Annotated in this window: 108 protein-coding genes, 5 pseudogenes and 1 riboswitch (2 of these 114 cut by a window edge); of the genes and pseudogenes, 64 read left to right on the top strand and 49 right to left on the bottom strand. The window is 69.0% G+C overall.

From position 1 onward, the window contains the following. The 4 genes in view from P0Y60_18045 to P0Y60_18030 are tightly spaced (at most 2 nt apart) and all read right to left on the bottom strand, a layout consistent with a single transcriptional unit that may run on beyond the window. Positions 1-1,594, bottom strand: the 5' portion of a protein-coding gene (locus P0Y60_18045; protein ID WEK61175.1) for a glycogen debranching N-terminal domain-containing protein. The gene continues 272 nt to the left of window position 1, outside the view; 1,594 of the gene's 1,866 nt are visible here — the first part of the coding sequence; its start codon is at positions 1,592-1,594; its stop codon lies beyond the left edge, outside the window. Continuing rightward, positions 1,591-2,430 (bottom strand): carbohydrate ABC transporter permease, encoded by an 840-nt coding sequence (locus P0Y60_18040; GenBank protein ID WEK61174.1) that lies wholly within the window; start codon positions 2,428-2,430, stop codon positions 1,591-1,593. The genes P0Y60_18045 and P0Y60_18040 overlap by 4 nt, the downstream gene beginning before the upstream one ends. Beyond that, entirely contained in the window at positions 2,427-3,527 is a 1,101-nt protein-coding gene (locus tag P0Y60_18035) for a sugar ABC transporter permease (GenBank protein WEK61173.1), read from the bottom strand. Before P0Y60_18035 ends, P0Y60_18040 begins: the two co-directional genes overlap by 4 nt. Before the next feature lie 2 nt (positions 3,528-3,529). Then, positions 3,530-4,780 (bottom strand): extracellular solute-binding protein, encoded by a 1,251-nt coding sequence (locus tag P0Y60_18030; protein WEK61172.1) that lies wholly within the window; start codon positions 4,778-4,780, stop codon positions 3,530-3,532. Positions 4,781-4,929: 149 nt separating this feature from the next. On the opposite strand from P0Y60_18030, the gene P0Y60_18025 reads away from it, so the two are divergent. Beyond that, a complete protein-coding gene (locus P0Y60_18025; protein WEK61171.1) occupies positions 4,930-5,934 on the top strand; it encodes a LacI family DNA-binding transcriptional regulator in 1,005 nt (334 codons plus the stop codon). Positions 5,935-5,955: 21 nt separating this feature from the next. Here the strand turns inward: P0Y60_18025 and P0Y60_18020 are convergent, their stop codons facing one another. Beyond that, positions 5,956-6,873 carry an arginase family protein gene (locus P0Y60_18020; GenBank protein WEK61170.1) on the bottom strand — a complete coding sequence of 306 codons (918 nt, stop codon included), beginning with the start codon at positions 6,871-6,873 and terminating at the stop codon, positions 5,956-5,958. 1 nt (position 6,874) lies between these two features. Continuing rightward, the gene (locus tag P0Y60_18015) at positions 6,875-8,152 is read right to left on the bottom strand and encodes a DUF445 family protein (protein ID WEK61169.1); all 1,278 of its coding nucleotides are present in this window, start codon (positions 8,150-8,152) and stop codon (positions 6,875-6,877) included. Positions 8,153-8,271: 119 nt separating this feature from the next. On the opposite strand from P0Y60_18015, the gene coaBC reads away from it, so the two are divergent. Both coaBC and P0Y60_18005 read left to right on the top strand, forming a co-directional pair. Next, positions 8,272-9,489, top strand: a complete 1,218-nt coding sequence (gene coaBC / locus P0Y60_18010) for a bifunctional phosphopantothenoylcysteine decarboxylase/phosphopantothenate--cysteine ligase CoaBC (GenBank protein ID WEK61168.1) — start codon at positions 8,272-8,274, stop codon at positions 9,487-9,489. An 85-nt stretch (positions 9,490-9,574) separates the two neighbouring features. Further along, the gene (locus tag P0Y60_18005) at positions 9,575-11,785 is read left to right on the top strand and encodes an AAA family ATPase (GenBank protein WEK61167.1); all 2,211 of its coding nucleotides are present in this window, start codon (positions 9,575-9,577) and stop codon (positions 11,783-11,785) included. A 114-nt stretch (positions 11,786-11,899) separates the two neighbouring features. Here the strand turns inward: P0Y60_18005 and P0Y60_18000 are convergent, their stop codons facing one another. Together P0Y60_18000 and P0Y60_17995 are read right to left on the bottom strand one after the other, a co-directional pair. Then, positions 11,900-12,487 carry a nitroreductase family protein gene (locus tag P0Y60_18000; GenBank protein WEK61166.1) on the bottom strand — a complete coding sequence of 196 codons (588 nt, stop codon included), beginning with the start codon at positions 12,485-12,487 and terminating at the stop codon, positions 11,900-11,902. Positions 12,488-12,631: 144 nt separating this feature from the next. Continuing rightward, the gene (locus tag P0Y60_17995; protein WEK61165.1) at positions 12,632-13,540 is read right to left on the bottom strand and encodes a LysR substrate-binding domain-containing protein; all 909 of its coding nucleotides are present in this window, start codon (positions 13,538-13,540) and stop codon (positions 12,632-12,634) included. Positions 13,541-13,700: 160 nt separating this feature from the next. On the opposite strand from P0Y60_17995, the gene P0Y60_17990 reads away from it, so the two are divergent. Continuing rightward, positions 13,701-17,144 carry a bifunctional proline dehydrogenase/L-glutamate gamma-semialdehyde dehydrogenase gene (locus tag P0Y60_17990; protein WEK61164.1) on the top strand — a complete coding sequence of 1,148 codons (3,444 nt, stop codon included), beginning with the start codon at positions 13,701-13,703 and terminating at the stop codon, positions 17,142-17,144. A gap of 150 nt (positions 17,145-17,294) precedes the next feature. On the opposite strand, the gene P0Y60_17985 is transcribed toward P0Y60_17990, so the two are convergent. From P0Y60_17985 to P0Y60_17955, 7 genes and pseudogenes are all read right to left on the bottom strand, one after another. Beyond that, positions 17,295-18,167: an ABC transporter permease gene (locus P0Y60_17985; protein WEK62943.1), complete on the bottom strand. Its 873-nt coding sequence runs from the start codon at positions 18,165-18,167 to the stop codon at positions 17,295-17,297. Positions 18,168-18,386: 219 nt separating this feature from the next. Beyond that, on the bottom strand, positions 18,387-18,701 hold the full coding sequence (locus P0Y60_17980; GenBank protein WEK62942.1) for a DUF4162 domain-containing protein: 315 nt from the start codon (positions 18,699-18,701) through the stop codon (positions 18,387-18,389). A gap of 57 nt (positions 18,702-18,758) precedes the next feature. Then, a pseudogene (locus tag P0Y60_17975) lies at positions 18,759-19,097 on the bottom strand (ATP-binding cassette domain-containing protein). After that, positions 19,031-19,282: pseudogene (locus P0Y60_17970) on the bottom strand (ATP-binding cassette domain-containing protein). Before P0Y60_17970 ends, P0Y60_17975 begins: the two co-directional pseudogenes overlap by 67 nt. Positions 19,283-19,375: 93 nt before the next feature. Then, positions 19,376-20,548, bottom strand: coding sequence for a benzoate/H(+) symporter BenE family transporter (locus tag P0Y60_17965; protein ID WEK61163.1), 1,173 nt, complete (start codon positions 20,546-20,548; stop codon positions 19,376-19,378). A gap of 35 nt (positions 20,549-20,583) precedes the next feature. After that, the gene (locus tag P0Y60_17960) at positions 20,584-21,276 is read right to left on the bottom strand and encodes a response regulator transcription factor (protein ID WEK61162.1); all 693 of its coding nucleotides are present in this window, start codon (positions 21,274-21,276) and stop codon (positions 20,584-20,586) included. Then, a complete protein-coding gene (locus P0Y60_17955) occupies positions 21,273-22,565 on the bottom strand; it encodes a sensor histidine kinase (GenBank protein WEK61161.1) in 1,293 nt (430 codons plus the stop codon). The genes P0Y60_17960 and P0Y60_17955 overlap by 4 nt, the downstream gene beginning before the upstream one ends. Positions 22,566-22,715: 150 nt before the next feature. Here P0Y60_17955 and P0Y60_17950 point away from each other — a divergent pair, with 150 nt between their 5' ends. The 12 genes from P0Y60_17950 (at position 22,716) to P0Y60_17895 (ending at position 31,839) form a co-directional block, all read left to right on the top strand. After that, entirely contained in the window at positions 22,716-23,156 is a 441-nt protein-coding gene (locus P0Y60_17950; GenBank protein ID WEK62941.1) for a glyoxalase, read from the top strand. A 3-nt stretch (positions 23,157-23,159) separates the two neighbouring features. Then, positions 23,160-23,852, top strand: coding sequence for a helix-turn-helix domain-containing protein (locus P0Y60_17945; protein ID WEK61160.1), 693 nt, complete (start codon positions 23,160-23,162; stop codon positions 23,850-23,852). Beyond that, positions 23,849-24,499 (top strand): dihydrofolate reductase family protein, encoded by a 651-nt coding sequence (locus P0Y60_17940; protein WEK61159.1) that lies wholly within the window; start codon positions 23,849-23,851, stop codon positions 24,497-24,499. The genes P0Y60_17945 and P0Y60_17940 overlap by 4 nt, the downstream gene beginning before the upstream one ends. Positions 24,500-24,720: 221 nt before the next feature. After that, complete coding sequence (locus P0Y60_17935; protein WEK61158.1) at positions 24,721-26,718, top strand: carboxypeptidase-like regulatory domain-containing protein; 1,998 nt, start codon at positions 24,721-24,723, stop codon at positions 26,716-26,718. A gap of 698 nt (positions 26,719-27,416) precedes the next feature. Then, positions 27,417-27,650 (top strand): hypothetical protein, encoded by a 234-nt coding sequence (locus P0Y60_17930; protein ID WEK61157.1) that lies wholly within the window; start codon positions 27,417-27,419, stop codon positions 27,648-27,650. Positions 27,651-27,760: 110 nt separating this feature from the next. Beyond that, positions 27,761-28,219, top strand: coding sequence for a DUF4279 domain-containing protein (locus tag P0Y60_17925; GenBank protein ID WEK61156.1), 459 nt, complete (start codon positions 27,761-27,763; stop codon positions 28,217-28,219). A 240-nt stretch (positions 28,220-28,459) separates the two neighbouring features. Then, the gene (locus tag P0Y60_17920) at positions 28,460-28,954 is read left to right on the top strand and encodes a hypothetical protein (GenBank protein ID WEK61155.1); all 495 of its coding nucleotides are present in this window, start codon (positions 28,460-28,462) and stop codon (positions 28,952-28,954) included. Positions 28,955-29,029: 75 nt separating this feature from the next. Next, positions 29,030-29,470, top strand: coding sequence for a hypothetical protein (locus P0Y60_17915; GenBank protein ID WEK61154.1), 441 nt, complete (start codon positions 29,030-29,032; stop codon positions 29,468-29,470). Between the two features lie 561 nt (positions 29,471-30,031). Beyond that, a complete protein-coding gene (locus P0Y60_17910; GenBank protein WEK61153.1) occupies positions 30,032-30,304 on the top strand; it encodes a hypothetical protein in 273 nt (90 codons plus the stop codon). 94 nt (positions 30,305-30,398) lie between these two features. Further along, positions 30,399-30,803, top strand: coding sequence for a hypothetical protein (locus tag P0Y60_17905; protein WEK61152.1), 405 nt, complete (start codon positions 30,399-30,401; stop codon positions 30,801-30,803). Between the two features lie 86 nt (positions 30,804-30,889). Then, positions 30,890-31,348, top strand: a complete 459-nt coding sequence (locus P0Y60_17900) for a DUF4279 domain-containing protein (protein WEK61151.1) — start codon at positions 30,890-30,892, stop codon at positions 31,346-31,348. Continuing rightward, a complete protein-coding gene (locus P0Y60_17895) occupies positions 31,345-31,839 on the top strand; it encodes a hypothetical protein (protein ID WEK61150.1) in 495 nt (164 codons plus the stop codon). Before P0Y60_17900 ends, P0Y60_17895 begins: the two co-directional genes overlap by 4 nt. A gap of 22 nt (positions 31,840-31,861) precedes the next feature. Here P0Y60_17895 and P0Y60_17890 read toward each other — a convergent pair whose 3' ends face one another. Together P0Y60_17890 and P0Y60_17885 are read right to left on the bottom strand one after the other, a co-directional pair. Further along, complete coding sequence (locus tag P0Y60_17890) at positions 31,862-32,671, bottom strand: HAD family hydrolase (protein ID WEK61149.1); 810 nt, start codon at positions 32,669-32,671, stop codon at positions 31,862-31,864. A 33-nt stretch (positions 32,672-32,704) separates the two neighbouring features. Beyond that, entirely contained in the window at positions 32,705-33,550 is an 846-nt protein-coding gene (locus P0Y60_17885; protein ID WEK61148.1) for an exodeoxyribonuclease III, read from the bottom strand. 98 nt (positions 33,551-33,648) lie between these two features. Between P0Y60_17885 and pyrE the strand changes: the two genes are divergently transcribed. Next, the gene (gene pyrE / locus P0Y60_17880; protein WEK61147.1) at positions 33,649-34,209 is read left to right on the top strand and encodes an orotate phosphoribosyltransferase; all 561 of its coding nucleotides are present in this window, start codon (positions 33,649-33,651) and stop codon (positions 34,207-34,209) included. After that, positions 34,206-35,108: an ROK family protein gene (locus P0Y60_17875; GenBank protein WEK61146.1), complete on the top strand. Its 903-nt coding sequence runs from the start codon at positions 34,206-34,208 to the stop codon at positions 35,106-35,108. Before pyrE ends, P0Y60_17875 begins: the two co-directional genes overlap by 4 nt. 10 nt (positions 35,109-35,118) lie before the next feature. Here the strand turns inward: P0Y60_17875 and P0Y60_17870 are convergent, their stop codons facing one another. Further along, on the bottom strand, positions 35,119-35,370 hold the full coding sequence (locus tag P0Y60_17870) for a hypothetical protein (GenBank protein ID WEK61145.1): 252 nt from the start codon (positions 35,368-35,370) through the stop codon (positions 35,119-35,121). 202 nt (positions 35,371-35,572) lie between these two features. On the opposite strand from P0Y60_17870, the gene P0Y60_17865 reads away from it, so the two are divergent. Then, positions 35,573-36,724, top strand: a complete 1,152-nt coding sequence (locus P0Y60_17865; GenBank protein WEK61144.1) for an anhydro-N-acetylmuramic acid kinase — start codon at positions 35,573-35,575, stop codon at positions 36,722-36,724. Positions 36,725-36,854: 130 nt separating this feature from the next. On the opposite strand, the gene P0Y60_17860 is transcribed toward P0Y60_17865, so the two are convergent. From P0Y60_17860 to P0Y60_17840, 5 genes are read right to left on the bottom strand one after another with little or no spacing between them, the layout of a single operon-like run. Continuing rightward, positions 36,855-37,025 (bottom strand): hypothetical protein, encoded by a 171-nt coding sequence (locus P0Y60_17860; protein ID WEK61143.1) that lies wholly within the window; start codon positions 37,023-37,025, stop codon positions 36,855-36,857. Beyond that, positions 37,022-37,591: a YdeI/OmpD-associated family protein gene (locus P0Y60_17855; protein WEK61142.1), complete on the bottom strand. Its 570-nt coding sequence runs from the start codon at positions 37,589-37,591 to the stop codon at positions 37,022-37,024. The genes P0Y60_17860 and P0Y60_17855 overlap by 4 nt, the downstream gene beginning before the upstream one ends. A 1-nt stretch (position 37,592) precedes the next feature. Beyond that, a complete protein-coding gene (locus tag P0Y60_17850; GenBank protein WEK61141.1) occupies positions 37,593-38,402 on the bottom strand; it encodes an HAD-IIA family hydrolase in 810 nt (269 codons plus the stop codon). 54 nt (positions 38,403-38,456) lie between these two features. Next, positions 38,457-39,086, bottom strand: coding sequence for a metal-dependent transcriptional regulator (locus P0Y60_17845; GenBank protein ID WEK61140.1), 630 nt, complete (start codon positions 39,084-39,086; stop codon positions 38,457-38,459). 9 nt (positions 39,087-39,095) lie between these two features. After that, on the bottom strand, positions 39,096-39,752 hold the full coding sequence (locus tag P0Y60_17840; GenBank protein WEK61139.1) for a helix-turn-helix domain containing protein: 657 nt from the start codon (positions 39,750-39,752) through the stop codon (positions 39,096-39,098). Positions 39,753-39,820: 68 nt separating this feature from the next. Between P0Y60_17840 and P0Y60_17835 the strand changes: the two genes are divergently transcribed. Continuing rightward, the gene (locus P0Y60_17835; GenBank protein WEK61138.1) at positions 39,821-41,434 is read left to right on the top strand and encodes an amidohydrolase; all 1,614 of its coding nucleotides are present in this window, start codon (positions 39,821-39,823) and stop codon (positions 41,432-41,434) included. 63 nt (positions 41,435-41,497) lie between these two features. Further along, positions 41,498-42,943, top strand: a complete 1,446-nt coding sequence (locus P0Y60_17830) for a Na+/H+ antiporter NhaC family protein (protein ID WEK61137.1) — start codon at positions 41,498-41,500, stop codon at positions 42,941-42,943. A gap of 17 nt (positions 42,944-42,960) precedes the next feature. Here the strand turns inward: P0Y60_17830 and P0Y60_17825 are convergent, their stop codons facing one another. Together P0Y60_17825 and P0Y60_17820 are read right to left on the bottom strand one after the other, a co-directional pair. Continuing rightward, positions 42,961-43,263 carry a hypothetical protein gene (locus P0Y60_17825; GenBank protein WEK61136.1) on the bottom strand — a complete coding sequence of 101 codons (303 nt, stop codon included), beginning with the start codon at positions 43,261-43,263 and terminating at the stop codon, positions 42,961-42,963. A gap of 21 nt (positions 43,264-43,284) precedes the next feature. Further along, positions 43,285-44,571, bottom strand: coding sequence for an Nramp family divalent metal transporter (locus tag P0Y60_17820; GenBank protein ID WEK61135.1), 1,287 nt, complete (start codon positions 44,569-44,571; stop codon positions 43,285-43,287). A gap of 70 nt (positions 44,572-44,641) precedes the next feature. Here P0Y60_17820 and P0Y60_17815 point away from each other — a divergent pair, with 70 nt between their 5' ends. Beyond that, positions 44,642-45,286 (top strand): TrmH family RNA methyltransferase, encoded by a 645-nt coding sequence (locus P0Y60_17815; GenBank protein ID WEK61134.1) that lies wholly within the window; start codon positions 44,642-44,644, stop codon positions 45,284-45,286. A gap of 32 nt (positions 45,287-45,318) precedes the next feature. Here the strand turns inward: P0Y60_17815 and P0Y60_17810 are convergent, their stop codons facing one another. After that, entirely contained in the window at positions 45,319-46,641 is a 1,323-nt protein-coding gene (locus P0Y60_17810) for an MATE family efflux transporter (protein WEK61133.1), read from the bottom strand. A 203-nt stretch (positions 46,642-46,844) separates the two neighbouring features. On the opposite strand from P0Y60_17810, the gene P0Y60_17805 reads away from it, so the two are divergent. Further along, positions 46,845-48,809, top strand: coding sequence for a peptidase M13 (locus tag P0Y60_17805; protein WEK61132.1), 1,965 nt, complete (start codon positions 46,845-46,847; stop codon positions 48,807-48,809). A gap of 164 nt (positions 48,810-48,973) precedes the next feature. Further along, entirely contained in the window at positions 48,974-49,858 is an 885-nt protein-coding gene (locus P0Y60_17800; protein WEK62940.1) for a class A beta-lactamase-related serine hydrolase, read from the top strand. 28 nt (positions 49,859-49,886) lie between these two features. Here P0Y60_17800 and P0Y60_17795 read toward each other — a convergent pair whose 3' ends face one another. Then, positions 49,887-50,306: a MarR family transcriptional regulator gene (locus P0Y60_17795; protein WEK61131.1), complete on the bottom strand. Its 420-nt coding sequence runs from the start codon at positions 50,304-50,306 to the stop codon at positions 49,887-49,889. Positions 50,307-50,380: 74 nt separating this feature from the next. Here P0Y60_17795 and P0Y60_17790 point away from each other — a divergent pair, with 74 nt between their 5' ends. Continuing rightward, on the top strand, positions 50,381-51,319 hold the full coding sequence (locus P0Y60_17790; GenBank protein ID WEK61130.1) for a zinc-binding alcohol dehydrogenase family protein: 939 nt from the start codon (positions 50,381-50,383) through the stop codon (positions 51,317-51,319). Positions 51,320-51,345: 26 nt separating this feature from the next. Next, positions 51,346-51,759 carry a hypothetical protein gene (locus P0Y60_17785; GenBank protein ID WEK61129.1) on the top strand — a complete coding sequence of 138 codons (414 nt, stop codon included), beginning with the start codon at positions 51,346-51,348 and terminating at the stop codon, positions 51,757-51,759. A gap of 19 nt (positions 51,760-51,778) precedes the next feature. Here P0Y60_17785 and P0Y60_17780 read toward each other — a convergent pair whose 3' ends face one another. Then, positions 51,779-53,218, bottom strand: coding sequence for an MFS transporter (locus P0Y60_17780; protein WEK61128.1), 1,440 nt, complete (start codon positions 53,216-53,218; stop codon positions 51,779-51,781). Positions 53,219-53,327: 109 nt separating this feature from the next. On the opposite strand from P0Y60_17780, the gene P0Y60_17775 reads away from it, so the two are divergent. Then, positions 53,328-54,017: a GNAT family N-acetyltransferase gene (locus tag P0Y60_17775; GenBank protein WEK61127.1), complete on the top strand. Its 690-nt coding sequence runs from the start codon at positions 53,328-53,330 to the stop codon at positions 54,015-54,017. 6 nt (positions 54,018-54,023) lie between these two features. On the opposite strand, the gene P0Y60_17770 is transcribed toward P0Y60_17775, so the two are convergent. Both P0Y60_17770 and P0Y60_17765 read right to left on the bottom strand, forming a co-directional pair. Continuing rightward, the gene (locus P0Y60_17770; protein WEK61126.1) at positions 54,024-54,437 is read right to left on the bottom strand and encodes a VOC family protein; all 414 of its coding nucleotides are present in this window, start codon (positions 54,435-54,437) and stop codon (positions 54,024-54,026) included. Positions 54,438-54,482: 45 nt separating this feature from the next. Further along, the gene (locus P0Y60_17765) at positions 54,483-55,952 is read right to left on the bottom strand and encodes an oligopeptide:H+ symporter (protein WEK61125.1); all 1,470 of its coding nucleotides are present in this window, start codon (positions 55,950-55,952) and stop codon (positions 54,483-54,485) included. Positions 55,953-56,064: 112 nt separating this feature from the next. On the opposite strand from P0Y60_17765, the gene P0Y60_17760 reads away from it, so the two are divergent. Then, positions 56,065-57,450 carry a glycine--tRNA ligase gene (locus P0Y60_17760; protein ID WEK61124.1) on the top strand — a complete coding sequence of 462 codons (1,386 nt, stop codon included), beginning with the start codon at positions 56,065-56,067 and terminating at the stop codon, positions 57,448-57,450. 45 nt (positions 57,451-57,495) lie between these two features. Here P0Y60_17760 and P0Y60_17755 read toward each other — a convergent pair whose 3' ends face one another. The 3 genes from P0Y60_17755 to P0Y60_17745 are packed head-to-tail and all read right to left on the bottom strand — an operon-like array spanning position 57,496 to position 59,824. After that, on the bottom strand, positions 57,496-57,921 hold the full coding sequence (locus P0Y60_17755) for a DUF1801 domain-containing protein (protein ID WEK61123.1): 426 nt from the start codon (positions 57,919-57,921) through the stop codon (positions 57,496-57,498). Further along, positions 57,918-58,490, bottom strand: coding sequence for a Fe-S cluster assembly protein HesB (locus P0Y60_17750; protein ID WEK61122.1), 573 nt, complete (start codon positions 58,488-58,490; stop codon positions 57,918-57,920). Before P0Y60_17750 ends, P0Y60_17755 begins: the two co-directional genes overlap by 4 nt. Before the next feature lie 32 nt (positions 58,491-58,522). After that, the gene (locus P0Y60_17745; protein ID WEK61121.1) at positions 58,523-59,824 is read right to left on the bottom strand and encodes a glutamyl-tRNA reductase; all 1,302 of its coding nucleotides are present in this window, start codon (positions 59,822-59,824) and stop codon (positions 58,523-58,525) included. A 71-nt stretch (positions 59,825-59,895) separates the two neighbouring features. Here P0Y60_17745 and hemE point away from each other — a divergent pair, with 71 nt between their 5' ends. From hemE to P0Y60_17695, 10 genes are all read left to right on the top strand, one after another. Continuing rightward, entirely contained in the window at positions 59,896-60,921 is a 1,026-nt protein-coding gene (gene hemE, locus P0Y60_17740; protein ID WEK61120.1) for a uroporphyrinogen decarboxylase, read from the top strand. Beyond that, positions 60,914-62,470, top strand: a complete 1,557-nt coding sequence (hemG, locus tag P0Y60_17735; protein WEK61119.1) for a protoporphyrinogen oxidase — start codon at positions 60,914-60,916, stop codon at positions 62,468-62,470. Before hemE ends, hemG begins: the two co-directional genes overlap by 8 nt. A 123-nt stretch (positions 62,471-62,593) precedes the next feature. Further along, a complete protein-coding gene (locus P0Y60_17730; GenBank protein ID WEK61118.1) occupies positions 62,594-63,058 on the top strand; it encodes a hypothetical protein in 465 nt (154 codons plus the stop codon). Position 63,059: 1 nt separating this feature from the next. Next, a complete protein-coding gene (locus P0Y60_17725) occupies positions 63,060-63,467 on the top strand; it encodes a phage holin family protein (protein WEK61117.1) in 408 nt (135 codons plus the stop codon). Continuing rightward, the gene (locus P0Y60_17720) at positions 63,454-63,726 is read left to right on the top strand and encodes a hypothetical protein (GenBank protein WEK61116.1); all 273 of its coding nucleotides are present in this window, start codon (positions 63,454-63,456) and stop codon (positions 63,724-63,726) included. The genes P0Y60_17725 and P0Y60_17720 overlap by 14 nt, the downstream gene beginning before the upstream one ends. 77 nt (positions 63,727-63,803) lie before the next feature. After that, positions 63,804-64,481 carry a chlorite dismutase family protein gene (locus tag P0Y60_17715; protein WEK61115.1) on the top strand — a complete coding sequence of 226 codons (678 nt, stop codon included), beginning with the start codon at positions 63,804-63,806 and terminating at the stop codon, positions 64,479-64,481. Positions 64,482-64,489: 8 nt separating this feature from the next. After that, entirely contained in the window at positions 64,490-65,488 is a 999-nt protein-coding gene (hemC, locus tag P0Y60_17710; protein WEK61114.1) for a hydroxymethylbilane synthase, read from the top strand. Next, positions 65,485-66,279, top strand: coding sequence for a uroporphyrinogen-III synthase (locus tag P0Y60_17705; GenBank protein WEK61113.1), 795 nt, complete (start codon positions 65,485-65,487; stop codon positions 66,277-66,279). Before hemC ends, P0Y60_17705 begins: the two co-directional genes overlap by 4 nt. Beyond that, a complete protein-coding gene (gene hemB / locus P0Y60_17700) occupies positions 66,276-67,253 on the top strand; it encodes a porphobilinogen synthase (GenBank protein ID WEK61112.1) in 978 nt (325 codons plus the stop codon). The genes P0Y60_17705 and hemB overlap by 4 nt, the downstream gene beginning before the upstream one ends. Positions 67,254-67,283: 30 nt before the next feature. After that, positions 67,284-68,606, top strand: a complete 1,323-nt coding sequence (locus tag P0Y60_17695; GenBank protein ID WEK61111.1) for a glutamate-1-semialdehyde 2,1-aminomutase — start codon at positions 67,284-67,286, stop codon at positions 68,604-68,606. 41 nt (positions 68,607-68,647) lie between these two features. Here P0Y60_17695 and P0Y60_17690 read toward each other — a convergent pair whose 3' ends face one another. Continuing rightward, a complete protein-coding gene (locus P0Y60_17690) occupies positions 68,648-69,952 on the bottom strand; it encodes a DUF222 domain-containing protein (protein WEK61110.1) in 1,305 nt (434 codons plus the stop codon). Between the two features lie 158 nt (positions 69,953-70,110). Between P0Y60_17690 and P0Y60_17685 the strand changes: the two genes are divergently transcribed. Beyond that, positions 70,111-70,560: a hypothetical protein gene (locus tag P0Y60_17685; GenBank protein ID WEK61109.1), complete on the top strand. Its 450-nt coding sequence runs from the start codon at positions 70,111-70,113 to the stop codon at positions 70,558-70,560. Between the two features lie 68 nt (positions 70,561-70,628). On the opposite strand, the gene P0Y60_17680 is transcribed toward P0Y60_17685, so the two are convergent. Then, the gene (locus tag P0Y60_17680; protein ID WEK61108.1) at positions 70,629-72,569 is read right to left on the bottom strand and encodes an ATP-binding cassette domain-containing protein; all 1,941 of its coding nucleotides are present in this window, start codon (positions 72,567-72,569) and stop codon (positions 70,629-70,631) included. Positions 72,570-72,679: 110 nt separating this feature from the next. On the opposite strand from P0Y60_17680, the gene P0Y60_17675 reads away from it, so the two are divergent. The 3 genes from P0Y60_17675 to P0Y60_17665 all read left to right on the top strand — a co-directional run bounded on the left by P0Y60_17675 (position 72,680) and on the right by P0Y60_17665 (position 78,019). Next, positions 72,680-73,741 carry an enoyl-CoA hydratase/isomerase family protein gene (locus tag P0Y60_17675; protein ID WEK61107.1) on the top strand — a complete coding sequence of 354 codons (1,062 nt, stop codon included), beginning with the start codon at positions 72,680-72,682 and terminating at the stop codon, positions 73,739-73,741. A gap of 301 nt (positions 73,742-74,042) precedes the next feature. Continuing rightward, positions 74,043-75,770, top strand: coding sequence for an ABC transporter ATP-binding protein (locus P0Y60_17670; protein WEK61106.1), 1,728 nt, complete (start codon positions 74,043-74,045; stop codon positions 75,768-75,770). Next, positions 75,767-78,019, top strand: a complete 2,253-nt coding sequence (locus P0Y60_17665; protein ID WEK61105.1) for an ABC transporter ATP-binding protein — start codon at positions 75,767-75,769, stop codon at positions 78,017-78,019. The genes P0Y60_17670 and P0Y60_17665 overlap by 4 nt, the downstream gene beginning before the upstream one ends. Positions 78,020-78,145: 126 nt before the next feature. On the opposite strand, the gene P0Y60_17660 is transcribed toward P0Y60_17665, so the two are convergent. Next, on the bottom strand, positions 78,146-79,774 hold the full coding sequence (locus tag P0Y60_17660; protein WEK61104.1) for a D-alanyl-D-alanine carboxypeptidase: 1,629 nt from the start codon (positions 79,772-79,774) through the stop codon (positions 78,146-78,148). 81 nt (positions 79,775-79,855) lie between these two features. Continuing rightward, positions 79,856-79,967: riboswitch (TPP riboswitch) on the top strand. On the opposite strand from P0Y60_17660, the gene P0Y60_17655 reads away from it, so the two are divergent. The 3 genes from P0Y60_17655 to P0Y60_17645 all read left to right on the top strand — a co-directional run bounded on the left by P0Y60_17655 (position 79,958) and on the right by P0Y60_17645 (position 82,838). Then, positions 79,958-80,608, top strand: coding sequence for an ECF transporter S component (locus P0Y60_17655; GenBank protein ID WEK61103.1), 651 nt, complete (start codon positions 79,958-79,960; stop codon positions 80,606-80,608). Its footprint overlaps the riboswitch before it by 10 nt. 2 nt (positions 80,609-80,610) lie before the next feature. After that, positions 80,611-82,062, top strand: coding sequence for an ATP-binding cassette domain-containing protein (locus P0Y60_17650; GenBank protein WEK61102.1), 1,452 nt, complete (start codon positions 80,611-80,613; stop codon positions 82,060-82,062). After that, entirely contained in the window at positions 82,059-82,838 is a 780-nt protein-coding gene (locus P0Y60_17645) for an energy-coupling factor transporter transmembrane component T (protein WEK61101.1), read from the top strand. The genes P0Y60_17650 and P0Y60_17645 overlap by 4 nt, the downstream gene beginning before the upstream one ends. Here P0Y60_17645 and P0Y60_17640 read toward each other — a convergent pair. Both P0Y60_17640 and P0Y60_17635 read right to left on the bottom strand, forming a co-directional pair. Further along, entirely contained in the window at positions 82,835-83,179 is a 345-nt protein-coding gene (locus tag P0Y60_17640; GenBank protein ID WEK61100.1) for a CHY zinc finger protein, read from the bottom strand. The genes P0Y60_17645 and P0Y60_17640 overlap by 4 nt on opposite strands. Beyond that, complete coding sequence (locus tag P0Y60_17635) at positions 83,176-83,394, bottom strand: phosphotransferase (protein WEK61099.1); 219 nt, start codon at positions 83,392-83,394, stop codon at positions 83,176-83,178. The genes P0Y60_17640 and P0Y60_17635 overlap by 4 nt, the downstream gene beginning before the upstream one ends. Positions 83,395-84,046: 652 nt before the next feature. Between P0Y60_17635 and P0Y60_17630 the strand changes: the two are divergent. Together P0Y60_17630 and P0Y60_17625 are read left to right on the top strand one after the other, a co-directional pair. Continuing rightward, positions 84,047-84,808: pseudogene (locus P0Y60_17630) on the top strand (SDR family NAD(P)-dependent oxidoreductase). Between the two features lie 8 nt (positions 84,809-84,816). Continuing rightward, positions 84,817-85,650, top strand: a complete 834-nt coding sequence (locus tag P0Y60_17625; GenBank protein ID WEK61098.1) for an NAD(P)-dependent oxidoreductase — start codon at positions 84,817-84,819, stop codon at positions 85,648-85,650. A gap of 300 nt (positions 85,651-85,950) precedes the next feature. Here P0Y60_17625 and P0Y60_17620 read toward each other — a convergent pair whose 3' ends face one another. Together P0Y60_17620 and P0Y60_17615 are read right to left on the bottom strand one after the other, a co-directional pair. Then, complete coding sequence (locus tag P0Y60_17620; protein ID WEK61097.1) at positions 85,951-86,700, bottom strand: sulfite exporter TauE/SafE family protein; 750 nt, start codon at positions 86,698-86,700, stop codon at positions 85,951-85,953. A gap of 17 nt (positions 86,701-86,717) precedes the next feature. After that, positions 86,718-87,356, bottom strand: a complete 639-nt coding sequence (locus P0Y60_17615) for a bifunctional 4-hydroxy-2-oxoglutarate aldolase/2-dehydro-3-deoxy-phosphogluconate aldolase (GenBank protein WEK61096.1) — start codon at positions 87,354-87,356, stop codon at positions 86,718-86,720. Between the two features lie 217 nt (positions 87,357-87,573). Here P0Y60_17615 and P0Y60_17610 point away from each other — a divergent pair, with 217 nt between their 5' ends. From P0Y60_17610 to P0Y60_17580, 7 genes and pseudogenes are all read left to right on the top strand, one after another. Beyond that, positions 87,574-88,917 (top strand): cytosine permease, encoded by a 1,344-nt coding sequence (locus P0Y60_17610; GenBank protein ID WEK61095.1) that lies wholly within the window; start codon positions 87,574-87,576, stop codon positions 88,915-88,917. A 268-nt stretch (positions 88,918-89,185) separates the two neighbouring features. Continuing rightward, positions 89,186-89,437, top strand: a pseudogene (locus tag P0Y60_17605) (hypothetical protein). A 70-nt stretch (positions 89,438-89,507) separates the two neighbouring features. Beyond that, a pseudogene (locus P0Y60_17600) lies at positions 89,508-89,945 on the top strand (hydantoinase/oxoprolinase family protein). 37 nt (positions 89,946-89,982) lie between these two features. Next, positions 89,983-90,546, top strand: coding sequence for a hypothetical protein (locus P0Y60_17595; GenBank protein WEK61094.1), 564 nt, complete (start codon positions 89,983-89,985; stop codon positions 90,544-90,546). Beyond that, positions 90,539-91,636: a DUF917 domain-containing protein gene (locus tag P0Y60_17590; GenBank protein ID WEK61093.1), complete on the top strand. Its 1,098-nt coding sequence runs from the start codon at positions 90,539-90,541 to the stop codon at positions 91,634-91,636. The genes P0Y60_17595 and P0Y60_17590 overlap by 8 nt, the downstream gene beginning before the upstream one ends. Before the next feature lie 28 nt (positions 91,637-91,664). Continuing rightward, complete coding sequence (locus P0Y60_17585; protein ID WEK61092.1) at positions 91,665-92,723, top strand: DUF917 domain-containing protein; 1,059 nt, start codon at positions 91,665-91,667, stop codon at positions 92,721-92,723. Next, on the top strand, positions 92,717-94,276 hold the full coding sequence (locus P0Y60_17580) for a helix-turn-helix domain-containing protein (GenBank protein ID WEK61091.1): 1,560 nt from the start codon (positions 92,717-92,719) through the stop codon (positions 94,274-94,276). The genes P0Y60_17585 and P0Y60_17580 overlap by 7 nt, the downstream gene beginning before the upstream one ends. A 24-nt stretch (positions 94,277-94,300) precedes the next feature. Here the strand turns inward: P0Y60_17580 and P0Y60_17575 are convergent, their stop codons facing one another. Together P0Y60_17575 and P0Y60_17570 are read right to left on the bottom strand one after the other, a co-directional pair. Continuing rightward, positions 94,301-95,038, bottom strand: a complete 738-nt coding sequence (locus P0Y60_17575; GenBank protein WEK61090.1) for an SDR family oxidoreductase — start codon at positions 95,036-95,038, stop codon at positions 94,301-94,303. 96 nt (positions 95,039-95,134) lie between these two features. After that, complete coding sequence (locus P0Y60_17570; GenBank protein WEK61089.1) at positions 95,135-95,695, bottom strand: hypothetical protein; 561 nt, start codon at positions 95,693-95,695, stop codon at positions 95,135-95,137. Between the two features lie 71 nt (positions 95,696-95,766). Between P0Y60_17570 and rlmN the strand changes: the two genes are divergently transcribed. After that, complete coding sequence (gene rlmN / locus P0Y60_17565; protein WEK61088.1) at positions 95,767-97,011, top strand: 23S rRNA (adenine(2503)-C(2))-methyltransferase RlmN; 1,245 nt, start codon at positions 95,767-95,769, stop codon at positions 97,009-97,011. Positions 97,012-97,027: 16 nt separating this feature from the next. Here the strand turns inward: rlmN and P0Y60_17560 are convergent, their stop codons facing one another. Continuing rightward, complete coding sequence (locus P0Y60_17560) at positions 97,028-97,939, bottom strand: LysR family transcriptional regulator (protein WEK61087.1); 912 nt, start codon at positions 97,937-97,939, stop codon at positions 97,028-97,030. Positions 97,940-98,028: 89 nt separating this feature from the next. On the opposite strand from P0Y60_17560, the gene P0Y60_17555 reads away from it, so the two are divergent. From P0Y60_17555 to P0Y60_17545, 3 genes are read left to right on the top strand one after another with little or no spacing between them, the layout of a single operon-like run. Beyond that, entirely contained in the window at positions 98,029-98,799 is a 771-nt protein-coding gene (locus tag P0Y60_17555) for a 3-hydroxybutyrate dehydrogenase (GenBank protein ID WEK61086.1), read from the top strand. Continuing rightward, complete coding sequence (locus tag P0Y60_17550) at positions 98,796-99,644, top strand: alpha/beta hydrolase (protein ID WEK61085.1); 849 nt, start codon at positions 98,796-98,798, stop codon at positions 99,642-99,644. The genes P0Y60_17555 and P0Y60_17550 overlap by 4 nt, the downstream gene beginning before the upstream one ends. Positions 99,645-99,657: 13 nt before the next feature. After that, positions 99,658-100,725 carry an alpha/beta hydrolase gene (locus tag P0Y60_17545; GenBank protein WEK61084.1) on the top strand — a complete coding sequence of 356 codons (1,068 nt, stop codon included), beginning with the start codon at positions 99,658-99,660 and terminating at the stop codon, positions 100,723-100,725. Positions 100,726-100,850: 125 nt separating this feature from the next. On the opposite strand, the gene P0Y60_17540 is transcribed toward P0Y60_17545, so the two are convergent. After that, positions 100,851-101,504 carry an NAD(P)H-dependent oxidoreductase gene (locus tag P0Y60_17540; GenBank protein WEK61083.1) on the bottom strand — a complete coding sequence of 218 codons (654 nt, stop codon included), beginning with the start codon at positions 101,502-101,504 and terminating at the stop codon, positions 100,851-100,853. A 66-nt stretch (positions 101,505-101,570) separates the two neighbouring features. Between P0Y60_17540 and P0Y60_17535 the strand changes: the two genes are divergently transcribed. Continuing rightward, positions 101,571-102,137 (top strand): TetR/AcrR family transcriptional regulator, encoded by a 567-nt coding sequence (locus tag P0Y60_17535; GenBank protein ID WEK61082.1) that lies wholly within the window; start codon positions 101,571-101,573, stop codon positions 102,135-102,137. 93 nt (positions 102,138-102,230) lie between these two features. Then, positions 102,231-103,856 (top strand): DUF4407 domain-containing protein, encoded by a 1,626-nt coding sequence (locus P0Y60_17530; protein WEK61081.1) that lies wholly within the window; start codon positions 102,231-102,233, stop codon positions 103,854-103,856. Positions 103,857-103,860: 4 nt separating this feature from the next. Here P0Y60_17530 and P0Y60_17525 read toward each other — a convergent pair whose 3' ends face one another. Continuing rightward, on the bottom strand, positions 103,861-104,178 hold the full coding sequence (locus P0Y60_17525) for a hypothetical protein (GenBank protein WEK61080.1): 318 nt from the start codon (positions 104,176-104,178) through the stop codon (positions 103,861-103,863). A gap of 52 nt (positions 104,179-104,230) precedes the next feature. Here P0Y60_17525 and P0Y60_17520 point away from each other — a divergent pair, with 52 nt between their 5' ends. The 3 genes from P0Y60_17520 (at position 104,231) to P0Y60_17510 (ending at position 107,291) form a co-directional block, all read left to right on the top strand. Beyond that, positions 104,231-105,697 (top strand): PLP-dependent aminotransferase family protein, encoded by a 1,467-nt coding sequence (locus tag P0Y60_17520; protein ID WEK61079.1) that lies wholly within the window; start codon positions 104,231-104,233, stop codon positions 105,695-105,697. 9 nt (positions 105,698-105,706) lie between these two features. Continuing rightward, complete coding sequence (locus P0Y60_17515) at positions 105,707-106,204, top strand: hypothetical protein (GenBank protein WEK61078.1); 498 nt, start codon at positions 105,707-105,709, stop codon at positions 106,202-106,204. A gap of 73 nt (positions 106,205-106,277) precedes the next feature. After that, on the top strand, positions 106,278-107,291 hold the full coding sequence (locus P0Y60_17510; GenBank protein WEK61077.1) for an aldo/keto reductase family protein: 1,014 nt from the start codon (positions 106,278-106,280) through the stop codon (positions 107,289-107,291). A gap of 128 nt (positions 107,292-107,419) precedes the next feature. Here the strand turns inward: P0Y60_17510 and P0Y60_17505 are convergent, their stop codons facing one another. The 4 genes from P0Y60_17505 to P0Y60_17490 all read right to left on the bottom strand — a co-directional run bounded on the left by P0Y60_17505 (position 107,420) and on the right by P0Y60_17490 (position 111,934). Further along, a complete protein-coding gene (locus P0Y60_17505) occupies positions 107,420-108,334 on the bottom strand; it encodes a carbohydrate ABC transporter permease (GenBank protein ID WEK61076.1) in 915 nt (304 codons plus the stop codon). Further along, complete coding sequence (locus tag P0Y60_17500; protein WEK61075.1) at positions 108,331-109,293, bottom strand: sugar ABC transporter permease; 963 nt, start codon at positions 109,291-109,293, stop codon at positions 108,331-108,333. Before P0Y60_17500 ends, P0Y60_17505 begins: the two co-directional genes overlap by 4 nt. A 3-nt stretch (positions 109,294-109,296) precedes the next feature. After that, entirely contained in the window at positions 109,297-110,607 is a 1,311-nt protein-coding gene (locus tag P0Y60_17495) for a sugar ABC transporter substrate-binding protein (GenBank protein WEK61074.1), read from the bottom strand. 91 nt (positions 110,608-110,698) lie between these two features. Next, complete coding sequence (locus P0Y60_17490; GenBank protein WEK61073.1) at positions 110,699-111,934, bottom strand: aminotransferase class V-fold PLP-dependent enzyme; 1,236 nt, start codon at positions 111,932-111,934, stop codon at positions 110,699-110,701. Positions 111,935-112,098: 164 nt separating this feature from the next. Between P0Y60_17490 and P0Y60_17485 the strand changes: the two genes are divergently transcribed. Continuing rightward, positions 112,099-112,673, top strand: partial view of an FCD domain-containing protein gene (locus P0Y60_17485; GenBank protein ID WEK61072.1) — the 5' portion only. 109 nt of this gene lie beyond the right edge of the window; only the first 575 of its 684 coding nucleotides appear in the window; its start codon is at positions 112,099-112,101; its stop codon lies beyond the right edge, outside the window.

The raw sequence follows: 112,673 nt of genomic DNA, 5'->3' as shown, positions 1-112,673 counted from the left end.
ACCCCGCGGCGTCGCTCGACATGGTGCGGATGCCGTACCCGCTCGACATGCTCGGACCCGTGAGCAGCGCTGCGCAGATCTGCTCCTCCTCGGGATCGAGGATGCCGGTGCCGATCAGGTGGCCGATGTTGCTCGTGAGCGTGTCGACCGGGGCGCCGTCGGCGTCGAGGGCGATCGCCGGGTATCTGCCCTCCGGCGTCGTCACCCAGTAGGCCGCGCGGAAGCGGGACCGGAGGTCGGCGGCCCAGTCGCGCAGCTCGTCCGCGCCGGGCTCGGCGAGCGACTCGAGGAGCCCGGCCCCGCGCACGGCGGCCTCGTAGGCGTAGCCCTGCACTTCGCACAGCGCGATGGGACCGGTGGCCAGGCTGCCGTCGCGCCACTGGATCGAGTCGCCGGAATCCTTCCAGCCCTGGTTGGCCAGGCCGTGGCCCGACTCGTCGGCGTAGTCGATGAAGCCGCTGCCCGAGGCGTCGCCGTGCACCGTCATCCACGCCAGCGCGCCGCGCAACGCGGGGAGGAACTCCCGCAGCTCGGATTCCGGCATCCCGGCGTCGACGGCATCCGCCAGCAGGCAGACCCACAGCGGCGTCGCGTCGACGGTGCCGAAGTAGAGCGGGGGCAGGTGCACATCCTCGTTCGGCAGAGAGAGGGCGCCGCTGCGGAGTTCGTGCAGAATCTTGCCGGGGGCCTCGGCTGTCGCCGCATCGTGCGTCGTGCCCTGCAGGCGGGCGAGCACCCGCAGCGTCGACGCGGCCATTGCGGGGTCGATCTCGAGCGCGAGCCGTGCGGCCCAGATCGAGTCGCGGCCGAACAGCGTGAAGAACCAGGGCGCGCCCGCGGCGTAGAAGGCATCGTCAGGATGCTCGGGGATCGCGAGGCGCAGAGCGTGCAGGTCGGCCGTGGCGCGGTCGAGCCAGCGCGCAGCGCGCGAATCGGCGGGGGTGAGACCGTGCGTCTGCGCCGACCCCGTCGCGGTGGTGACGACGAGGGTCGAGTCGGAGAGCGCGAGCGACCAGCCCACCTCGGCCGTGCTGCGAGGAGCGATCTCCACCTGCCACCGCAGCGTCAGCGACTCCGCCTCCCGGGTCACCACGGCATCCGCCGCCGCCAGTCCGAAGGCGGCATCGCCGGAACGGCACTCCTCGCCGTCCCACTCCCACATCGCGTCGGCGGGCAGGCCCGCCTTGACCTGCTGCATCGGCGCGAAGTCGGGATCCACGCGCACCGTGAGACCCACGGTGATGCTCTCGGAGAGGTGCGAGGAGATCCGGATCCGCTCCGAGAAGGCGCCGGCCGACACGTGACGGTGGCGATCCATCCGCACCTTGGGATCGGGCATACCGTCGTCGATGCCACGGAGCAGATCGGTGAGGATGGCCAGCTGCGGGCTCGGCGCGGAGCATCCGATCGACTCGAGCTCCGTGCCGTCCACCGTGAGCTCGATGCCTCGCACCTGACGCGTGTCACCGTGGTAGATGCCGTGGATCGCCGCGGTGCCCATGCGGCCGTCGACGTCCATCCAGGCCTGGGTCGGTGCGTCGAGCACGATCAGCGCGTCGTCCAACAGGGGCTGGAGGGGGGCGGTGGGGGTCATTCCTTGACGGCTCCTTCTGTCGAGTTCATGATGCGGCGCTGGAAGATGAAGAACATCACGGCGACGGGGATCGTCATGATGAGTGCGGCCGCGAGTTTGAGCGGGTACTGGGTTCCCTGACTGAGCTGACCGCTCGCCAGGGAGGCGACGCCCTTGGTGAGCGTCGTGAGGGCGGGGTCGTTGGTCGAGACGATGAAGTGGCTCAGCTCGTTCCACGACCCCTGGAACGACAGGATGATGATCGTCACGAGCGCGGGAGTGGCCATCGGCAGCACCACCGACCAGAACAGGCGGAACGTGCCGGCACCGTCGATGCGGGCCTGCTCCTCGACGGACTCCGGGATGGACTCGAAGAAGTTCTTCATGATGAACACCCCTGCCGCATCGACCAGCAGCGGCAGGATCATCCCGGCGTAGGAGTTGAACATGCCGAGCTGGTTGATCACGAGGAACTTCGGGATCAGCAGCACGACCGTCGGCACCGACATCACGGCGACGAGAGCGGCGAACACGACGCCGCGACCGCGGAAACGCAGACGCGCGAGCGCGTAGCCGGCGAGCGAGTTGAAGAACACGCGACCGGCCGTGACGACGATCGTCACGATCGCGCTGTTCACGAACCATGACGGGAAGTCGGAGTTGCGGAACAGACGGTCGTACGCCGCGAAGGTCCAGACGTCGGGGATCAGCGTGATGCCACTGGATGCGGCATCCTCATCGGTCTTGAAGCTGGTCGCGACCTGGATCAGGAACGGGTAGATGTAGACGATCGCGAGGCCGATGAGCAGGGCGTAGAGCACGATCTGCCAGGTCAGCTGCTTGCGGGAGAGCTTCACGACGCATCACCGCCCTTCGTGGTGGCCTGGTAGGCGCGGATGCGGCGACGCGACACCGGTCGATCGCGCAGCACCCAGCGCTGGAGCAGCGTGAACACGACGATGATCACGAAGAGCAGGAAGGCGATCGCTGCGCCCTGACCCCACTCCTGGTTCTGGAACGCGGTCTGGTACGAGAGGTAGGCGGGCGTGAGCGTGGTCTTGCTCGGTGCGCCCCGGGTGCCGGTGTAGATCTGATCGAACACCTGCCAGCATCCGATGAGGCCGAGGGTGAGGACCGTGAAGAGCGTCGGCCGCAGCTGGGGGAGGGTGACCCGCCAGAACCGCTGCCAGCCGTTCGCGCCGTCCATCATGGCCGCCTCGTCGACATCGGCACCGAGGTTCTGAAGCCCGGCGAGGAAGAGCAGCATGAAGGTTCCCGAGGTGGTGAACACGGCCATCAGGATGTACGCACTCATCGCGATCGATGGACCGGCGAGCCACTCCCACCACGACACCCCGAGGGTGCCGGACTGCGTGAGCGCGGCCGGGCCGGTGTCGATGCCGACGGTGCCGAGGGCGAGGTGCAGGATGCCGCGGGGGTCGTTGAACCAGTTCGGACCGTTGATGCCGAACCACGAGAGCACGCCGTTGACGGCGCCGCTGGCGGAGAAGAGGAACATCCACAGCACGGTGATCGCGACCGAGCTCGTGACGGACGGGAAGTAGTAGGCGGTGCGGAAGAAGCCGCGACCACGCAGCATCGCGCGGTTCACCAGGATGGCGAGGAAGAGGGCGAGAGCGGTCTGCAACGGCACGACGAGCAACACGTACCAGGCATTGTTGCGCAGCGCCGTACCGAAGTCCTTGGTCGCCAGGCCGCCGTCGGTGAGCACGGCGGAGTAGTTGTCGGCGCCGACGAACGACACGCTCCCCGAGAGGGGACTGCCGCGGCCGGCCCAGTCGGACACGCTGACCCACAGCGCCATGACGACGGGGATGAGCAGGAAGACGCCGAGGATGGCGATCACCGGCGCCGTGAACAGCCAGCCGGCTGCGGCCTCGCCGCGGCGGAGCCCGGAGGATCCGCTGCGGCGAGGCGTGGCCTGGACGGTCATGGTTACTTGACGACCGCTTCGAGGTTCGACTGGACGGAGTCGAGGATCTGCGTCGGATCGGCGGACTTCAGCGACTCGAGCTGCGAGTTGAAGTCGGCGATCACGTCGGCGGATCCGGCCTGGTTCGGCGGGAACTGGGCGTACTCGGCGCCGGCGAGGAAGGGCGTGAGGGCGGCGTTGTCGGCGGTCCAGTCATCGGCGGCCGACTTGATCGACGGCATCGGGCCGAAGGCTGCCGAGAAGGCGAGCTGGCTGTCGGCGCTGGTCAGATACTCCACCAGGTCGAGCGCGGCCTGCTGGTTGGGGCTGTCGGCGGCCATTCCCCAGCAGTTCGTGAACTGGAGCGTGCCCGGGCCCGAGGGGCCGGCGGGAAGCTCGGCGACGGTGTAGTCGACCGTGCTGTAGTCGTTCGACATCGCGCCGGTGATCCAGTTGCCCTCGATCACCATGGCGGCGGACTGCTTGCCCAGCGCCTCGCCACCCCATCCGGCCCCGACGTCCTTCGCGAAGGCGAAGGTGCCGTCGGCGAGATGCGACTTCACGTACTCGAGCGCCTCGACGTTCGCGGGGTCGTCGGCGATCGCGGCGCCGTCGCGCACGAGTCCGCCACCGGCCTGCGCCATGAACACGCCCACGCGCTGGTACTCGGCACCGAAGGCGAGCCCGACGTGATCGGCGGTGGTGAGCTTCTTCGCGACCGCGGCGAGGTCGTCCCAGTCCTTCGGGATGTCGGCGTCGGTGAGGCCGGCATCCGACCACATCTTCGTGTTGATGATGAGGGCGAGAGTGGAGAAGTCCTTGGGCGCACAGTAGAACGTGTCGTCGACCGTGAAGTTCTCCACGAGCGAGGGGTAGAAGTCGTCCTTGTTGGACAGCTGGTCGCCGTAGGCCTTGAGCGATCCGTTCGCGGCGTACCCCGCGGCCTGATCGGTCGAGAGGTAGAACAGGTCGGCCGGCTCGCCGGCGGCGAAGCCCTGCGAGAGCTCCTGGTCGAGGTTGCTGGCGACCTGCACCGACACGTCGGTACCGGACTCGGCCGACCATGCATCGACGGCCGACTGCACGGCGGCGGTCTCGGCATCGCCGGACGAGCCGATGAGCAGGGTGAGCGCGTCGTCGGAGGAGGTGAGCCCGTCGGACTCGGGCGTCGGCTCGTCGCCGGCGAATCCTGAGCCGCAGCCGGCGAGCACGAGGGTGCTGGCGAGTAGCACCGCTCCGGTGCCGAGTACTGCGCGAGTGGTGTGCCGTGTCATGGTCTCTCTCCTTTGATGAGTCACTGCGGGCGACGGCCTGAGGAGGCTCGTGCGAGTTCGTCACAGAAATTTGAACGATCAAACTCTGCGTGGAATAGGCTATGGGCGAGTCGCGGGAGTGTCAACCCCGCCCGGAACGAGGAGGGGCGATGGCGAAGGCGCCCACCGTCGAAGACGTCGCCGCACGCGCCGGTGTGTCACGGCAGACCGTGTCGAACGTCCTCAACACCCCCGACATCGTGCGGCCCGCCACCAGGGAGCGCGTAATCGCGGCGATCGACGAACTCGGATACCGCCGACATGCGGCGGCGAGGCGACTGCGGTTGCGACGCAGCTCCGCCATCGGCATCCGGCTCGACCCGTACCTGGGCGGTATCTCGGGCGTGGTGCTCGACCGATTCGTGCACGCCATCACCGAACGCGCGAGCGAGCGCGGCATGCGGATGCTCGTCTATGCGGCGCGCTCGCCGGAGGAGGAGATCGCCCGGCTCTCCGAGCTCTGGGAGGGCTCGGAGATCGACGCCGCGATCATCACCGGCACGATGCGAGACGACCCGCGCGTGCGCAGCCTCGACGCCGACGGACTCCCGTTCATCTCGTTCGGGCGACCGTGGGGCGAGGACGACATCGCCGACCCCCGCCACCTGTGGGTCGATGTCGACGGCGCCTCCGGCACCCGCGCGGCCACCGCGCACGCGCTGACCCGGGGCTCGAATGTCGCCTTCCTCGGCTGGCCCGCCGGGTCGGGCACCGGAGACGATCGCGAACGTGGCTGGCGGGAGGCGATGGCTGCCGCCGGAGCCCACGGCGAGCGGTTCACGGCCGAGGAGGGGGTGCCACGTGGTCGTGCGGCCATGGAGGCCGCGCTCGCGGGCGGAACGCCTCCCGATGCCCTCGTCTGCGCCAGCGACTCGCTCGCGGTCGGCGCGCTGCTCGCCATCGCCGCCGCGGGACTCTCGCTGCCGGTGATCGGCTTCGACAACACCCCGACAGCCGAGGCGCTGGGCTTCTCGAGCGTCGAGCAACGCCCGGAAGACGTGGCGACCGCGATCCTCGAGCTGCTGATGGGGCCGACCGGCGAAGTGGTGGCGCCCCGGAGCCTTCAACCCGGATCGGCCCACGCGCTCATCGCTCCCGAGCTCGTCGTGCGCTGATCCGGGATCAGCCCGCGCGGCTCAAGGCCGCGTGGCGAGACCGGCGAGAAGCTCGAGCACGCAGAGTGCGGCGAGACGGATCGTGCGCGCATCGTCGGCGTCGGCGGTGGCATCCACTTCTGCGATGTCGGCGCTGACCACCCGCGGATCCCCCGCGACGGCGCGAGTGAGGGCCCGCAGCTCCCATGCCTGCAGTCCGCCGGGCACGCTGGCGGGGCAGCCGGGGGCGACGGCGCGGTCGCACACATCGACATCGATGTCGAGATGCACGCGGGGGTCGTCTCCGGCCCCGGCGACCTCGAGGGCTTCGGCCACGACATCGTCGATGCCGCGCCGACGCACCTCGTCGAGCGTGATGACGCGGATGCCCCAGTCGGCGGCGCGCTGCGCGTACGCGGCGGAGTTGGCGAAGTCGGCGATGCCGATCTGCACGATCCGCCGCGGGTCGATCCGGGTGGTGCCCACGTCTGACGCTGCGGGTGCGTCTTCGACCAGACGCCGCACGGGCGTGCCGTTGGAGATGCCGTCGCGCAGATCGAAGTGGGCGTCGAAGGTGATGAGCCCCGTCGCCCGGGCGCCCAGCGCGACCGGATAGGTGAGGGAGTTGTCACCCCCGAGGGCGATGAGCAGCGCGGTGGCATCCGTCAGGTCGCGCACCCGGGCGATGGTCGCGGCCTCGCCCTCGTCGCCGTCGGGCTCGTTCACGTCGCCGGCATCCGTGATGCGCAGTCGTTCGTTCAGATCGACGACGGGCGGTCCCATCAGCGTCGCGCCGTAGCGCGGCAGGGCGTCACGGATCGCGGCGGGCGTCGCCTGCGCCCCGGTCGGCGAGAGCGACGTGCGCCATGTCGGCACGCCGAGGAGCACGGCATCTGCCGCGTCGGTGAACGAGGGCCAGCCGCCGGCGCGCGGCCAGAGCGAATCGTGCGAGAGCGCCATGTCAGACTCCGGGGATCAGGGCGTGGGCGATGGTGAAGATCGCGAGACCCGCGAGGGCTCCCACGAAGGTGCCGTTCAGGCGGATGTACTGCAGATCGCGGCCCACCATGAGCTCGATCTTCTCGGTCGTCTCGGCCGGGTCCCAGCGCTCGACGGTGTCGGTGATGATCGAGGCGATGTCGTGGCGGTAGCGGTCGACGAGGAACACCGCGGCATCCGAGACCCAGGTGTCGACGCGCTTCTGCAGCGCGGCATCCGTGGTGAGGCGGTCGCCCACCTCCTGCAGGGCCTGCACGGCGCGGCGGCGCAGACCGCTGTCGGGATCGGCGAGGGCGGCGAGCAGGCCGTTCTTGGCGGTGTTCCAGGCTTCGGCCGCCAACGCACCCACGCGGGGGCTGTCGAACAGCGACGCCTTGGCGCTCTCGAGCTTGGCGCGGGTGGCGGGGTCGTGCTGCAGGTTGTCGGCCAGGCGTGCGAGATAGCCGTCGATCGCGATGCGGGCCGGATGCTGCGGGTCGGCCTGCACGGCGTGCACGAACTTGACGGCCTCGTTGTACACCGTGTCGTCGACGAACCGGTGCGCGAGCCGCGGAACCCACGAGGGGAGCCGACGGGAGACGAGACCGCTGAACGATTCGGCGTTGGCCTCGAGCCAGCGCCCGATGTTGTCGACGGCGACGTCGACCGCGCCGTGGTGGGCGTCGGCCTCCACGATCTTCTCGAGCCAGAGCCCCGCGGGCGGGCCCCACTCGGGGGCGACGAGATGCTCGCGGGCAAGATCCGTGATGAGGTCGCGCACATCGTCGTCGCTCAGCGCGTTCAGCACGGCGGTCGCGATGGTCGCGCCCTCCGCGCCCACCCGCTCGGCGTGCGGCGCCTCGCGGAGCCACTCGCCCGCCCGTGCCGCGATGGCCGTGCTCGACAGCTTGGTGCGCACGACGCTGGCTTCGAGGAAGTTGGTCTCGACGAACTCGCCCAGCGTGCGCCCGATCTCGTCTTTGCGATTCGGGATGATCGCGGTGTGCGGGATGGGGAGCCCGAGAGGGCGGCGGAACAGCGCGGTCACGGCGAACCAGTCCGCGAGAGCGCCGACCATCCCGCCCTCGGCGGCCGCGCGCACGTAGCTCAGCCACGGTTGACGCTCCTGGAACATGAAGGCGAGCACGAACGCGATCGCCATGAAGATCAGGGCGCCGAGCGCCACCGCCTTCATGCGGCGCAGCGCGCGCAGACGTACCTGGTCGGCGGGAGACAGCATCGCCATCGGTGTTCGCGGCATGTCGCCATCCTCGCACGCGGGTGCGATGGGGTGACCGCTGCGGCACGGATGCCGTCTCGCGGGCCAGACAGGCGGATCCCACGGCCCGGCCGAGCGCTCGCTGCGGCAGAATCGAAGACGTGAACATCGTCGTGGGAGTCACGGGCGGGATCGCCGCCTACAAGACCGTGCACCTGGTGCGCCTGCTCACGAAGGGCGGACACGACGTGACCGTGGTTCCCACCGACGACGCACTGCGGTTCGTCGGCACTCCCACCTGGGAGGCCATCAGCCGCCACCCGGTCACCACGAGCGTGCACGACGACGTCGCGAAGGTGCGGCACGTGGCCCTCGGGCAGGCGGCAGAGCTCGTGATCATCGCCCCGGCCACGGCGAACACGATCGCCTCGATGACGGCGGGGCTCGCGAGCGACCTGCTCGGCACCACACTGCTCGCCACCCTCGCCCCGGTCGTGATCGCTCCGGCCATGCACACCGAGATGTGGCGGCATCCGGCAACCCAGGCGAACATCGGGACACTGCGCGCACGCGGCGTGCATATCGTCGGCCCGGCAGAGGGTGAGCTCGCCGGCGGTGACTCGGGGCCCGGGCGCATGTCGGAACCGGAGGAGATCCTGGCCGCTGCGCTCGCCGTGATCGCGCCGCGCGACCTCGACGGACTCCGCGTGGTCATCTCCGCCGGGGGAACGCGAGAGCCGATCGACCCCGTGCGGTTCCTCGGCAATCGGTCGAGCGGACGCCAGGGCGCGGCGCTCGCCGCCGACGCCGCCGCCCGCGGCGCAGATGTCGTGCTGGTCGCAGCGCACGTCGATGCGCCGGTGCGCGCAGCGGCGCAGCATCCGTCGATCCGGGTGCGCGATGTCGGGACGGCCGCCGAACTCGCCGAGGCCATGAAGCAGGAGGCCGCCTCGGCCGATGTCGTCGTGATGGCGGCGGCGGTGGCCGACTACCGGCCCGCCGAGGTGTCGGCGCACAAGCTCACCAAGGAGCAGGGACCGCTCACGCGCATCGACCTGGTCGAGAACGAAGACGTGGTCGCGGCGCTCGCCGCGGCGCGGGCGGCGGGGCGGGCGCCGCAGCACCAGACGATCGTCGCGTTCGCCGCCGAGACGCTCACCGATCCGGAGGAGCGTCGCGAGCGGGCGCGCCGCAAGCGGGAGCGCAAGGGCGTCGATCTGCTCGCCGTGAACCTCGCGGATGCCGAGCACGGTTTCGAGCGTGCCGAGAATGCGGTCGAGATCATCGGTGCAGGTGGTGAGGTCGTCGTCGATGCCGCGGGCACAAAACACGAGGTCGCACGGAAGATCTGGGATGCGGTGATCACCGATCGCTGCTAAACTTGAGTCAACACCACTCAAGTTTTACCCCGCCGACGCGACAGTCGGCGGATCCGGCCAGAAGGAGTCTCCTCAGGAGGAACAGATGACGAACCCGCAGACCAGCTCTCAGAACCAGGATCAGCAGTCCGCCCTCGAGCAATTCGGGATCAACCTCACCGATCGTGCCCGTCAGGGAAAGCTCGATCCGGTGATCGGTCGCGACAGTGAGATCCGCCGCGTCAGCCAGGTGCTCACCCGGCGCACCAAGAACAACCCGGTGCTGATCGGCGAGCCCGGCGTCGGCAAGACCGCCGTCGTCGAGGGACTCGCCCAGCGCATCGTCGCGGGCGACGTCGCCGAGTCGCTCAAGGACAAGGAGCTGATCACCCTCGACATCTCCGCTCTCGTGGCCGGCGCGATGTACCGCGGCCAGTTCGAGGAGCGGCTGAAGCAGGTCCTCAAGGAGATCACGGAGTCCGACGGGCAGGTCATCACCTTCATCGACGAGCTGCACGTGCTCATGGGGGCAGGCGGCGGTGAGGGTTCGGTCGCGGCATCCAACATGCTCAAGCCCATGCTGGCCCGCGGCGAGCTGCGTCTGATCGGCGCCACCACCCTCAACGAGTACCGCGAGTTCATCGAGAAGGATGCGGCTCTCGAACGCCGCTTCCAGCAGGTGTACGTGGGCGAGCCGACCGTGGAAGACACGATCGCGATCCTGCGCGGGCTCAAGGGGCGGTACGAGGCGCACCACGGCGTCACGATCTCCGACAGTGCGCTCGTCGCCGCCGCCGCGCTCTCGAGCCGTTACCTGCCCTCGCGCCAGCTGCCCGACAAGGCGATCGACCTGATCGACGAGTCGATGTCGCGGCTGAAGATGGAGATCGACTCGTCTCCCGTCGAAATCGACCAGCTCAAGCGCCAGGTCGACCGCATGAAGCTCGAAGAGCTCGCCCTCAAGCGCGAGAAGGATGCCGCATCGAAGGAGCGCCTCGCCGCGCTCCGCGAACAGCTCGTGGGCATGGAGAAGCAGCTCGCCGAGCTCGAGGCCCGCTGGGCGCGCGAGCGCCAGGGACTCAACCGTGTCGGAGAGCTCAAGAAGCAGCTCGACGATGCGGTCACGCAGCGCGACCTCGCGATGCGCAACGCCGACTACACGAAGGCGTCGAAGCTCGAGTACGAGACGATCAAGCGCCTCGAGCGCGACATCGCCGAGGCGGAGCAGGCCGAGGCCGCGACCTCCGGCGAACCCCGCATGGTCAACGAGCAGGTCACCGACGAAGACATCGCCGCCGTGATCGCCGCGTGGACCGGCATCCCCGTCGGTCGTCTGCTGCAGGGCGAGAGCGAGAAGCTGCTGCACCTCGAGAACGAGCTCGGCAAGCGATTGATCGGACAGAAGGATGCCGTGAAGGCGGTGTCGGATGCCGTGCGCCGCTCGCGCGCGGGCATCAGCGACCCCGGTCGCCCGACCGGTTCGTTCCTGTTCCTCGGTCCGACCGGTGTCGGCAAGACCGAGCTCGCGAAGGCGCTCGCCGAGTTCCTCTTCGACGACGAGCACGCCATGGTGCGCATCGACATGTCGGAGTACGGCGAGAAGCACTCGGTGTCGCGGCTCGTCGGCGCTCCTCCCGGATACGTCGGGTACGAGCAGGGCGGTCAGCTGACCGAGGCGGTGCGGCGGCGTCCGTACAGCGTGATCCTGCTCGATGAGGTCGAGAAGGCGCACCCGGAGGTGTTCGACGTGCTGCTCCAGGTGCTCGACGACGGGCGGCTCACCGATGGTCAGGGACGCACGGTCGACTTCTCGAACGTGATCCTGATCCTGACGTCGAACCTCGGTTCCCCCATCCTGATCGACCCCGTCCTGTCGCCCGACGACAAGCGCGAGCAGGTCATGGCGCTGGTGCGACAGGCGTTCCGTCCGGAGTTCCTGAACCGCCTCGACGACATCGTGATGTTCCAGGCGCTCACGGAAGACGACCTGGCGCAGATCGTGGAGCTCTCGATCGACCAGCTGCACAAGCGGCTGCACGACCGGCGGCTCAGTCTCGCCGTCACACCGGATGCGCGGGCCTGGCTGGCGGAACGCGGCTACGACCCGATGTTCGGAGCCCGGCCGCTGCGCCGGCTCATCCAGAGCGAGGTGCAGAACAAGCTCGCCACCGCGCTGCTCTCGGGCGGCGTGCGTGACGGCGACACGGTGCGCGTCGACACCGCGGCCGACGGGACGGGGCTCGTGCTCACCAGCGCCAGCCCCGAGCCGGAGTTCGACGACGACGACGTGATCGAGGCCGAACTGCTCGACGACTGAGGCCGGCGCGCGCGAGGCGCCGCTTCAGGCGCGAGACGCCATCAGGTGCACGAAACCCCCGCTCAGGGCGGGGGTTTCGTGTTGATACGTGTTTCTCGCGTGGCCGGGTGGTTCTCAGGCGTTGAGGACGACCGTCTCGGCGATCGGGCGACGCACGCGCGGGGCGACCTCGCGCTCCTGCAGCACCTCGGGCAGCGACTCCACGTCACCGAACTCGCCCACGGCGAAGACGGTCGCGGGCGCGAAGCGCTCATCGAGGTCGGCGAACTCGCGCACGACGGCGGCGTCGAAGCCGCTCATCTGGTGCACGACGAGTCCGTCGTGGTGGGCCTGCACCGAGAAGTGCGCGACGGCCTGACCGAGGTCGTAGAAGGCGTGGGTGATGGGGGTACCGTCGGCCGTGGCGGTCTCGGCGATCGCGACGACGAGCACGGCGGCGTTTCCGGCCCAGGCCTGGTTGAAGCCCATGAGCGAGTCCACGACCTGTGCGTGCAGCGCGGTGCCGCGGCGCGCGACGATGAAGCGCCAGGGCTGCGAGTTGTTGGCGGAGGGGCTCCAGCGGGCGGCCTCGAGGGCGGTCGCGAGCTTGCTCTCGTCGATGGTGTTCTGCGCGTCGAAGGCGCGGGGGCTCCAGCGGCCGGCGAGCACGTCGAGGACGGGGTGCTCGGTGGGGGCGGTGCGGTCGATCACGGGGGTGCTCACGGAAGTGCCTTTCGAAAGGAGTCGATCGGACTCCTTCGTCCGCGTACGAGGGGCACAACCGATGCATGTGCATGCATATTCCCGCGTGACGTCAGAAGACGCCGAGAGTCTTCAAGTGGCGTAGCCGGGAGGATCGCGTCGCGCTCAGTCGAGCAGGTTGCGCGAGGCGGCGGATGCCAGCGCGCGTCGCACCGCGCGGATCGACGGCGCCGCGGCCGACACCCGCCGCGCCGACGAGAAGATCTCGCGTCGCGGCTCGTCGGGCAGCGGTGCGAGTGCGACGGTCGGGGTCTCGCCCGCCCACACGAGCTCCGGCAACAGTCCGACGGCGAGGCCGGCGCGGATCAGACGCACGTGCGCGGTGAGGTCGGCGACCTCGAAGCGCACGTCCGGCTCGAACCCCGCGGTGCGGCACAGCTGCTCCGCCCAGGCGCGCGACGCGGTCCCGGCGGGCTCCAGCACCCAGGGCTCGTCGCGCGTCGCCCACAGCGCGGCCGCGGCATCCGTCGTGTCGGAGGAGCCGGGATGCCGCGCCAGCGCGATCGCGTCGTGCACGAGCACCACGCGATCCAGGTCGGCGTGGATCGGACGTGTGCGTCCGGGGTACTGCTCCGCGAGGATCAGATCGAAGTCGCGGCTCGAGACGCCGACCAGGCCGGTCTCGGGGTCGCACTCGGTCACCTCGACCCGCAGTGCTGGATGCTCGGCGCGCAGTGCATTGAGGGCTCCGGGCAGCAGCGAATGCGCGGTGGACTGGAACACCGCGATGTGCACGGTTCCGGTGACCTCGGTGAGCGATTCGGCGACGGCGATCTGCGCGTGTTCGAGCTGATCGAGGATGCCGACGGCCTCGGCGACGAGCACATTCCCCTGCGGCGTGAACTGCACCCCGCGGCCGACGCGGCGCAGCAGCGGTACGCCGACGTCGCGCTCCAGGGCGCTCAACTGCTGTGACACGGACGCCTTGCTGTACGACAGTGCATCGGCGACGGCCGACAGAGTTCCGCGGCGGCTCAGCTCCACCAGCATCCGCAGACGATTGACGTCGAGCACGGGGCATCCGTCCGTTCAGGGGGTGAGATATTTCGTTCAGCCGGAGTGAACAGAATTCACTCGAATCGGTTGATAGACGGAGCCTACCGCCGGGGATGACAATGATCCAGCCGCACACGACCCGAGGTGTGCGCCATCCTTACCTGGAGGTTCCCCCGCGATGAGCGCCGTCGACACCACCCCCCGCACCTCCGAGGTCGCCGCCGTCGTGCAGCGTTGGCTCGTCGAGAGCCAGACGCACCCCGTGGAGCCTGCCGCCCAGCGCCTGGCCGAGGTGCTCAAGGACCCGCAGGGCCTCGACTTCACGGTCGGCTTCGTCGACGGCGTCATGCGTCCGGAAGACCTGAACGTCGCCGGCCGCAAGCTCGCCGACATCTCCGAGATCACGCCGTCGCTGCTGCCCTGGTACCTGCGCAGCGCCATCAAGACCGGTGGCTTCATGGCGCCCAAGCTGCCCGGCGTCGTCGTACCGATCTCGCGCCGCGTGCTGCGCGCGATGGTCGGCCACCTCGTGCTCGACGCCACGCCGTCGAAGCTGGGGCCCGCGATCGCGAAGCTGCGCAAGAGCGGCAACCGTCTCAACCTCAACCTGTTGGGTGAGGCCGTGCTCGGCGAACGCGAGGCCGGCCGCCGCCTGCAGGGCACCAGCGACTTCCTCGCCCGCGACGACGTCGACTACGTGTCGATCAAGGTGTCGAGCGTCGTCAGCCAGCTCTCGATGTGGTCGTTCGACGAGGCCGTGGCCGACGTCGTGACCCGCCTGACCCCGCTGTACGAGCTCGCTGCGCGCTCGGAGGCGGCCGGCAAGGCCAAGTTCATCAACCTCGACATGGAGGAGTTCCGCGACCTCGACCTCACGATCGCCGCGTTCACGAGCATCCTCGACCAGCCGGGACTCGAGAACCTCGAGGCCGGAATCGTGCTGCAGGCGTACCTGCCCGACGCGCTCGGCGCGATGCAGCACCTGCAGGAGTGGGCCACCGCCCGCCGCGCGAAGGGCGGGGCGCCGATCAAGGTGCGCGTCGTCAAGGGCGCGAACCTCGCGATGGAAGAGGTCGACGCCGCGGTGCACGGGTGGCCGCTCGCGACCTACTCGACCAAGCAGGACTCCGACACGAACTACAAGCGCGTGCTGGACTGGGCCATGACCCCCGAGCGTCTGGATGCCGTGCGCATCGGTGTCGCGGGACACAACCTCTTCGACATCGCCTACACGTGGCTGCTCGCGCAGGAGCGCGGCGTGACGGATGCGGTCGAGTACGAGATGCTGCTCGGCATGGCGACCGGTCAGGCCGAAGCCGTCCGCAAGGACGTCGGCCGCCTGCTGCTGTACACGCCGGTCGTGAACCCCGCCGAGTTCGACGTGGCGATCGCGTACCTCGTGCGCCGTCTGGAGGAGAACGCCAGCTCCGAGAACTTCATGTCGGCCGTGTTCGAGCTCACCACGGACCCGGCGCTGCTGACGCGCGAGCGCGAGCGCTTCGAGCGTTCGCTCGCCGGTCTCGAGGCCGACCGTTCGGTGCCCGCGTCGAACCGCGTGCAGAACCGCGCGACAGAGGCGGATGCCGCCACTCCGACGACCGCGTTCCACAACCAGCCCGACACCGACCCGGCGCTCGGCGCGAACCGCACCTGGGGCCGCGAGATCCTGAAGCGCTCGGTCGACACGACGCTCGGGGTCGACGCGATCGCGATCGCTCGGGTCGAGACGAGCGACGAGCTCGACGGCATCTTCGCCGCGGCGACCGCCGCCGCCGAGAAGTGGGCCGCGCTGCCGGCCGCCGAGCGGGCCGCTGTGCTGCACCGCGCGGGTGACGAGCTCGCCGCCCGCCGTGGCGACCTGATCGAGATCATGGCGCACGAGGCCGGCAAGACCATCGCCGAGGCCGACCCGGAGATCAGCGAGGCGATCGACTTCGCGCACTACTACGCCGAGCGGGCGAAGGACCTCGAGACCGTGTCGGGGGCGGAGTTCGTCCCCTCGAAGGTCACCGTCGTGACCCCGCCGTGGAACTTCCCCGTCGCGATCCCCGCCGGTGGTGTGCTCGCAGGGCTCGCCTCGGGCTCGGGCGTCATCATCAAGCCGGCCAAGCTCACCCAGCGCTGCGGCGCCGTGATGGTCGAGGCGCTGTGGGCCGCCGGTGTGCCGCGCGACCTGCTCGCCCTGGTCGACCTCGCATCGCGCGACCTCGGCACCCGGCTGGTCGCGAACCCCGCGGTCGACCGGGTGATCCTCACCGGTGCCTACGAGACGGCGCAGCTGTTCCGCTCGTTCCGCTCCGACCTGCCGCTGCTCGCCGAGACCAGCGGCAAGAACGCGATCATCGTGACGCCGTCGGCCGACCTCGACCTCGCCGCCGCCGATGTCGCGCGCAGCGCCTTCGGTCACGCGGGTCAGAAGTGCTCCGCGGCGTCGCTGGCGATCCTCGTCGGGTCGGTGGCCGACTCGAAGAGGTTCGAGCGTCAGCTCGTGGATGCCGTCGCCTCGATGCGCGTCGGCCTGCCCGACGACCCGTCCACGCAGATGGGCCCGATCATCGAGCCGGCCGATGGCAAGCTGCTCGCCGCGCTCACCGAACTCGGCAAGGGTGAGTCGTGGCTCGTGAAGCCGCGCAAGCTGAACGACGAGGGCACGCAGTGGACGCCCGGCGTGAAGACCGGCGTGCGCGAGGGCTCGTACTTCCACATGACCGAGTTCTTCGGTCCGGTGCTCGGCATCATGCACGCCAAGGACCTCGATGAGGCGATCCGCCTGCAGAACGCGGTCGACTACGGTCTGACCGCGGGCCTGCACGCGCTCGACAAGGTCGAGGTCGCCACCTGGCTCGACCGGGTCGAGGCCGGCAACCTGTATGTGAACCGCGGCATCACCGGTGCGATCGTGCAGCGTCAGCCGTTCGGCGGCTGGAAGCGTTCGGCCGTCGGTGCGGGTGCGAAGGCCGGTGGGCCGAACTACCTCTTCGGTCTGGGCGAGTGGGCGGCATCCGATCTCCCCGCGGCCGCGCCCGGTGCTGCGGTCGCTCCGGCCGTCACGGCTCTGCTCAGCGCCGCCGATGGTGAGCTCGACGGGGCGCAGTCCGACTGGCTGCTGCGCGCCGCGGCATCCGACGAGCACGCCTGGACGTCGGAATTCGGCATCGTCTCCGACAAGTCGGGCCTGGGCGTCGAGCGCAACCTGTTCCGCTACCGTCCGACCGCGGTCGACGTGCGTCTGTCCCAGGATGCTCCGCTGGTCGAGAGCGTGCGCGTGCTCGCCGCAGCCCTGCGCAGCGGCAGCCCGTTCACGGTGTCGGCCGCCTCGTTGCCCGGTGGTGTCGAGAAGGTGCTGCGGGCACACGGCGTGACCGTGAAGCACGAGAAGGATGCGGCGTGGGCCAAGCGCTACGCGAAGGGCGAGCGCAGCTGGCAGCGTGTGCGCCTGGTCGGCGGAGACGCGTCGGCGCTGTTCGAGGCTCTCGGCGGAAGCCCGGATGTCGCCGTCTGGTCGCACGCCGTGACCGGTGCGGGCCGCGTCGAGATGCTGCCGTTCCTGCACGAGCAGGCCGTGTCGATCACGAACCACCGCTTCGGCAACCCGACCAGCCTCACTGAGGGCGTCATCTGACCCGCGGCATCCGTTCCGGCTCGTCGGCACCCGTTCTGGCTCATCGGCACCCCCGCTGAGCAACGAGACCCCCTCCTGCTGACGTACGCAGGAGGGGGTCTTGTCACGGGGCGGGGGTTTCGGCGCGCCCATCGCCGCCGGCGCCGGCGATCAGCCGCGCAGCGCCTCTGCGAGCTTCACGCGGGTGCCCATGCGCAGCAACGAGTTCTCGTAGATCTTCGCGCCGATCACGATCGCGGCCACGCAGCTCGCGAGCAGGATGACGAGGCTGAGCAGCGGCTCCCACCACTGCGCCTCTCCGACGAACAGCCGCATCGGCATCCCCACCGGGGCCGAGAACGGCACGTACGACATGATCGTCAGCACCAGCGGATTGTCGTTGAAGACGATGACCAGGATGTACGGGGCCATGATCAGCATGGTGATCGGGGTCGTGGTCGATCCGATGTCCTCCTGGCGGGAGACCATGGATGCCGCGGCGGCGAACATCGACGCCAGCAGGATGAACCCGAACAGGAAGAACACCGCGAACCAGATGATGGGTGCGCCGAGTGTCGACAGGATCGCATTCTGCCCGGTGACGATGAGCCCGATCGTGGCGATCGCGGCGAGGGCGAGGATCTGACCCATCGCCAGCACCGTGTTGCCGATCACCTTGCCGGCGAGCAGCGTGCGGGCCGGAATCGCCGACAGCAGCACCTCGACCACGCGGGTCTGCTTCTCTTCGACGACGCTCTGGGCGATCGTGCCGCCGAAGGTCGCCGCGGCCATCATGAACACGAGTCCGAAGCCGATCGCGATGAAGTAGCGCAGCAGCGGGTTGGTGGTCGCGGGGTCGAGGATCACGACATCCGGCGACTCCGACAGCGCGGTGACGAGCGAGCCGGGAGCATCCTTCAGCGCGATCACCGTGTAGCCCGAGGGGCCGTCACCGGGGATCACCGCGGCGTCGACCTTCTCGGAACGCACCAGCTCCTCCGCCGCGGCCTGATCTGCGACTTCGGTCACGGTCACGTTCGGCAGCGCCGAGACGGCTGCTTCGGTCTGCGAGGTGACCGCGACGGGGGTCTGCTCCTCGGTGCGTTGTTGCTTGCGAACCCGCCGAGAGCAGGATGCCGACCAGGGCGAGCAGCAGCAGGATGCCGGTCGAGATCATGAAGGCCTTGCTGCGCAGCTTCGAGCCGATCTCACGCTCGGCGACGAGCCAGATACCGTTCGAACCGCGGACGGGGGCGGGGGCGTTCACTGGATGACCTCCTTGAAGATCTGGGCGAGGGAAGGATGCTTGGGGGCGAAGCTCGCGACGTCGCCGCGCTCGACGGCGGTGCGCAGGACCCGCTGTGCCGTCTCGGGGCCGTCGGCGTCGAACAGCGCGTAGCCGCCCTCGAAGTCGACCACGGTGACGCCGGGCTCGGTGCGCAGCCACCCCGCATCGCCCGCGGAGACCAGCTCGTAACGGCTGCCGGCGTGCTGGGCGCGCAGTCCGTCGCGGGAGCCGGCGGCGCGGATCGTCCCGCCGGCGAGGATGACGAGGTCGTCGCACAGGCGCTCGACCACGTCGAGCTGGTGGGAGGAGAACAGGATCGCCGCCCCCTTCGCCGCGCTGGACTGCAGCACGCCGGCGACCACGTCGACCGCCAGCGGGTCGAGGCCGGAGAACGGCTCGTCGAGGATCAGCACCTCGGGGTCGTGCACGAGGGCCGCGGCGATCTGGGCGCGCTGCTGGTTGCCGAGCGAGAGCGACTCGATCGTGTCGTTCAGCCGCTCGCCCAGACCCAGCTCGGTGAGCAGCTCGGTCGCACGCGCGTGGCCTCGGCCTTGCCGAAGCCGTGCAGGCGGGCGAGGTAGACGATCTGCTCGAGCACCTTCATCTTGGGGTAGAGCCCGCGCTCCTCCGGCATGTAGCCGAAGCGGCGGCGGTCGGCCGCGGTGAGCGGGACGCCGTTCAGATCGACCTGTCCGCCGTCTGCGGCGAGCAGCCCGAGCACGATGCGCATGGTCGTGGTCTTGCCGGCGCCGTTGCCGCCGACGAAGCCGGTGAGGCGTCCGGGCGTCACGGTGAACGAGACGTCGTCGAGCACGCGCCGCGAGCCGTAGCTCTTGGTGATGCCGGTCAGGTGGAGTGGTCCTTGGCTCATGCCTCCACGCTAGGGATCAGCCGGGGGCCACGGCATCCCCCCTGTGGTGGATAGGGAGACGTCATCCCTCCGGTGGACTCGCGCCGGGGCGCGTCAGCGGCGGGAGGTGTGCAGCACCGTGCGCACGACGAGGCCCGCGACGAGGGCCCAGAATGCGGCGCTCACCCCGATCACCGCGATGCCGGATGCTGCGACGAGGAAGGTCACGACGGCGGGGAGCCGCTCGCCGGGGTCGTCGATCGCCTGCTGCACGGCGGAACCGAAGGCCGCGAACAGTGCGAGGCCGGCGACGGCGGGGATGACCGCGGCCGGCGCCAGGAGCACGAGCGCGGCGAAGGCGGCAGAGAATCCGCCGAGCGCGAGGTAGGAGAATCCGGTCGACACCCCGGCGACCCACCGGCGCTTCGGGTCGGGGTCGGCGTCGGGTGATGCGGCGAGGGCGGCGCTGATGGCGGCGAGGTTGATCGCGTGTCCTCCGGCGGGCGCTCCGAGTGCCGTGCCGAGGCCGGTCACGAGCATGGCCGGACGCCAGGGCACCTCGTACCCGAAGCTGCGCATGATCGCGATGCCCGGCACGTTCTGCGAGGCCATCGTCACGATGAACAGCGGCAGGGCGACGCCGATGAGGGCGCCGATCGTGAAGGTCGGCGCGGTGAGCTCGAACCTCGGGATCAGCAGTGCGGGGTCGACCGGGGCTCCGGCGCGCACGAGTGAGATCGCGACGACGACCGTCGCGGCGACGAACGCGAGCGGCACGGCCCAGCGCGGCGCGAGGCGGGCGCACACCAGCCAGGTCAGCACGACCGGCACGACGCCCCAGGGGTTCGCGACGATGCCGGTGATCGGCGCGAGGCAGAGCGGCAGCAGCACACCGGCGAGCATCGCCTGCGCGATCGACGGGGGGATGCGGGCGATCAGTGCGCCGAGCGCCGGCCACAGCGCGGTGAGCAGGATCAGCGCGGATGCCACGAGGAAGGCGCCGACCGCGGCCGACCAGCCACCGTCCACTGCTCCGGTCGCGGCGAGCAGCGCGGCGCCGGGCGTCGACCACGCGACGGTGATCGGCATCCGATATCGCCACGCGAGCACGATGCAGGCGAGCCCCATCGTCAGGCTCACGGCGAGCAGGCCGCTCGCCGCCTGTGCCGCGGTCGCTCCCACGGCGCCCAGCCCGGTGAGCACGACCGCGAACGAACTCGTGAACCCGACCAGCGCCGTGACGACACCCGCCAGGATCGGGCGGGAGAGGGGAGCGGTGCCGGGCATGCTCCGAGGCTAGCGCCCGCGCCGTTCGGGACGGGTCACGCGAGCCCGAGCCGGTGGGCCAGCACGACCGCCTGCACGCGATCGCGCGCGCCGAGCTTCTGCAGGATGCGCGACACGTGGGTCTTCACGGTCGCCTCGCCGATGAACAGGGACTGCGCGATCTCGGCGTTGCTGCGGGCGTCGGCGAGCAGGGCGAGCACTTCCGCCTCGCGGTCTGTGAGCGGCTCGGCGAGCACCTGAGGGGCGACGGAAGGAGCGGGTGCTACGGCAGTCGGAGCGACGGATGCCGAACCGGCGCTCGCGAAACGGGCGAGCACCCGGCGGGTGACCTCGGGCGCCAGCATCCCGTCGCCGGCGGCCAACGCGCGCACGGCGGCGATCAAGTCTTCGGCTCCCGCGTTCTTGAGCAGGAAGCCGCTGGCACCGGCCTCGAGCGCGTGATGCAGGTAGTCGTCGCGGTCGAAGGTCGTGACGATCACGATCGCCGCCGCGACGTCGGGATCGGCCACGATGCGCCGGGTCGCTTCGATGCCGTCCATGTCGGGCATCTGCACGTCCATCGTGATGACGTCGGGGTGGAGCGCTGACGCCTGGGCGACGGCATCCGCTCCGGTCGCCGCTTCACCGACCACCGTGATGTCGGGCTGGCTCTCGAGGATGGTGCGGAAGCCCGCCCGCAGCATCGCGTGGTCGTCGACGAGCAGCACGCGGATCGGGGCGGAGGTCATGCGAGATCCTTCGTCAGGGTGGCCGTGGCCGTGGCCGTGGCCGTGGCCGTGGCCGTGGGCGCGGAGAGCGGCACCCTGGCCCGCACCCGCAGGCCGCCGAGGGGTCGCGGGGTCACCTCGATCGTGCCGCCCGAGGCGATCGCGCGCTCGCGCATGCCGAGCTGGCCGAGCCCCGGTCGCAACTGCCCGACGGTGCGGCCGGTGTTCACGACCTCGACCTCGACGCCGGACTCGTCGTAGCGCACCCGCACATCGGCGGTCGCCCCGACGCCGGCGTGCCGACGCGCGTTCGTGAGCGACTCCTGCGCGATGCGGTACAGATTGACCGCCACGACCGAGGGCACGGCCACCGGGTCGCCGATCACGGCGTAGTCGGTGGGCAGACCGGCATCCGTCGACGCCATCGTCAGCTCTTCGATGTCATCGAGAGTGAGGGTGGATGCGGGCTCCGACGTGTCGCCGCCCGGCGTGCGCAGCGTCTCGAGCAGCTGCCGCAGCTCCTGGATCGCATCGCGCGCCGACGATTCGATCCCGGTGAGGATGCGGGTGGTCTTGGCCGGATCCTGATCGATCACCAGGCGCGCGGCTCCCGCCTGCACCCCCATGACCGACACATGATGGGCGACGACGTCGTGCAACTCGCGCGCGATGCGGACGCGGTCGAGGGCCACGGCCTGCGCGGCGGTCACCTCGCGCTCGCGCTCCAGTTCGATCGTGCGCTGCTCGAGCACCTCGCGCTCGGCCGCGGAGGCCCAGGAGCGCTCGCCGAAGTAGTACGCCCCGCCGAAGTAGAGCGCGTTCAGCATGATCTGGATCATCATGAACGCGATGTAGGGGGAGAGTGCCCCGGCGACGACGTCGGCCTCGTCGGCCTGCTTGATCGCCTCGTAGTACATCGTGACCAACAGCCACGCGAACATGCCGATGATGATCGCGATGCGCACGATCATGGCGCGGCGTCGGTCGTTCATCCAGGCGCCCACCGAGTAGAGGCCGATGAACATCGCGATGTTGCCGACGTAGAGTTCCGGCACCTTCGTGCTCACGGCGACGAAGTAGGCGGTCGATGTCACGACGGCGACGACGCCCGGCCAACGGCGGCGGAACATGAGGGGAGCGGTCACGACCACGGCATAGACGAGCGCGGTCCACAGGGGTGCCTGCTGATCGCCGTAGATCTGCGCGATCGACGAGAGCCCGGCGCTGAGGATCGCCCCGGCGAACAGCACGGCCGCGAGCAGGAGATCGTTGCGGCGCTCACGAGGCGTCGGGGTGCGGGCGAACGGCATCCCTCCACCGTAGGGGCGGAGGTGCGGTCACGGCATCCGTCGTGCGGCGGAGATTCCCCTGGAACAGAGGGTTGACGGCCTACTTGTTTTTTGCAAGTATCGACGCATCGAGTCGACGATCGCGTCGGCCGGACACACGGCAGAGGAGTCATCGTGACCAAGGTCTTCGTCAACCTTCCCACCAACGACCTGGAGCGCAGCAAGGCGTTCTACACGGCGCTCGGATGCGAGATCAATCCGCTCTTCACCGACGAGAACGCCGCGTGCGTCGTCTGGGCGGAGGACATCTTCTTCATGGTGCTCAAGCGCGAGTTCTTCGCGACCTTCACCGACAAGCCGATCGCCGACCCGAACGAGGTCGCCCAGGTGTCGGTGTCGTTCAGCCGCGACTCGCGCGAAGAGGTCGACGACATCCTCGCCAAGGGCCTCGCCGCCGGTGGGGCTGAGCCCAAGCCCGCGCAGGACTACGGCTTCATGTACTCGCGCGACCTCGACGACCCCGACGGCAACTCGCTCGGCTTCCTGTTCATGACCGAGGAGGCCGTCGAGAACGGTCCCGAGCATGTCGGGGAGCAGAACACCGAGGCCTGACTCATGGCGGCGCGCAGCTACGGCCAGTACTGCGGGGTCACCGCGGCCGTCGAGCTGGTCGGCGAGCGGTGGGCGTTGCTCATCGTGCGCGACCTGCTCGTCGGACCACGGCGATACACCGACCTCAAGCAGGGTCTGCCGCGCATCCCGACCAACATCCTCTCCACCCGCCTGAAGGATCTGCAGGAGGGTGGCGTCGTGCGGCGCGTGCCGCTGCACAACTGCGGCCTGGTCTACGAGCTCACCGCCTACGGGCGCTCGTTCGAGCCCATCATGCTCGCCCTCGGGCGCTGGGGCTTCCAGGCCATGGGTGATCCGCAGGAGGGCGACGTGGTGACCCCGGATTCGCTGACGATGGCGCTGCGCACGGCCTTCCAGCCCGAAGCCGCGGCCGACGGCGAGTATGAACTGCACGTGGGCGATGTCGCGCTGCGTGCGTCGGTGCAGAGGGGTGAGCTCCGCGTCGCGCAGCTCGCCCCTCCGGCCCCACCCGTCGGCGGCGCCGTGCCGGTGGGCGACCCGGATGCCGTGATCGTCGCCGGTCCCGGCATCCGTCTGTTGATCGGCGGGGCGCTCTCGCCCGCCGACGCCATCGCTCAGGACGTGGCCGCCGTGGTGCGGGGCGACGAGTCCTGGCTGACCTCGTTCGCCGAGGCTTTCCACATCGCACCGCTGACTGCGAGGAGCACGACATGAGCACGGAAGAACCGACGAACGGCGTTCAGGGTCGCATCCTGATCGACCTCTTCATGAGTCTCGACGGTGTCGCCCAGGGGCCGGGCGGCACCGATGAAGACACCTCGGGCGGCTTCCGCTTCAGCGGATGGCAGGCCGGCTACCCGTCGTCGGGGGTCGGTCCCGAGATCGAGAAGGGCATGCAGGGGCTGGACGCCCTGCTGCTCGGACGCCGCACCTACGACATCTTCGCCTCGTACTGGCCGCATCACACCGAGGGCGAGTCGGGCGACATCGGCACCCTCTTCAACCGGGTGCCCAAGTACGTCGCGACGAGGGATGCCGCCTTCGCGCTCGACTGGGAGGGCAGTACCCGTGTGGGTGACGACCTCGCCGCCGAGATCGCCGCCATGCGCGCGGCGCACCGTGAGGTGCATGTGATCGGCAGCATCGACTTCGTGCACACGCTCCTCGCTGAGGGGCTGTTCGACCAGCTCAACCTGTGGGTCTATCCGCTGCTGCTCGGGGCAGGCAAGAAGGTCTTCGACGACGGCGCGCTGCCCTCGGTGCTGCGCCTGATCGAGCCCCCGGTCACCGATGACGGCGGGGTCACCCTGCTGCGCTACGGCCGCACGGACCGCACGCCGGAGGTCGGCACGTTCGACTGACCCAGGGCGTTACGCGGCGGTGCATTGCGCGAACGGCGACTTCCTGACAAACGAATTTCCACTCGTGTTATATATTGCTCACCGGTTCAGGAAACCCATAGCTTTTGCTGGTGACCCTCCCCCTTTCGTCGCGTTCGTCGCGCGCGCGTGCACAGCACTCGAAAACGCAGCTCATCGCTCCCCGCAAGGCCCTTCGACGTGGCCACCGATCCTGGATCGGCATGATCAGCGCAGTTCTGATCCTGGTCGGCGGCGGGGCGCTCCCAGCGGCGGCCGACGCGGACGACCTGCCTGCGACGATCAGCGGGACGGTGACGCGCGAAGACGATGGCACGCCCGTCGAGGGCGTCGGGGTCTTCATCTCCTCCGCCGAGGGGGGATTCTCTTTCAACGGGTACACGGATGCGAGCGGTGACTACATCGTTGCGGATCTTCCCGTCGGCGAGTATGTCGTACGGTTCGCTCCTGACGGTGCCGCTCCGGACCTGGTCTCCGAGTACTGGAACGCCGCGACAGACTGGTCGAGCGCCGAGCGGATCTCAGCGGTCAGCGGCGAAACGGTCGCAGGTATCGACGCCTCGCTGCAGCTCGGAGGATCGATCTCGGGATCGGTGACGCGTGAGAGCGACGGCAGTCCGGTCGAGGGTACCGCGGTGGAGGTCTACCCCACCGACGGTTCGTGGGGCCCTGGTCTGGTCTGGTCGCAAGCCGACGGATCGTTCACTTCCGCCAATCTGCGGGCCGGTGAGTACACAGTGCGCTTCGACGCCCCGGCTGGAAGCGGCTTGACCGGTGAGTACTGGGATGACGCATCCGACGTCGCAGATGCGTCGACGGTGACGGTGGTCGCGGGTGGGAACGAGGCCGACGTCGACGCGGCGCTCGCCGAGTCAGCCGTCATCAGCGGACAGGTCACCAGGGAGTCCGACGGAAGTCCGGTCGAGGGTCTCGTCGAGGTTTGGCGCGAAGGGGAATTCGGAGGAGAGAGGGTGAACATCGAACCAGACGGCTCCTACCGCGCTGAGGTCGCCCCCGGTTCCTACGCACTCCACTTCGTTCCTGCAGATGACCGACTCTTCGCCGAGTATTGGGACGACGCGTCCGTGATCGATGAAGCGACGGCGGTCACCGTCGTATCCGGTGAGCAGCGCTCTGCGATCGACGCAGCTCTCGCAGCCGGGACCGCCATCACGGGTGTCGTTCGCGCGGGCGGCGAGCCTGTCGCGGACATCAGTGTGATCGCGTTCGATGGTGCGGAACCTGCCGGATTTGTCAGCACTGCCGAGGACGGCTCCTACTCGATCACGCTTCCCACCGGAACGTACGTCCTGGAGGCGAGCGCCTCCGTCGCAAACCCGATCTACGCGACCGAGTTCTATGAGAACGCGGCGACGCGCGACGAGGCGACAGCGTTGACGCTCGGTGCCGATGCGGATCTCACGGGCGTGGACATCGACCTGGACCTCGGAGCAGACATCCGTGGAAATGTCGCGCTCGATGGCGTCGGCGCACCCGGTGGCGAGGGCGCGGTGGTCACCGCCTACCGCTGGAACGGTGAAGACTGGGCGGAAGTGCTCCGTGCACCGTCCTGGGGGGCGTTCGCCTTCAGCGCTGACCCGTCCCGGAACGGCGGCCCGCTCCCCGCTGGTCGGTACACGTTCAGCGTCGCCGCGCCCGGATACTGCACGCAGTACTTCGGCGGCGCGACGGCCCTCGACGAGGCGAAGTGGTTCGACCTCGCACCCGGGGACACGAGGACAGGTGAGGACATGACACTGACTGACGAGTGCGAGGGTTCGGAGCCGAAGCCCGCGCTGAAGCTCTCAGCGGCGTCAATCCGCGCGGGCGGAGACATAACCGTGTCGGGAACGGGCTTCACAGCGGGAGCGACGCTGTCGTTCGAGTTGCATTCCGATCCCATCGTGCTCGGATCGTTGACCGCTGACGCGGGTGGTGCAGTGAAGGGAAGTCTTCGCATCCCCGCCAGTGCGCCGGTCGGTACGCACACGCTGGTCGCCCTCTCGGGAACGACGGTGATTGCCAGTACGGCCCTGACCGTGACCGCTGCGCCGTCCACGGGCGGCGCCGCCGACCCCGCCGACCCTGCCGACCCGCTCGCGAGCACGGGCGGAGAATTCCCCGGGTTCGCCGTGATGGCGGCATTCGGACTCGTGGTGCTCGGGCTGGCCCTCGTGCGTCGCCGACGCGCACAGGTCTGAGAAGGCCCGCGCGAGGCCACGGTGGAGTGCTGATACCTACATCTGGTTCTTGGGAGGGGTAAAGAATGAACGGAACGAAGTCGCCTCACGGGACGGTCCAAATCGGCTCAAGTCTCGCGTATTTTCGAGTCACGAGTGAGACTCTCACCCTCGCGGAAATCATCAACATCACACACGAGGAACCTGATGAGGGGTGGTCGCTCGGGGAAATGTATCAAAGGCGTGGGATGCTCGCCGAGCGTCCGAGGACATTCAGCTCGTGGAAGCGGTACTCATCGGCCGGGTACGGACTATCAGTGCAGGGCAGCCTCGACGGGCTCTATGGGCACGTGGAACGGATTGCCGAGAGGATCTCGGCTCGGCCTGAGTTGTTCTGCTCACTCCAGGTCGTTCAGTATGTCTCAAACCCGACGGCCGAGATCGGATTCAACGTAAATCACCGTTGGCTCACCGTTCTCGCGTCCATACCTGCATCCCTTGACGTCGACCAGTATCGGTAGCGCATGTCAGGGTGCCTGTCCATGAAGCAACTTTCACATATCGATCATGAGGGACGCGAGCATATTCCTGGGCGATGCCATGCCCTCCCGGTCGGCCGGGTGAGCCGGTCACGTGGTTACATCTTCGGGTGGCATTAAATATGGTGTCGGCGGCGGGTGCGCTGTGGGCATCAAAGGTAGTTTCTAGGTGGAGTGCACATGAACCCTGAAATCCTTATTGGGCCGGCGTTGGCGTTGGTTGGATTGATTCTCATTTTCTTGAGAAATGCGACATCGCGACTCTTTCATGCAGGCTTAAGGCTCCTTTACGGAGAGCCGTTAGCTGACGACGCCGTGCGTGATCGCTCTGCGCCGTGGCACATCTTCTTCGTCGGCGGTGTTTTCGCGTTGTTTGGTGCATTTCTGATCTTCAAGAACATATGCAATTTCTGAATCGTTGCAGGTGGAGCAGAGTAGAGCAACATGTACAACGCAGAGTCTCTCCTAACCTTGGCAGCAGCGGAGTGCTGGTACCTACATTCAGTCCTCGGGAGGGGTGAAATATGAACGACACACAGTCGCCTCATGGGACGTCTCGAATCGGCATGAACCTCGCCTATTTCAATATCGCGAGCGAGACTCTCAGTCTCGCGGACATCACGCGCATCACGGGGGAGGATGCCGATAAGGGATGGTCGGTCGGGGAGATGTACAGACTGCCTCGAATGGTCATCGAGCGTCCACGGCGAGCCAGTACCTGGACAAGGTACTCGTCGGCCGGGTACGGACTATCGGTGCAGCTCAGCCTGGACGGGCTGTATGGGCATGTGGAACGGATCGCCGACAGGGTCGCATCTCAACACGAACTGATCTGCTCGGTTCAGATCGTCCAGTACGTCTCGAACCCGGCGGCTGAGATCGGGTTCAACGTCGATCGTCGATGGCTCACGCTTCTCGCATCCATAGACGCATCGCTTGACGTCGATCAATATCGTGATGATCCCAGCGATTCCCATGGATGACAGGAAGCAGCAGACGTTTCGATGAAGCTCGTATGCGGCGAGCGATCTTCTTCCTAGATCGGTGGTGTTTACATGGACGCTGAGGTGAGATTGGCCCTGGTTCCACGAGGTCAGTGCTCCGACTGGTCGAGGGATTCCCTGGAGCAGGGCTCGCGCCTTGCCACGCAAGTGGCGACGCGGATCGACACAGATCGCGTCCAGGCATACGCGATCGTGCCTCAGGGGCAATCGAGGGTAGATGTGAGCAAATTCTCGCAATCCGCACGAATCGGCGGTGCGGATCGTTTTCTCGGCCGTGTTCTGCGGGAACTGTCCACACGCGCCGATGGCATCCTCGTCGTCGATGACGATCTCGCGCGTCGTGGCGACCCCGGACTCGATCGTGCGTCATTCATCGACGACAGGGTCATCCGTTGGGGTGATCTACACTCGGAGCCCCGCGATCTGACCGGCCTTATTCGAACCGGCGCGTCCGGGTATCCCTTGAACGCATTTGTTTGCGGGAGCGGGGACCGTCAGGCATTTCGGCCTCCCGTTGGTCCGCTGTCTGAATCGGAAGTCGCGCTGCTTGCACGTCAGGTGCAAGTCGTCATCCATTCCATCTACGACGCAGAATCATTTCTGCTTTTGGCAATCGACGACAAGGCCGACTCGCTGTTGGCTTCCCTCACGCGCACGCAGGCGGAGTTCGGGGAGGTGGACGAGAATCGTGTATCGGGATCTCCTGGCATCTGACCACGCGCGGTCAACTGTGTCGCCGTGGCGGCACGGCGCGGAACTCGAGCGCATCACAACTGCGAAGGTGACCGTATGAGTTCAACACGGTCCGCCCGCATCGAGATCCGCTGGCTCCGGTCGTCGATCGCGTTGGCGGGTGTCAACGCGGCGACAGGAGCGGTCTTCGGTTACTTGTACGCGTTCAACTCTTTCGGGTTCGATTGGAGCACCGCTGACCCGGACGGCCGGGGCGGCGTCCTCGCGAACTCGATCGCGGTGAGCCTCGTATTCGGGGCCATCGTGCCCACTGGCTTGAGCTTGCTGATGCTTCTATGGCGGAGGCGCCGGCTCGAAGCCTGGCCGGTGTGGGTATTTCTCGGACCTGCTTTGTGTTCGCTACTCAGCTTTCTGTTCGTCTGGTCGTTCCCTCTGGTTCTTGCGTTCATCGGGATCGCGCTCGTTGGGGGCTGTCTCGGGCTTGTTGCGGTGAAGTTCTTCGGGGGCGTGCGACGGTCAAGAGGAGAGGCCCGGTGATGTCGAGAGGGAGAAGTCGAGCCGGTACGTTGCTCCTGCTCCTTGGCGCCGTGGTCGTGACGGCCGCGATCGTCGCGCTTCTTCGCTATTGGTGGATCGACGGTTGGTTTCCATCTCCATCTGGGGGAAACCACATCCGGCCGCTGCTCGGCACGTTCGTCGTCTTCGCGGTCGGGGGAGCGCCGGTGGCGTTGACGTGCCGGCTCCTCGATCGATCGGGCTCCGACGCACCGTCGGCATCCCGTCGTGCCCGTATGCGACAGGTGCTCGTCCCCAACGCTGCCGGAGCCCTCGTCGGCATCGTCGCGGTCTATCTGCTCGTATGGAATTGGTGGCAGGCTCTTGCGCTGGTCGGAGGACTCGCCGTTCTCGGAAGCGCGATGTGCCTCATCGCTCTGGAATTGCCAGCCACGAGGGAGCGGGCCCTCGAAAGCCACTTGGCTAGGACAGAGGCGGGTATCTACGATGTTCCTTGACAGTGAGGCAACAGGGTTTCGTCGAATGACCGAACGGGAGGATGCTCTCATCCACCGTCTGCTCCGACACGACTTTCCTGGAAGGGTGCAGGTTCATGACCAGTTGCGCGACGCTCGTGTCGTATCCCTCGACGAAGACGGAAGTCTGCGCATCGCCACGAGAGTCCCCGGCACCGCACCTGTGGTCCGTCGTATCTCTATCGAAGCGAGCTATCCCGACGATGACGGCGTTCAGGTGCACCTGCTTCTACACGTCGTCGATGGTGTCGTCGACGAGCTCGAGGTGTATCGCGACGACCTCGCGCGGGCCATCCGCTCCCCGTATGACACCGACTCGCTTCAGGTTTGCGTCATCTGAGGCGATGGGATGGCGACGGAATGCTGAAGAGATGGCGTAAGGCAAGCGCAACGGTTGCGCATCGTTTGTTCTACTTTTCTTGGGCGGATGCGCAATGCAGTCTGAAGCAGAACACCTGACAACAGCCGATGTCTCAGGGACGTGGGATCTGGAAGGAGCAGACAAAGGCGCAACTCTGTCGATGAGCGACGATGGAGCGTTCCTTGCCGAGTCGTGGCCAGCTAATCTGCTCTGCGCTCCAACCGGTGCAGCTACAATCGACGATCTTGCCTGGGATGACCCAGTGACAGTAAGTGGCACCTGGCAGGTCGGGAAGCAGGCAACCTCCCTCTTGATTCTGATGCCAGATGGTGAAATATGCAAAGCAACCTGGGCTCTCAAGGTGTGGGAGTTCGGGGAGGGTGAATATCGGATCGAACTCATCCTGGATGGCGTGGCAAACCCGGAGGATGCGAAGGATGACCAGGTGGCATGGATCACCAAGAGAGGCGCTGAGTAGCTCTGCGTCAGTAAAGCAGGCGCGTGAATCTATCGAACAGCATCGGAGTGCTGATAGTGACATTCAGTCCTTGGGAGGGCCGAAGCATGAACGCGAAGTATTCCCCGCACGGGACCGTTCGAATCGGTGTGAGTCTCGCCTATTTCAATATCGCGAGCGAGACTCTCAGTCTTGCGGACATCACTCGCATCACGGGGGAGGATGCTGATGAGGGATGGTCGGTCGGGGAGATGTTCAGAAGGCCTCGAATGGTCATGGAGCGTCCACGGCGAGCCAGTTCCTGGACGCGGTACTCATCGGCCGGTCACGGACTATCGGTGCAGCGCAGCCTCGACGGGCTGTATGGGCACGTGGAACGGATCGCCGACAGGATCGCATCGCAACCCGAACTGATCTGCTCGGTTCAGATCGTCCAACAAGTCTCGAACCCGGCGGCTGAGATCGGGTTCAACGTCGACCGCCGATGGCTCACGCTTCTCGCATCCATCGACGCATCCCTTGACGCCGACCAGTATCGTGACGATCCCTGCGAGGCCCCTGCGTGACGGACGGAGGCTCGCTTGTGAATGAGCGACGTGTCTCGGAATGGGTAGCGCGCAGCGTCGCGACGCTCGACTCGGCGACGCGTCTGTTCGTCGCCGACCACCTCGACGAGATTCTCGGCGAGACACCCGAAGCGGGATTCGATGCCAACGCGAGCCTTGAGCTGTTGTCTGCGTGTGCGCGGAGACTGCCGGCGGGAATGGACGCACGTCTCGCAGTTCCCTGGGGAGACAGCGTCGCGCTGGACATGGAGCTGCCACCGCTGGACGCGCTTCCGATTCTCGAGCCGTACGAGCCGCCGTCCCTCTACGTCTTCGCCCGAGAATACTGGGCGATACCGAACGACCGTGAAGAGTATCGGTGCCCATACGACGGCAGCCCGTGGGGCGACGAATACGGGGTCGAGTACTCGTGCGGGCGCTCGCCTCGAGAGAGAACCCTCGGTTGGGAGTTCACGCGAACCGTCTGGGTACACGCGCGAGCGATGCCCTGAGGCTGCCTGATCTCGTAGCGCCTCAGCCGAGAAGCCGCTCGATCACCCGGGCGACGCCGTCATCGGCGTTCGATGCGGTCGTCTCGTCGGCGGCATCCTGCACGACCGGCTCGGCGTCGGCCATGGCGACGCCGAGCCCTGCCCAGCGCAGCATCTCGACGTCGTTGAGGGCATCGCCGAAGGCGACGACGTCAGCACGATCGACACCGAGGTGCGCGCAGAGGCGGGCGAGGCCGGTGGCCTTGGTCACGCCCTCGGCCATGACCTCGACGAAGGGAGCGCCCGACAATGTCGCCTCGAAGCCGGTGATACCCAGTGATCGCAGCGTGTCGAAGAGCGCAGCGGGAGCGAGCTCGGGATGCCGGATCACGAACTTCAGGCTGGGAGCGGCGAGCACCTGCTCGAGCGGCACCCCGCCCATGGTCTTCGGATCACGCTTGTGGTCGCTGAGGTCGGCGATCTCGGCGTAGCCATGCTGGGCCACGAACGTCTCGCCACCCTCGCGAACGCTGGCGAAGAGCAGGCCGGGGATGCTCGCTCGCAGCGCCTCGGCGAGGGTGCGGATGGTCTCTGCCGGCAGTTCTTCGGCGAACAGCATCCGTGCATCGGTGAGGTGGATCGCATAGGCGCCGTTGCTGCACAGCGCCCAGCCGTCGAAGGCCGCATCTCCGGCGATCGCCCGCAGGCCGATGGGCTGCCGGGCAGTGACCGGAACCACATGGATGCCGCGGCTGCGCGCCGCGTCGAGAGCGGCGCGGGTGCGGGCGGTGACAGCCGAGGACGGGTCGAGCAGCGTGCCGTCGAGATCCGTGGCGATCAGGCGGACCGTCATGGCTGCGTTCCGGGAGTCACGAGAAGAGCGTGCTCACGAGAAGATCATCGGCATGTCGTCGTCGTCATCAGCGCCGCCGAAGTCGAGGTCCACCACCACCGGCACGTGGTCGCTCGGCTGCTCGCCCTTGCGCTCGTCGCGGTGGATCGACGCACCCCGCACGGCCTCGGACAGCGTTCGCGAGCCCAGCACGAAGTCGATGCGCACGCCCTCGTTGCGAGGGAACTTGAGCCGCTGGTAATCCCAGTACGTGAAGCCCTCAGGCAGCAGCGGGCGCACCACGTCGGTGAGGCCCGCATCCTGGAACGCGAAGAACGCCTGGCGCTCGGCCGGGGAGACGTGGGTCGAGACGCCCTCGACGATGTCGGGATCGCCGTTGTCCTTGTCGAACGGGATGATGTTGAAGTCGCCGACCAGGGCCAGCGGCAGGTCGGGGTTCGCCGACAGCTCGGCCGCCGTGGAATTCTTCAGAGCTTCGAGCCAGTGCAGCTTGTAGGCATAGTGCGGGTCGTCGAGCGATCGGCCGTTCGGTACGTACAGGCTCCACACGCGCACGCCGTCGACCATCACGCCGAGCGCACGCGCTTCGAGCGGAGCATCCGGCCCCTCATGGCCCTTGGCGAAACCGGGCATGCCGTCGAACGCCGTGCGCACGTCGGTGACGGGCAGGCGACTCGCGATCGCGACGCCGTTCCATTGATTCAGTCCGTGCACCTCGACGTGGTACCCGGCCTCTTCGAACGGTCCGTAGGGGAACTGCTCGGGCTTGCACTTGATCTCCTGCATCGCCAGCACGTCGATGTCTTCGCGCACGGCGAACTCGACGGTGCGGGTGACACGAGTGCGGATGGAGTTGACGTTCCAGGTGGCCAAGCGCATGCGTCCAGCCTAGTTGCGGCATCGGACAGCGGAGTCGCGGCATCGGACACGCAGACTTCCCGCGGAACACGAAGCCTGCGCCTTCTACACTGGATGCCGTGACCGCACTCGACACAGACCGCCAGACACTCCTCGACCTGATCAAGGCTGAGGCGGTGTTCCACGGCGACTTCACCCTCTCCAGCGGCAAGAAGGCGACGTACTACGTCGACATGCGCAAGCTCACGCTCGACCACCGGGCCGCCCCCGCGATCGGGCGCATCATGCTCGACCTGATCGGCGACCTCGACGTCGTGGCCGTCGGTGGACTCACGCTCGGCGCCGACCCGATCGCGAACTCCGTGCTGCACGCCTCGGTCGCGGCAGACCGTCCGCTCGACGCGTTCGTCGTGCGCAAGGAGCCGAAGGACCACGGCCGCGGCCGCCAGATCGAGGGCGCCGACGTCAAGGGCAAGCGCGTCGTCGTGCTGGAAGACACCTCGACCACCGGACAGTCGGCACTCAAGGCCGTCGAGGCTCTGCGCAAGGAAGGCGCCGAGATCGTCGCCGTCGCCGTGATCGTCGACCGCAAGACCGGGGCGCAGGCCGCGATCGAAGCCGAGGGCCTCGAATGGCGAGCCGCCTTCGACCTCGACGACCTGGGACTCGACCCCCAGTGACCCGCTACGCACTGGCCGTCGATGTGGGCGGCACGAAGATGGAAGCCGCCCTGGTTCGTGAGGACGGCACGCTCGTCGAGGGAAGCCGCAGCCGTCAGGCGACCGGCCGCGAGGCAACCCTCGATTCGCTGACGGATGCCGTGCGCGCGATCGTCGCCCATGCGCTCGCCGCGGCTCCCTCGGATGCCGAGATCGTCGGCGCCGGAGTGGGCAGTGCCGGGCCTATCGATCGTGCTGCCGGGTCGATCATGCCCGTCAACATGCCTCTCGCCCGCGGCTTCGGCCTCGAGGAGGCCGTGAGATCTGCGGCATCCGACATCCTGGGCCGTGCGGTGCCGACCGTGCTCGGCCACGACGGCGGTGCGCTCGCGCTCGCCGAGGCGTGGCTGGGTGCGACGCAGAACGCCGGCGCCTCCCTCTCGATCGTGGTCTCGACCGGCGTCGGTGGAGGCTTCGTCGCGAACGGCGCGTACATCCCCGGAGCGACGGGTAACGCCGGACACCTCGGGCAGGTGCGCCGTGAGGGCGGCCTGACGCTCGAGGAGATCGCTTCCGGCCCGGCGAGTGCCGCCTGGGCGCAGCAGCAGGGCTGGTCGGGAGCCACGGGCGAGGATCTCGCTCGGGATGCCGCCGCCGGCGACGCCATCGCCCGCGCGGCGATCGAGCGTTCGGCGAAAGCCGTGGGTGAGGCTCTGGCGGATGCCGCGACCCTGGTCGACCTCGACATGGTCGCGATCGGCGGTGGATTCTCCCGCGTCTCCGCGGACTACATCGATCTGGTGCAGGAGGCGCTCACCGCGAGCGCCGCGCACGAGTACTCCCGTCGTGCCCGGGTCGTGCGTTCGGGGCTCGGCGACGAAGGACCGCTCATCGGCGCCGCAGCGCTCGTCATCCGCTGACGCGGCGGGATCAGCGCGTCGCGACGAGCAGGTGTCGCGGCGGCCCCTCCAGGCGTGCCACGGAGATCTTCAGCTCCGCGACGGAGATCTTCAGCTCGTTGACATCGGCGGCCACCGCGTCAATCCGAGCGCCGAGTCTCTGGTCGACCGCGTCGATCCTGCGCACGCACCAGGCGAAGCCGGCGAGCATCATCGTGCCCATCGTCAGCATCAGGCCGACCGCGCTGATGATGATCGCGATGATCTCTGCGGACACGAACACCCCTCCATTCTGCGCCGCTTCCGAGGGGCACACCAGGACGCTAGCCGGAATCCCACACATCCAGGGGTACGGGATTCTGCCGCTTACGGGGACTGCGGAAAGCCCGGGTGAACCCGCAACGGTGCAGGAGCAGTCGCCCCTTTCCGTACACGCTCCTAACAAAACCCGGCTACCCTCGGAGGAGACGACGGAAGGACTGCGCATGCGCGTACTCGGCCTGCTCTCGGGCACCTCACACGACGGCATCGACGTGACGGTCGTCGACTTTCAGGAGAGCGACGGTGCGCTGCACGGCACCGTGTTGCACGAGGACAGCGTTGCGTACGCTCCAGAGCTGCGCGCCCGTCTCGTCGCCGCGCTGCCGCCCTCACAGACCACGCTCGCGGAGGTCTGTGAACTCGACACCCTGATCGGTCAGGCGTTCGCCGAGGTCGCGGCGGGTGCTGCGGCATCCGTCGGGGGAGTCGACGCCGTCTGCACCCACGGCCAGACAGTGTACCACTGGGTGGACGCGGGGCACGCACTCGGCACCCTGCAGATCGGTCAGCCGGCGTGGATCGCCGAGAAGGTGGGTGCGCCGGTCGTGTCGGACGTACGTATCCGCGACATCACCGTCGGCGGTCACGGCGCCCCGCTGGTCTCGTTCCTCGACGAGCTGCTGCTGCGCGGTCGGGCCGGCACGTCGGCTGCGCTGAACCTGGGCGGCATCGCGAACATCACCGTCGTCGGAGACGGCATCTCGGCCTACGACATCGGCCCGGCGAACGCCCTGGTCGACGCGGTGGTCGTCGACCGTGCACTGAACGACCTCGGCTACGACGACGATGCCGCGATCGCCCGCTCCGGCGCCGTCGACGAGGCGCTACTCACCGCATTGCTGGCTGATCCGTACTACGCGCTCTCCGCGCCGAAGAGCACCGGCAAAGAGCACTTCCACCTCGACTACGTGCGCGCGCACCTGTCGGGCCGGGAGATCTCGACGCCCGACCTCGTGCGCACCCTCACCGAGCTCACGGTGCAGACGGTTGCGCAGGATGTGCGGGCCGCCGGCGTCGGCTACCTTGCGGTCTCCGGGGGCGGATGCCGCAACCCGCTCATCATGCAGGGACTGCGGGACGCTCTCCCCGAGGTCGATGTGGTGCTCGCCGACGAACTCGGGGCCTCGGCCGACAACAAGGAGGCGGTGCTCTTCGCGCTGATCGGCTGGTGCACGATGCACGGCGTCGCCGCGGTGATCCCCGGCGGCACCGGAGCGAGAGCACCGCGCATCCTCGGCACGATCACTCCGGGCGCCGGCCCGTTGCGCCTGACCGAACCGGTAGCCGCCCTCACGAGCCTCACGCTGCGGTCCTGACGCGCGGGCTACGTAGCGCCGAGTGCACGGCGTCCTGCCGACTGCATGACTTGGCGACGCAAGTAGGCCGTGCACTCGACGACTTCCCGTGCGCTCGGCGATCGGCGCTCGGGAACAAGAGAAAGGCAGGTCAGCGCGGGCGTCGCTCGTCGTCGTCCCAGGGGCCTTCCCACCAGCCGGCGCGGCCGTCGTCGTCGCTCGATCCGCGGCGCCGCGAGCGCACCAGCTGCACGATGAACACCGTGAGGCTGCTCAGCAGGATCAGGAACACCACCAGGAACAGCAGGTCCGACTGCGTCATGGTCGTCTCCCTTCCGCGGCATCCGCCACGATCTTCGCGATGCGCGCGTCGCGCGTCGCCTCCCGCTTCGCCATCGCGATGTGCGTCAACCCGAGCTTCTTGACCGACTGGGGGAAGGCGTCCCAGTTCACTCGCGCCGCGGGTGAGGCGTCCAGAGCGGCAGTGAGTGCGGGAGGTTCGATCCCCGCTTCCGGTCCGTCGAGCATTTCCCAGGCGCCGTTCGCCTTGGCCACGTCGAGCGCACGGATGCCGGCGGCGGCGAGCTGACCGGTCGCCTCCAGGTCGGCGATCCGCGCCTTGTTCGTCGCGGCCCACCCGCTCGACGCGCGCCGCGGCGAGAACCACTGCCCGACGGTCTGATCATCGAACGTGCGCACGGGCCCGTCGATCCATCCGAAGCACAGGGCCTGGCGCACAGCATCCTCGTACCCCACGCCGCCGGCATCCTTGCCGCGCACGCTCAGCAGCCAGACCCCGGAGGGGCGTTCGTGGTGGTGTTCGAGCCAGGCGCGCCAGGTCGCGGCATCCGCAGCCCTGACCCGCTCGCCCTCGTCGAGTGCTCCCATCTCAGTCCTCGTCGAGCGTCGGGATGGTGTTGGTGACGGTGGGCAGCAGGTCGGCGACCGAGTCGACGATCTCGTCGGGACGGAACGGGTACTTCTCGATCTCGGTCTGGTCGCTGATGCCGGTGAGCACGAGGATCGTGTGCAGGCCCGCCTCGATGCCCGCGACGATGTCGGTGTCCATGCGGTCGCCGATCATGCCCGTCTTCTTCGAGTGCGCGCCGATCTTGTTGAGCGCCGAGCGGAACATCATCGGGTTCGGCTTGCCGACCACGTAGGGTTCCCTGCCCGTGGCCTTGGTGATGAGCGCCGCGATCGCGCCGGTCGCCGGCATCGGCCCCTCGGCGCTGGGGCCGGTGGCGTCGGGGTTGGTGACGATGAAGCGCGAGCCCGCGTTGATGTGGCGGATGGCCTTGGTGATCGCCTCGAACGAGTAGTTGCGCGTCTCGCCGACGACCACGAAGTCGGGCTTCGTCTCGGTCATGATGAACCCGGCCTCATGCAGCGCGGTGAGGATGCCGGCCTCGCCGATCACGAACGCGGAGCCGCCGGGCAGCTGCTGGGCGAGGAAGTCGGCGGTGGCGAGAGCGGAGGTCCAGATGCGCTCCTCGGGAACGACGAGTCCGCTGGCGCGGAGACGTGCGGAGAGATCGCGCGCCGTGAAGATCGAGTTGTTCGTCAGCACGAGGTAGGGGATGCCGTTGCGCTCCCACCCGGCGAGCATCTCGGATGCTCCGGGGATGGCGTCGTTCTCATGGACGAGCACGCCGTCCATGTCGGTGAGCCAGCATTCGATGTCGTCGCGGTGTGCCATGTGCACAGCCTAGAGGGAGCAGGTATCGGTCCGGTGGACGGCTACGGCGCAGCCTCAGGCCGTGAGCCAGATCACATCTGCTGCGTGCACGATTTCGGCCTGTGTGCCGTCGACCGAGAAGCCGCCCGATGTCACCGACACCTCGACGCCCACAGCGATCCCCGCGGCCTCGACCGCGCGAAGGATCTCCGGGTCCTCGTCGCTGACGCGCAGCACGCGACCCACATGACCCTCGAGGGCGTCGGCGAGCAGCACGAACGGCTCGCGCTCCACTCGTCCGTCGGCATCCGGGATCGCATCGCCGTGCGGGTCGAACCGTGGGCGACCGAGGCGGGCATCGATGCCCTCGAGCAGTCGATCGCTGATGGTGTGCTCGAGCACCTCGGCCTCGTCGTGCACCTCGTGCCAGCCGTAGTCGAACTCGCGCACGAGCCAGGTCTCGACGAGTCGGTGGCGGCGCACCATCGCGAGGGCGCGGCGTGTGCCGGCATCCGTCAACCGCACCGCGCCGTAGGGCACGTGTGAGACGAGACCCGCGGCGGCGAGCTTCTTCACCATCTCGGTGACTGATGACGGTGCGATGCCGAGCTTGGCGGCCAAGACCGACGGGGTGATCGGTGCGTCCTGCCATTCGGTGTGCGCGTACACCGTCTTCAGGTAGTCGTCTGCTGCCGGAGATGCCACCGGAACAGTCTAGATCAGGGGGTCGCGGGCCCACGAGGTCAGGCCGCGGATCAGGGCGCGCACCCCGATCTCGAAGGTGCGGCGGGCGGGGGCGTCGCTCAGGCGCGCGCGGGCGGACTCTGCCTCCGCGAAGACGGGGAACTCGGATGCGAGGTGCTGGGGCGACATGTTGTCCGCCGGCGCGAGGGCATCGAGTGCGGAGCCGATGATGAAGGACTCGAGAGCGACGATCGTGTCGACGATTGTCTCGGTCGGCCAGCCATCGTCGGTGAGAAGGCGCGCGATCTGCTCGTAGTCGGCGAACGATGCCTCATCCGCGTCGATCGGAGACATAGCGAGCATCACCATGGCCTCGGGGGCGCGGATGGCGGCGTCACGGTAGCTGTGTGCCCAGGCCAGGAGCGCGTCTTCCACGGCCATCTCATGCAGCACGGGGGAGACGAGCGCGCGACTGACCTGCCCGCGCATCGCCCGGATCACGGCGTCGCGATTGGCGAAGTGGTGGTAGAGCGCTGAGGTGCGCACGCCGAGCGATTCCGCCAGAGCGGTCATCGTGAACTGGCGCGGAGTGCGCTGTGCGCTGAGCCGGAACGCCGCCTTCAGGATGCTCTCCTCGGTGAGCACCTGTGTCGACGGGCGACCGACGCTGCGCGGAGTTTTCGTCATCGTGCTCGATTCTGCTCTTGTGTCTGCTACTTTATTGAAACTCTTTCAATACTGACGAAAGCACAGTCATGACCGGTTTCGACGTCGACACCATTGTCACCGGCGCGCACGTGGTCACGATGGACCCGCGCCGCCCGCAGGCCACAGCGTTCGCCGTGCGCGGCGGCCGCTTCCTCGCCGTCGGCGACGACGCGCTGGTGCGCGAACTGCGGGGACCCCGTACCGTCGTGCACGACCTCGGCGGTGCGGCCGTGACGCCTGGGCTCATCGATGCACACCTGCATCCGATCCAGGGGATCGAGCTGACCGCCGGCATCGACCTCGGCGGCATCACCTCCGGCGCCGCCCTGCTCGCGGCGCTCCGCTCCGAGGCGGATCGGGCGCTCGCCGCCGACGCCGATCCGTGGGTGCGGGGGTGGAACGTCGACTACGACGTGTTTCACGACCTCCCGATGACGGCCGAGGCCATCGAGGATGCCGTGCGCGGGCTCCCGACGCTGCTGATCCTGTTCGACGGCCACACCGCGCTCGCCAGCCGTGCCGGTATGGGCCGGGCCGGGATCACGGGCGCCCGCGACTTCGAGGATTCCTCGCGCATCGTCACCGATTCCGACGGATCCCCGACCGGCGAGCTACGCGAACTCGGCGCCTATGAGCCGGTGCGATTGCGTGCCCCCGCGCTCAGTCGTGCGCAGACACTGGCAGTCGGGCACGAGCTGCTGCGCGGACTCCGTGGCTCCGGCCTCACCGGCGGAACGATCATGGACGGCGGTTTCGCGACCCTCGAGCTGCTGGACGCGCTGGAGCAGGGCCCCGGCCTCCCGATCCGCATCGTCTCGGCCATCGACCATGAGCCCGGGTTCGATGCGGAACGGACGGCTCTCAACCTCGGAGTGCGTGACCGCCGGGGCGATCGCTGGCGCGGCGGTGTGGTCAAGCTCTACGCCGACGGTGTGGTCGAGACCGGCACCGCATGGCTGTACGAGCCCGACACCGCTGGTGAGGGGCGGGAGCCGTTCTGGAAGGATGCCGCGGCCTACGCCCGTACGGTCCGTCGGTACGCCGACGCCGGATTCCAGGTCGCGACGCATGCGATCGGCGACCGAGCGGTCGGCGAGGTCGTCGACGCGTACCTCGCTGCCGGAGTGCGCAGTGCCACCGGTGCTCCGCATCGCATCGAGCACCTCGAGACGACGACGGACGTAGACGTCGCGCGGATCGCCGCCGCCGGCATCACGGCATCCATGCAGCCGCTGCACATGCAGTGGCGCAAGGCAGACGGCTCGGACGATTGGTCGCGCAAGCTGGGGCACGAACGTGCCGCCCGCGCCTGGCGTGTGCGCGACTACTGGGATGCCGGAGCGCCCCTCGCCCTGGGCTCGGACTGGCCCATCGCGCAGAACGACGCACGCATCGGCCTCGCGTGGGCGATGCTGCGTCGGCGTCCCGGTGACCGCAACGCCCCGGTCTTCGAGCCGGAGCAGGTCCTCACTCCTTACCAGGCGCTGCACGGCTACACCATCGGCGCCGCCCGAGCCCAGGGCGACGCCGATCTCGGCCGCATCGCCCCCGGTTTCCGGGCCGACTACGCCGTGTGGGCGGAGAACCCGCTGCACGTCTCCCCGGATGACCTCCCCGATCTGCCCGTACAGGGGACGGTCGTCGGCGGCGTCGAGTCCTGACCCGGGACTCGCCCCCGCACCCCTGCAAGACTTCTGCTCGCCCTTCACACTGAGGTGACTTCCATGCCAGAATTCGGCGCTCTCGCCCTCCTCCCCATCGCGGTGATCCTCGTCGTCGCGGTCGCCACCCGTCGCACCCTCTTCGCCCTGTTCTGCGGCACCGTCGCCGGAGCGCTGATCCTCGGCGGCTGGGGCGGCTTCGACATCTGGGTCGAGTACACCGGCAAGGCGCTCTCGAACGCCACCGCGCAGTGGCTGCTGCTGATCGTCGCGCTGTTCGGCATCCTGATGATGCTGTTCGAGAAGTCGGGCATCGTCACCGACTTCGCATCGTGGGCGGAGCGGTTCGTGACCTCGCGTCGCAAGTCGACCGTGCTGACCTTCCTGCTGTCGATCGTGCTGTTCGTCGACGACTACCTCAACGTGCTCACCACCGGCACCTCGATGAAGCAGGTCACCGACCGCTACCGGGTGCCGCGTACGCAGCTCGGCGCGATCATGAAGATGACGGCCGCGCCGATCGCCGTGCTGATCCCCGTGTCGACGTGGGCGCTGTTCTTCTCCGGCCTGTTCGAGGCGCAGGGCGTCACGGTGGACGGCTCCGGCTTCGGCGCCTACCTGCAGGCCATCCCGTACATCTTCTTCGGCTGGGCCGCGCTTGCGGTCGCGCTACTGATGAGCATCGGCTGGCTGCCGAAGTTCGGCGTGATCAGACGCGATGCGCTGCGGGCGGAGCGAGACGGCGATGTCTTCCCGATCGGCACGACCGACGAGGAGCGCCGCGCCGAGGGTGTGGCGCTGCTGAGCGAGCTGCGCGCCGACGACCCGGACGGCTCGACGGCACAGCGGGTCGCGACGGCACTCGCGACCTCGACCGACACCACGCGAAAGCCGCAGCCGTGGGGCTTCCTGATCGCCATGGTCGTTCTGGTCGGGGTGACGATCATGACCAACGCGAACGTGGTCGCCGGCACCGCTGCGGCGCTGGCCGTCACCGTCGTCATCGTGCTCCTGCAGCGTCGACTCAGCATCCGTGGGGTGCTGGATGCCGCGCTCGAGGGTATCGAGAGCATGCTGTTCGTGATGATCCTCACGGTTCTCGCCTTCATGGTGCAGGAGATGAACGTCACCCTGCAGCTCGCCGAGTTCGTGATCCAGGTCACCGAGCCGGTGCTCACCCCGGCGCTGCTGCCCGCGATCGTGTTCGCGGTGTGCGGCATCTACGCGTACGCGACCGGATCGTTCTGGGATCTCGCCGCCGTGATCACCCCGGTGGTGCTTCCGCTCGCGATCGCTCTCGGGGCCGATCCGATCCTCGCGGGCGCGGCGGTGTTCTCCGGCGCCGCGCTGGGCAGCACCACGTGCCTCTACGGCGACGGCATCATCCTCGCCTCGCGGTCGATCGGCATCAAACCGATCAACCTCATGCTGGCGATCCTTCCCTACGCCGGGATCGCCGCCGGGTTGTCGCTCGTGCTGTACCTGGTGACGGGGTTTGTCACGGCCTAGCGGTCAGGGGTCGGTGATCAGGGGTTCGCCACGGCGACGAGGATGCCGAAGGCGGCCTGACCGGCGAAGAACACCACGAGGAAGCCGAGCAGGGCGGCGAAGAGCGACAGGCGTCCATCGAAGCCCTCGATGTCGGCGATGCCGATCTTGCGTGCGCGGAACGCGAGCACGAGGGTCGCGATGCCCAGTGCGAGCTGCACCCACGGGCCACCGGCGCCGACGACCTTCGGGAAGGCGACCAGCAGACCGCCGATCACGCCCGTCGCGATGCCGATCCAGGTGAGGATGCGGACGTTGCGACGGGCGATCTCGGCAGACATGACTCCGAGCCTATCCGTGCCTCAGGCGCCGGTCAGCACGAGCCAGAGCAGTGCCGCGTTCAGCGCGATGAGCAGCACCGAGGCGATGATGCCGGCCGCGGTGGTCCAGGCCCTGTTCGCCCACACGCCCAGCGTGCGGCGCTGCGCGGTGAGGGCGACGAGCGGGATCAGCGCGAACGGGATGCCGAACGACAGCACGACCTGACTGAGCACCAGAGCGAGCGTGGGGTCGACGCCGATGCCGAGGATCACGAGGGCGGGGATCAGTGTCACCAGTCGGCGGGCGAGCAGCGGGATGCGCACATGCAGCAGCCCGTGCATGATCTCGGCTCCGGCGTACGCACCGACCGAGGTCGAGGCGAGCCCCGAGGCGAGGAGGCCCACCGCGAAGAACGTCGCGACGACGGGCCCGAGCCCGGCGGCCAGTGCCGCGTGCGCTCCCTCGAGCGAGTCGGTGCCCTCGACGCCGGCGAGGTTCGCCGCCGCCAGCAGTAGGATCGCCAGGTTCACCGACCCCGCGATGAGCATCGCGATCGACACGTCCCACCGGGTGGCGGTGAGCAGCCGTCGGATGCGGGAGGTCTCGGTGCGCACGGCCTCGTCGCCGGCGTGCGAGGTCCTGGCGCCGAAGCGGTCGCGGGAGAGGGAGGAGTGGGCGTAGATCGCGTGCGGCATGATCGTGGCACCGAGGATGGATGCCGCGAGCAGCACCGACCCGGTGTCCTCGAAGCGCGGCATCAGGCCACCCACCACCCCCGCCGGGTCGGGCGGCGCGACGAAGACGCCCGCGACGAAACCGATGGTGATGATCGCCATCAGGGCGATGATCACGAACTCGAACGGCTTCGGTCCGCGGCGGCTCTGCACGGCGAGCAGGATCATCGACACGGCCCCCGTGATGACTCCGCCGAGCAGGAGCGGCACGTTGAACAGCAGGTTCAGGGCGACCGCGCCACCGATCACCTCGGCGAGGTCGGTCGCCATGGCCACGAGCTCGGCCTGCAACCAGTAGGAGCGTCGCGCCCATCGATTCTTGAGGCGCGAGCCGAGCAACTCGGGAAGGCTCTGCCCCGTGACCACGCCCAGCTTCGCGGAGAGGTACTGGATGAGCCACGCCATCACGTTGCCCGCCACGACGACCCAGACCAGCAGGTAACCGTACTGCGCGCCGGCGGTCATGTTGCTGGCGACGTTGCCCGGGTCGAGGTAGGCCACGCCCGCGACCAGGGCGGGACCGAGCAGCCACAGACTGCGGGGTGGGGCGGTGCGGGTCACGGGCGCCTCGGCGAGCTCGGAATTTTTAGGCATGCCGAAATCTTAGCGGATATTTCGGTGTGCCTAAAAATTATTCTGCGATCCGTCCGGATAGCCTGGCGGGATGGAAGAGCAGACGCCCGAGAGCAGCACGCCCGAGCGCACCACGCACGGCGTGGGGCCCTGGCCGGGCGGCGCGGAGGCCTGGCCCGAGGGGGAGCAGTACGACCCCGAACTGCTGGAGGGCGGCGACACGCGCAACGTGATCGATCGCTACCGCTACTGGCGGATGGAGGCCATCGTCGCGGATCTCGACACGCAGCGGCATCCGTTCCATGTCGCGATCGAGAACTGGCAGCACGACATGAACATCGGCTCGATCGTGCGCAGCGCCAACGCGTTCCTCGCCGACACCGTGCACATCATCGGACGGCGCCGCTGGAACAAGCGCGGCGCGATGGTCACCGACCGCTACCAGCACGTCGTGCACCATGACGACGTCGAGACCTTCGCAGCCTGGGCGGCGAGCGAGGGCATCCCGATCATCGCGGTCGACAACGTCGAGGGCTCTGTTCCGGTCGACCATGCGGACCTCCCCGAACGCTGCGTGCTGCTGTTCGGTCAGGAGGGGCCAGGACTCTCAGCGGAAGCGCTCGCCGCGGCATCCGGTCACGTCGAGATCACGCAGTACGGCTCGACGCGCTCGATCAACGCCAGCGCCGCAGCCGCCGTGATCATGTATGAATGGTGCCGCCGCTTCGCCCGATGAGCGTGTGGCCTTGAGTCAGTCCGGCGGCGGCGTCAGGCGGCTGCAGACAGCCAGCGGCCTGAACGCACCCGCCACCCGAGCGTCGCGAGACGCGCGAGCAGGTACACGCCGAAGAATGCGAGCGAGAGCCAGATGAGTCCGGCGCTGCCGTCGACCCCCACGGCCGCGATGATCCACAGCGCGGGCAGGAACGGCACCAGGTTCAGGCCGCCCGCGATCGCGAGGTAGCGGGCGTCGTTCGCGCCCATGAGCACGCCGTCGAGCACGAACACCACGCCCGCGATCGGTTGGGCGACCGCGAGCACGATCAATGCCGGCTGCACCAGGGTCGCGACCGTGAGGTCGCCCGTGAACACGATGCCGAGCACACCCGAGAGCGCCGCAATCAGGGCGCCCACGATGACGCCGAACCAGGCGCCCCACGCGACGGTTCGTCCGAGCACGCGGTGCACGCGCTGCTCGTCGCCGGCGCCGAGTTCCTTGCCGATCAGTGCCTGTGCTGCGATCGCGAGCGCGTCGAGAGCGAAGGCGGCCGCCGAGAAGATCGTGAAGACGATCTGCCAGCCCGCGAGCTCCTGTGTGCCGAGGCCGGTGGCGATGCCGACGGTGGCGAGCAGTGCGACCCGCAGGCTCACGGTGCGCAGGAACAGCCACCCGCCGGAGCGCGCGGTGTTGCGCATTCCGTCGCGCTGGGCGCGGATCGACGCGCTGTGCTTCGTGGCCAGGCGGCGTATGACGAGCACGTAGGCGGCGACCATGCCCCACTGTGCGGTGATCGTGCCCGCTGCCGACCCGGCGATGCCCCAGCCGAAGCCGTAGATGAAGACCACGTTCAGCAGGGCGTTCGCGCCGAAGCCGAGTCCGGCGATCCACAGCGGAGTGACCGTGTCCTGCATGCCGCGCAGCAAGCCGGTGGCGGCGAACACGATCAGCATCGCGGGCAGACCCCACATCGAGATCACGAGGTAGTCGTTCGCCTGCGCCGAGACCGCATCCCCCGCGCCGAAGAGCGAGACCAGCCAGGGAGAGGACACCGCCCCGATCACCGCGAGCACCGAGCCGAGTCCGAGCGCGAGCCACATGCCGTTGATGCCCACCGTGACCGCCTCGCCCGGCTGTCCGGCGCCGAAGCGACGTGCGACGGCCGGAGTCGTGGAGTAGGCGAGGAACACCATCAGACCCACGATCGTCTGCAGCACGGCGCCGGCGATGCCGAGACCGGCCAGTGGCGTGGTGCCGAGGTGCCCGACCAGCGCGGCGTCGACGATCAGGAACGCGGGCTCGGCCATGAGCGCTCCGAGCGCGGGCACGGCGAGGCGCAGGATCTCTCGGTTGAGGGAGATGCGCGTGGTCATCCTCCGAGCCTATGGGCAGGCACGGACGCTGGAAGTCGGGGGAGTATGCGGAAGTTGGCACCTCTCGTCGGAATCTCCTCGTCATAGCGGCAACAGGTGCCAACTCGAACGTGGAGGAGTCCGCGGAGTGTATGTGTGTGGGTGTGGGCGTCTCGTGACGCGTTCCGTGCGCAATGGGGGAGGCTGGTCATAGGGTGGAGCGCATGACTGACGTTCTCCCCGCAGGCCTGGCCACCGCAGAGTTCAGCTCCGACATCCGCCCGCAGGACGACCTGTATCGCCACGTCAACGGCGCCTGGCTCGCCCGCACCGAGATCCCGGGCGACAAGGCCCGGTGGGGGTCGTTCCACCTTCTCGCCGAACAGGCCGAGGCCGACGTTCGCGCGATCATCGAAGAGTCGCAGTCCGCCGAGGCCGGCACTCTCGCGGCGAAGATCGGCGATCTGTTCGCGAGCTTCATGGACACCGAGCGCATCGCCGCCGCCGGAGTCACTCCACTGGCCGAGACGCTCGCAGAGATCGATGCGATCGACGGCATCCCGGGCTTCCTGCGCACGGTCGGCGCCTACGACCGCGACGGCCGCGCGCACCTCCTGGGCTTCTACACCGACGGTGACCCGGGCAACCCCGAGCGCTACGTTCCCGTCATCGTGCAGTCCGGGCTGTCGTTGCCCGACGAGAGCTACTTCCGCCTCGACACGTTCCAGGAGACCCGTGCGAGCTACCGCGCGCATCTCGAGCGCCTGCTCGCCCTCGGGGGGATCACGGATGCCGCGGGCGACGCCGACCGCGCGATCGCGCTCGAGACCGAGCTCGCCGGCCACCACTGGGACAACGTGCGCAGCCGTGACGCGGTCGCGACTTACAACCTGAAGACCTGGGAGGAGATCCAGGCGCTCGCGGGCGTGGATCTCACCCCGTGGCGCGAGGCGGTCGCCCCGTCGAACCCCGCCGCGTTCGACGAGGCCGTCGTCTCGCAGCCGAGCTTCCTCGAAGGTCTCGGCACGCTGCTCGTCGCCGAGCGTCTCGACGACTGGAAGGCCTGGTTGCGCGCGCAGGTCGTGCACGCCGCCGCCCCGTACCTCACCGACGATCTCGTGCTCGAGAACTTCTCGTTCTACGGCACCGAGCTCACCGGCGTGCCGAGCATCCGCGAACGCTGGAAGCGCGGCGTCTCGGTCACCGAGAGCGCCCTGGGCGAAGCGATCGGAAAGGTCTACGTCGAGCGCCACTACCCGCCGACGGCGAAGGCCGCGATGGATGAACTCGTCGCGAACCTGATCGAGGCCTACCGCCACAGCATCGTCGACCTCGAGTGGATGACGGCCGAGACGCGGGAACGCGCCCTCGCCAAGCTCGACGCCTTCACGCCGAAGATCGGCCACCCCGACGTCTGGCGCGACTACTCGACTCTCGCGATCGACCGCGCCGACCTGTTCGGCAACGTGCGTCGCGCCGCCATCTTCGAGCACGACCGCAACGTCGACAAGGTGGGCAAGCCCATTGATCGCGACGAGTGGCACATGCCGCCGCAGATGGTGAACGCCTACTACAACCCGTCGATGAACGAGATCGTGTTCCCCGCGGCCATCCTGCAGTACCCGTTCTTCGATGCCGGCCGCGACGCCGCCGCGAACTACGGCGGCATCGGCGCGGTGATCGGTCATGAGATCGGCCACGGCTTCGACGACCAGGGCAGCCGCTACGACGGCAGCGGCCGTCTGGAGGACTGGTGGACGGATGCCGACCGTGCTGCGTTCGAGGAGCGCACCAAGGCGCTCATCGCCCAGTATGACGAGCTCGTGCCCGAGGGCCTCGACGCGGAGCACCACGTCAACGGTGCGCTCACGATCGGCGAGAACATCGGTGACCTGGGCGGTCTCGGCATCGCGCTGAAGGCTTATGAGCTCTCGCTGGATGGCGCGGAGGCGCCCGTGATCGACGGGTACACCGGGGTGCAGCGCCTGCTGCTCTCGTGGGCCCAGGTGTGGCAGCAGAAGAGCCGTGATGCCGAGACGCTGCGACTGCTCACGATCGACCCGCACTCGCCGAACGAGTTCCGTTGCAACCAGATCGTGCGCAACATCGACGCCTTCTACGAGGCGTTCGAGGTGGCCGATGCGGATGCTCTCTGGCTGGCGCCGGAGGCCCGTGTGACCATCTGGTGACCAATCGCCGCACTCTGTGAGTGATCCCCATCGGGCGGGGTTACGATAGCCCTGCCGCTGGGGAACGTGCCCCTTCGGCGTCCCCTTTCCACCCCCCTCGGTAAGGATCCTGCGTGGGCGCGCCAAAACCTTCGGCCCCCGAGCCCGTCGACGGCTCGAACGCCATGCTGCGACGCTCGCAGCGACCGGGCAGGCGCCTTCCGCGACGTGCGGCGCTGGGGCGTCGATCCTTCACCTCGACCCTGCGGGCACTCGAAGCGCTCGTCGATTCGGGGGCGCAGGTCTCGGTGCACGTGGTCGACCTCGACAGTCACGAGCACGTGCTCGCCGGTGATGACCACGTCACGATGCCGGTCGGCGGCCTCGGAGTTGTACCGCTGCTGATCGAGGTGGCGGCGGCATTCGAGAGCGGGGAGCTCGATCCGCTCGAGATCATCGAGCGTGAGAGCGTCGATGCGGTGTCTTCATCCGGTCTGTGGCGTCACCTGCACGCGCCCGCGTTGCCCCTGGAAGACCTGGCCGTGCTCGCGGCGACGGCGGGCGACCCGATCGCCGTGAACGCCCTGCTGCAGAAGGTCGGGCACGACCGGGTGCGGCAGCGCATCGAATCCCTCGGGTTGCGGCGCACCGCTCTCCTGGACCGGTTCCGCGATCGCCGCGGGCCGGATGACGCGCCTCAGGTCGCTGTCGGCTCGACGCGCGAACTGGCCGGGCTCTTCTCCGCGCTGGTGAACTCCGCCGTGGTCGATGCGGCTGTCAGCGCTCAGGTGTCGGAGTGGCTCAGTCTGAATCAGGACCTCAGCCTGGTCGCGGCATCCACGGGCCTTGACCCGTTCGCGCACGACCACGACGACCACGGCCTGCTCTTCGTGAACAAGACCGGACGCGATCGTGGCGTCCGCGCCGAGGCGGGTGTGCTCGCTGGCCCGCGGGCCGGCGTCGCCTACTCGCTCATCGTCTGCTTCGACGACCTCTCGATCACGCATCGCCTGCGCGCGCACGACGCCTTCCGAGTGCTCGGCGTCGAACTGATGGAGTACACGCACTGACCTGTGCCGGACGTTCCGGCTGACGGGGTCAGGGGAGCATCCGACGCAGCAGCTCGGTCAGGGCGCTGCGATCGTCTCCGGGCAGCCGCTCGGTGAGCGGGAGCAGTGTGGTGCGCAGGGAGACGCTGAGCGCATCGGCGACGGCGCGGCCACGGTCGGTGAGCACGACATCGACAGCGCGCGCATCCTGTTCGTTCGGCATGCGGGCGAGCAGCTCTTTGCGCTCCGCGCGCGCCACCAGTCCGGTCATCGTCGACCTCTCCAGCCCCAGGTACTCGGCGAGGTCGCTCATACGCAGTCGTCGATCCCGCAGGATCGCCAGCACCCGCAGCTGAGTCAGTGAGAGGCCGGCGTCGGCGGCGATTCCGGTCAGTGCTCCCATCGTCATGAACGCCGTCTGCCCGAGTGCGTCGATGAGATCGTCATCGTCCTGAGTGTCGCGCCGCATGGTTCGAGCATAGCTTGACGAGATTCGTATTACGAACTAGATTGCTTCGTAATACGAATGAAAGAAGGATGATCATGCACGCAGCAGTCGTCACCGCGTTCGGCTCCGCACCCGTGTGGCAGTCGTTCAGCGAGCCGGAGCCGGAAGGCGCCGAGGTCGTCGTCGATGTTCTCGCCGTAGGGATCCACCCCCGCGTCCGCTCTCAGGCGGACGGATCGCACTACGCGAGCGAGGGCTCACTTCCGCTCATCCCGGGAGTGGATGGGGTCGGCCGGTTTCCGGACGGCACCACGCGCTACTTCGTGGTGGCCAGCGACACGCGCGGGTCGATGGCAGAACGCGTCGCCGTCGATCCGCGGGCCAGTGTGGTCATTCCCGACGGTGCCGACCCTGTGGCGGTCGCCGCGGCGGCCAACCCGGTCATGTCATCCTGGGTTGCGTTGCGTCACCGGATCGCCTGGACACCCCGTGCGCGAGTGCTGGTCCTCGGCGCGACGGGTGCCGCCGGTTCGGCAGCCATCCAGGTCGCGAAGCACCTCGGGGCCTCGCACGTCATCGCCAGCGGTCGGAACGCCGTGCAGCTCGTAGAGCTGCCCTCGCTCGGCGCCGACGAGATCGTTCCCGTGCAGGATGCCGATGCGATCGGCCGCGCCGCTGCCGATGTCGATGTCGTGCTCGACTACGTCTGGGGGAGCCCGGCCGCCGATGCCATGCGCGCCATCGTCACGGCCAGAGCGGCGCGGGGGACGCGGCTCGATTGGATCACCATCGGATCGTCCGCGGGACAGGACGCAGCGATCCCGTCGGCCGCGCTTCGTTCTTCCGGACTCACGATCGTGGGGAGCGGACAAGGATCGGTCGGTCGGGCGGCCTTCGTGGCCGAGCTTCCCGAGATCGTCCGGGTGATCGCGGACGGCACGATCACGACCGCCTCGAGAGCTGTTCCGGCATCCCAGGTCGAGACGGCATGGGATGCCACGGGCGGTGCGAGGCGGCTGGTGGTCACTCTCTGACTGGACAGGCTCGCTAGCATCGAGCCATGACGCGCCCCGACTGGACTCCGCACCGTCGCGACGACGGTGAGCTGCTCGGCTGGATCCATCCCGTCGGCGATGCCTGGGCGGCGGTCGACCTGCTCGGACGATCTGTCACCGGCCCGACCGAGTGGCTCGACGCCGAGGCGGCGCTCGAGCAGCACGGCATCGCCTGGCTCGCCGACGCGTGGATGCTCGACGGCGAGGGCGACCGTCCGCTGCGGGTTCGCCTGCTCGAGGTGACGCCCGACCGCGACGGCGTGCCCGGGCGCATCGTGGTGAAGGCCGACGACTTCGGCGACATGACGCGTCCGGCGACCGCGCAGTTCACCCTCGCGTGGCCGATCCCCGCGCGTCTGAGGCTGCCGAACGACGGCGACCCGGATCCGCGCACGATCTCGCTGAGTGCTGATCGCTGAGCGCTGAGCCCTGAGAGGTTCAGGGCAGGGACGGATGCTGTTCGCTGGCGCGCTGCTTCGGGATGAACAGCGACAGCACGACCGCGATGGTGCCGGCGGCGATCGCGAGCCAGAAGCACACCTCGAACGCCTGGCGGGTCGGCACCGTGATGCCGTCGACCTGCACGCTCATGGCGGCGAGGACCCCGCCCATCACGGCTGAGGCGCTGGACGTGCCGACCGAGCGGAACAGCGCGTTGAGGCCGTTCGACGCGCCGGTCTCGTTGGCCGGCACGGAACGCATGATGATCATCGGCATCGCGGCGAAGCTGAACCCGATCCCGATGCCGATGAAGATGTTCGCGACGAAGATGTGCCACACCTCGCTCGACCACAGCAGCACGAACACGTAGGCCAGCACGATCGCCGCCGCACCGACCGTGAACAGCGGACGCGGGCCGACGGTGCGCTCCAGCCAGCCCGACAACGGTGAGATCACCATCATCACGAGACCGGCCGGCATGATCACGAGCGATGCGGCGACCATGTCGAGGCCGAAGCCCGAGCCGGCTCCGACGGGCATCTCGAGCAGCTGGGGGAACGTGACGTTCGATGCGAAGAGCGCGAAGCCCATGCCGATCGCGGCGACGTTCGTGAACAGCACGGCGGGGCGCGCCGCGACGCGCAGGTCGAGAAGCGGGTCCTTCGTGCGCAGCTGGTACCAGCCCCACACCAGCAGCACGACGATGCCGCCGATGATGCAGGTGAGGGTGAGCGGCGCGGTCCATCCCCATTCGGCGCCACGCGAGACGAACAGCAGGATGCCGGTGAGGCCGATCGCGAGGCCGATCGCGCCGAGCACGTCGAGCCGCCCGGGGAAGCGGAGCACGTCTTCGGGGATGATGGCGAGCACGAGCACCAGCCCGATCACGCCCAGAGCCGCCGCGAGCCAGAACAGCCAGTGCCAGTCCGCGTTCTGCGCGAGAAGCGCCGCCACCGGCATGCCGATCGCGCCGCCCACTCCCATCGTCGCGCTCATCAGGGCGACCGCGGTGCCGAGTCGCTCGATGGGCAGCACGTCGCGCATGATCGCGATGCCGAGGGGCACCACGCCCGTGACGGCGCCCTGGAGCGCGCGGCCGATGATCACGCCGACGATCGAGCCCGACAGCGCGGCGATCACGGAACCCAGGATCAGCAGGGCCAGCAGCACGATCACGACGCGGCGCTTGCCGTACATGTCGCCCAGGCGACCGGAGATCGGGGTGGCGACGGCGGCGACCAGCAGCGTGATCGTCACGACCCAGGTGGTGTCTTCGCGGGAGGCGTTCAGCAGCTGCGGAAGCTCGGCCTGCAGGGGAACGACCAGCGTGAACATGAACGAGGAGCAGAGCCCGGCGAACGCGAGAACCGCGACGATCGCCCACTTCGGAGGGGTGCGGGAGAGTCGTCTTCTGGTTCTGTCGTCGTTCGCACCCACCGACCCAGGCTATCGGCGCCCGCCGACACCGGGGCCGGATCGAGCCGCTGAGGACGGGGGATCGAGCATCCGATTCTGCGATCTCCCCTCGGAGGGGCAGACTAGGCGCGTGCGAACCATCCGAGATCTCGACACCGTTGAACTCATTCTCGATGCGCAGGGGCTGCTCGACTCCATCCGGGGCCCGCAGCGCGTCGTGGATGCCGGCACCCTGCGCGCGCTGCAGCAATCGGGGAACTACATCGTCGGACTCTTCGACGGCGAGGGCGACGAGGAGCGCATGGTCGGCGCGTCTGTCGCGTTCTTCGGTGAGCCCGGTCGCCGGGCGATGCACTCCCACATCACCGCGCTGATCCCCGAGTACCGCGGACGCGGCTGGGGTCGTGAGCTCAAAGAGCACCAGCGGCAGTGGGCGTTCTCCCGCGATGTGGGCCGCATCACCTGGACGTTCGATCCGCTCGTCGCCCGCAACGCGCACTTCTTCCTCACGGTTCTCGGCGCCCGCGTGACCGGGTACGCGGTGAACGTCTACGGCATCTTCGGCGGCGGTGACGCCGGCGACGAGAGCGATCGCCTCGACGTCGAGTGGGCGCTCGCCGACATCGCGAAGCCCCCGGCGGCCGATGCGGTCGTCGAGACGCTGGAGATCCCCGACGACATCGAGGCCCTGCGTCTGTCCGACCCTGCGGCCGCGCACGAGTGGCGCACGCGCCTGCGCGCCGAGATGGAGGAGCGCCTCGGCCGCGGGCTCCGCATCGCCGGCTTCGACGTGAAGCGCGGCTACCTCTTCACGGCCTGAGCGCGCTCAGCGGGGCGGCAGCACGAAGTCCCCGGTCTCGCCGGGGTTGACCGCGATCTCCCAGCGGAAGCCGTCGGGATCGGTGAAGTAGCCGGAGTACCCGCCCCACACCCGCTGCTGACCGGGGCTCACCGTCGCACCCAGCAGGGCTGCCTCGGCGAGCACATCGTCGACCTCGGCCGGGGTGGCGAGGTTGTGCGCGAGCGTGAGCGGGGCGACCCCGGATGCCGGCGCCTCGCCGATCTCGGCCGTGAAGCCCTCGATCGACCACAGCGACAGGATCAGCCGATCCGCCACGGGGAACATCAGCACGTCGTCGCCCGAGAAGATCGGCTCCCACCCCAGACCGTCGACGTAGAACGCCCGGCTGCGGGCGAGATCGGACACGGCGAGGGTGATGAAGCTGACACGTTGTTCCATGGCGTCAGTCTCGCACCGGCATCCGACAACGCTCGAGGGATGCTCTCAGCGCACGCCCTTCATCAGCCGCATCACGGGCTTGATCGACAGCAGCAGACCGATGCCGACCGCGATCGCGATGGCGCCGAGCAGCGAGAAGTACGGAACCTCGTTGTCGGGGTCGTAGAACTGCACGAGCCAGCCGGAGATGGCCGTTCCCAGTGCGATCGACAGGAAGAACAGCGCCACCATCTGCGTGCGGAAGGCCGCGGGCGCGAGCTTGGTGGCGACCGACAGTCCGACCGGCGACAGCAGCAGCTCGGCGACCGTGAACACGAACAGGATGCCGACGATCGCGAGCAGCGGCGTGGAGTTCTCGCCTCCGCCGGCGAACGGCAGGAAGAGCAGGAACGCCACGCCCATGATGATCGCGCTGAGGCCGAACTTCGCCGGCGTCGACGGCTGCCGCGTGCCCAGTCGCGTCCAGATCGCGGCGAAGACGCCCGAGAGGATGATGATGAACACCGGGTTGATCGACTGCACCGTCGACACCGGGATCTCGATGCCGAACAGCATCCGATCGAGGCGCTTGTCGGAGTAGACCGTGAGCACCGTGAACTGCTGCTGGTACAGCGACCAGAACGCGACGCTGGTGATGAACAGCGGCAGGAATCCCCACACGCGGGAGCGCTCGGTGCTGTCGATCCGCTTGCTGCTCAGGATCACGGCGAAGTAGGCCACGCTGGCGATCACGGTCAGGCCGATCACGATGTCGACGAGGTTGTCGGCGCGGATCACCCCGGTGAGCACCAGCACCGCGATGACCGCCACGGCCGCGACCGCGATGCCGATCACGGCCGGGTACCGGTTCGAGGGGAGCGGGTTCGGCACCGCGCGGGCGGAGTCGGGCAGCGCCTTGCGCCCGAACGTGTACTGCACGAGGCCCAGTGTCATGCCGATCGCGGCGAGCCCGAAGCCGTAGTGGAAGCCGAGTGTGGACTGCAGGATGCCGGTGAGGATCGGCCCGAGGAACGCGCCGAGGTTGATGCCGAGGTAGAATAGCGAGAATCCGGCGTCGCGGCGCGTGTCGTCGGGTGCGTAGAGCGTGCCGACGACCGAGGTCGCGTTGGCCTTCAGCCCACCGGAGCCGAGTGCCACCAGCACCAGCCCGACGCCGACGCCGAGCAGCCCGGGCAGCACTGCGAGGGCGATGTGGCCGGCGACGATCACCATCGCGCTGACGAACAGCACCCGCTCGGAGCCGAAGAGGCGATCGGCCAGCCAGGCGCCGAGGATCGTCGAGAGGTAGACCGAGCCGCCATAGGCGCCGACGATGCCGCCCGCGACCGCCTCCGGGATGCCGAGCCCGCCCTGCGTGGCGGAGTAGTACAGGTAGATCAGCAGGATGCCCTGCATGCCGTAGAAGCTGAACCGCTCCCACATCTCGACGCCGAAGATGTGCACCAGCGACCACGGCTGACCGAAGAAGCGGGTGTCCTGGTCGCGCGCCGGACGCGTCGGATGCGGTGTGCTCATGCTTCGACGGTAGTCCTCGACGCCGTCGCGCACGAGTCGCCCGCGGATAGACTGGAGATGCCGCGGCATCCGCGTGCCGCACCCTCACTCGCATCCGACCATTGGAGCCACCATGGCCGAACAGTCCCGCCTCGACAAGGTCATCGCCCTCGCCCGCCACCGCGGGTTCGTGTTCCAAGCGGGTGAGATCTACGGCGGTTCGCGTTCGGCCTGGGACTACGGCCCCCTCGGCACGGAGCTCAAGGAGAACATCCGTCGGCAGTGGTGGCAGACGTTCGTGCGCGGCCGCGGCGACATGGTCGGCCTCGACTCCAGCATCATCCTCCCCAAGCGCGTGTGGGAGGCATCCGGTCACGTCGCCACCTTCACCGACCCGTTGGTGGAGTGCCTGAGCTGTCACAAGCGCTTCCGCGCCGACAACCTGATCGAGGACTTCGAGGCGCGCAAGGGCCGCAAGGCCGAGAACGGTCTCGCCGACGTTCCGTGCCCGCACTGCGGCACCAAGGGCCAGTACACCGAGCCGAAGTCGTTCTCCGGTCTGGTGAAGACCTACCTCGGTGTCGTCGACGACGAGTCCGGCCTCTACTACCTGCGTCCGGAGACGGCGCAGGGCATCTTCGTGAACTTCTCGAACGTGCTCACCGCGAGCCGCAAGAAGCCGCCGTTCGGCATCGGTCAGGTCGGCAAGGCGTTCCGCAACGAGATCACGCCCGGTAACTTCATCTTCCGCACCCGTGAGTTCGAGCAGATGGAGATCGAGTTCTTCACGCCTCCCGCCGAGGCGCAGGAGTGGTTCGAGCACTGGGTCGAGGCCTGCTGGAACTGGTTCATCGATCTGGGCATCGACCCGGAGAACATGCGCCAGTTCGACGTGCCCGAAGACGATCGCGCGCACTACTCCGCCGGCACGATCGACGTCGAGTACAAGTTCGGCTTCACCGGCAAGGAGTGGGGCGAGCTCATGGGTGTCGCCAACCGCACCGACTACGACCTGACCAGCCACACCGAGGCCTCGGGCCAGAGCCTGACGTACTTCGACCAGGCCACGGGCGAGCGCTACACGCCGTTCGTGATCGAGCCGTCGTTCGGCCTCACGCGCGCGATGATGGCGTTCCTCGTCGACGCATACCGCGAGGAGCAGGTGCCCAACGCCAAGGGCGGCACCGACGTGCGCACCGTCCTCAAGCTCGACCCGCGCCTCGCGCCGGTGAAGGCCGCGGTGCTGCCGCTGTCGCGCAACGAGAAGCTCTCACCGCTCGCCCGTGAGGTCGCCGACACGCTGCGTGCCTCGTGGTCGGTCGACTTCGACGACGCCGGCGCGATCGGCCGCCGCTACCGTCGCCAGGACGAGATCGGCACCCCGTTCTGCGTCACGGTCGACTTCGACTCGCTCGAGGACCGTGCCGTCACCGTGCGCGACCGCGACACCATGGCGCAGGAGCGCGTCTCGATCGACGAGCTGCACACTTACCTCGCCGAGCGCCTGCGCGGCGCCTGAGCGGATGCGGCGTGGCGGGCCTGAGGGCCGGCCACGCCCCCGGCCTCACCCGGTGACGGTCAGCTGCATGTCGTCGGTGCCGCCGGCCTCGACCCAGGCGAGGGAGCGTTCGAGGATGCCGCGCAGCACGTCGAGATCGACGAGCTCCAGGTCCTTGATGTACAGGCATCCGGCGCCACGCGTGTGCGGGCCGAGCCGGTCCAACGCCTCGGTGTGGGCGTCGACACCGTCGAGCAGATAGACGGTGGATGCCGCAGACCGCGGTGCGAAGCCGAGCACACCGCTGTCGCCCTCGGTGCCCGTCGGATAGCGGTAGTGGCACGAGCCGAAGCCGATGATCGTGCCCCAGGTCTGCGGTTCGCGGCCCGAGATCTCCTGCATCAGAGCGGTGAGCGTCTCGGCGTCGCGCTGACGCTTCGCGGGTTTCGCCCGGGCGATCAGACCCGCGACGTCGTCGCCGGTCGGCTTCATTTCGCCGCCTTCGCCGCGGCCTTCATCGCCTTCTTGTGCTCGCGGACCTGCGCGAGCGACTCCGGCGACACGATGTCGGCCACGCTACGGAACGATCCGTCCTCACCGTAGGCGCCGGCGGCCTCGCGCCAGCCCTCGCCGGTGAATCCGTACTGCTTGCCCAGCAGTGCGAGGAAGATCTTGGCCTTCTGCTCGCCGAATCCGGGGAGTGCCTTCAGCCGCGTCAGCACCTCGGCGCCGGACGGATCGCCCTGGGTCCACAGCGCGGCGGCATCGCCGCCCCAGTCCTCGACGAGCGTCTGGCACAGGGTCTGCACGCGCGTGGCCATGGATCCGGGGAACCGGTGCACGGCGGGTGTCTGGCGGAACGCTTCGAGGAACTCGTCCGGGGCCATGGCGGCGATGGCCGTGGCATCCGATGCGCCGGTGCGCTGCTCGATCTTGAGGGGGCCGGCGAACGCGGTCTCCATCGGAACCTGTTGGTCCAGCAGCATCCCGACCAGGAGGGCGAGCGGATTGTCGGTCAGGAGCGCGTCGGCGGCGGTGTCTCCGGTGATGTGAAGGGCCATGCCCTCAGTGTCCCACCTCGGGACGTGCGGCGTCAGGCGGAGGCGGCGGAATCCGCGTCGTCGGCCACGGCTTCGGGCGTGATGCCGTACAGGGCGCCGAGGGCGGCCGTGAACTCGTCGGCGCGTCCGGCCGCGGCGAGCTCGTGGGCGCGGGTCGTGGGCGTGTGCAGGAGCACAGCCGACAGGTGGCGCAGTGCCTGTTCGACGCGTCCGTCCTGGTCGCCGCGGGCGCGGGCTCGATCGATCTCCGAGTCGAGCAGCGAGAAGATGTGCGAACGCAGGGCGACCACCGCGGGGGTGACGCTCTGGCGGGCGCCGACGACGTGGAACGTGTCTGCCGCTTCCCGCACGACGGAGCGTGCGGCATCCGTCGCCTGCAGCTCTTCGAGAGGGGCGTGCAGGCGGATCGTCTCGAGGTCGAGCAGGGCGACGCCTTCGAGCGTGGCGACGGCGGGGTCGACGTTGCGCGGCATGCCGAGGTCGACCACGAGCTGGTTGTGCGAGCCGACCGGGCATCCGATCGCTGCCGGTCCCGTGGGGGCCTGCAGCTGTGCGGGTCCGAGGACCGGCTCGGTGGCGGTCGTGCAGGTGATCAGCAGGCTCGAGCGGGCCGCGGTGCGCGCGTAGTCCTCTGCGGAGACCGGGCGGATGCCGTGCTTCGCAGCGAAGATGTCGGCACGCCCTGACGGAGAGTAGACCGAGATGTTCACGGCGCCGCGCTCGCGCAGTGTGGCGAGCGTCACCGCGGCATAGGCGCCGGTGCCGACGAGGAGCACGCGCTCCGCCGACCAGTCGGCGATGCGGCTGTCGGCGAGTTCGAGCGCGAGGCGCACGAGCGAACGCCCGGCGCGGCCGAGGGCGGTGACGTTCTTGACCTTGCGCTGCGCCTGGCTGGCCCGCTGGAAGAGGCGTTCGAGCTCGGGGGAGGTCGTGCCCTCCTTGCGTGCGGACTTCAGTGCGCGACGCACCTGCCCGGCGATCTCACCTTCGCCGGAGACGACCGACTCGAGCCCGGAGGCGACGGAGAAGAGGTGCTCGGCCACGCGGCGACCGGAGTGCACGGCGTAGGCGCCGTCGAGCTCGGTGGCCGGGACTCCGGTGACGGATTCGACCGCTTCGAGCACGGCTTCGACGCCGATCGCGCCGGCGGCGGTGACCGGCTCATCCATCTCGACGTACGCCTCGAAACGGTTGCAGGTCGCCAGAACGACCGCACCCTGCACGCACGGGGTCATCCCCACCAGAGTGGGGGCGACGCCGTCGGGGGTGCGGCTCAGTCGTTCGAGGAGATCGAAGGAGGCGGTCTTGTGACTCGCCGTGACACACAGCAGCACCCTTCGATTGTACCGGAGTGCGCGCAGGGGTTCTCCGCGTACTCAGAGAACCCGGATGGGAGGATGGGGGTATGGCCCTTTCCGATGCCCCTCTTCTGCGCGCCCTCGCCGGTGATCGTCCGGCCCAGACCCCCGTCTGGTTCATGCGGCAGGCCGGTCGATCCCTCCCGGAGTACCGAGAACTGCGCGTCGGCACCCGGATGCTGGACGCCTGCCTGACCCCCGACCTCGCCGCCGAGATCACGCTGCAGCCCGTGCGCCGGCACGGGGTGGATGCCGCGGTCTTCTTCAGCGACATCGTCATCCCGCTGCGGCTCGCCGGCGTCGACGTCGAGATCGAGCCGGGCCGCGGGCCGGTGTTCGCGAACCCCGTGCGTTCGACCGCCGACGTCGAGCGGATCACCGCGATCGACCCGGAGTCGCTCGACTCCACCGCGATCTCCGAGGCCGTCCGCCTGGTCACGGCCGAACTCGGCGACACCCCGCTGATCGGTTTCGCCGGTGCGCCGTTCACGCTCGCCGCGTACCTGGTCGAGGGTGGACCGTCGAAGGAGCACCTCCGCGCACGGGCCATGATGCACAGCGACCCCGAGGCCTGGAACCGTCTGGCGGGCTGGCTCGCTCAGGTCTCACGGGTGTTCCTGCGTGCGCAGAGCGTCGCCGGAGCATCCGCCGTGCAGCTCTTCGATTCATGGGCGGGTTCGCTCAGCCCGGCCGACTATCGCGGGTTCGTGGCGCCGCACTCGCGCGCCGCCCTGGAAGGGGTCGACGCTCCGAAGATCCACTTCGGCGTCGGCACCGGACCGTTCCTCGCCGACATGCGACTGGACGGCGCGGTCGACGGCGTCGGTGTCGACTGGCGTCAGCCGCTCGACGAGGCTGCCTCAATTCTCGGCCCCGACACCACGGTGCAGGGCAACATCGATCCCGCGCTGCTCTCCGCGCCGTGGCCCGTGCTCGAGGCGCATGTGCGCGACGTGCTGGAGCGCGGACGTGCGGCGCGCGCGCACATCCTCAACCTGGGACACGGCGTGCCGCCCGAGACAGACCCCGATCAGCTCACGCGCATCGTCGAGCTCGTGCACGCGCATGACTGAGTCGTCGACACCGGCTGATCTCGCGGCGCGCGCGGCCGAGAAGCACGTGGTCGTGATCGGCGGCGGGATCGGCGGCCTGCTCGCCGCACTGGAGTGCGCCAAGGTCGGCATGCGGGTCACGCTGCTGGAGGCGACGGATGCCGTGGGCGGCGCGATCCGTCGCACCGAGCTCGACGGCGTCGTGCTCGATGCCGGGGCAGAGAGCTTCGCGACGCGCGGCGGCCACGTGCGCTCACTGCTGCAGGACCTCGGGCTCACCGACCGGATCGTCGCGCCCGCGGCCGGAAGCGCGTGGCTCGCGGGCATCCCCGGCGTGGGAGCCGCCCCGTTGCCTGTCGGCGGGATCCTCGGCATCCCCGCCAATCCTTTCCAGGACGACGTGCGCCGCGTCATCGGCTGGTCGGGCGCGTGGCGCGCCTACCTCGACCGCGTGCGCCCGCCGCTCACCATCGGCCATCAGGCCAGCCTCGGTCGCCTGGTCGCGTCGCGCATGGGCCCGAAGGTGCGCGATCGTCTGGTGGCACCGGTGACGACGGGCGTCTACTCGGCGTCGCCGGACGATGTCGATGTCGACGTGGCCGCCCCCGGATTGAACTCCGCGCTGACGCGTGTCGGGTCGCTGTCCGGTGCGGTGGAGGCGTTGCGCGACGAGGCAGCGTCGAAGGCAGCGTCGGCGAAGGCCGCGGCCAAGGCAGCGGCGAAGGCGCCCGGGGCGGCCGTCGAAGGTCTGCTCGGCGGCATGAGCACGCTGGTCGACGCACTGCTGCACGATCTCGAACGGCTCGATGTCGTCGTGCACACAGGCATTCGCGTCGAAGGCGTCACGCGCGACGACGCGCTCTGGACCGTCGTGGCACGCCCCCAGGAGCCCGAGCCCGAGCCCGAGCCCGAGCCCGAGACCGAGACGGAGGAGGGGGTGCCGCAGGACGATGACCGGCACGTGCTCACCGCGGACGCCGTGATCGTCGCGACCGAGGAGCACGTCGCCCGTGCGCTTCTCGCCGAGTCCGTCCCGGCCCTGTCGACCGCGGTCGCCGCCGCGGCTCCCGAGATCGAGATCGTGACCCTGCTGCTCGACGCTCCCGCGCTCGATGCCGCGCCGCGCGGAACCGGAGTGCTCACCGTGCCGGGCAGCCACACCGCGAAAGCCCTCACACACTCGACCGCGAAGTGGGAGTGGGTGCGCGCAGCCGCCGGTCGCCGACACGTCGTGCGGGTCTCGTTCGGCGCCCAGGGCGAGCCGGCCGCGACCGCCGCTCTCGACGACGAGGCCGCCGCGCGACTGGCGTTGAGCGAGGCGTCCGCCCTTCTGGGCGTTCCGCTCGCCGCGTCGACGCTCGTCGCAGCGGATCGTTCGCGGTACGTGCAGTCGCAGCCCGCCTCGATCATCGGCTCCGGTGAACGTCGGGCGGCGGCGCGCGCGGCCGTGCAGGAGACACCGGGTCTCGCCGCGGTCGGCGCCTGGCTCGCCGGAACGGGGCTCGCGCAGGTCGTGCCGGATGCGGTGGGCGAGGCCGATCGACTTCGCCGCGCGCTTCTGTGGGAGTGAGACGGGTTCACCTGTCAACCCCCTGACGTTTAGATGCCGAAATCGGCATACGGGGTTACGCTGGATACCTGGCCGACGGGGATCGAAGCCTGCGGCTCGACCGGAACAAGGTGAGGAGACCCCATGAAGGGGAAGATCGGACTCGTCGTCGGACTCGGCGTGGGGTACGTCCTCGGCACGCGTGCCGGACGGGAGCGTTACGAGCAGATCAAGACGCAGTGGCTCAAAGTGTGGGAGCTGGATCCCGTGCAGGAGCGCGTCGAGCAGGCCAAGAGCTTCGTCGGCGACAAGGCCGCTGCGGTGCCCGGCGCCCTCTGGAACGGTGCGATGAAGATCGTGAAGTCCGTGCAGGGTAACGGCACGCCCGGCGAGAAGCTCGACTCGGCGATCGCCAAGAGCAAGGACGCCGTCGAGGACGTCGCGGATGCCGCAGAGGATGCCGCCGACGCAGCGAAGGCCGCCGCCAAGAAGGCGACCTCGACGAGCGCATCGGCCAAGCGCACCAGCACGCGAAGCACCAGCACCAGGAGCGCCGCCGCCAAGAGCACGAGTGCGAAGACCTCCCCGGCGAAGAAGACGGGCGCCTGAGATGCCTCGCGGATACCGGGATCGGGCTGACGACGGACTGCTGACCCTCCTCGGCGATCTCCCCGAGCTCGTCACGAACCTCGTCAAGGCCGAGATCGATTCGGCCAAGGCGTGGATCTCGCGGACGGCGAAGGACGCCGGTATCGGATCGGTGTGGTTCCTGGTCGCCCTGTTCTTCCTGTTCTGGGCGGTGCCGGTCATCCTGGTGTTCGCGATCGCCGGCCTCTCGTCGTGGTGGCCCGTGTGGCTCTCCGCGATCGCGGTGTTCGGCATCCTGATCCTCGCCGTGCTGCTGTTCGCTCTGCTCGGCATCCTGAAGTTCCGCAAGGTGCTCGCTCGACAGAACCCGGCCCAGGCCGTGGCCGAAGACATCCGAATCGTGAAGGACGCCGGCGATGACCGCTTCTGACAACCTCCCTCGGACCGCCGTTCCGGCGGGCATCGTCGACCCCGTCGCTTCGGCGCGCGCTGAGTTGAAGGCCGCTCTCGCAGCGATCGAGGTCAAGGGCAACATCCCTCGCCGCGTCGAGAAGGCCTCTGTGCGAGCCGCTGCCAAGGCGCGCGTGTTCGCCGACCGCAACCCGCTCGGTGCTGTCGCGGCGGCTGTCGGAATCGCCGCTGTCGTCGGTGGCGCCGTCTGGGCCATCGCCCGAGCGCTCTCGCGCTGACCCGCTCGCCCTCCGCGGCGACGATCCACGAGATGCCCGCGTTCGCGGGCGTCTCGCAAAGAGTGCAGACTGGGGGCATGTCCGAAGTGCGCGAAGAGAACCCGTCCGGCTTCACCCTCTGGGCGGTCTGGCGACGCAATCCCGATGTTCCCGTCACCGAGTCCGACTCGACGGAGCTGGAGACGATCGTCTCCTACGTCGAGGATTCCGGAGTGACCGTGCGCGGCTTCTATGACGTCTCCGGGCTCAAGGCCGATGCCGATCTGCTCGTCTGGCTCCACGGAGACACCGCCGAGGAATTGCAGAAGGCGTTGCGCCGACTGCGTCGCACCGAACTGCTGCGTTCGCTGCTGCCGGTGTGGAACGTCATGGGCGTGCACCGCGATGCCGAGTTCAACCGCGCGCATGTGCCCGGTTTCCTGCGCGGTGTCGAGCCCAAGGACTGGCTGTGCCTCTACCCGTTCGTCCGCACGCCGGAGTGGTACCTGGCGCCCGAGGACGAGCGTCGCAAGATGCTCGCCGATCACGGACGCAAGGGTGCCGCCTTCACCGGAGTCATCGCGAACACCGTCGCGGCTTTCGCGCTGGGCGACTATGAGTGGATCCTGCCGCTCGAGGCCGATGACGTCACCGAGCTCGTCGATCTCATGCGCGACCTCCGGTACACCGACGCTCGTCTGTACGTGAAGGAGGAGCTGCCGTTCTACACGGGCCGCAGGCTCCGGTTCGACGAGATCGCGGACGTCCTCCAGTAAGGCGCGCGATGAGCACTCCGATCCGTCTGGGAACCCGGCGCAGCGCACTCGCGCAGGCGCAGTCCGGTCATGTCGCCGCCGCCCTCGAGAAGGTCAGCGGCCGCTCCGTCGAGCTCGTGCCGATCACGTCGGAGGGCGACACGAACCGTGCCTCGTTGTCCGAGATCGGTGGGCAGGGCATCTTCGCCACCCGACTTCGCGAAGCACTGCTCGCGGGGGAGTGCGACTTCCTCGTCCACTCGTTGAAGGATCTCCCGACGGCCATTCCCGATGGCCTGGTGATCGCGGCGACACCGACGCGCGAAGATGCGAGAGACGTGGTGCTCACCCGCACGGGCGTCGCGCTGCATGAACTGCACTCCGGAAGCACCGTGGGCACCGGCGCCCCGCGTCGTGTGGCACAGGTGCATCGACGGGCGCCGCACGCCCGTGTCGTCGATATCCGGGGCAACGTGGACTCCCGGTTGGCTCGCGTCTCGTCGGGTGAGTTGGATGCCGTGATCCTCGCGGCGGCCGGCCTGTCGCGGCTCGGTTCCGACTCGCCTCTGCGTCGCGAAGACCTCGGTCTCGCGGAATGGCCGACGGCTCCCGGCCAGGGGTCACTCGCGGTGGAGACGACCGTCGGTGCACCGCCCGAGTTGCTCGCGGCGCTGTCGGCCCTCGACGACGGTCCGACGCGTCTGGCGATCACGGTGGAGCGCGCGATCCTCGAAGGACTCGACGCGGGATGCCAGGCTCCGATGGCCGCGCACGCGGTCGTCGACGGCACCTCCGTGCGGGTCAGAACCGTCGTCTATTCGCCCGAAGGTGACCGCCGAATCGGCCTCGACGTCACGGAAGACCTGAACGGGGAGTATATTCGTCGGAACGGCAGTGGCAATGGAGCGGATGCTGCCGATGGTGCAGGCCCGATGCACGCAGCACGCGAGCTCGGGTTGACTGTTGCCCGTCGGTTGCTCGATCAAGGGGCGGCCGACCTCGTCTCCCGAGAGCATCTTTCCTCATGACATCCGATTCGAAGCAGGACCGACCACTGGACGGCTGGCGCATCCTCGTGCCCCGCGGAGGGCCGTGGGGCGACGGCGTCGCCGCCAGTCTGCGTGCCCAGGGAGCGATCCCGGTCGTCGCGCCGCTGATCAACTTCGCGCCCACCACCGACCAGGCGGCCCTCGACCTCGCGCTCGAGCAGCTCGCGGCGGGGGAGTTCGACTGGTTGACGGTCACGAGCGCCACCACCGTCGACGTGCTGTTCGCCCACCGCGCCGTGGTTCCGCCGAACACCAGGATCGCCGCGGTCGGCGAGACCACCGCCGCCGCGCTGCAGGCGGTGGGTTACGAGGTCGCCCTCGTGCCCGCACAGGACAACTCCGCCGAGGGGATGGCCGAGCAGCTCATCGCTCTCGAGACCGATCCCCGACGCATCCTGGCGCTGCGTAGCGAGATCGCTAAACCCGTGCTCAGCGTGCTGCTGTCGGATGCCGGCCATGACGTGCACAGCGTCGTCGCCTACCGCACGGTCGGTGTGCCGGTGACGGATCGCATCAAGCGCGACGTCGAGAACGGCCGCATCAACGCGATCCTCATCACGAGCGGATCGGTCGCGGAACAGGTGCGTGAGCAGTTCCCCGAGATCCCTGACGAGACGCTGCTCGCCGCGATCGGACCCCGTACGGCTCGTGACGCCGCGAAGGCAGGTCTGCCGGTCTCGGTCGTCGCCGATCGTCAGACCGTCGATGCGCTCATCGACGCCGTCTCGCACTTCACACTCCCGCACGCGGCCGACGAGTTCGCGCCGTGAGCTTCCCCGATGTCCGCCTGAGGCGCCTGCGCCAGTCGCCGGCGGTGCGCGACCTGGTGCGCGAGACCTCGCTCCAGCCGCGGCAGCTCGTGCTGCCGATGTTCGTGCGCGAGGGCATCACCGAACCCGTGCAGATCGGGTCGATGCCCGGTGTCGCGCAGCACTCGCTCGCTTCGCTGCGTGCGGCAGCCGCCGAGGCCGCCGAGGCCGGTGTCGGCGGAGTGATGCTGTTCGGCGTGCCGTCGGTGCGCGATGCGCGCGGCTCCGGAGCCGACGACCCCCGCGGCATCCTCAACGTGGCGACGGAGGCACTGGCCGCCGAGGTGGGCGATGCCCTCGTCGTGCAGACCGACCTGTGCCTCGACGAGTTCACCGATCACGGCCACTGCGGCGTGCTCGCCGAGGACGGTTCCGTCGACAACGACGCGACTCTCGAGCGGTACGCATCGATGGCCATCGCTCAGGCGCGCGCCGGGTCACAGCTGCTCGGGCTGTCGGGCATGATGGACGGTCAGGTCGCGGTGATCCGTGCGGCACTCGACGCCGAGGGCTTCACGCAGACGCTGATCCTGGCGTACGCGGCCAAGTACGCCAGTGCGTTCTACGGCCCCTTCCGTGAGGCCGTCGACTCGCAACTCACGGGCGACCGCCGCACGTATCAGCTGGATCCGGGCAACCGCCGCGAGGGTGTGCGCGAGGCCGTCGTCGATGAGGCCGAGGGCGCCGACATCGTCATGGTGAAGCCCGCGATGGCTTTCCTCGATGTACTCCGCGAAGTGCGCGACACCGTCAGTATTCCGGTCTGGGCATACCAGGTGTCCGGCGAGTACGCGATGATCGAGGCTGCCTCCGCGAACGGCTGGATCGACCGTCGGGCCGCGATCCTGGAGTCCCTCCTGTCGATCCGTCGCGCGGGCGCCGATGCCGTATTGACCTACTGGGCGACCGAGGCCGCGCGCTGGTTGCGCGACTGAGCAGACGCCCCGAATCCTCGGAGCAACATCATGACCGATCGCAATGACGACCTCTTCTCCGCTGCCCGTGCGGTGATCCCCGGCGGGGTGAACTCTCCGGTGCGCGCCTATGGTTCGGTCGGTGGCACCCCTCGCTTCCTCGCCTCGGCGAAGGGTGCACGGGTGACGGATGCCGCGGGCGCCGAGTACATCGATCTCGTGGCGTCGTGGGGGCCTGCGCTCCTCGGCCACGCCCACCCGGAGATCGTGGCGGCCGTGCAGGAAGCCGCGACCCGTGGTCTCTCGTTCGGCGCGCCGACGGAGGGTGAGGTCGAGCTCGCTGCCGTGATCGCGGACCGTGTGCGCTTCGGTGAGACGCGTCCGATCGAGCGTGTGCGCCTGGTGTCGACGGGTACCGAGGCGACCATGACCGCGATCCGCCTCGCCCGTGGCGCGACGGGTCGCGATCTGCTGGTGAAGTTCGCCGGCCACTATCACGGCCACTCCGACGGCCTGCTCGCGGAAGCCGGATCGGGTGTCGCGACCCTGGCGTTGCCGGGTTCTGCCGGTGTGCCGGCACCGATCGCGGCGCAGACCCTCGTGATCGGCTACAACGACCCTGAGGCGCTCGCGGCCGTCTTCGCCGAGCATGGCGCGCGCATCGCGGCGGTCATCGTCGAGGCGTCTGCGGCGAACATGGGAGTGGTCGCTCCGCTGCCCGGGTTCAACCGGCTGATCGCCGACACCGCGCACGCGCATGGTGCGCTGATGATCCTCGATGAGGTGCTCACGGGCTTCCGCGTGCACTCTGCCGGATTCTGGGGATTGCAGGCCGAAGCGGGCGAGGACTACCTTCCCGACATCTTCACCTTCGGCAAGGTCGTCGGCGGAGGAATGCCGCTCGCCGCGCTCGGTGGTCGCGCCGAGGTCATGGACCTGCTCGCCCCGCTCGGCCCCGTGTACCAGGCCGGGACGCTGTCGGGGAACCCGCTCTCGGTCGCGGCGGGCTTGGCGACCCTGCGGCTGGCGACGCCCGAGGTCTACGCCACGGTGAACGCCGCTGCGGATCGCGTCGCCACCGCTCTCGACGCCGCACTGACGGACGCCGGTGTCACCCACGCTGTCGCCCGCGCCGGCAGCCTGTTCAACGCGTCGTTCCGTGCCTCCGCGCCGCGCGACTACGCCGAGGCGCAGGCACAGGAGTCGTTCCGATACGCCCCGTTCTTCCACTCTCTGCGCGAGCAGGGCATCGCCCTTCCGCCGAGCGTCTTCGAAGCCTGGTTCCTCACCGCGGCTCACGGCGAGGACGAGCTGCAGCGCATCGAGGCCGCGCTTCCGGCCGCGGCTGAGGCTGCGGCAGCCGCGCACGCCTGACGCTGCGTACGTAGGGGGCGCGCTCGTCTGATGCTGCATCCTCATACGAACATCACCCGGCGGGGTGGCGGATCGCCGTAATGGCGACCGAGCGGACTGACCCAGTCGAGGGTTCCGTCGGGTAGCTGTCGCGCGGTCCAGCGGTGGCGCTCGTCGAGATCGGGATGCTTCAGCACGTGGTGTCCGGTGCAGAAGTGACTGAGGTTGCGCAGACTCGTGCGTCCGCCCCGCGCGTGGTCGTGATTGTGATCGATCTGGCAGCGGCGCACCGGCATCCGACAGCCCGGGAAGCGGCAGTGTTGATCGCGCGCGCGCAGGAACCGACGCATGCCCTCGGTCGGGCTGTACGTGTCGGTCTCGGTGACCATCCCGGAAGGATCGAGGAACAGCCGTGACCAGCCGCCGTTGCGCCCGGCGAGATCGCGGGCGATATCGGGATCGATCGGCCCGAATCCGTCGAGTTCCGCTGGGCGGTCGTCGGCACCGATGAGCGTGGAGGCGGCCACCGTGACCTGGATGTGCGCCTGAACGCGATCGATGCCCGCGCCCGCCACCTCGCTGGGATCGGCTGCGAGCAGCAGATCGGTCAGGAGGTCCGTACGCACCTGGTCGATCGTTCGCGCATCGGGAAGCGGGTCTGTGGCGAAGGTGTCGTGCGAGCCGAAGATGCTCTTCGGCTCGATGTCGTCTCGCGTCGCGATCACCTGACGGGCGAGCTGCGTGAGTCGGTCGACGATGGCGGCCGCCAAGTGCTCGGGGAGCACGACGGTGAGCAGGGCCAGGCCGTCGTCGACGGAGCGCATCGTGACGCGTCGCTCGGACAGGGCGCGGCGATGGCGGTCGACCAGCGTGTCGCCGCTCAGAGCGGCGGCGATCTGTCGCACCAGCGAACGGGTGCGTGCTGGGGTCTCCTGCTCGGCGGCGACCGCAGCAGCGGTGTCGTAGAAACCCAGCGCCGCGGCATCCGCTCTGCCCTCCCGTACAGCCTCTCGCACGACCGATCCGGCGCGCACGATCTCCCGCACATGCGCCGCCGTGATCGCCCCCGTGCGGAACGACGCCCGGCTCGCAGGGTGGTCGGAATCGAGGAAGGCCGCGTCGCTGAACGCGTACTCGATGCTGCCCTGCGCGACGCGACCGGCAGCCGAATACTCGGCGACCATCGACCGATGGATCGTGTCGCGATGGTAGGGATTCTCGCGGGCGTCGGCATCACGCAGGCGCAGGCGATCGGCGAGGAGTTCGGCGGATTCCGACTCGAGCCGCGCGATCTGTCGACGCTTCTCGACCCACGCATCCAGCAACGCCGCGCGCTGATCCGGCTCGTCGGAGGAGGTCGATGTCATGCTGCTATTTTAGAACATATGTACGACACTCCAGAGAAGTTATCCACAAGGCCGCACGTTCACGGGGCGCCCGCGCTGGTGGCTTCCGACAACGGATCGTTGTGTTCCTGTGAGCAACTTCCAGACAACTGGCAGGGCGGCGCTGGCAGACTGGAGTCATGGTGACGTTGCTCCTGGATCAGACGCAACTCGAGGTCGTGCTCTCGCCGATCGAGCGTGCAGCCACCTTTCACCGGGACAATCTCCGGATCGTGCGCGACACGATCACCAAAGTCCAGCTGACCGACGATGCCTGGACCTGGCTGCGTGGAGTGCCGAATCCCGGCACCCACATCCCGGGGATCCTCGCTGCCGGCAGTTGGAAAGCGGCGGGAAGCCTCGACTTCGTGCTGATCCGCCGTCGCCGCCCCAGTGTGGTGATCGACCTCGACGGTGAAGAGCAGTACCGGCGCTTGATCCTCACCACCAGCCACGGACTCGCGCTCACGCAGGCACTGCGCCTGGACGTGTCGACCGAGGCGGCCGACGTCGAGGAGATCGTCGCCACGGCGCCCACTCCGGTCTCGAAGGGCAGTCGTCGCCCTGTGATCCGGCCCCGACCGGCCTGACCCGCATACTCACAGAGAAGCCCTCCACGACCGATGGTCGCGGAGGGCTTTCTCGTCAGCGGATGCCGTCAGTCCTGACGGTGCTCACCTTCGTGGTGCTCGTGGTGCTCACCCTCGTGGTGCTCGTGCTCGCCACTGCGATGGCTCTCGTCGGAGGAGACATCCGGCGCGCCCGGCTCCTCGGAGCCCGTAGCCGGCACGGTGTCGATCACGCCGGTGGACGCGACGCTCCACTGGGTCTCGGGCGAGGCGTCGTCGGACGTCTCGGCATCTCCGAGCGGGTAGTCCTTCGGTTCGTCCTCGTAGTAGGCCCGGGCCGCTGCGGCCAGCATCGAGCTCACGGCCGCGGAGCGGGGGTCGTCGGTCGCCTCGGCGTCGTCGGACTCGTCGGATGCCGACTCTCCTGCTCCGCCGAGATCATCGAAGATCTCGATCCCCGACGGTTCCCCGTCGATCTGGTCGTCGGAGTTCGCATCGTCGGAGTTCGCATCGTCGGCGGTGTCGGCGGGGGCAGCCTCTGCGGCAGACTCCTCAGCGTTCGATTCCGACTCCGACGCCCCGGCATCGGCGAAGATCTGCTCGACGTCGTGCGTCTGCCCGTCGGACGGAAGAGCGAAGGCCGGAGTAGACGTCTCGGCAGTGACGGGAGCCGCAGTGCCGAACAGGATCTGGTCGAACGACGGCGCGACGGGTGCGTCCTCAGCGTCCTCGACGGACGGCTCCTCGACCTCAGCCTCGGGCTCAGTCTCAGCAGCTTCCTCCGCAGGAGCGCTCTCGGCCACAGACTTGTCGGCTTCTGCGCTCTCGTCGACGGCAACGGCGGCATCCATGCCGGTGTTCTCGATCTCCGCCTCGGTGACGTCGTGGTCGATCGCGTCGTGGACGGAGGCATCGATGTCGGCGGCGATCGCGGCTGCGGCGACGGGGTCGGACGGTGCGGTGTCGGCCACGGCTGCGGCGACCGCCGCCACCTCGGCGACCTCGGCGTCATCCGCGGCGATCGTGATCGCGGTGGTCTCCGCCTGCTCCTGCTGCTCCGCCTCCGCCGGCTCCTGTGCCGTCGGCGTCGGGGGAGCGACGAGCTGGGATGCCGCGGCGGAGGCGCGCGGCTCCAGCTTTCCGCCGCGCACGAGTTCGATGAAGACGTCCTCCAGCGTGGGGCCGCGCTGCACCAGCGTGCTCAGGGCGATCCCGGCGGCTGCCGCGACGGCTCCGACCGTTCCGGCATCCCCACCGCGCACGGTGAGACCGGAGCGCAGCACCTCGACGTCGAAACCGGCCGTCGAGAGCGCCGTCGTCAGGGCGGCGCGATCGGCGGCATCCACGACGACCGAGCCCGCATTCGGGTCGGCCAGCTGCTCGATGCCGCTGGACAGCACCAGCTGTCCCTTCGACAGCACGAGAACGTTGTCGGCGACCTGCTCGACCTCGCTCAGCACGTGTGAGGAGACGAGTACGGTACGGCCCTCATCCGCCAGACGGCGCATCAGCAGGCGCATCCACCGGATGCCCTCGGGGTCGAGTCCGTTCGCGGGCTCATCGAAGACGAGCGCTCCGGGGTCGCCGAGCAGGGCGTGAGCGACGCTCAGGCGCTGGCGCATGCCGAGTGAGAACCCGCCGATCCGGGAGTCCTCCTCGCCGGCGAGTCCGACCAGACCGAGCACCTCGCCGACACGCGCCAGCGGGATGCCGTTGGCCTTCGCGGCGATCGTCAGCTGTCGGCTGGCCGTGCGGCGAGGGCGGTACACCGTCTCCTCGAGCACGGAGCCGATCGTGCGCAGCGGCTGGCGGAGCTCGGCGTACGAGGTACCGCCGATCGTCGCGGTGCCGGAGGTCGCACGCACCTGGCCGAGCAGGATGCGCAGCGTGGTGGTCTTGCCGGCGCCGTTCGGGCCGAGAAAAGCAGTGACTGCACCGGGCTCGACACGAGCAGAGAGGTCGGAGACGGCGGTCACCTCATTGAAGCGCTTCGTCACATGCGTGAACTCGAGCACCTGTCCGTCGGGCATCCGCGACCTCTCCTTGCATTGGGCACTTCCCTCTATCCTGCCGGAAAAGCCGTCGGATCGCGTATTTCATGCACATTCCCCCCTCCTGTGATCGGGGTAGCCTGGCTCCCGTGACCGATTCCACACCTGCTCCCCGTGTCCTCATCCGCACGGAAGGAGCGCTGGGACGCCTCACCCTGAACCGCCCCGAAGCAATCAACGCGCTCGATCTCGGCATGATCGAGGCGCTCACCGCGACCCTGCACGCGTGGCGCGACGACACAGACGTGCAGATCGTCATGATCGACGGTGAAGGGGAGCGCGGAATGTGCGCCGGGGGAGACGTGAGGGCGCTGCACGCGCAGATCGTGTCGGGTCGCGCCGACGAGACCGCCGCGTTCTTCCGTGCCGAGTACGCCCTCAACGCCATGATCGCGGAGTACCCGAAGCCGGTCGTGGCGATCGCCGACGGCATCACGATGGGCGGCGGCATCGGGCTGGCCGGGCACGCCGCCATCCGCATCGTCACCGAACGCTCCAAGCTCGCGATGCCGGAGACCCGCATCGGCTTCACGCCCGACGTGGGAGGAACCTGGCTGCTCGGCCACGCCCCCGGACGGTTCGGGGAGTACTTCGGCCTCACGGGATCGACGATGAACGGCGCGGATGCCGTCTACCTCGGCTTCGCCGACCACGTGGTGCCGTCCGAGCGCCTGGATGCGCTGCGCGAGGCGCTGGCCTTCCGAGCCGACCCGACCGGCCCCAGCGAGATCGTGCTGCTGTTCGACGAGACCCCCGATCCCACGGAACTCCCGCAGATCCGCGAGGCGATCGACGAGGCGTTCTCCGCCCCCGACGTATCCGGGATCGTGGAGCGTCTTCACGCGCAGGGCACGACGGATGCCGCGGCCATCGCCGACCTGCTCGAGGGCCTCGCGCCCACCGGTCTGGTCGTCACGCTCGACGCGGTGCGCGAGGCGCGGGATGTGTCGGGCCTGCGTCAGGCGCTCGAGGGCGAGTACCGCCGCGTGCTGTGGTTCGTGAACGAGCATCCCGACCTCGTCGAGGGCATCCGTGCACAGCTCGTCGACAAGGATCGCAATCCCCGGTGGCAGCCGGCGACGCTGGCCGAGCTCGCCCCCGACGCGGGCGCAGACGCTCGGGCCTACGTGCCGCAGCATCCCCTGTTCTGAGTTCTCGCTGAGCTGCACCGCTTTCGCGGCCTCGAGTTGGCACCTGTTGTCGGTGTACTGCCGCGATTCCGACGTGAGGTGCCAAGTCGGGGCGGGGGATGCCGAGGGAGTTGGCACCTGTTTCTTCTCCGGGGTGCAGAAACCGCAGGCCGTGGGAGATAACGGTTCGCTGTCAGCGAAGGTCCCCCTTTAGGGGGATACGAATGTCGGTGGTTCGTGGCACTCTTTCTTGTGGCCGATTGTCGGTCGGCATCCGTCTGCCGAGAAATCCGCCGTTCCATCCTTCCTAGAAAGTCCGCCTGTGCTGGGAAAAATCCTCCTCCGTTATCTCTCCCGATACCGATGGCTCCTGCTCGCCGTACTGGTCTTCCAGCTCGCCAGCGTGGCCGCGACCCTCTATCTGCCGCGCCTGAACGCCGACATCATCGACAAGGGCGTCGCCCGCGGTGACACCGGCTACATCTGGAGCACCGGGCTGTTCATGCTCGCGGTGTCCCTGGGCCAGATCATCGCGTCGATCACCGCGACCTACTTCGCCGCCCGCGCCGCGATGGGTGCCGGTCGAGACATCCGCGCCGACGTGTTCGGCAAGGTCAGCGGGTTCTCCGAGCGCGAGGTCTCGCAGTTCGGTGCCGGCTCGCTCATCACCCGCAACACGAACGACGTGCAGCAGGTGCAGATGCTCGCGATGATGGGCGCCACGATGCTCGTCACCGCGCCGTTGCTGGCCATCGGCGGCATCATCTTCGCCATCCAGACGAACGTCGGCCTCAGCTGGCTGATCGCGGTCTCCGTGCCGCTGTTGCTGATCCTCGCCGCGCTCGTGATCGGCCGCATGGTGCCGCTGTTCCGCAGCTACCAGGGCAAGCTCGACAACGTGAACCGCATCATGCGCGAGCAGCTCACGGGAGTGCGCGTCGTGCGAGCCTTCGTGCGCGAGCGCATCGAGGAGGAGCGCTTCCGCGGCGCGAACACCGACATCATGGACGTCGGTCGCAAGGTCGGGTCGCTGTTCGTGCTGCTCTTCCCGCTGTTCATGCTGATCCTCAACGTGACCGTGGTGTCGGTCATCTGGTTCGGCGGCATCGAGGTCAACAACGGCACGGTGCAGGTCGGCACGCTGTTCGCCTTCATGCAGTACATCGGCCAGATCATGGGTGGCGTCATCATGGCGAGCTTCATGGCGATGATGATCCCGCGCGCCGCCGTGTCGGCCGAGCGCATCGGCGAGGTGCTCGACTCCGAGTCCACACTGATCCGCCCCGAGCACGGCGTCACCGAGTTCCCGGTCCCCGGATCCGTGGCGCTCGACGACGTCGAGTTCACCTACCCCGGAGCGGACTCCCCGGTGCTCACCGGCATCAGCTTCGCCGCCCAGCCGGGTGAGACCGTCGCGATCGTCGGTTCCACGGGATCGGGCAAGACGACCCTCGTCTCGCTCATCCCGCGTCTGTTCGACGTCTCCGGCGGCGCCGTGCACGTCGGCGGTACCGATGTGCGCGAGGCCGACGTCGAGTCGCTGTGGGACAGCATCGGCCTGGTGCCGCAGCGTCCGTTCCTCTTCACGGGCACCGTCGCGTCGAACCTGCGCTACGGCCGGGAGGACGCCACCGATGAAGAGCTCTGGGAGGCTCTCGACGTCGCGCAGGGTCGCGATTTCGTCGAGGAGATGCCTGACGGCCTCGAATCCCGGATCGCCCAGGGCGGCACGAACGTCTCGGGCGGCCAGCGTCAGCGTCTGGCGATCGCGCGAGCGATCGTCCATCGGCCGCAGATCCTGGTCTTCGACGACTCGTTCTCGGCTCTCGACCTCACGACCGACGCCCGTCTGCGACAGGCGCTGTGGCGCGAGCTCCCGCACGTGACGAAGATCGTGGTCGCGCAGCGCATCTCGACCATCACGGATGCCGATCGCATCGTCGTGCTCGAAGGCGGCACCATGATCGCCGTCGGCACCCATGAGGAGTTGCTGCAGACCAGCGACACCTACCGAGAGATCGTCGAGTCGCAGCTGGGGGTGGACGCATGAGCGAGCAGAACGCAGGACAGGACAAGCCCACGCGCGGCCGCGGCCGCGGACGCGGCAAGGCGGCGGTGGCCGAGGTCGAGCTGACCGCGGAGGAGCAGTACGAGGCCGAGCTCGCCGAGCAGGCACGTCAGAACTCCGGCGACTGGGACAGCGTCGCACCGGGCAAGGCCGACAACTTCGGACCGAGCTTCGCCCGCATGATCGGTCTGCTCCGGCCCTCCGCCATCTGGTTCGTCTTCGTGTCGATCCTGGGCGCGATCGGCGTCGTGCTGACGGTCGCCGCACCCAAGGTGCTCGCCGAGGCGACGAACCTCGTCTACAAGGGGTTCATCTCCATCCAGCTCGGGCAGTCGACCGACGACTTCCCCGGATTCCCGGCCGGCACGTCGCAGGACGTGGTGGTCGACGCGCTGCGCAGCGCGGGTCAGGACGACTTCGCGAACCAGGTCGGGGCGCTCGGCGACTTCACGGTCGGTCAGGGCATCGACTTCGACGCTCTGCGGTGGGTCATCACCGCCGTCCTCGCGATCTACGTGGTCGCGGCGTTCCTCACCTGGGTCCAGGGCTACGTGATCAACGTGATCATGGTGCGCACCATGTGGCGGCTGCGCGAGTCGGTCGAGGCGAAGATCAACCGCCTGCCGCTCGCGTACTTCGACAAGGTGCAGCGCGGTGAGCTGATCTCGCGCGTCACGAACGACATCGACAACATCACGCAGACGATGCAGCAGTCGCTCTCCGGTGCGCTCACCTCGGTGCTCACCGTGATCGGCGTGCTCGTGATGATGTTCTCGATCTCGTGGCAGCTCGCGCTCGTCGCCCTCGTCACGCTGCCCCTCATGGGCGTGATCTTCGGCGTCATCGGACCGCGCTCACAGAAGGCGTTCGGAACCCAGTGGCGCAAGGTCGGTCGACTGAACGCCCGCGTCGAGGAGGCATTCTCCGGCCACGCGCTGGTGAAGGTCTTCGGACGCGAGAAGGACGCACTCGACAAGTTCCAGGCCGAGAACGAGGAACTGTTCCAGGCGAGCTTCAAGGCGCAGTTCCTGTCGGGCGTGATCATGCCGGCGATGATGTTCGTCGGAAACCTGAGCTACGTGGGCATCGCGGTGCTCGGTGGCCTGATGGTCGCGAACGGACAGCTCCGCCTGGGCGACGTGCAGGCGTTCATCCAGTACTCGCAGCAGTTCACGCAGCCGCTGTCTGAGCTGGGTGGCATGGCCGCCGTCGTGCAGTCCGGCACGGCATCGGCCGAGCGGGTGTTCGAGCTGCTCGACGCCGACGAGCAGGAGGCGGACGACACTGATGCTCCCGAGCTCGTCGAAGGTCAGGGCGTCATCGAGTTCGAGAACGTGCAGTTCTCGTACACGCCGGATCGTCCGCTGATCAAGGACCTCTCGTTCCGGGTCGAACCGGGGCAGACGGTCGCGATCGTCGGTCCCACCGGTGCCGGCAAGACGACCCTGGTCAACCTGATCATGCGCTTCTATGAGCTCAGTGGCGGGCGGATCATGCTCGACGGTCAGGATATCGCTGAGATCACGCGAGACGACCTGCGTTCGCGCACCGGCATGGTGCTGCAGGACCCGTGGCTGTTCGCCGGCAGCATCCGCGAGAACATCCGCTACGGACGCTCCACGGCGACCGATGACGAAGTTCTCGCGGCCGCCAAGGCGACCTACGTCGACCGCTTCGTGCACGCCCTCCCCGAGGGTTACGACACGGTGCTCGACGAAGACGCCGCGAACGTGTCGGCCGGTGAGCGTCAGCTCATCACCATCGCCCGGGCATTCGTCGCGCAGCCGTCGATCCTCATCCTCGATGAGGCGACCTCGGCCGTCGACACCCGCACCGAGCTGCTGCTGCAGCACGCGATGGCCGCGCTCCGCGAGGGACGCACGTCGTTCGTGATCGCGCACCGTCTGTCGACGATCCGTGATGCGGATCTGATCCTGGTGATGGAGCACGGCGACATTGTCGAGAAGGGCACGCACGACGAGCTCATCGCGGCGCAGGGTGCCTACTGGCGCCTGTACCAGTCGCAGTTCGAGCAGGCCGCGACCGACCTCGACGCGGAGGACGCCCTCACCGGGTCCACCCCCGTCGTCGTCAGCGGCGAGGCCGAAAACGCTGCGGTAGAGGCTGTCGTGGGGGCATCGGTCGGGGCGCAGCTCCCGGCATCCGAGGTCGCCGCCGCCGAGGCCGTCGTCGAGAAGCCGACGACCGACGGGACGGATCGCTCCGCCTGAGCGTCTGCAGCCCAGGCTCGACGAGTCCAGGCTCGACGAGTCCAGGCTCGACGAACCGCACGCCGACGAGGCCCCGTCCGGATCATCCGGACGGGGCCTCGTCGTCTGCGCTCTCGAGGGGGAGGACTACTCCCGCGAGCTGTCGAGGCCGAGCAGGTCGAGCGGGTGCGTGAGCCGCCACCACGGGCTCGGCCCGTCGATGTCGTCGGCCAGTTCCAGCGTCGTGGTCGTGCTGTCGATGGGGCCCGTCGTGGTCAGGGTGCCGATGCGTTCCCCGGCTTCCCGCTCGGAGCCGAACGAGAACGCAGGCGTCGCCTGGGCGGTCGCACCGTTCCAGAGCACGACGTCGGCGTCGGATGCCGTGACGACGTCGATCTTCTCGCCCCACACCGTCTTCACCTGGCCGACGACCGTGCCCTTCGGAACAGCAGCACCCTGAGCCTGCAGGGCGGCTTCGGCCTCGGCGAACAGGGAGCGGGTCGCGGCGAGGCGCTGCTTGTCGTCGTCCTGCCCGAGCACGGCGGCATACAGCTGCACCGTGGTGTCGCCGATCGCGACGTCCTTGGCGGTCAGCAGATTCCAGCCGACCAGCGTGCCGGTCTTGATCCCGACCACGCCCGCGTCGGCGAGCATCCCGTTCGTGTTCGTGACCGTGCCCGCTCCGGGGAGGTCGACGGACTTCGTGCCGACGATCTGGGCGAACACGGGATTGTTCATCGCGTACTCGCCGAGAGCGACGAGCGCGGCGGGCGTCGCGACGTTGCGTTCATCGAAGCCCGACGGCGTCACGACGGTGATGCCCGTGAGGCCGCGGTCTCGCAACCAGGTCGCGGCGGCGTCGGCGAAGGCCTCGTCCGATCCCCAGATCTCGGAGGCCAGTCGATCGATGTAGTTGTTGGCCGAACCCAGGAGGGTGCCCTGCAACAGCTGGTACTCGGTCAGCACTCCGCCCACGGGCACATCGAGCGCCGATTGATCCGCGCTCCGATACGACCAGTAGTCGAGGCTGTCGCCGTAGGTGAACGAGAACTCGCGGCCCTGTTCTCCGAGCGCGAGCGGCATGCGATCGAGCACCATCAGGCTGCTGACCACCTTGGTGATGCTCGCGATGCTCACCGCGTCAGGGATGGACGCCGTCGTCGGCATGCCACCGACGCCGATCGCCGCGCTGCCCTGCCCTGGCCAGGTCGCTGTCGCCGCGGGTGCCGGCACGGTGGTGAACTCCACCGCGGCGACCGTCGGGGCGACCTCGTGCAGCGGCCACATCAGCGTGCCGCCGGCATAGACGGCGATCAGACCGGCCAGCACACCGAGCGGCACGAGGAGGCCGGGGGTGGCGATGGCCGGCCGCAGCTTCGCACCGCGCAGCAGCCCCGCGCGCGTCTCGGACTCTGCCGGCGCGTCGAGCGTCGGCGTGGGGGAGGTGCCGGCGACCGTCGCCGTGTCGACCCAGGTCAGCGCCGTCGCGGGCACCTCGTCATCGGCCCAGCGGGCCTCGGGCGGGACGATCAGCTCAGCGGCATCGTCGGACCAGCGCACGTCTGCGGCATCGGCATCGGCATCCGCATCCGCGACCGCATCGGCATCGGCATCCGCGACCGGTTCCGGGGGCACGACCTCCTCGGCGCCTGCGTCATCCGCGACGCCCACGTCCTCCGCCGCGTCGGTGGGAGCATCAGCGTCGGCGGCGGCATCGGGCGCAGCGCCGTCGGCGGCGCCGGCCGCGGTGGCCTCGGCGGAATCGGAAGCGGTCACTTGCCTAAGTTACCGAATTCATCGACCGATTCGGTTCCATGCCGCCGGAGACACGGCGGCGACCGGACTGGGTATGATCGGGAGCACAACCACGGGAGTCCGGCGAGCCGGGCTGAGAGGGAGCGAATCGCGCTTCGACCGTCGAACCTGATCTGGGTCATGCCAGCGCAGGGAGGAGTTCAGATGAGTACGTCCACATCCGCGCAGCAGGCATCCGCCGCTTCGAAGGATCTTCATCGCGCGCCGGTCTGGCGCTGGCGCGTCGTCGACATCGTCGTCGCCGCCGTGCTCGGTGTCGCGATCGGCCTCGTCTTCTGGGGCTGGAACACGATCGGCTACGCCTGGTTCGGTGCGGCTGATGCGCTGACCCCCGGCCTCGGCGGCATCGCCGTCGGCATCTGGCTGCTCGGCGGTGTGGTGGGCGGTCTCGTGATCCGCAAGCCCGGTGCCGCGCTGGTCGTCGAGCTCGTCGCCGCGATCGTGTCGATGCTGATCGGCAACGTGTGGGGGATCTCGACGATCCTCTCGGGACTGGTGCAGGGGTTGGGCGCGGAGATCATCTTCGCGCTGTTCTTCTACCGTCGTTTCGGCATCGCCGTCGCCGCCCTCGCGGGGGTCGGCGCGGGAGTCGCCGCCTGGACCTTCGAACTGTTCTACGGCAGCTCGCCCAACATCCTGAAGTCGCTCGAATTCAACACCATCTATCTCGTCAGCGTCGTCGTCTCGGGAGCGATCCTGGCCGGTGTCGTGGGGTGGCTGCTCGTGCGCGCCCTCGCGGTGACCGGAGCCCTCAGCCGCTTCGCCGTCGGGCGAGAGCACGTGCGCGAGGTCTGAGCGTGACCTTCGCCGCCCCGGCCCGCGTGCAGGCTGCGGGCTGGGGCTGGCGATACGCCGGGCGCAAGCGACCGGCGGTCGCCGACGTCAGCTTCACGATCGAGCCGGGCGAGCGGGTGCTGCTGCTCGGTGCCTCCGGTGCGGGCAAGTCGACTCTGCTCGCCGGTCTCGCCGGGGTGCTCGGCGACGACGACGAGGGAGAACGCACGGGTTCCCTGCGTGTCGACGGTGCCGCGCCGGAGTCGCGCCGCGGGCAGGTGGGCCTGGTGCTGCAGGACCCGGATGCCGGGATCGTGCTCTCCAAGGTCGGCGACGATATCGCCTTCGGATGCGAGAACCTCGGCGTTCCGGCATCCGACATCCCCGGCCGCATCGCCGACGCGCTGGAGGCGGTCGGGCTCGATGTGCCGCTGGACCGGCCCACCAAGGCGCTGTCGGGCGGACAGAAGCAGCGCCTCGTGCTCGCCGGGGTGCTGGCGATGCGTCCCGGACTCCTGCTGCTCGACGAACCCACGGCCAATCTCGATCCCGAAGGTGTGGGGGAGGTGCGGGCGAGCGTGGAGCACGCCGTCGCCGCGACGGGAGCGACACTGATCGTGGTGGAGCATCGCACCCCCGTCTGGGTCGACCTGATGACACGGGTCATCGTGCTCGCCGCTGATGGCGGGCTACTCGCGGACGGTGCCCCCGAGCGGGTGTTCGTCGAGCACGGCGCCGCGCTCGCGGATGCCGGGGTCTGGGTGCCCGACCGGGGCATCGACCTGCCCGTGCTGACCTCGGTTCCGGCGGCCGATGTGCTCACGGCATCCGAACTGGCGGTCTCGCGGGAGCCGCGCGTGGTGGTGCAGTCCGGGCTCGATCTGCGCCTGCCTCGCGCCAACGCCACGGTCATCAGCGGCCCGAACGGCGCGGGCAAGTCGACGCTCGCCCTGACGCTCGCAGGGCTCATCCCCGAGCACGCGGGCGAGGTGCGCGCCGCGCCCGAGCTCGCCGGGCGTCGCGGTGTGCGTCCGATCCGCTGGACCTCGCGCGAACTGCTGACCCGCATCGGCATGGTGTTCCAGGAGCCGGAGCACCAATTCCTCACGCAGACGCTACGGGACGAACTCGCGGTCGGTCCGCGCGCGCTCGGATGGGACCAGGCACACACCGACGCCGTGGTCGACGAGCTGCTGGACAGGTTGGGGCTCGCCCCGCTCGCCCTCGCCAATCCGTTCACGCTCTCGGGCGGTCAGAAGCGGCGACTGTCCGTGGCGACCGTGCTCGCGGGGGCACCCGAGGTGATCGTGCTCGACGAACCGACGTTCGGGCAGGACCGACGGGGGTGGATCTCTCTCGTCGAGCTCCTGCAGGAGGAGATCGCGCGGGGCAGGTCGATCATCGCGGTCACGCACGACGCCGCGGTGATCCGTCATCTGGGCGGGCATCGGATCGAACTGGCGGTGGCCTCATGACCGCCACGGCGACGGCGCGGACGGTGTGGCTCGACGGTGTCAACCCGGTGACCAAACTCGTGCTCGCGGTGCTGCTGTCGGTGCCCCTGTTCGCATCGATCGACGTCACGAGCGCACTGGCCGCGATCGCACTGCAGCTGCTCTGCCTGCCCTTGACCGGTCTTCGGCTGCGCACCGTGCTGACACGGCTGCTGCCGATCATGATCTTCGCGCCGATCGCCGGAATCAGCATGTTGCTGTACGCAGAACCTGCCGGCCACATCTACTTCACGTTCGGTTTCGCGACGATCAGCGAGGGTTCGATCGCGCTGGCGATCGCCGTGAGCCTGCGTGTGATCGCGCTCGGACTTCCCACGATCCTGCTGTTCGGGGGAACGGATCCCACCCAGCTCGCGGATGCTCTCGCCCAGGTCGCGAAACTGCCGAGCCGTTTCGTGCTCGGCATCCTCGCCGGCACCCGGATGCTCGGGCTCTTCCTCGACGACTGGCGCACGATGGGACTCGCGCGCCGGGCCCGCGGAGTGGGGGATCGTGGTGTGCTGAGACGCTTCTTCTCGATGGCGTTCGTCCTGCTGGTGTTCGCGGTGCGCCGCGGCTCGAAGCTGGCGCTCGCGATGGAGGCGCGCGGCTTCGGGTCCGGCATCCCGCGCACCTGGTCGCGACCGTCACGGCTGCATCCGCGCGACGCCGTCGCCCTGCTCGGGGGCATCGCGATCATGGCGCTCGCGCTCACGGCGGCGGTGGCCGCAGGAACCTTCCGCTTCGTCTGGAGCTAGCCCGGATCCGGCTCGAAGTAGTGGTCGCGGTGCAACGCGCATCCCTCGTTGAAGAGTGCCGCGCATCGCGGACAGGCGGTGGCGGCGAAGTACTCGGTGATCGTGAGCTGGTGACCGCACGCGCCGCAGAGGATCGCCTCCCTGTGGTGCTGATTCGTCGCCCATTGCTGGGCCGGATGCCCCGCGGCCTCCTCGTGACACTGATGGCAGGGGTAGTACTCGCCGCAGCACGCGAAACGGATGGCGATGATGTCGGTCGCGCCCCGATAGTGCACGCAGCGGGTCATGTCGTCGATGACGGGGCCGAGCACCCGCGGCCTCGCGGGAGGCGTCACACTCACGTCTCGTTCCAGAGGTCTCGGTAGTAGGCGAGCCGCTCGCGATCGGGCTCGACGCCGTACGCCTCGATCAGGGTGTCTTCCCATCCGGGGCCGAAGTTCCATCGGGTGCTCATCGAGGCGACGGCGATGTCGGCCCAGCGGTCGGCGGTGCCGAGCGCTGCGAGATCGACGAATCCGACCGGGCGGCCGGCGTCGTCGAGCAGGGTGTTCGGCATGCAGGCGTCGCCGTGGCAGACGACCAGTCGATCGATCGGGGGCGCGTCGCGCAGGTCGAGCCGGCACCCGCACGTCGCGGGTGGCCGCGTTCGCCAGCCTCGCGGCGACGCTCCACTCCCACGGGCACTCGTCCGCCGGGAGGGCGTCGTGCAGGGCGCGGAGTCCCTCGCCGACGGCGCGGACGAGCTTGTTCGGGATGCTCGGCCCAGCGGGGATCGACCGCGCTGCGGGCCGGGAGCGCGACCGTGACGAAGCCATTCCTCGGCGTCGTCCTGCACCCTGATCGAGGACCTCGGGCACGGTGATCCAGCGCCGCGCCCAGCGCATCCGCTCCGCCTCGTCGCGCATCGAGGCCTCGAGGTCGAGCGGCCCCCACTTGATGTAGCGGCCGTCGTCGGTGCGGAACGTCAGCCCGCCGATGCCGTTGCGCCAGACCGGCGTCAGGCGGGCGCCGCGGGCGAGATCGCGCACGCGCTGCGGGATCTCGACGGGGCCCTGGGGGATCTGCGCCGACGGGGTGTCCATCCGTCCATCCTGACACCCGGCACGCTCGGGCGTGCACACTCGTGCCACCCAGGCTCACGTTGGATGAGACTGCGTCGCACGACTATCCTCGGACTTGGTAGTCGGCGACGTTCGAAGGAGAACAGGATGCAGATCAGCGGTCAGGGCGCTCTCATCACGGGCGGGGCCTCCGGGCTCGGGCTCGCCACGGCCCGGCGACTCGTCGCCGCGGGCGCGCACGTGACGATCATCGACCTCCCCTCGTCGCAGGGCGCACAGCTCGCCGACGAACTCGGCGGCGTCTTCGTGCCGGCCGACGTCACGAGCGTCGAAGAGGTGCAGGCCGCCGTCGCCAGCGGCTCAGGCCGCGGCCCCCCTGCGCGTGGTCGTGAACTGCGCGGGCATCGCGCCGCCGGCCAAGGTGCTCGATCGCGAGGGCAACCCGGCCGTGCTCGCCGACTTCGAGCGGGTGATCCGCATCAACCTCGTGGGCACCTTCAACGTCGTCTCGCAGGCCTCGGCGGTGATCGCGAAGAACGAGCTCATCGACGGGGACCGCGGCGTGATCGTGAACACCGCGAGTGTCGCGGCCTTCGACGGGCAGATCGGACAGCCCGCCTACTCCGCCTCGAAGGGTGGGGTGCACGCGATGACGATCCCGATCGCGCGCGAGCTCGCGCGCTACGGCATCCGCGTGTGCACGATCGCCCCCGGCATCATGGAGACCCCGATGCTGATGGGGTCTGCCGCAGGCGGCGCAGGATTCCCTCGGCCAGCAGGTGCCGCATCCCTCGCGCCTCGGGCGCCCCGACGAGTACGCCGCGCTGGTGGCAGCACATCGTCGAGAACGGCTACCTCAACGGCGAGACCATCCGCCTCGACGGCGCGATCCGCATGGCACCGAAGTAAGGAGAGACATGAGCACTCTGGCAGGAAAGACCATCCTGATGTCGGGCGGGAGCCGCGGCATCGGCCTGGCGATCGCGTTGCGCGCAGCGGCTGACGGGGCGAACATCGCGATGCTGGCGAAGACCGACACCCCGCACCCGAAGCTCGAGGGCACGATCCACACGGCCGCTGAGCAGATCCGCGCCGCCGGCGGGCAGGCGCTGCCGATCGTGGGCGACGTGCGCGACGACGACGACATCACCGAAGCCGTCATGAAGACGCAGGGCGAGTTCGGCGGCATCGACATCGTCATCAACAACGCCAGCGTGATCGACCTGTCGCGTTCGCTCGACCTGGGGGCGAAGAAGTACGACCTGATGCAGGACGTCAACGTGCGCGGCACGTTCATGCTCTCGCGCGCCGCGGTGCCGATCCTCAAGGATGCCGAGAACCCGCACATCCTGTCGCTGTCCCCGCCGCTCAACCCCACACCGAAGTGGCTCGGCGCGCACACCGGCTACACGCTCGCGAAGTTCGGGATGACGCTCGCGACCCTCGGGCTCGCGGCGGAGTTCGCCCGCGACGGCATCGCGGCGAACACCCTGTGGCCGCGCACCACGATCGCGACCGCCGCGGTGCAGAACCTGCTCGGCGGTGACAAGGTCATGGCGGCCAGCCGCACGCCCGACATCTACGCGGATGCGGCCTACGCGGTGCTGCTCAAGCCGGCGCGCGAGTACACCGGACAGACACTGATCGTGGAAGACGTGCTCGAGGCGGACGGCGTGACCGACTTCTCGGGCTATGCCGCGATCCCGGGAACGCCCGACAGCGCACTGTTCCCGGACATCTTCCTCGACTGAGCGTTGGCCTGGTCCTTGGGCTGAGCCCGCAGGTGGTTCCTGGGCTGAGCCCGCAGTTATTTCCTGGGCTGAGTGCGCACGTGGTTATTGGGCTGAGCCCGCAGGTTGGCGAAGGGCGCATCTGGTCGCATCCGCTCGTCTGACGCGACCACATGCGACCCCTTCCAGGGGGGAGGGGTCGCGAAGTGCCGGAATCGGCGCTGGGATGCGACCATCTGCGACTTTTTACAGCGCCTCGAAGCGCTCGGGCTGAGCACGCGGGTCCTCCCAGAGCGAGCTCGTCAGAACAGAGCGAGCTCGTCAGAACAAGAGGTAGAGCGCGCCCGCGATCGTCAGGGCGATCACGATGCGGTCGAACAGGCGCTGGTCCATGCGGCGCGCCAGACGGATGCCGGCCAGTGCGCCGATCACGACGAGCGGGGCGAGCAGGGCGTCCATCAGCAGCACGTGCCCCTCGAACAGGCCGAGGCCGGCGAGGAACGGCACCTTGATCAGGTTGATGATCGCGAAGAACCAGGCCGAGGTGCCGAGGAACACCTGCACCGGGGTCCGAGTCGCGAGGAAGTACATCGACATCACGGGTCCGCCCGCGTTCGCGACCATCGTCGTGAACCCGCCGAGTGTGCCGTAGACGCCGGAGAGTACGAGGCCTCCCGGTGCGGGAGCGGTGGCCTCGGTGCGGTTCTGCCGCCACCGTCGCCACAGCGTGACCGCGATCATCAGCAGCAGGATCACACCGATCGCGCGACGGACGATGCCGTCACCGGCCAGCGCCAGGAACGCGAACCCCGCGAGCAGCCCGGCGATCACGGCGGGGGCGAGCCGCAGCAGGGTCGGCCAGTGCGCATGGCGTCGGTAGGTGATGAGGGCGAACACGTCGCCGACGATCAACAGGAGCAGCATCGCGGCGGTGGAGGTGCGCGCGGGCAGCACGGTCGCGAACAGCGCGATCGCGAGGATGCTGCCGCCGGGCAGCGCGGTCTTGGAGATGCCGATCGTCACCGCGGCGAGAGCGAGCGCCGCCCAGGCCCAGGGGTCGAGCGCGATCACCGGCGCGACGGCATCGCTCAGGCCCGGACGGCGGCGAGCGAGGCGGCGAAGCGGGCGGCTCGCTGCTCGATGTCGGCCCAATCGGAGCCCGTGATCGAGGCGCCGTTCGCCAGGTCTCCGCCGGCGCCGACCGCGACAGCGCCCGCCGCGAACCAGGCGGCGAGGTTGTCGGGGTTCACGCCACCGGTCGGCATGAGCGGAGCATCCGGGAACGGTCCGCGCAGGGCGCCGAGGTAGGAGGGTCCGCCGAGGGAGGCGGGGAAGATCTTCACGACGTCGACGCCGAGCTCCAGCGCCCCCATGACCTCGGTCGGGGTCATCGCGCCGGTCATCACCACGCGGCCGGTGTCGAGCATCGACCGGGTGAGTGCGGGAAGCGTGCCGGGGCTGACGAGGAACTCCGCTCCCGCGTCGGCGGCGAGCGCGGCCTGCTCGGGCGTCGTCACGGTGCCGGCGCCGATGTAGGCGGCATCCCCGTGACGGGCGATGAGCTCGCGGATCACGGCCGGCGCATCGGGTGTCGAGAAGGTGACCTCGATACCGGTGACCCCGCCGCGGATGATCGCCTCGGATGCCTCGAGTGCCAGCTCGGGGGAGGGGGCGCGCAGCACGGCGAGGATGCCGGTCGTGCGGGCGCGGTCGAGACGATCAGACATGGGGCTCCTCGGGGTCGGATGCATCCATTCTCGCCGATGCCAGCTTGTCATTACAAGTTGGGTGACGGGCGGCGACGAAGGGGGCGGCGATACGAGCGGCCTGTGCGGACTGCACTGATTCACACAACCGAAACGACATTCTGCACGTAGTGCTCCGTTCAGCCGCTGTCTATGTTCGCAGAAAGCAGGCTTCGCAACTCTCTCCCGAGGAGGCACCATGGCTACTTCTTCTTCCAATGACGACTACTCGCTCTCCCGCGTCCCGGCATCCGCACGCGTCTCTTGGTTCGCGATCGCAACGCAGCGACTCGGACAGCTCTCGGCACTCAGCTCGTTCGTCGTCGCGGCGACGCTCGGCTTCGCGATGCCGTTCTGGGACGCGATGCTCGCGATCACGATCGGCGCGGTGATCCTCGAGGTCGTGTGCATCTTCACCGGCATCATCGGGCAGCGCGAGGGGCTGAACACCTCGCTCCTGTCCCGTTGGACCGGTTTCGGGCACGCGGGCTCCGCGCTGATCGGTCTCGCGATCGGGGTCAGCCTGATCGGCTGGTTCGGCATCCAGTCGGCGGTGTCGGCATCCGGTCTGCACGCGATCATGCCGTGGCTGCCGGAGTGGACCTGGGGGCTGCTGTTCGGCTTCCTCATCACGGCGGTCGTGAGTCTCGGCTTCCACGGCATGCAGTGGGTCGCGAACATCGCCGTTCCACTGTTCCTGATCCTCGTCGGTTGGGCGGTCATCACCGAACTGCAGCGGCACGACATCGGCGAGCTGGTGACGCAGCCGGCGCCCGGCCCGCCGCTCTCGCTGCTCGCCGGGGCATCGATCATCGCCGGCAGCTTCATCGTGGGCGCGCTCATCTCGCCCGACATGACCCGCTACAACCGCTCCACCGCCGACGTCGTCAAGCAGACCGTCGTGAGCATCACGGTCGGCGAATACCTGGTCGGGCTCTCCGGTGTGCTGCTCGCCCACGCGGTGAAGACCGCCGACGTCTCGGCGATCCTCATCTCGTCGGTCGGCTGGGTCGGTGTACTGGTGATCGTGCTGGGCACCTTCAAGATCAACGACTGGAACCTCTACAGCTCCGGGCTCGGCGTCGTGAACTTCATCGACACGGTGTTCGGCCGTCGCGTGAACCGCGCGGTCGTCACGATCGCGATCGGCGTGGTCGGATCGGTGCTCGCCGCGTTCGGCATCCTGGGGTACTTCACGAACTTCCTCATCGTGCTCGGTGTCGCGTTCCCGCCGATCGTGGGCATCATGATCGCCGAGTACTTCGTGGTGAAGAACTGGCGCCGCGACCTCGACGAGTCCCGCGAGGCGGGCGTCCTGCCGGCCAGGGCGCCGCAGTGGGTGCCGGTGTCGATCGGCATCTGGATCGTCTCCGCCTTCGTCGGCTACTTCGTCACCTGGGGTCTGGGCTCGCTCAACGCCGTCATCACCGCCTTCGTGCTCTACGTCGTGCTGGGCAAGCTCGGGTGGATCCGCGGCTACGGCTCGGCGACCACCGAGCAGGCGCTCGCGGCTCCCCGCACGGCGGACCGCGCCCTCTCCTGACCCGCTCGGCCTGGAGGAAACCACTCGCAGGCCGCTCCCCGCTCTCCCCACAGTAAGGAAACACGATGAGAATCGGCATCGACGTCGGCGGCACCAACACGGACGCGGTCCTCATGGACGGCGACCGGGTGGTCGTCGGCATCAAGGAAGCGACGAGCAAGGATGTGACGGGCGGCATCGTCACGGCGATCGCCGGGCCTCGACAGGCTGGCCCCGTTCGCCCCCGACGACATCGAGGGGGTGATGATCGGCACCACCCACTTCATCAATGCGCTCATCGAGGCGAAGGGGCTCGCGCCGACCGCCGCAGTGCGCCTCGCGCTGCCGGCCACCGCCTCGCTCCCTCCGTTCGTCGACTGGCCCGAAGCGCTGGTCGGGCGCCGTGTCGGGCACCGGCTATCTCGCCCACGGCGGGCACGAGTTCGACGGACGCGTCATCGCGCCGCTGGACGAAGACGAGCTGCGCCGGCATGCGGCCGACATCGGCGCCCGTGGTCTGCGCTCGGTCGCCATCAGCTCGGTTTTCGCACCGGTCAATCCCGAGTTCGAGCTGCGGGCTGCGGAGATCCTCACGGCGGAGCTCGGACCGGATGTCGCGATCTCGCTCTCGCACGAGATCGGCCGGGTCGGACTGCTGGAGCGCGAGAACGCGACCATCATCAACGCCGCGCTGCGAGAGCTCGCCGCGCACATCGTGGACGGGCCTGGAGCGGGCGGTGCGATCGCTCGGCATCACCGCGCCGCTGTACCTCAGCCAGAACGACGGCACGCTCATGAGCGTCGACTTCGCCCGCAATTACCCGGTCGCGACCTTCGCCTCGGGGCCGACGAACTCGATGCGCGGCGCCGCACTGCTCTCGGGCCTGGAGACCTGCGCGGTCGTCGACATCGGCGGCACGACGAGCGACGTCGGCGTGCTCACCGGGGGCTTCCCGCGTGAGGCCACGGCCGAGATCTCGGTCGCCGGGGTGCGGACGAACTTCCGGATGCCGGACGTGTACTCGATCGGCATCGGCGGCGGCTCGCTCGTGCGCGACAACGGTCTGAGCATCGGTCCCGGACTCGGTGGGCTACGAACTCACGAAGCGTGCCCTGGTCTTCGGCGGCGACACCCTGACGACGACCGACATCGCGGTGGCCGCGGGCTACTCCGACATCGGCGACCGCGGTCTCGTGCGACACCTCGACCGCTCCCTGGTCGACAACGCCCTCGCCACGATCGTCGCCCGTGTCACGGATGCCGTCGAGCGGATGCGCACCACCGTCGAACCCCTCCCGGTGGTCGCGGTCGGCGGCGGATCCATCCTGCTCCCCGATGCGCTGCCGGGCCTCGGGGCAGTGCACCGCCCGGAGAACTTCGCGGTCGCGAACGCCGTCGGCGCCGCCATCGCCCAGGTCAGCGGCGAGGTCGACCGGGTGTTCAGCGTCACCGAGTCCACCCGATCCGCGCGCCTCGACGAAGCCCGCCAGGAGGCCGTGGATCGCGCAGTGGCTGCCGGTGCCCGGCCGTCGAGCGTCTCGATCGTCGACTTCGACGAACTCCCCATCCCCTACCTGCCCGGCAACGCCATCCGCATCCGCGCGAAGGCCGTCGGCGACCTCGACCTTCGGAAGGCCACGCATGTCTGAGCGACTCTCCTCGATCACCGCCGACGTCCTGCCCGCGATCGCGAGAGGAGCGGCGATCCTCGGTACCGGCGGCGGCGGCGACCCGTACATCGGCCGTCTGCTCGCCGCCGAGGCCATCCGGCAGTACGGTCCCGTGCCGCTCGTGGATCCGCAGGACCTGCCCGATGACGCCGTCGTACTGCCGGTCGCCCTGATGGGGGCGCCGACCGTGATGGTCGAGAAGGTGCCGACCGTCGACCAGCTGTCGTCGGCGATCCTCGCCCTGGCCCGCTACCTCGGGGTGACGCCGACCCACGTGGCGTGCATCGAGGTCGGCGGCGCGAACTCCACCATCCCCATGGTCGCGGCCGCCCAGCTGGGCCTCCCGCTGGTCGACGGCGACGGGATGGGGCGCGCGTTCCCCGAGATCCAGATGGTCATGCCCACGTTGGCGGGCATCTCGTGCACGCCCATGTCGTTCGCCGATGAGAAGGGCAACGTCGGAGTGGTCGACACGATCGACAACACCTGGGCCGAGCGGCTCACCCGCCCGGTCGCGGTGCAGATGGGCAGCTCGATGATCGTCTCCAACTACGCCATGACCGGGGCGCAGGTGCGGGACTCGTTCATCCCGCGCACGCTGTCGCTCAGCCACGAACTCGGCACCCTGGTCGAAGAGGCGCGCGCATCGCTGTCGGATCCCGTGACCGCGGTCGTGCAGCGCCTCGGTGGGGCCGAGCTGCTGTCGGGCAAGGTGGTCGACGTGTCGCGCCGCACCGTCGCCGGGTTCGCGCGTGGCGAGGCGCACATCGAGGGGCTCGACGCCGATCTCGGCCACGAGCTCGTGCTCGGGTTCCAGAACGAGCATCTGCTCGCCACGCGCAACGGCACACCCGTCGTCTCCACACCGGATCTGATCATGGTGCTCGACAGTGAGACGGGCGAGCCCATCACGACCGAGACGCTGCGCTACGGCCAACGTGTGCGCGTGATCTCCTGCCCGTCTGACGAGCGCTGGCACACCGACGCGGGCATCGCGCTGGTCGGACCGCGCTACTTCGGTTACGACGTCGACCCCGTGCGTTCTCCTGTGACGGCGACGGCCGGGTGAGGGCAGGGCGCCGGTGTAGCGTGTGCACGTGAACCGAGACCTCGGAGTCGACCGACTGGGCGCGCTGGCCACCGGCCTGCTGCTGCTCGGCTCGGGAGGTGGTGGCGACCCCGGTCTGCTCGCGCCGGCTGCCCGGGCGGCGATCGTGGATCGGGGGCTTCGCACCATCGGCATCGACGACCTGGGCGACGACGATCTGGTCGCCCCGATCGGCTTCATCGGCTCCACGTCGCTGCTGCGGGAGAAGCTGCCCTCGGGTGGCGAGATCGGACACGCCGTCGATGCGCTCCAGCGCTGGACCGGGGGCACCCCCACGGCGCTGATGTCGATCGAGATGGCAGGGGTCAACGGCTTCACCCCGATCGTCCCGGCTGTGGAGATGGGGCTGCCCCTCCTCGACGCCGACCTGGCCGGGCGCGCGCTGCCCCGGCTCGACATCGTGAGCCTGGTCGCGGCCGACAGAGCGCTCGTGCCGTGCGCGGTGACGGGGCCCGGAGGTCAGGTCATCGTGCTCGACGATGTGGATGCCGCACAGGTCGAGCGCCTCCTGCGGGAGTTCGTGGCCCGCACGAGTGGATGGGGCGCACTCGCCCTGCCGTTCCAGACCACGGCGCAGCTGCGGGACCGCGTCGTCACGGGAACGCTCGAGAGGGCGCTGCGGATCGGCGGTGCGCTCGCCGCGACCCCGGCATCCGCCACGGCACACGAGATGGCCCAGGCCGTGGGTGGGCGACTCCTCGGCGCGGGCCGCGTGCTGGACTCGGAGACCGGTGCCTACCTGGGCGGTTTCGACCACACCACGGTCACGGTGCGCGACGCGGCGTCCGGATCGATCCTGCGCATCGAGGCGGAGAACGAGTTCATCCTGGCGCAGCGCGACGGCGAGATGGTGGCGACGGCCCCGACGATCATCACCCTGATGGCGATCCCCGAGCGGCGCATCGTGGCGGTGGATGACGTGCGGACGGGGTTGGACGTCGCGATCCTCGCCCTTCCCGCCCCCGGATGGTGGGTGGAGAACCCCGAGCGGATGGCGCACATCTCGCCCGCGGCGTTCGGGTTCGACCACGAGGTGGTGCCATGGTGACGAGCACCTCCGCGGGGCGGCGCGGACTCCGGCTGAGTGCGGTGCTGGAGCATCCCTCCCTCTCCGACGTCGAGCGCGTGGCCGGCACGACCGACCCTCTGGTCGACACGATCGGCGCCACGCACAGTGCCGAGCTCGCCGGCATCCTCGCCGCGGAGCCGAAAGACGTGATGGTGCTGCTCGACGAGACCGTGCAGACCGACTGGCGCTTCGATGCCGCACTGCGCCGTGCCGCCGATGCACGCGTCGCCGTGCTCGTCGTGCATCGGGCGAGCGTGGTGACCGCGGCGACGCGGGCGCTGGCCGATCGGCTCGACGTCGTGCTGCTGGCCTGCGCCCACCCCTGGGAGACATCGCTCGCCCTCCGCGATCGGCTGTCCGGCGGCGATGCCGCCCTGATCCGCATGATCACCGCGTTGATCGACGGTGTGCAGCAGGCAGGTCCCGAGGTCGCCGAGGTGCTGCACGCCGCCGGGCACCACCTCGGCCGTCCGGTCGTGCACATCGACGCCGCGGGGCGGGTGCTCGCTCCGCTCGACGGCACCGCCGCGGTGCCACGCGCCTCCGACGCCCGGGCGTCTTTGCCCGGGGTTCTTCTCGAAGAGGTCGATGAGGGAGTGGTCGCCTCCGTGCCGGTGCAGTCCGGTGTGATCGCGCCCTCCTGGCTGCAGGTGTCGCTGCCCGCGGCCGCTGCCTCGGAGGTCGCCGCCGTCCGGCTGGCGCTGCCCGCCATCGCCCTCGCCGTCGGGCACCGGCTCTCGGTACGACGCGTGGTCGATGAGCGCGAGGCCCGCTGGCGCACCGCTCTGATCGGCGAGCTGACCGAGTCCGGCGATGCGCCCTCCGCCAGCACGCTGCGCCGGGCCCTCGAACTGGGATGGCGCGTCGAAGGGTGGCACATCGGCATCCGCGTCGTGACCCGCGCCGACGTCGACATCGTGGCCATGCGGTACGAGATCGTCGAGGCGCTGCGGGGCGAGGGGCTGGATGCCGACGTCGTGGAGCAGAGCGACGGATGGGCGGCGTGGCTCACGTTCGCGCTACAGCCGACGCTCGCCGAGGTGACCGCGGCCGTACAGGCGGTGCGACGCGCACAGCTGCGATGGAACGGCGACTTCCCGACGCACGTCGGCGTCGGGCGGGTGCTGCACGGACCGTCGGGGATCACCGGCTCGCTGTCGGAGGCGGGCGACGCCGCGCGCCTCGCGGGGTCGCGCCCGCAGTCCGGTCATTTCCTGCACGTCGACCGGCTCGGACTCGCGCAGCTGCTGTTGGCCTGGACCCAGACCGACACCTTCCAGCCTGCGGCGCTCGAACTCCTGGCGCCGCTGCGTGAGCAGACGACCGGCGACCTCCTGCGTACCCTCGCGAGCTACCTCGACGCGGAGTCGTCGATCGTGGAGACCGCGTCGGTGCTCGGCATCCACCGCAACACGGTCACCGAGCGCATCCAACGCATCCAGCGCATCCTCGCCGTCGATCTGCAGGATGCCGAGACGCGACTGGCGCTGCACCTCGCCTGCCGCACGGTGCTGGCGTCGACCGACGGCTGAGCGGGGGGGATACGGCAGCGTCGGTCAGCGCAGCGAGTACCCGCCGTCGACGTACAGCGTCGAGCCGGTCGTGTAGCCGTTGGTGAAGAGGTGGATCACCGCGCCGGCGACCTCCGCCTCGGTGCCGGGGCGATGCAGCGCCGTGTCGGCGCTGAACTGCGCGAACGCCGCCTCGCGCACGGCGTCGTCGCGATGGGCCCAGAGGTTGCCGTCGATGGTTCCGGGGGAGACCGCGTTCACCCGTACCGGCGCCAGCTCGACGGCCAGGCCGCGCGCGAGCCCTTCGATCGCGGCATTCGCGGCCACATACGCGGGAGCTGCGGCCGGAGGACGCACGGATGCCGCGCCCGACATCAGCACGATCGACGCGTCGGCGGTGAGCCGGTCGAGCGCGGCGTGGACCACCCGGTACTGACCCCAGAACTTGGAGGCGAAGGGTGACGCCGCCTGCGCGGGGTCGAGGTCGCGCATCGATCCGACGACGTAGTCCGCGGCCGTGGTGAAGAGCGCATCCACCGCGGCGATCGGTTCGAAGAATGCCGAGACGGATGCGTCGTCACCGGTGTCGACCGTGGCCCAGGTGGCGCGCTCGCCGAGGGACTCGGCGGCGGCCTCGAGGCGCGCGGCGGTGCGGCCGCCGAGCACGACGGAACCGCCGAGCGCGATCGCACGCCGAGCGACTTCCAGACCGATGCCCGATCCGCCTCCGATCAGCACGATGGTGCGGCCGGCGAGCAGGGAGGAGGGGTCGTACGACGTCATGGGGTCAGCCTAGGAGTGCCGCCGGAAGGCGCACCATGTGCAGGGCGCACGATCGCGGGTCATTCACGGTGCAGGACGCCCGGTCGAGCGGAGGTCTCAGGAGCGTGGCTGCCAGGCGTCGATGATCGCCTTGGACTCCTTGAGTCCCAGACCGGTGTGCTCGCGCACGATCTTGATCGCGACGATGTACGCACCGCCGCGCACGAGTTCATCCACCTGACGTGCGACGGAGGGGGGCAACGCGGCGCGCACGGACGAGGGCGACGCCGCCACCGGGGTGATCGAGGTGTGTGCGGCTCCGGCGTGGGACACGGCGGCGGAGTGCGGAGAGCTGGTGCTGATCGACCAGTGATCGATGCGGTCCTTCGCCTCCTTCAGGCCGACGCCCGCGTGCTCCCGGTAGAGCTTGATCGCCTGGATCTTCTGGCCAGCGGCCACCAGGGCGTCGATCTCGGCGGTCACCGCCGGGGTGAGTGCGCTGTGGGTCGACGGAGCGGACGACGCCGACGGCGAGCGCGGCGTCGCGGTGCTCGGCGTGTACACCTGCGCCTCCGGAGCCTTCGGTCGCATCCCTCGGAAGGCCGCTCTCAGGATGATCACGACGACCACGGCGGCGATGACGATCCCGACGATCCAGGCGAGTCCGACGATGTCCATGGCGCCAGTCTACGAACGCCTGCCCCGCGACCCCAGGGCTCTCGCATCCGATACCCCGTACCCTGGAAGGTATGACTGAGCCCACTCGCATCCGTTCCACGGGTCCCGCGACACCGCAGGTGCGCCCGAAGACGGAGGGGTGGACGCAGCAGAAGGATGCCGAGGGGCGACCGCTGCTGCAGTTCGCGAGCCCGAAGCGCGGCAAGCCGCCCGTGCATCTCGCCGACCTCACGCCCGCCGAGCGCATCGAGAAGGTGAAGGAGCTCGGGCTGCCGGGCTTCCGCGCCAAGCAGCTGTCGACCCACTACTTCCGCCACTACACGTCCGACCCCGAGCAGATGACCGACCTCCCGGCCGACACCCGCGAGCAGCTCGTCGCAGGCCTCCTGCCGCCGCTGCTGACCGAGGTGCGCCGGCTCGAGACCGACCGCGGCGACACCATCAAGTTCCTCTGGCGTCTGCACGACGGGGCGCTCGTCGAGTCGGTGCTCATGCGCTATCCCGGCCGCATCACGCTCTGCGTGTCGAGCCAGGCCGGCTGCGGCATGAACTGCCCGTTCTGCGCGACCGGTCAGGCCGGGCTCACGCGCAACATGTCGACGGCCGAGATCGTCGAGCAGATCGTCCGCGCCAACCGGCTGATCGCCGAGGGCGGCCTCGGCGGCAAGAAGGCCGACGACCACTCCATGGAGCGCGTCTCCAACATCGTCTTCATGGGCATGGGTGAGCCGCTCGCGAACTACAAGCGTGTGATGGACGCCGTGCGGTCGATGGTCGCACCGCAGCCCGACGGTCTGGGCATGAGCGCGCGCGGCATCACCGTGTCGACCGTGGGCCTGGTGCCGGCGATCAAGAAGCTCGCCGACGAGGGCATCCCGGTCACCTTCGCACTCTCCCTGCACGCGCCCGACGACCACCTGCGCGATGAGCTCATCCCGGTGAACTCGCGGTGGAAGGTCGACGAGGCCCTCGACGCCGCCTACGACTACTACGCCAAGACCGGTCGCCGCGTGTCGATCGAGTACGCCCTCATCAAGGACATGAACGATCACGCCTGGCGCGCCGACCTGCTGGCCGAGAAGCTCAACCAGCGCGGACGCGGATGGGTGCACGTGAACCCGATCCCGCTCAACCCCACACCCGGCTCGATCTGGACCTCGTCCGACAAGGACGTGACGGCCGAGTTCGTGCGTCGCCTCAACGACGCCGGTGTGCCGACGACCCTCCGCGACACCCGCGGCAAGGAGATCGACGGCGCCTGCGGGCAACTCGTCGCGACGACCGACGACGAGGCAGCCGCCGCCGCACTGGCCTGAGCCCGAAGCTCCCGGCTCAGCGCTCGCCGAGGAGCTGGGGGCGCACGGCGGTCAGGCGCTGCTGCAGCACCTCCAGGAACGCGGCCACCGCGGGTTGGCGCAGGGCGTCGGGACGGGCGACCAGCCAGTACGGCAGGCGCTGCGCGACGAGGTCCGGCAGGAGCCGCACCAGGTCGTCGTGCGGATCGGCGAGGAACGCGGGCAGCAGTCCGAAACCGGCCCCACCGCGGGTCGCATCGACGTGCACATACACGTTGGTGCTGGCCACGGCATCCGTCATGCCGGGAACCGCGCGTCGTGCATCGTCGAGCGAGTCGACGTGCAGCATCGATTCGATGAAGTACACCAGTGGCTTGCCCGCCAGGTCGTCGATCGTCCGGGGCGTCGGATGCCGTCGCAGATAGTCGCGGCTCGCGTAGAGGCCCAGGGCGTACTCGGCGAGGGGGATGGCGCGGGCGCGGCGTACCTGCGGACGCCCGACGACGACCTCGAGGTCGGCTCCGGCGCGGTTCTGCGACGCCTGCCGGGTGCCGGTGATGATCTCGAGCCGCACATCGGGGTGCCGTTCCTGAAGAGCCGCCATCGCGGGGGCGGCGACGAAGCCGCTGAAGCCGTCGGTCGCTGAGAGACGGATGAGCCCCTCGATGCGCGCGTCGTCGCGGGTGTCGAGTCCGCCGAGCGCACGCTCCACATGCTCGGCGGCGGCGAGCGCGCGGGTGCCCAGCGGTGTGAGCTCCCACCCGCCGTCCTGACGGGAGAGGACTCGGCCGCCCAGCTGCGCTTCGAGCGCGGCGATGCGTCGGGCGATCGTGGTGTGGTTGAGGCCGAGTCGCTCACCGGCGGTCGTGTACCGTCCGCTTCGCGAGACGGCGAGGAGCACGAGCAGGTCGTCAGCCCTGAGCGGGGGTGTGGGAATATGCGCCATCATCTCTGCAGTTTTGCATATCCGGAGTGCTGGCGACCCTGCGAGAAGCTGAACTACTGTGCAGGAATGGCAACGGCGCAGGTGCACAGACGATGACGCCGCCGGGGAACGCCCGCGGCACCGATCTGAAGGGACGGACCGCGCTCGTCACGGGCGCGGCCAGCGGGATCGGTGCCGCGTGCGCCGTCGCCCTCGCCGATGCCGGAGCACACGTTCTGGTCGCGGACCGCGACGCCGACGGCGCCGCCCGGGTCGCGGCATCCGTCGGGGGAGAGGCCGTCGTCGTCGACCTGGCCGATCTCGATGCTCTCGCCGAGCGCACGTTCGACGCCGACATCCTGGTGAACAACGCCGGCATCCAGACCGTGGCGCCGATCATCGACTTCGACCCGCTCGTCTTCCGCCGCATGATCGACATCATGGTCACCGCACCGTTCCTGCTCACCCGCGCCGTGCTGCCCGGCATGTATGCCCGGGGCTGGGGGCGGGTCGTCAACATCAGCTCGGTGCACGGGATCCGGGCGAGCGAGTTCAAGTCGGCCTACGTGACCGCCAAGCACGCGCTGGAGGGCCTCTCGAAGGTCACGGCACTGGAAGGTGCGGCCCACGGTGTGACCAGCAACTGCCTCAACCCCGGCTACGTGCGCACGCCTCTCGTCGAGAAGCAGATCGCCGATCAGGCGCGGGTGCACGGCATCCCCGAGTCCGAGGTGGTCGAGAAGGTCATGCTCGTCGAGTCCGCCATCAAGCGACTGCTGGAGCCGGCCGAGGTCGCGGACCTCGCCCTCTGGCTCTGCGGAGACAGCGCCGCGTCGGTCACGGGTGCCTCGTATGCGATGGACGGCGGATGGAGCGCGCGATGAGCGGGTTGGCGTTGTCGACGTTCGGAGCCGCGGATGCCGGGCCGGCGCTGCTCGCGATCCACGGCATCACGGCGAACGGACGTTCGTGGGACACCGTCGCCGCACACCTCTCACGTCATCGTCTGCTCGCGCCCGACCTGCGTGGGCGCGGGCGCAGCAACGGTCTGCCGGGTCCGCACGGACTGCGGCAGCACGCCACCGACCTCGCCGCGGTGCTCGACGCCGATGGGGGTGGCGCACGCACCGTGCTCGGGCACTCGATGGGGGCGTTCGCCGCGGTCGCGTTGGCCGCTGCGCGCCCCGAGCTCGTGTCCCGTCTGGTGCTGGTCGACGGCGGATTCCCCCTCGCGCTGCCCGCGGGCGCATCCGACGGCAGTGATCTCGACATCGGGGCGCTGCTCGGCCCCGCGGCACAGCGTCTGGCCATGGAGTTCGCCGACGATGACGCCTACCTCGACTTCTGGCGACAGCATCCGGCGTTCCTCGGCGACTGGTCGCCCGCGGTCGAGGCCTATGCGCGCTACGACCTCGACGGGGAAGCGCCGCACCGCCGTGCATCCGCTGTCGCCGCCGCGATGCTGCAGGACGGCGCCGAGCTCTACGGCCCCGAGTGGTATCTCGACGCGCTCCGGTCATTGCGGATGCCGGTGACCGTGCTGCGCGCCCCGCGCGGGCTGACTGACGCCGAGCCGCTGTACGCGCCCGGCGCCCTCGCGGGCTTCCGCGACCTCGTGCCCGGGCTCGAGATCATCGAGGTCGACGACGTGAACCACTACACGATCCTGTTCGCCGATCGCGGCGCCGCATCTGTCGCCGCGGCCGCGATATCCCACCCGAACACCTGACGAAGGAGTCGCCATGTCCACTGCCCTGTTCGACGGCATCCACGCACACCGCGTCGAGACCGACCGCTACACCGCGAACGTGCTCGAGCGTCCGGCGGCCGACGCCGGTTCTCCGAGCGCGACCGTGGTGTTCGTGCACGGCAACGTGTCATCGTCGCACTTCTACCAGCCCACCATGCTCGCGCTGCCGGCCGGGGTGCGCGCGCTCGCGATCGACCTGCGCGGATTCGGCGACAGCGAGGCCGCGCCGGTCGACGCCACGCGCGGACTGCGCGACTTCGCCGACGACGTGCGGGCCGTGCTCGACGCCCTCGCCCTCGACGCGGTGCACCTCGTGGGCTGGAGCATGGGCGGCGGCGTCGTGCTGCAGGTCGCCCTCGATGCGCCGGAGCGTGTGCAGTCGCTCACGCTCGAGTCGCCGGTGTCGCCCTACGGCTTCGGCGGCACGCACGGCGCCGACGGAGCGCGCAACGACGCCGACGGCGCGGGCACGGGTGGCGGCGGCGCGAACCCCGACTTCGTGGCTCGACTCGCGGGAGGAGACACGACCGCGGAGGAGCAGACGTCTCCCCGCACGGTCTACCGCACGGCGTACGTCGCGAAGCCCGAACTGCAGGCCGCGCACGAAGACGCCTGGGTCGCGTCGATGCTCACGACGACGACGGGCATCGACAACTATCCGGGCGACGGCGTGGCCTCGGAGAACTGGCCGGGGTTCGCCGCGGGCACTCGAGGTGTGCTCAACACGATGGCTCCGCAGCATCTCGATCTCTCGGGCATCGTCGATCTCGCGGTGAAGCCTCCGATCCTCTGGATCCGCGGTGAGAAGGACGCCATCGTCTCGGACGCCTCGTTCTTCGACCTGAACCAGTTGGGGCTGCTCGGCGTGATCCCCGGGTGGCCCGGTGCCGAGGTCGCGCCCCCGCAGCCGATGATCACGCAGACGCGCGCCGTGCTCGACAGGTATGCCGCGGCCGGAGGCGAGTACCGCGAGGTCGTGCTCCCGGATGCCGGGCACGCCCCGCACCTCGATGAGGCTCAGGTGTTCGATGCGGAGTTGGCGGCGCACCTCGGGGTGTGAGTCTGCGCTGGGCGGCTTGCTTGAGTTGGCGCCGCGAGTTCGAGTTGGCACCTGTTGTCGTTCTCGCGCACGAATGGCGACAACAGGTGTCAACTTCCTAGACGTCACGGACGCCGAGTTGGCACCTATTGCCGCTCTGGTGCGGGAATTGCGACAACAGGTGTCAAATTCTTGCGGGCATCAGGGGTGGGGGCATCAGGGGTGCGGGCATCAGGGGTCTTGCGGGCGTCAGCGGTCCCGAGGCGCTCGGCGCGGTCGAGCCAGCGGGTGATGGTGGGCTCGGCGGCATCCTTGACCCCCAGCATGCGGTGCGTGCGCACGGAGCGGATGCCGCACAGGCGCATCGTGTTGCGGACGACCTGGGTCTGCGCGGGCAGCCCGGTGAAGGGCAGTGCGAACCACGGGGTGTCCGCGAGCAGCAGCAGGCGTCCACGGCGAGCAGACAGCAGTCCCACCGGCAGGCCGAGCGTCGTGTAGCGGTACTCCTGCTGGGGGAGCAGGGCGCGGTCGAAGAAGCCCTTGAGCACCGCGGGCACCGAACCCCACCACAGCGGTGTCGCGACGATGATGGTGTCGGCATCGTGCAGCGCCTGCTTCGCGTCGATGAGGTCGGGTTCGAGTGTCATCCGCTCGCGGTAGCCGAAGCGCAGGTGCGGGTCGAAGTCCAGATCGCGCAGGGCGAGCACGCGCGCGTCGCCGTGACCTGCGGCATAGCGCTGCGCCAGGGCGGCGGTCAGGGAGCGAGCGTCGGGGTGGCCGTCGATCACGAGAGCAGGCATGTGTGGGTTCCTATCTGGACACTGTCAAGCAGGTGGACACTGTCAAGATAGGAGAGGATGTTGCGCATGTCAAGTTCCAAGGACGGCTACCACCACGGCGACCTCGCCCGCGCGCTGGAGGATGCCGCGATGCAGCTTCTGGAGCGGATGCCGGCGGCCGACATCAGCCTGCGTGAGGTCGCCCGTGCAGCGAACGTGAGCCACAACGCGCCCTACCATCACTTCGCCGACAGGCTCGGTCTGCTCAAGGCCATCGCGGAGCGCAGCATGGCCGATCTTCTGGAGCAGGTCCGAGCCGCGGCATCCGGGGCGACGACTCCGCGCGATGTGCTGATCGACGGCGGCTCCGCGTATATCGGCTTCGCCGTCGAGCATCCGCACGCCTTCGACGCCGTGTACGACCCGACGGTGTGCGTTCCCGGTTCGCCGACCGCCACCATGGCACCGCTGATCTACGGCCTCGAAGCGGTGCTCGCCGACGGAGCCGCTGCGGCCGGGCTCGATCGGGCGGGAGACGTCGTGGCGCTGTGGGGACTGATCCACGGGCTGGGCACACTCGCGGCGGCCGGGCACTTCACGCTCGACGACGCCCTCGCCGCGCACGCCTCGACGGTCGACCGCCTGCTCGGCTGACCCGCGCCCGCCCGGCCGGAGCAGCGCATTCCTGTGAATGGTTCAGGGCACTCTCGCAACGGACGCACAGGCGCACCTCCCTACATTGGTCTGATGCCCTATTCCGCCCATCGACCGGGTCGCTTCGACTCGCAGGGTCGGATCATCCTCGACAGCGACCCGAACGCTGACACGGATGACCTCGACTTCCTGCGCGAGTTCGAGCCCACCGGCGCCGACGATCAGACCCGCGAGACCCCGGTCCCTGCGCCGTCGGACTCGACCCCGGATGCCACCTCTGACTCCGCCCCGGATGCCGCATCCGTGAAGCCGCCGCGTCAGCCCCGCGCCCGTCGCGCCCGCAAGATCCGCACGCCCCGCACCCCCGGATCCCGCGCCCGGACACTCGCGATCCTCGGCGGGGCGGAGGCCGAGATCCTCGATCGCGTGCCCGGCGAGACGCCGCGCTTCGTGCAGATGTTCTTCGTGCTGGCCGGTACCGCTCTGGTCTCGGCGATCTCGATGCTGTTCGCACTGACGACCGGGGTGCAGGCCGCGATCTGGCTCGCCGTGCCCCTGGCGATCGTGTGGGCGCTCATCATCTTCAACCTCGATCGCTTCCTCACCACGACCATGACCTCGACCAGGAACGTCTGGAAGCTCATCGGCCTCGCGATCCCCCGCGTGATCATGGCCGCCATCATCGGCTTCGTCGTCGCCGAGCCGCTCGTGCTCCAGGTGTTCCACAACGACATCGCCCGCGAGGTCGCCTCGACGAACATCACCCAGTCGCAGTCCGATCAGGATGCGCTCGAGACCGGTCCCGAGAAGAAGGCGCTGGATGCCGCGACCGCCCGCGTCGCCGAGCTCGAGAACCAGGCGGCGACGGGAATCGTCGCCGGCACCGATTCGTCGTCGGCGACCGAATCGGCCGCGCAGGCCACGGTCGATGACGTCACCGCGAAGATGACCGCCCAGCAGGCGGTCATCGACCAGGCGCGCACGCTCTACCAGTGCGAGCTCACCGGCGAGGGCGCCGGCACCGTGCCCGGTTGCACCGGGGTCAACGGCGAAGGGGCGAGCTCGGATGCCGCGCAGGCCCAGCTCGCCGAAGCCCAGCAGACCTATGACGCCTTGGCCGCCCAGCTGCGTACCGCCAACGAGGAGCTTGCCGCCGCCGGCACCGCGGCCAAGGAGAACACCACCACCTCGGAGTCGACGAACCGCGAGCAGGCGAACTCGCAGTTGCCCGCCGCCCGCACCACGTATGACCAGGCGCTCGCGGCGTACAACACGCGAGCGGATGCCGTGGCCCAGGGTAACGCCGGCGCGATCGGGCTGCTCAGCCAGATCAGCGGACTGAACCGGCTCAGCGAGAAGGAGCCCACGATCCTGTGGGCGCACATCCTGATCGCGGCACTGTTCTTCATGATCGAGCTGCTGCCCGTGCTGGTGAAGGTGCTCACGAGCTTCGGCGACCCGAGCCTGTACGAGAAGGCCGCGGCGATCCGCAAACAGGTCGCGCTCGACAAGGTGACGGCCGAGGGCTTCCGCGACAGGGCGGCCATCGTGACCGAGCAATCGCAGGGCATCCAGACGGATGCCGGCACCGGCGAACCGCAGACGCGTGCGGAGCGCCGGGAGGCGGCCGAGACGCAGGAACGCGAACGGGCCGAGAAGCGTGCGCAGGCGCAGACGCTCGAGGAGCAGGAGCAGCTGGTCGCTCCGACGGTCGGCTGAGACGTCAGGCGAGCTGAGGAATCCGCTCGGTCAGCCTCGGCAGCTCTCGCGCCTCCTGTCGGTCGAGATCCCGAATCCGGGTGTCGCGGAGCGCAGGGTCGGCGCGGACGGCATCCACGAGCGAGCGGATCAGCGCGATCGTCGACGGGGTGCCTGCCCAGTACGACCCGGTCACCGCTGCTTCGATGCGGGTCAGCGGATGCTGCAGAGCGGGGTCGTGCGCGCGGACGTCATCGCTGAGCCATTCGACGAGCGCGGTAATGGTCCAATCGGGGTCGATTGGTCCAAGAGTTGGCTGAGTTGTCGCCGAAGATGTGTCCATTGGTCCAGAATCGGTTCTCATGAGCACCGATCACAGGGCCAATACTGCGCCAGTGGACCACGGATCGGCCACGAGCGCCGCATCCACGCTCGTGCGCGCCGGAGAAGTCTCCTCCGAGGGTCTGTCGGCCCGACTCGGACGGTGGACGCACGGCGACGGCACACTCGCGACCCGACTGTCGCAGGGCATCGCCGGACTGATCGCCGGGGGTGAGCTGCGACCGGGCGACCGGCTCCCCGCGGAGCGAACCCTCGCCGCCGCGAGCTCCGTGTCACGGGGCACCGTGGTCGCGGCCTACGCCGACCTCGCCGAGAACGGTCTGGTCGAACGGCGTCAGGGGAGCGGCACGCGCATCGCCGGCAGCGCGACACCGGCCGCGTCCTCGCTGCGTCCCGGACGAGGTGAGGCGTTGTTCTCGGCGCTGCCCAACGCGATCGATCTGCTGCGCACCGTGCCGCAGATCCCCGCGCTCGCGGTGCAGCTGATCCGCGACCATCAGCCCCGCCTCGACCTGGCGCTGTTGCCGGAGACCGACCCGGCCGGGCTCCCCGTGCTGCGTGAACTGATCGCGGAGATGTACCGCGCCGAGGGCACCCCGACCACGCCGGAGCAGATCCTGGTGACCCACGGAGCACAACAGGCGATCAGCCTGGTCGTCAACGCCCTCGTCGGCCCCGGAGACGTCGTGCTCGCCGAGGACGTCACCTGGCCGGGGGTCACGGACTCGGTCGGGCTGCGCGGCGGCACGGTGCACGGCATCCCCATGGGCGTCGACGGGATGGACATCGACGCCCTCGAGGTCGCGATCGCGCGACTGCGCCCCGTGCTCATCGCCGTCAACCCGCACCACCAGAACCCCACGGGCACGCGACTGCCCGCCGCCGCACGGCATCGACTGGTCGAACTCGCGGCGCAGTGGGGTGTGCCGGTGATCGAGGACCGCGTGGTCGCCGGCATCTCCTTCGACGGCGTCGTTCCGCCCACTCTCGCCGCAGAGCGGCCGGATGCACCCGTGATCGTCGTGGAGTCGGTGTCGAAGTGGGCGTGGGCCGGTCTGCGGATCGGGTGGCTGCGCGCCGACCCCGTGCTCGTGCGGCGCCTGCGCGGCGCCCGGCAGCTCGCCGACCAATCCACGAGCGTGCCGGGGCAGCTGATCGCCCTCGACCTCATCGCACGTGCCGATGATCTGCGGCGCGAGAACACCCGCATCCACCAGGAGCGACTGCGGCTGCTGGAGCAGCTGATGTCGGAGCACCTTCCCGACTGGCGCTACGACCCGCCCCGAGGTGGACTGTCGCTGTGGGTCGCGCTGCCGCTCGGTTCGTCGGCCGCGCTGGCCCGCGTCGCGGCGACGCACGGCGTCTCGATCGCGGGGAGCGCGGCGTTCGCGGCATCCGTCTCTCCCGACGACCACATCCGCATCCCGTTCACGGCGCCGGACGAGGTGCTCACCGAGGGCATCCGTCGCCTCGGAGCCGCCTGGCGCGAGTACCGGGACGCTCTCAGCGAGCGTTCCTAGGATGACCGCATGACACGGATGCCGCGCCACACTCTCTGGATCTCGATCGCCGGCGTCGTCGCCGTCATCGCGTATGCGGCGCTCGCCGCAGCGCAGATCCTGGTCCTGAATCCGCTGGCTGCCGCCCCGGGGCTCACCCTCGACCAGATCCACGCCGAGATGTCCGATGCCAGCGAGAGCCTGCGGCCGGATGTCGTCCTGTTCATCCTGGGAGTCGGGGTCGCCCTGTCGATCGGGGTGGCCGTCATCTCGATCGTCAGGAAGGCGCCGCCGATCGTGCCGGCGATGTCCATGCTCGGCCTTCTGATGCTCGGGACCTTCGGCTACTTCGTCGCCTCATTCGGAGCGGGCATGGCCCTTGCCGACACCTTCGGCATCAGCGGAGCGGAATACTCTCCTTGGGCCATGCCGCTGTACCTCGTGAGCGTCCTGGCCGCGCTCACCGCGGCGGTCGGAGGCGTCCTGCACGTTCGCCGCGCCCGCGTCGTGCCCTCCGTCGCGGGCTGACGTGGGCGTACTCGCCTGAGACCGGTCACGGCATCCGGCCCTCGGCGGCCCATGCGGCCGGTAGCGTTGGTGCATGGTCAACTATCGCTACCTCGGTAACAGCGGTCTCAAGGTCTCTGAGATCACGTACGGCAACTGGGTCACCCACGCTTCTCAGGTCGGCGACGACGCCGCACTCAAGACGGTGCACGCGGCGCTCGACGTGGGCATCACCACTTTCGACACGGCCGACACCTACGCCAACACGGCGGCAGAGGTCATCCTCGGAAAGGCCCTCGCCGGACAGCGCCGCGAGGGGCTGGAGATCTTCACGAAGGTCTACTTCCCGACCGGCCCCAAGGGCGCCAACGACACGGGCCTGAGCCGCAAGCACATCTTCGAGTCGATCAACGGTTCGCTGCAGCGTCTGGGCACCGACTACGTCGACCTGTACCAGGCGCACCGCTTCGACTACGAGACTCCGCTGGAGGAGACGTTCCAGGCGTTCGCCGACATCGTCCGCCAGGGCAAGGCGCTGTACATCGGCGTCTCGGAGTGGACCGCCGAGCAGCTGCGCGAAGGGCACGCGCTCGCGAAGCAGCTCGGCATCCAGCTCATCTCGAACCAGCCCCAGTACTCGATGCTGTGGCGCGTGATCGAGGGCAAGGTCGTTCCGGCATCCGAAGAGCTCGGCATCTCGCAGATCGTCTGGTCGCCGATGGCGCAGGGCGTGCTCAGCGGCAAGTACCTCCCGGGCCAGCCGGTTCCCGAGGGATCGCGCGCGACCGACCCGCACAGCGGCGCCGACTTCATCAAGGCGCTGCTGAAGGACGAGATCCTCACCGCCGTGCAGAAGCTCAAGCCGATCGCCGAGCAGGCGGGCCTGTCGATGCCGCAGCTCGCGATCGCGTGGGTGCTGCAGAACCCGAACGTCGCCGCAGCGCTGGTCGGAGCATCCCGGCCCGAGCAGCTCGCCGAGACCGTCAAGGCCTCCGGCGTGAAGCTCGACGCCGACACCCTGGCCGCGATCGACGCCGCCCTGGGCGACACGGTCAACCGCGACGCCGAGGCCACGTACTCGACCTCGCCGAAGACGCGCCTGGTCTGAGGCTCGGGTCGCGGCGCCTGCGCGTCGAGACCCCCTCTGCGCACCGAGACCCCCTCCTGCTGACGTCTGCAGGAGGGGGTCTCGACGCTCACCGGGGGTCTCGGCGACCCGAGGGTCGGGCGCGCGGGCTACTCCTTCACGGCGCCGGCGGTCAGGCCCTGCACGATCCAGCGGCTCGCGAGTGCGAACATCACCATGGTCGGCAGGATCGTCAGCACGGCGGCGGCGCTCATGGAACCCCAGTCGATGTTGAACGTCGAGATGAAGCCGTTCAGCGCCGACGGAACCGTGCGGTTCGCGTCCGTGTTCATCAGCACGACCGACAGGAACAGCTCGTTCCAGCAGTTGACGAAGTTGAAGATGAACGCCGCGATGATGCCGGGGGTCATGACCGGCACGAGCACCCGGAACAGTGCGCCCAGGCGGGAGCATCCGTCGATCATCGCCGCCTCTTCGAGCGCATCGGGCACGTTCTCGAAGAACCCCCGCAGCATCACGGTGGAGAACGGGATGCAGACCGCGATGTAGACCAGGATCAACCCGGGCTTGGTGTCGACGAGCCCGAGGTCGGTCATCATCGAGTACAGGGGTCCGAGCGCGATGAACGCCGGGATCATCTGCGTCAGCAGGAACGCGATCAGCACCGCCCCCTTGCCGCGGAACTCGAAGCGGGCGATCACATAGGCGCTCAGCAGGGCGATCAGCGTCGCGACGGCTCCCGCGATGATCGCGACGAGCGCCGAGTTGCCGAGGAACACCCCGAAGGAACTCTGCTGGAACAGGCTCACGTAGTTCTCGAGCGACGGCTCGCTGGGCCAGTACTCGATCGGGAACGAGTTGATCGTGCTGGACGACTTGAACGAGGTCAGCGCGATCCAGTACAGCGGGAAGAGCGTGATCACGAGCCACAGGCCGAGTCCGACGATGCGGATGACACCCCCGACGGTGATCTTGCGCTTCGAGCGGGGAGCCTTGGCGGCGTTGGGGACCGTGATGCGCCGGGTCTCGGTCATCGTGGTGCCGGTCGGTGTCGTGACGGTCATCGCTGGGCCTTCCGCATCGCCATCAGGTAGAACGCGCAGAACACGAACAGGAAGGCCACGACGATGAGGCCGATCGCGCTCGCGATGCCGTAGTTGCCCTGCTGGGTGAAGTTGATCATCCACGTGGTGATGATGTGGGTCTGGTTCGCCGGTCCACCGTTGGTCATGGCGTAGATGATGTCGGGGAAGTTGAAGATCCAGATCACGCGCAGCAACACCGTGAGCAGGAGCGTCACGGAGATGTACGGGATGATGATCGAGAACAGCTGTCGGGCTTTGCCGGCGCCGTCGAGGCTCGCGGCTTCGAGCATCTCGTCGGGGACGGACTGCAGCGCGGCGAGGATCATGATCGCGAAGAACGTCACGCCGTACCAGATGTTCGCCACGATCACCGCGAACATCGCGAGCTTCGGGTCGGCCAGCCACGGCAGTGGAGCGTCGATCAGCCCCGCCTTCATGAGCAGGTCATTGACCACGCCGAACTCGGCGTTGAACATCCAGCGGAACAGCATCCCGATCAGGAAGCCCGAGACCGCCCACGGGAAGAACACGAGCGCCTGGTAGAGCCCGCGGAAGCGGAACCGCTTGCGTAGAGCCAGGGCGATCAGGAAGCCGATCACGAGCTGCGGCACGAGCGAGCCGACGACCCAGAGGATCGAGTTCCACGCCACGACCGGGAACGCCGGGTCCTGGAAGACCGCGACGAAGTTGTCGAAGCCCACGAACGGGGTTGACGTGAGATCCCACAGGTTCCAATCGTGGAACGCCATGCGGGCGCCCTGCAGCATGGGCCAGTACGTGAACCAGCACACGAAGATGATCGCCGGGGCCAGGAAGGCCAGCAGCGTCAGCGCGTGCTTGCCGCGGAACGGCCGGCGGCGCGGGCCGCGGGAGGCCCCGCCGGCCGCTTCTTTCGAAGCGGTGCCGACGGAGCCTCCTTCACGAAGTGCGGATGCCACGGATCAACCCTTCTCCGCGGCGTACTTCTCGGTCCAGAAGGTGTCCCACGAGTCGAGCAGGTCGCTGGTCGACATGTTGCCCAGCAGCACGTTCTGCACGTCCTGGTCGGACTTCTGGATCCACTCGGTCCACCAGCTGACCCCGCGGGGCTGACGTACGTTGACGTAGGTGTCGGGGTCTTCGGTCATGGTGACGTAGCTCGTCCACGGGCCGGTCGAGTAGAAGTCGTCGTCCGCGGCATCCGTGATGATCGGCACGAGGCTGTTCGCCTGCGCGAACTCGGTGGCGGGCTCGGCCGATGAGAGGAACTCGACCAGCTTCACTGCCGCTTCCTTGTTCTCGCTCTTCTCGGCGACGCCCCAACCCGCGACGGCCAGCGGCTGTGCGGCCTTGCCCGAAGGGCCGACCAGGAGCGGCGCGGTGTCCCACTGGTCCTCGGTCAGTGAGGAGTCCTGCACGGTGGCGATGACCTCGGGGTCCTGCAGCAGGAACGCGGTGGTGCCGTTCGTGAAGCCGGCGACCATCTCGGGGTAACCCCACGACACGGCGGAGGGCGGAGAGGCTTCCTTGAAGAGGTCGAAGTAGTCGTCGACGGCATCCTGCGCCTCGGGGGCGGCGAAGATCGTCGAGCCGTCCTCCATCAGGAACGCGTCATCGACGTCGAGGTCGTCGATCGTGTACGCCTCGATCGCGGCGACCACGTTGCTGTTCGCGTTCGCGCCGCCGCGGAAGGCGTAGCCGTAGATGTTGTTCGAGGGGTCCTGGATCTTGCTGGCCTGCTCGAGCAGGTCCTTCCAGCTGTGCGGGGGACCGTCGAAGCCGGCATCGGCGACGAGGTCGGTGCGGTAGAACAGCGACAGGCCGTAGAAGCCGTACGGCACGAAGTAGCTCTTGCCGTCGGCGGCGACCGACGCGGACTGCGCGTTGTCGGTCAGGGCGTCCCAGCCGTCCCACTTCTCGAGGTCGGAGCCGAGGTCGTAGAGCCAGCCGTTGTTCGCGAACGGGCCGACCGTGATGTCGCGGACCTCGAGGAGGTCGACGCCCTTGCCGGACTGCAGCATCTGCTGGATCTTCGCGTCGGCCTGCTCGGTCGGAGGGGAGACCAGGTTGACCTTGATCTTCGGGTTGTCCTTCTCGAACTCGTCGAGCAGGCCGCGGATGAGCTCGGTGCGGGCGGGGTTGGTCAGGCTCTCGACCATCTGCAGGGTGACGGTGCCGTCAGCCGACGGGCCGCTGCCTGCCGAGCAGCCGGTGAGCGCCAGGACGGCGACGGTGCCGAATCCGGCGGCGGTCGTCAAGATCTTGTGCTTCACGATGTGCCTCTCAGTTGTGTGGTGGTGCTGGTGTTCGGGGGTGGTGCGGGGGTGGTGCGGGGGTGGTGCGGTCTGGTGCGGGGCGTGCGGTTCAGGGGATGACGAGGGATGCGGCGGGGCGGATGCCGACGCGCTGCAGGATCTGCGGGATGCAGCGCTCGACGAACGCCTCGAAGTCGGAGGCCTCGGAGTACAGGTGCGCCGAGAGGCGGAAGTAGCCGATGCCGCGGAAGCTCGTGAACGCGGTCTCGACCCCGGTCTCGTCGAGCAGCTCCATGCGCAGCTCGTCGGCCTCTTCGCGCGTGGCGCCGAGTCCGAGCGGCAGACGCACGAGGCGCATCGATGGCACGGGCGAGGGGAGCGGGGTGAGTGGGTCCTCGTCGCCGTAGGGGCGTAGGGCCTCGGCGATGAGCTCGGCGCCGGCATCCGCGATCTGCGCCATCGCCACCCGGGCGTTCGCCCAGCCGAACTCGCTCTCGATGAAGTCGATCGCCGCCGGGCTGCTCAGATACGTCGTGGCATCGATCGTGCCCTGGGTGTCGAAGCGCACCGGATAGGGGTCGTTCGCGGCCCAGGAGTCGATCAGCGGCCACAGCTCGTCGCGGTCGGGAGCGGTGGTGACGAGCAGCGCGGAGCCGCGCGGGGCGCACGGCCACTTGTGCAGATTGCCGAACCACCAGTCGCCGCCGGCGTGGGCGGCCGCATCGGCGACGAGGCCGGGGGCGTGGGCTCCGTCGACCAGAGTGCGTACGCCGCGGGCGGCCGCGTCGTCGGCGATGCGGCGGGTGGGCAGCATCCGCGCGGTGGGGGAGGTGATCTGGTCGATCACGATCAGCCGGGTGCGCGGGGTGACCGCGTCGGCGAAGAGCTGCACGATCTCGTCGTCCGAGGCGAGCAGCGGCAGCGCGACCGTGCGCACGCTCGCGCCGAAGCGGCGGGCGAGGCGCTGCGCACCCATCGTGATCGCGCCGTAGCCCTGGTCGGTCACGAGGATCTCGTCGCCGGCCTCGAGCTGCAGGGCGTTGTAGACGACGGTCGCCGCAGCCGAGGCGTTCGGCACGAAGACGGTGTCTTCCGGGCGGGCTCCGACGAAGGGCGCCGTGCGTGCGCGGGCTTCGCCGACGCGCTCGCCGATGCGGGGGAACCACTCGACGGGACTGAGGTCGGCCCGGCGGCGGAGGGCGTCCTGGTGGGCGACGACGGCGGTGGGGACCGCACCGAACGACCCGTGGTTCAGGTGGATGACGGCGGGGTCGAGCGGCCACGCGTCCCGCGCCCTGACGCCGGAGTTCAGCGTGAGCGGTGCGGGGAAGGGGAGTGCGGGCATGGATCCTCATCGGGGAGTCGGGCGAGTTGTTGCACAACTTTGCCACAGGAGTTCCGAAATCGCTATGAAAAGGTGAAGATGAAACATAGTTGTCATACGAATTTGTCGATGCGACGGCATCCGACAGACTCGCAGAAGGTTGGACGGCATCGGGGAGGATGACCATGAGCGCACTGGACACGGCGCTGCACGGACTGCGCACGCTGATCGCCGACGGTGCCCTGAAGCCGGGAGACCGGTTGCCGAGCGAGGGGGAGCTCTGCGAGCGACTCGGCGTCTCGCGCGGGTCGCTGCGCGAGGCGATCCGGATGCTCGCGGCCCTCGGCGTGCTCGACACGCGCCACGGTTCCGGGAGCTACGTCAGCGAACTGCGCGCCGCCGACCTGATCGGCAGCCTCTCGCTCACCGTCGGACTGCTGCCCATGGCCGGGGTGCTTGAGCTCACCGAGCTGCGACGAGTGCTCGAGCCGCATGCCGCTGCGCTCGCCGCCGCCCGTGTCGACGCCGAGACCATCGAGCGGCTCGACGGCATCCTGCGCGAGATCGAGGCGAGCGACGACTTCGAGGACCACTCACGCCTCGACCACGACTTCCACATGACCATCTCGCGGGTCGCCGGCAACGAGGCGCTCACGAGCCTGATCGACGTGCTGCGCTCACGGTCGCGGGCCTATCGGATTCCGGATGCGGATGACGCGGCCGAGCTCAAGCTGCACTCCGACGCCGGGCACCGCGCCAT

Origin of the sequence: Candidatus Microbacterium colombiense (assembly GCA_029203165.1) — a bacterium.
Lineage (GTDB): Bacteria > Actinomycetota > Actinomycetes > Actinomycetales > Microbacteriaceae > Microbacterium > Microbacterium colombiense.
This window is presented reverse-complemented; position numbering and strand designations above follow the sequence as displayed.

Bases quoted from the DNA above. Each gene is read 5' to 3' on its own strand.
- P0Y60_18035 (WEK61173.1), bottom strand. From the start codon at position 3,527: ATGACCGTCCAGGCCACGCCTCGCCGCAGCGGATCCTCCGGGCTCCGC.
- P0Y60_18030 (WEK61172.1), bottom strand. From the start codon at position 4,780: ATGACACGGCACACCACTCGCGCAGTACTCGGCACCGGAGCGGTGCTA.
- P0Y60_18025 (WEK61171.1), top strand. From the start codon at position 4,930: ATGGCGAAGGCGCCCACCGTCGAAGACGTCGCCGCACGCGCCGGTGTG.
- P0Y60_18020 (WEK61170.1), bottom strand. From the start codon at position 6,873: ATGGCGCTCTCGCACGATTCGCTCTGGCCGCGCGCCGGCGGCTGGCCC.
- P0Y60_18015 (WEK61169.1), bottom strand. From the start codon at position 8,152: ATGCCGCGAACACCGATGGCGATGCTGTCTCCCGCCGACCAGGTACGT.
- P0Y60_18005 (WEK61167.1), top strand. From the start codon at position 9,575: ATGACGAACCCGCAGACCAGCTCTCAGAACCAGGATCAGCAGTCCGCC.
- P0Y60_17990 (WEK61164.1), top strand. From the start codon at position 13,701: ATGAGCGCCGTCGACACCACCCCCCGCACCTCCGAGGTCGCCGCCGTC.
- P0Y60_17965 (WEK61163.1), bottom strand. From the start codon at position 20,548: ATGCCCGGCACCGCTCCCCTCTCCCGCCCGATCCTGGCGGGTGTCGTC.
- P0Y60_17960 (WEK61162.1), bottom strand. From the start codon at position 21,276: ATGACCTCCGCCCCGATCCGCGTGCTGCTCGTCGACGACCACGCGATG.
- P0Y60_17955 (WEK61161.1), bottom strand. From the start codon at position 22,565: ATGCCGTTCGCCCGCACCCCGACGCCTCGTGAGCGCCGCAACGATCTC.
- P0Y60_17945 (WEK61160.1), top strand. From the start codon at position 23,160: ATGGCGGCGCGCAGCTACGGCCAGTACTGCGGGGTCACCGCGGCCGTC.
- P0Y60_17940 (WEK61159.1), top strand. From the start codon at position 23,849: ATGAGCACGGAAGAACCGACGAACGGCGTTCAGGGTCGCATCCTGATC.
- P0Y60_17935 (WEK61158.1), top strand. From the start codon at position 24,721: ATGATCAGCGCAGTTCTGATCCTGGTCGGCGGCGGGGCGCTCCCAGCG.
- P0Y60_17930 (WEK61157.1), top strand. From the start codon at position 27,417: ATGAACCCTGAAATCCTTATTGGGCCGGCGTTGGCGTTGGTTGGATTG.
- P0Y60_17925 (WEK61156.1), top strand. From the start codon at position 27,761: ATGAACGACACACAGTCGCCTCATGGGACGTCTCGAATCGGCATGAAC.
- P0Y60_17915 (WEK61154.1), top strand. From the start codon at position 29,030: ATGAGTTCAACACGGTCCGCCCGCATCGAGATCCGCTGGCTCCGGTCG.
- P0Y60_17905 (WEK61152.1), top strand. From the start codon at position 30,399: ATGCAGTCTGAAGCAGAACACCTGACAACAGCCGATGTCTCAGGGACG.
- P0Y60_17900 (WEK61151.1), top strand. From the start codon at position 30,890: ATGAACGCGAAGTATTCCCCGCACGGGACCGTTCGAATCGGTGTGAGT.
- P0Y60_17890 (WEK61149.1), bottom strand. From the start codon at position 32,671: ATGACGGTCCGCCTGATCGCCACGGATCTCGACGGCACGCTGCTCGAC.
- P0Y60_17885 (WEK61148.1), bottom strand. From the start codon at position 33,550: ATGCGCTTGGCCACCTGGAACGTCAACTCCATCCGCACTCGTGTCACC.
- P0Y60_17865 (WEK61144.1), top strand. From the start codon at position 35,573: ATGCGCGTACTCGGCCTGCTCTCGGGCACCTCACACGACGGCATCGAC.
- P0Y60_17860 (WEK61143.1), bottom strand. From the start codon at position 37,025: ATGACGCAGTCGGACCTGCTGTTCCTGGTGGTGTTCCTGATCCTGCTG.
- P0Y60_17855 (WEK61142.1), bottom strand. From the start codon at position 37,591: ATGGGAGCACTCGACGAGGGCGAGCGGGTCAGGGCTGCGGATGCCGCG.
- P0Y60_17850 (WEK61141.1), bottom strand. From the start codon at position 38,402: ATGGCACACCGCGACGACATCGAATGCTGGCTCACCGACATGGACGGC.
- P0Y60_17840 (WEK61139.1), bottom strand. From the start codon at position 39,752: ATGACGAAAACTCCGCGCAGCGTCGGTCGCCCGTCGACACAGGTGCTC.
- P0Y60_17835 (WEK61138.1), top strand. From the start codon at position 39,821: ATGACCGGTTTCGACGTCGACACCATTGTCACCGGCGCGCACGTGGTC.
- P0Y60_17830 (WEK61137.1), top strand. From the start codon at position 41,498: ATGCCAGAATTCGGCGCTCTCGCCCTCCTCCCCATCGCGGTGATCCTC.
- P0Y60_17825 (WEK61136.1), bottom strand. From the start codon at position 43,263: ATGTCTGCCGAGATCGCCCGTCGCAACGTCCGCATCCTCACCTGGATC.
- P0Y60_17820 (WEK61135.1), bottom strand. From the start codon at position 44,571: ATGCCTAAAAATTCCGAGCTCGCCGAGGCGCCCGTGACCCGCACCGCC.
- P0Y60_17815 (WEK61134.1), top strand. From the start codon at position 44,642: ATGGAAGAGCAGACGCCCGAGAGCAGCACGCCCGAGCGCACCACGCAC.
- P0Y60_17810 (WEK61133.1), bottom strand. From the start codon at position 46,641: ATGACCACGCGCATCTCCCTCAACCGAGAGATCCTGCGCCTCGCCGTG.
- P0Y60_17805 (WEK61132.1), top strand. From the start codon at position 46,845: ATGACTGACGTTCTCCCCGCAGGCCTGGCCACCGCAGAGTTCAGCTCC.
- P0Y60_17800 (WEK62940.1), top strand. From the start codon at position 48,974: ATGCTGCGACGCTCGCAGCGACCGGGCAGGCGCCTTCCGCGACGTGCG.
- P0Y60_17795 (WEK61131.1), bottom strand. From the start codon at position 50,306: ATGCGGCGCGACACTCAGGACGATGACGATCTCATCGACGCACTCGGG.
- P0Y60_17790 (WEK61130.1), top strand. From the start codon at position 50,381: ATGCACGCAGCAGTCGTCACCGCGTTCGGCTCCGCACCCGTGTGGCAG.
- P0Y60_17785 (WEK61129.1), top strand. From the start codon at position 51,346: ATGACGCGCCCCGACTGGACTCCGCACCGTCGCGACGACGGTGAGCTG.
- P0Y60_17770 (WEK61126.1), bottom strand. From the start codon at position 54,437: ATGGAACAACGTGTCAGCTTCATCACCCTCGCCGTGTCCGATCTCGCC.
- P0Y60_17765 (WEK61125.1), bottom strand. From the start codon at position 55,952: ATGAGCACACCGCATCCGACGCGTCCGGCGCGCGACCAGGACACCCGC.
- P0Y60_17760 (WEK61124.1), top strand. From the start codon at position 56,065: ATGGCCGAACAGTCCCGCCTCGACAAGGTCATCGCCCTCGCCCGCCAC.
- P0Y60_17755 (WEK61123.1), bottom strand. From the start codon at position 57,921: ATGAAGCCGACCGGCGACGACGTCGCGGGTCTGATCGCCCGGGCGAAA.
- P0Y60_17750 (WEK61122.1), bottom strand. From the start codon at position 58,490: ATGGCCCTTCACATCACCGGAGACACCGCCGCCGACGCGCTCCTGACC.
- hemE (WEK61120.1), top strand. From the start codon at position 59,896: ATGGCCCTTTCCGATGCCCCTCTTCTGCGCGCCCTCGCCGGTGATCGT.
- hemG (WEK61119.1), top strand. From the start codon at position 60,914: ATGACTGAGTCGTCGACACCGGCTGATCTCGCGGCGCGCGCGGCCGAG.
- P0Y60_17730 (WEK61118.1), top strand. From the start codon at position 62,594: ATGAAGGGGAAGATCGGACTCGTCGTCGGACTCGGCGTGGGGTACGTC.
- P0Y60_17725 (WEK61117.1), top strand. From the start codon at position 63,060: ATGCCTCGCGGATACCGGGATCGGGCTGACGACGGACTGCTGACCCTC.
- P0Y60_17720 (WEK61116.1), top strand. From the start codon at position 63,454: ATGACCGCTTCTGACAACCTCCCTCGGACCGCCGTTCCGGCGGGCATC.
- P0Y60_17715 (WEK61115.1), top strand. From the start codon at position 63,804: ATGTCCGAAGTGCGCGAAGAGAACCCGTCCGGCTTCACCCTCTGGGCG.
- hemC (WEK61114.1), top strand. From the start codon at position 64,490: ATGAGCACTCCGATCCGTCTGGGAACCCGGCGCAGCGCACTCGCGCAG.
- P0Y60_17705 (WEK61113.1), top strand. From the start codon at position 65,485: ATGACATCCGATTCGAAGCAGGACCGACCACTGGACGGCTGGCGCATC.
- P0Y60_17695 (WEK61111.1), top strand. From the start codon at position 67,284: ATGACCGATCGCAATGACGACCTCTTCTCCGCTGCCCGTGCGGTGATC.
- P0Y60_17690 (WEK61110.1), bottom strand. From the start codon at position 69,952: ATGACATCGACCTCCTCCGACGAGCCGGATCAGCGCGCGGCGTTGCTG.
- P0Y60_17685 (WEK61109.1), top strand. From the start codon at position 70,111: ATGGTGACGTTGCTCCTGGATCAGACGCAACTCGAGGTCGTGCTCTCG.
- P0Y60_17680 (WEK61108.1), bottom strand. From the start codon at position 72,569: ATGCCCGACGGACAGGTGCTCGAGTTCACGCATGTGACGAAGCGCTTC.
- P0Y60_17665 (WEK61105.1), top strand. From the start codon at position 75,767: ATGAGCGAGCAGAACGCAGGACAGGACAAGCCCACGCGCGGCCGCGGC.
- P0Y60_17655 (WEK61103.1), top strand. From the start codon at position 79,958: ATGAGTACGTCCACATCCGCGCAGCAGGCATCCGCCGCTTCGAAGGAT.
- P0Y60_17645 (WEK61101.1), top strand. From the start codon at position 82,059: ATGACCGCCACGGCGACGGCGCGGACGGTGTGGCTCGACGGTGTCAAC.
- P0Y60_17635 (WEK61099.1), bottom strand. From the start codon at position 83,394: ATGCCGAACACCCTGCTCGACGACGCCGGCCGCCCGGTCGGATTCGTC.
- P0Y60_17625 (WEK61098.1), top strand. From the start codon at position 84,817: ATGAGCACTCTGGCAGGAAAGACCATCCTGATGTCGGGCGGGAGCCGC.
- P0Y60_17615 (WEK61096.1), bottom strand. From the start codon at position 87,356: ATGTCTGATCGTCTCGACCGCGCCCGCACGACCGGCATCCTCGCCGTG.
- P0Y60_17610 (WEK61095.1), top strand. From the start codon at position 87,574: ATGGCTACTTCTTCTTCCAATGACGACTACTCGCTCTCCCGCGTCCCG.
- P0Y60_17590 (WEK61093.1), top strand. From the start codon at position 90,539: ATGTCTGAGCGACTCTCCTCGATCACCGCCGACGTCCTGCCCGCGATC.
- P0Y60_17580 (WEK61091.1), top strand. From the start codon at position 92,717: ATGGTGACGAGCACCTCCGCGGGGCGGCGCGGACTCCGGCTGAGTGCG.
- P0Y60_17575 (WEK61090.1), bottom strand. From the start codon at position 95,038: ATGACGTCGTACGACCCCTCCTCCCTGCTCGCCGGCCGCACCATCGTG.
- P0Y60_17570 (WEK61089.1), bottom strand. From the start codon at position 95,695: ATGGACATCGTCGGACTCGCCTGGATCGTCGGGATCGTCATCGCCGCC.
- rlmN (WEK61088.1), top strand. From the start codon at position 95,767: ATGACTGAGCCCACTCGCATCCGTTCCACGGGTCCCGCGACACCGCAG.
- P0Y60_17560 (WEK61087.1), bottom strand. From the start codon at position 97,939: ATGATGGCGCATATTCCCACACCCCCGCTCAGGGCTGACGACCTGCTC.
- P0Y60_17555 (WEK61086.1), top strand. From the start codon at position 98,029: ATGACGCCGCCGGGGAACGCCCGCGGCACCGATCTGAAGGGACGGACC.
- P0Y60_17550 (WEK61085.1), top strand. From the start codon at position 98,796: ATGAGCGGGTTGGCGTTGTCGACGTTCGGAGCCGCGGATGCCGGGCCG.
- P0Y60_17545 (WEK61084.1), top strand. From the start codon at position 99,658: ATGTCCACTGCCCTGTTCGACGGCATCCACGCACACCGCGTCGAGACC.
- P0Y60_17540 (WEK61083.1), bottom strand. From the start codon at position 101,504: ATGCCTGCTCTCGTGATCGACGGCCACCCCGACGCTCGCTCCCTGACC.
- P0Y60_17535 (WEK61082.1), top strand. From the start codon at position 101,571: ATGTCAAGTTCCAAGGACGGCTACCACCACGGCGACCTCGCCCGCGCG.
- P0Y60_17530 (WEK61081.1), top strand. From the start codon at position 102,231: ATGCCCTATTCCGCCCATCGACCGGGTCGCTTCGACTCGCAGGGTCGG.
- P0Y60_17525 (WEK61080.1), bottom strand. From the start codon at position 104,178: ATGGACACATCTTCGGCGACAACTCAGCCAACTCTTGGACCAATCGAC.
- P0Y60_17515 (WEK61078.1), top strand. From the start codon at position 105,707: ATGACACGGATGCCGCGCCACACTCTCTGGATCTCGATCGCCGGCGTC.
- P0Y60_17510 (WEK61077.1), top strand. From the start codon at position 106,278: ATGGTCAACTATCGCTACCTCGGTAACAGCGGTCTCAAGGTCTCTGAG.
- P0Y60_17505 (WEK61076.1), bottom strand. From the start codon at position 108,334: ATGACCGTCACGACACCGACCGGCACCACGATGACCGAGACCCGGCGC.
- P0Y60_17490 (WEK61073.1), bottom strand. From the start codon at position 111,934: ATGCCCGCACTCCCCTTCCCCGCACCGCTCACGCTGAACTCCGGCGTC.